Source organism: Alloalcanivorax marinus, from assembly GCF_016785095.1.
GTDB classification, from domain to species: domain Bacteria; phylum Pseudomonadota; class Gammaproteobacteria; order Pseudomonadales; family Alcanivoracaceae; genus Alloalcanivorax; species Alloalcanivorax marinus_A.
In genome coordinates this window covers 112,837-228,179 of the sequence record NZ_JAEKJB010000015.1, presented here as the reverse complement: position 1 = coordinate 228,179, position 115,343 = coordinate 112,837, and the positions used below count along the sequence as shown (strand labels likewise).

Sequence of the window (115,343 nt, the reverse complement as noted above, 5' to 3'; positions counted from 1 at the left end):
GCGCCGGAACAGCTCGATCTCCTGTTCGCCAAGGGCTTCCCTGGCCGGATCGGCCATCTCGTCGGCCATGGCGTAGAGATCTTCCACCTCGTCCAGATTCATAACCCGGGCCTGTTTGCGTCGTTGTTCCTCGGCCACGTTCAAGGCGATGCGGAACACATAGGCCGCCGGGTGGCGCACCACGGTGCCGTCGCGCAGGGTCTCGATGCGCAGCCAGGTTTCGTGCAGGGCGTCCTCGGCCAGTTGCGGCGAGCCCAGACGTTGGCGCAGGCGTTGCCGCAGTTCGTCGTAACGCAGCAGGAACAGATCCCGCAGCGGCTGATGCAGGGTATCCGGCACGGTCAGCCCTCCCGCTGGCCGGCGCAGGGCGCGGCCTCGTCGGAGGGCGTGATCAGCACCGTCACCGGGTTGGGCTGGCCGGCGGGCGGCGGCGCCAACTGGCTGCTCAGCAGGCCGTCGCGGATGGTGTCGCCCCAGCGCGGCGCGTCCTCGGAATCGAGCACATGGACTTTTTCCACCCGGCCCCGGGGGGAAATCCACAGCTGCACCGCCACCCGCACGCGGCCAAGCTGGTCGCCGAGCCGGTCGCACAGCCGTTCGCTGAAGTGCCGCCGCAGTGCGGTGGCATAGGCGGGTGCCACTCGCGCCGGGGCAGGGGGGGCGTCGCCGTTCTCGCCGCCGTTGTCCTGGCGCACCAGGGTCAGGGCGGATTCGCCGATGCGCCGGGCCCGCAGACCGGTTCCGGCGAGCAGCCCGCTCAGCGCCGCCATGGCGGTGAAGTGGCCGCGCACGGCGCCGGATTGTTTGTCGCGGGTAAGATCACTGGTTACCAAAATCGACACCCCCGTTTGTTCGCTGAATCGCTCAAGCGCGCGGGACAAGGGCTGCGCCGGCAGGTCGAAGTCTTGCTCGCCGGTGTCGCCGAACGCCGCCATCCCCAAACACAGAAACCCCACCGCCATCAGTCGGCCCACACGGCGGGCTGCAACCCAACAACGTTTATCGGCGGCTCTGGCCACGGCCCAAAAGTCTTTTCATTAATCGGGAAGCACAACTGATATGAATGCGCAATTTCGCATTATGGCCGTCTTTTGTGGCGGAAATATTTCACGGCGAAAGAAAAAGTGCCCGGGCCGGCGGGGTGGCACGGCGCGGCCACGCCGGTTTTATGAATTTTCCATGAAATCGGTTCAATCGGCGGCTTCCCGGAACGTCTATGCCAAGTAACCCGGCGACCATTGAAACAACGCCGGTGCATTTCCCGTCCGCGTTGAGAGAGTCAATCCATGAAGCTGAAGCATGCCGCCCCGTCGACGTCGCCGGCGAACCGTTCCAGCGCCGCCCCCTTCGCCGTTAAACCCCTGGCCCGTGCCGTGGCCGTGGTGCTGGCGATGGGCTCCGTCACCCTGGCGGAAGCCGGCCCGCGGGTGATGGGCTCCGACTGGATGGCCGCCAAGGCGGCGGCGCGAGCCTCGGCGCAGGCCGCCGCCACCGCCGGCGGTCGACACAGCGGCGGGGTGCGGACCCTGGCGGAACAACGCGCGGCGCAGAAGCTCAAGCATTCCCTGGACAACCTGCGGCGCACCGCCAATACCCTGGCCGCGCAACGCGCCGCCCAGGAGGCCGCCCGGGAAGCGGCCCGGCAGGCCGCCTCGGGGATTCCCGATGGCCTTGCCGACGGCGGCCTCAAGGTGGACACCAATCCAGGCACCGCCGGCTGGCACAACGCGGACGCGCCCACCCAGGTGAGCAGCGACGGCCACACCACGGTGACCGTGAAGCAGACCGGCGACAAGGCGATCCTCAACTGGGAGACCTTCAACGTCAGCCGCGACACCACCGTGGACTTCCAGCAGCAGTCCAACTGGGCGGCCTTGAACCGGGTCAATGATCCCCAGGCCCGGCCCAGCCAGATCCAGGGGCGCATTCAGGGCGAAGGCACGGTGATGATCGCCAACCGCAACGGCGTGGTGTTCAGCGGCACCAGCCAGGTCAACGCGCGCAACCTGGTGGCCGCCGCCGCCGACATCAGCGACGAACAATTCCGCGAACGGGGTATCTACTTCGATGAGGAGGGCACCCAGCCGGTGTTCACCGATGCCGCCGGCGACATCGACATCCAGGCGGGCGCGCGCATCACCACGCGGGCGCCGGGCACCAGCACCCAGGGCGGCGGTTACGCCATGTTCCTGGGGCGCAGCGTCAACAACGGCGGTGAGATCGTCACCGACCGGGGCCAGACTACCCTGGCCGCCGGTGACGACTTCTATATCCGCAAGGGGCAGGGCACCGAACAGAACACCGCCTCCACCACCCGGGGCAACGAAGTGGCCACCTCCCTGGATATCGGCAGCGACGCCGGGCAGGTCACCAACGAAGGCCTGATCCTGTCCCCGGAGGGTGACATCACCCTCACCGGTCACGACGTGCGCCAGCAAGGGGTGGCCGTGGCCACCACCAGCGTGGACGCCCGCGGCACGGTGCACCTGCTCAATGCCGCCAGCGACGCCGAAGGCAGCGTCACCCTGGGCGCGGACAGCGTCACAGCCGTGCTCATCGACGAGGACAGCGGCACCGCCACGGACAGCCGCCGCCAGCAGCTTATCGAGGAATCCGCGGACCAGGACCTGCTCCGCGACGAGATGACCGACGGCCATTTCGACAACCTGGCGGATCTGCCGGACCGTCGTGACCAGTCCCGGGTGGAGATCGTCTCCGGCGGCGACGTGATCTTCGAGAAGGACTCCCTCACCCAGGCCACCGGCGGCCAGATCGCCGTGGCCGCCGAGGATCGGGTGCGCCTGGAAACCGGTGCCGAAGTGGATGTCTCTGGTGCCGTGGGCGTACGCGTGGCCATGGAAGCCAACAACGTCCTGGTGAACGTGCAAAGCAACGAACTGCGCGACTCGCCCATCAACCGGGACGACGACGGCCTCAAGAACGAGGACATCTGGATCGACCGCCGCGAACTGATCCTGGTGCCCGCCGGCACCGGTGGCTATGAAGAAGACCGCTGGTACACCGCCGGCGGCCTGCTGGAAGTGAGCGGCTACCTGGACACCCGCGAACACTCCGCCCGGGAATGGGCCGCCGCCGGTGGCACCGTGCGCCTGCACGGCGACGCCGTGATCAGCCAGAGCGGCTCCAGCGTCAACCTGTCCGGCGGCACCCTCAACGTGGCCGGCGGCTATGTGCGCCAGACCTGGCTGATGGGCGCCGACGGTCGCGTCTACAACGCCGCCAACGCCCCCGGTTATATGCGCTACACCGGGGTCTACCGGGGCTACCAGCGCCACAGCGAACGCTGGGGCCAGACCGATGGCTACTACAACCCGGCGGTGGTCCGCGAACAACGGGTGGAAAACGGCTACGTCACCGGCCGCGACGCCGGCCAGCTCATCGTCAGCGCGCCCACCGCCGTTCTTGACGGCGATATCGACGCCAGCGTCTACAACGGCGAACGCCAGGACCGCGCCCGCGACGCCGGCCTGGACGGCTACCAGCAAGCCCAGAATAGCGTCGCCCTCGGCGGCCGCCTGCTGCTCGGCCGCTACGGCGTGCAGGGACTCGCCGGCGGCTTCGAATCCGACGTGCGCATCGGCGACTTCGACGCCATCGCCGACCAGCTCGACCGGGACGCGGAACTCGGCGAGCGCTTGAACACCGTCTGGCTGGATGCCGAACACCTCAACCAGCAGGGTCTGGGCGGCGTGGACCTGGTATCCGCCGGCGCCATCCGCGTGGACAACGACCTGGCCGTCACCCCGGGCGGTTACGTCCGCCTGGCCTCCGGCCAGGTGGACGTGGATGGCACCGTTACCGCGCGTGGCGGTGACATTACGCTGACCAATATTATCGAGGCGTACAACAACACCGGTTCCCTGGTGCGTACCGCCCTGGAAGGCGCGGACGGCGAAACCCGGATGCGCCTGGGCGCTGAAGGCTTCCTGGATGCCCGGGGCCTGTGGAGCAATCAGCGCCGTGAACCATTCCGGGCTTCCCTGGCGCACCGCGATGGCGGTCGCGTCCAGGTCCTGTCCAGCCAGGATGTCACCCTGGAGTTGGGCAGCCGCATCGATGTTTCCTCCGGCGGCGCCGTGGACGCCGACGGCGAACTGATGGGCGGCCGTGGCGGCGACATCACCCTGAGCGCCGCCACCACCGTCAATGAAAACAGCGGCACGCCGCGGAGCGGTGTGCTGACCCTGGATGGAGATCTGCTTGGTTTCGGCGTGGACGGCGGCGGCACGCTCACGCTACGCACCGGGGAAGCGGTGGTGGTGGGCGGCGATGCCTTCGAAACCAGAGGGCTGCTCGCCGCCGGTGAAAAGGCACCGGTGGACCTGACCTTGCTGGAGGAAGTGGTCATCGCCGCCGGCCAGACCCTGCCGTTCGACTATCAGTACGAACGCACCGTCGCCGTGCCCGGCGAGGCGCTCGGTAACAGCGCCATCACCATCAGCCCCACCAATACGCTGACCCTGGCGGCGGACTGGACCATACCCGAGTCAGCCACCGGCACCTTCCGGGTGCTGGTCGGCGGGACGGTCTATGGTTCCAATCAGACGGTGCCGGCCGGATCGGTAATCACCAATGTAGTGGGCGCCTCCATCGGCACTTTGCCTTCGGACTACATCGTGCCCGCCGATGCCTTCCCCAACGGCATCCCGGTGCAGCCCAGCCAGCAAACGCTGCCGGCGGGCACGCCGTTGCCCAACGACGTGGTGTTCGCCGCCGGTGAAACCCTGGCCGCGGGCAGCGTGCTGAGTCGCGATGTGCGGGTGAAGCCGGTGCTGCAACTGGCCGCCGAGGATTTTCAGCGCGGCTTCTCTCGTTATGACGTCAACGGCCATAAAGGGGTGGCCGTTTCCGAAGGGGCGAGCATCGACGTGACCATGCCGGTATACCGTTTCCGGATGGGAGCCAGCGGTGCGGCGACGCGCGAGGGGGCTCTGGAGAAATGGACGCCGCCTCTTTATCAGGTCCTTCCGGAGCGGGATGGACGCGTGGTCCGCCGGGGCGGGGCCAGCCTCACCCTGCGTTCCGAGAGCCAGGGCCGGCCCGGCGCGATTACCGTGGGCGAAGGCGCCACCGTCCAGGTCGACCCGGAACAATCCATTGTGCTTCGCGGTGGCCAGACCACCGTGGACGGTACCCTGAGGGCCCGGGCCGGGCGTATCGATATTCTCAACCCGTCCAGCGATGCTCAACTGCAGGCGGCGACACCGGCTCGTTCCATCTGGATCGGCGAGAACGCGCTGCTCGACGTTTCCGGGGTTGCTCACACCGGCACCGACCTGAGAGGCCGGCGCTATGGAGAGGTACTGAATGGCGGGCAGGTGACCCTGGGCAGCAACCTGCCTGAGGAAAAGGTGGATGGCCTTTATCCGGTCAACAATCAGTTCATCATTGTCCGGGATGGCGCGGTCATCGACGTGTCCGGCGCGCAGGCGGACCTGGACCTGGGGCTCGAAGGGCTGACCACGGTATCCGGCGACGCCGGCGGCCTGGCGATGCGCTCCAATGCCGGCATCTATTTCGATGGTGAGCTGCGGGCCGAAAGCGGCGGTGATGGCGCCGCCGGTGGCCGCCTGGATGTGATGCTGGAAACCATCGCGTTGCCGGTGAACATCGGTGACGAACGCCAAACCGAGTTGCGTACCATCGTGGTTGGCGAGGGCATTGAGTCCGGTCTGCCCTCGGACCTGACCGCCGGCAAGGACGATTCCGCCCTGCGTTTCGGCCAGGCCCGGTTCGACAGCGAGGACATCGAGGCCTGGGGGATTGATAGTCTGTCGCTGTGGGCCCAAGACGCGATCCTGTTCGAGGGCGACACCGGCCTCGACCTGGGGGGCAAGATTGAATTGTCCGCCGCCGTGATCGGCGCCGCCCCGGAAACCCGGGATATCCAGGTGGCGCTGGCCGCGCCCTACGTCAGGCTGGCCGGTCGTACCGAGCTGCCGACGGTCCCCGGCAGCAGCAACCAGCAAGGCACCGGTCCGTTCTTCGAGTTCGAGAATGGCCATATCTCACCGAATTCCACCCATGAGAGCAGCCGCTTTTCGGTGAGCGCGGACCTGATCGATCTGGGCCAGGGGGCGGTGGCTTTCGGCGGGCATGGTACCCGGGGGCTGCTCGGCGGCGGTGAGGCGGAGGTGGATTTGCCGGGCTTCGCGCGGGTGACCCTGGACAGCCGGGGCGATATCCGGATGGACAACGCCGTGCTGACCGCGCAGCACGAGCTGGAGGTGATCGCCGAGCGCCTCTATCCGGTTACCCACAGCACCAATAATGCCCTGCGAGTCGGTGATATCAATCCGGACATCGAAAACGCCGGCGACGCCGTGCTCAGTATCCGGCGGCGAGGGGAGGGGACCCCGGATCTGCCACCTTCGGTATTCGGTGCGCTGTATTTACTGGCACCGAACATCGAACAGAACGGCGCGGTGATGGCGCCGTTGGGGTTGATCTCGGTGGGGAAGGACGTCGAGAACACCGGCGGGGTCAACCCGCCCTATGACGTCCGTAATGTGCACGTGGATGTGGCGCTAGGGGCAAACAGCATCACCTCGATCAGTGCCGATGGTCTGATCCTGCCCTACGGGTACACCACCGACGGCATCAACTACTACTACGATGGCGAAAAGGTTGAGTTTGACGACACGAATTCCGACGCCGCCCAGAGGCAGCGTACCGGCGGTGGCATCGTCTTCGATGTCGCCACTTTCCTCGCCCGGGAAGGCGCGGTGGTGGACACCTCCGCCGGCGGCGTGCTCCAGGGCGTCGGGTTCCGGTCCGGCCAGCGGGGTTCGGTGAATATTCTTGATACCGCCCTGGCCAATGCGGCGCCCTGGCACGCTGGCGACGGTGATGCCGAAGTGTATGCCATCGTCCCGGGCCACTACGGCGATGTGGCGCCGATCGACCCGGCCCTGGCCGGGCCCGCCCGGGTGGGTGAGCGGATAACCATTGGCGCCGGCGTGCCTGGCCTGCCAGCGGGCACCTATACCCTGTTGCCCGCCGAATACGCCCTGATGCCCGGTGGGTACCGGGTGGAACTCGGCGCTTCCGAGCGTTTCGACCGGGGTGTTCGAAGCAGCGCGCCCGGGCTGTACGATGCCAGCGTTTATCTGGGGGTGGCGCATACCGGGCTGCTGGCCCGGCAGCCGCGCCGGGCCTCGATCATGTCCGGCGCCCAGGTACGCCGCTACGGCGACTTTGATGAGACCACGCTGACGCAATGGGTGCTGAACCGTCAGGCGGAGTTCGGTGCCGCGCGGGCGCCGTATCTGATTCCCGAGGACATGCGCAGCCTGACCTTCGATTTCGGTGGCGCGCGGGACGATGGGGAACAGGTCTTTCGTTTCGACGGGGAGCTGCGCAACCGGCAGGTCGAGGGCGGCGCCGGCGGCATGGTGGCGTTTACCGGCAAACCGCTGGAGGTGGTGGCCGAGAAAGGGCAGGGCGCGGGGGACCGCATCACCCTGGTGGACGACGACATCAACGCCCTGGGCGCCACTATTCTCGGTCTGGGGGTGAGCGCGCCGTCATTCGACGGCAGACTGGATTCCTACCGGGTGTCCACGGTGGTGCGTTCCGGCGCCACCCTGCGCGCGGGGACCGTGGTGCTGGGTGGGCAGGTCAACGGCGCCGATGACGTGGTGGTGGAATCCGGCGCCACCATCGACACCCGGGGCTTCGAGGCGGCGGGCTGGACCGCGGCCAACGGTATTGTTCTGGCTCCGGCCGAGGATCAGGCCCTGCTGGTGGTCGGCAATGATCTGATGACCTTCGGCGGCGCCAGCGGCGACGGCCGCCTGCGGGTCGAGGACGGCGCGGCGCTGTTCGGGGAAGGCTCGGTGGCGCTGCTGGCATCCGGCGGCGCGGAAATCGGTGATATTTCCCTGGGCGCCCGGGACCTGTTGCTGGGTGTGGAAGACATCAACGTGGGCACCGACGCGGCGCTCGCGCAGGCTGCTTCCGACGGTGTGCTGTCCTCCGGCTGGCGGCTGACTCAAAGTGTGCTCGACGGTCTGCTGCGCCCGGCCGACGGGCCCGGTATCGAAAGCCTGAGCTTCCAGGCCTCCAATTCCATTAACTTCATCGGGCCGGTCAGTCTGGATACCTTCGACCCGGGCACCGGCGAATCCAGCGCGGATCTGCGCTTTATCACACCGGCCATCTACGGCCTGGGTGGAGACGGGGACACCGCCACCATTCGCACCGAACGGTTCACCTGGAGCGGGCTGGGTTATATGGAAGGCGCCGATCCGGTGGCGGCGCAGCCGGGCCCGGTAATCGACGGCGGTGCCGGTACCGGCACGGGGGCCTTCCAGGTGGACGCCGATGAAGTGCTGTTCGGATTCAACGGGCCTCTCACCGATGAATCGACCAACCTGACCCTTGAGCGATGGATGCTGGGCTTCGCGGACGTGACCTTCAATGCCTCGGATCGCATCAGCAGTGAACGGGCCAGCCAGCTCTCGGTATACCAGCGGGCGATCGGCGACGGTGACTATCAGGGCGGTAACCTGACGCTGAACGCGCCGGTGCTCACCGGCCAGGCACGCTCGGACATGACCTTCCGCGCTGGCGGTGATTTGACGGTGGCCAGACCGGAGGGCGCCGAACCGGTGGACCGGAGCGGCCTGGACCTGGGCGGGCGGCTCACCCTGGACGGCAACCGGGTGCGCATCGACGGCACCGTGGCGGCGCCCAGCGGGCATATTGAAATCCGCGCCGAGGAAGATGTGGAACTGGCGGCGGGCAGCGTCCTGGACGTGGCCGGCCGGGAAGTGACCTTCTTCGATGTGACCCGCCACAGCTTCGGCGGTGATGTGGTGCTGGAAAGTCGCCAGGGCGATGTGCGCCAGGCCGCCGGCGCGACCCTGGACGTGTCCGCCCGGGGCAGCGACGCCGGCACCGTCAAGGCCACCGCCGCCAACGGGCAGGTGGCTCTGGAAGGTGACCTGATCGCCCGCGCCGGGGATCAGCCGGACAACGGCTTCGAGGGCGGCTCGATTCAGGTGGAGGGCCTGACCATCCTCGATTTCGTCGGCCTTAACCTGCGGCTCGGCGGCGGCGGCTTCGATTACCGCCGGGACTTTACCCTGGGTAGCGGTGACCTGGTCATCGGCGATGAACTGCGGGCGCGTCATCTGTCCGTGACCGCCGATGGCGGCAGCCTCACCGTGGCCGGCACGGTTCGCGCCGGCGGCGACCACGTCGGCAGCCTGCGGCTGGCCGCCCGCGACGATCTGACCATCGAGAGCGGCGCGGTGCTCGACGCCAGCGGCGACACGCTCAAGCGCGACAGCCACGGCGGCGCCATCGAGGGCAGCAACCGGGCCACCCTGGACCTTACCACCCGGGATGGCCGCCTGGTGCTGGCGGACGGCGCCACCCTGGACGTGAGCGCCGGCGGCGAGGCCCGTGGCGTGATCAACCTGAATGCCCCCCGTCTGGGCGGCAGCCAGGGCGACGACGTGGCGGTGGACGCCGGTGGCCCGCTCACCGTGCGCGGTGCCAAGCGACTGGCGGTCAACGGCTTCTGGACCTACGACGATGCCCCGGTGGACGCCGAGGACGGCACCACTCAGGTGGTCGACGAAGCCTATATGGACGGCATTCACCAGGACAGCCAGGTCTTCGTCAACGGCGCGCTGGCCAATGCCGACCTGATGGCACGGTTGGCCGGCCTGCGCGACGCCACCGATACCTTCCAGTTGCGCCCCGGCGTGGAGATCGTCTCCGCCACCGAGGACGGTAACCTGCGCGTGGAAGGGGATCTGGACCTGGCGAACTACCGCTACGGTCCGGATGTGGACCCGGCGGTAAGAGGTTCCGGCACCGCCGGCGTGTTCAACCTGCGGGCCGGCGGCGATCTCACCGTGAACGGCAATATCAGCGACGGCTTCGGCGTGCCGCTGACCAGCCCGGACAGTGAAATTTCCGTGGACTTCGAGTTGGAGCCGGGTCTGTTGGATACCGCTAATCGTTTCCAGTCGGACTACACTTTGCCGCAGGATTTGATCCTGGCCGGCGGATGGGACATCTCTCAAGTGGACGGGAGCCTTCCCTTCGCGATCAATCCCACAAGGGCGACCCTCCCCGCCGGGGTTCCAATCGAGGAAAGCGTGGTCATTGCCGTACAAAGCCTGGTTAACGGCGTCCTGGCGGCGGATATTGTCTTGCCCGCAGCGGTCAGGGATCTTCGTACGGGAGTAACTTATGGTCCGGGGGTTGTTCCCGCGGGCACCTCGGGGGTGTTCTTCGCGCCACCCGGGACGGAATTCGCCGCCGGCTATGTGTTCTTCCAACCGCCCCAGATTCAGGTGGATACCATCCCCGCCGGAACCGATCTTTCCAGGTATCAAAGTATTAGCTTGCCTCTCACGGAGACGAACAGAGAGATCCAGCTGACAGCCGGCATGGTTCTTCCCGAGGGGTTCAGAATTGCCAGTCTCAACGGATCGGAAACGATCAATGTGCCGCTGCAACCGCTGGCACCGGTGCTTGACCAGGGCCAGGAGTCCTGGGATATCAGGATGGTGGCCGGGGCGGATCTGGCCTCCGCCAGCCGGCGCGCGGTGCGTGCCGGCGCCCTGGCCGGAGATCTGGTATTGGATAATCCCGACGCACCTCTGGTACTCCGGGGCATCACCAACGATGAGCGGCCAGTCACCAGTGTGATCCGCACCGGCCAGGGGGACCTGGAACTGCTTGCCGCCCGGGATTACCGGCATGACTCTGCCTATGGTGTCTACACCGTCGGCAATGCGCTGCCGTCCGGGGAGGTGCCCGACGTGGCCCGCCCGGACGGGGGAGAGCTGGGAGCGAGCTATGCCGAATACCAGGATTCCGAGGCGGTTACCGATGTGCAGGCCGGTTTCCTGACCGGTGGTGGCGAGGTGTTGGTACAGGCCGGTCGTAACCTCCATGGCTATACCAGCGGCGATTTGAGTGGCGATCTGCCAGCGTCGGACTGGCTTTGGACTCAGGGCGCCGCCGCCGACGGCGCCTTGGACGCCTGGTGGATTCATCCGGGCACCTATAGCAAAAACAATACATCCAGGCCCAAATTCTCCACGTTCCAGGGCATCGGGGCCTTGGGTGGCGGCAATCTGTCGGTGTCCGCCGGCGAGAAGCTTGGCACCTACGCCTTTATCGGTGCCGACGCCACACCGGTGGGGGCCCTGAACCTGGTGGTGGGCGCCAGCGGTTGGCGTGACGCGGACGGTACCGTCCGGCAAACCGGGGGTGGCGAGCTTCGCGTCAGCGCCGGGGCGATTAATCCTCTGCGGGACCGTACGAGAAGTAACATGGCCAATCTGCGTGGTGATATCCGGGTGCGGGCCGGCGCCATCGGGCAGACCTGGCAAACGTTTCAGGTGCCAGGCAGCAACTCCGATCCTCGACCGGACGATCTGATCACCAGGGCCCGTGTTAACGACTACGGCCTTCTTTCAGTGACACAGGGTGATGGCACGGCTCGTCTGTTGAGCGTGGGGGACGCGGTATTCCGGACCCTGAACCCGACCGCCGGTCTGCCGGGCGCCGGGCTATGGACCGACCGGACAAAAACCTCTGTTTTCGCGGCGGGTGGGGACATAACGATGAGCAGCCTATCAACGGGTATCGAGGCCCCCTCCACTCTCAGTCTGGTGGCGTCCGAAGGCTCTATTTACGGGACGAGTAACTCGGGGGATAGCATTCAAGTGCGTCCTTCATTGGATGGGGGGGTGGAGGTGCTCGCCGCGGATTCCATTTACCGCTTAGGTTTGGGGGTCGAGGCGCATGAAGATGCCGACGGTGTTTCTGGTTTGGCGCCGACCCGCTTCTACGCGGTGGACGGCGATATCTACAACCTGGGCTATGGAGCCTTGCCATCCTCAAGCCGAGTGGATGGCCTTCTGGGTCGGCCGGCTTGGATTCGTGCCGGCCGCGATATCGTGGGTTTGGGCCAGACCATTGATTCTGCTTTCAACGGGCAACACAGTCGCGCCGTGGCTTTCGGGCACAACGCCGATACGGATGTCTCCTTGATCGAGGCCGGTCGGGATTTGATTTACGTTGATGCCGCTGCCGTGGGCCCCGGCACCCTGGAAGTGACCGCCGGCCGTAACTTCTACCAGGCGGATCGGGGCTGGGTGCGCAGCATGGCGGGCCTTTCCGGCGATATCGGCAGCGGCGCGGACATTGCCATCAACGTGGGCATGGGCGCGGACGGCCCGGATTATCAGGCGCTGATCGACGCCTACCTGAACCCGGCCAACCTGGCCGATCCGGGCCGGCCCCTGGCGGACCAGCCGGACAAGGTGGTCAAGGTTTACGATCAGGAGCTGAGCTCCTGGCTGGAAGACCGCTACGGCGATGCCGCCCTGGACGGCACCACCGCGCTGGCGTATTTCGAGGGGCTGTCGCCGGAACAGCAACGCATCTTCCTGCGCGAGCTCTACTATGCAGAACTGCGCGCCGGCGGTCGGGAATACAACGATGCTGATGGTGACCGCACTGGCAGCTACCTGCGCGGTCGTCGTGTTATCTCTACCTTCCTGCCCAAGGTGGACAGCGAGGCGGGCACCTCCGACTACCAAGGTGATTACACCATGTTCTCCACCGGTGAATATTCCGGCCTGGTGCGCACCGAGGGTGGCGGCGATATCCAAATGCTGGTGCCCGGCGGCGATCTGATCGTGGGCGTGGACGGCGTGCGCCCGGAGGGCGGCGACAACGGCATCCTTACCCAGGGCCGGGGCGATATCCAGCTATATAGCCAGGGCGATATCGCCCTGGGGCTGTCGCGCATTTTCACCACCTACGGCGGCGACATCTTCGCCTGGTCCGCCGCCGGCGACATCAACGCCGGCCGTGGCGCCAAAACCACCCTGGTGTACACGCCGCCGCGCCGGGTCTATGACGGCCTGGGCAATGTGAGCCTGTCGCCGGTGGCGCCGACCACCGGGGCCGGTATCGCCACCCTGGCCCCCATCCCGGAAGTGCCGCCCGGCGATATCGACCTGATCGCGCCGCTGGGGGTGATCGACGCCGGCGAGGCGGGTATTCGGGTATCCGGCAACGTGAACATCGCCGCCCTGCAAGTGGTCAATGCGGAAAACATCCAGGTGCAAGGCGAGTCCAGTGGCCTGCCGGCGGTGGCGCGGGTCAATGTGGGGGCTCTCACCAACGCCACCAACGCCGCCAACAGCGCGGTGCAGGCGGCGGAGCAGGTGAGCCGTGGCAACCGCGGCGACCGGCCCTCGGTGATCACCGTGGAGATCCTTGGCTACGGCGAGGAGCGGCTGGTGCCTGAACAGGATCGCAGCGCCGGTGCCACGGACTACCGGCCCGATGGCGCGGTGCGGGTGCTGGGCGCCGGCGCCCTGGACGAACGGCAAAGCGCCGAACTCACCGAGGCGGAGCGCCGCAGCATGTTGTAACCGCGAATACGCCGTCCCGCGCGGGGGGCGTTTTATTAACGATAAGAAAGGTAGGGGGAACACGGATGTTCTACGAACAGGATACCGCCGGCCAGATACTGTCCCTGGCCCGGATCACCACCCCGGGCCGGTTGCGGGCCGGTTTAAGCTATCTGATGGAAGCCCACGGCTTCCGGTATTACGTGTTCACTTGGCGGGGGCAGTCGTTGGGGGGCGCGGGTCTGTTCACGCTGCATAACCTCTCTCTGAACCCGATCTCACCGGACTGGCCGGTGGACGCCGACCCGCTGGCCCGGTACGCCACCCAAGGGGCGCTGCCGATCGATTGGCGGGCGTTGATGATGCGCGCGGATTTCCAGGAACGGGCCTATCGGGTCACCATGCGTCGCCGTGCCGCCCTTGGGCTACGGGCGGGCTGCACGGTGCCGCTTTTGAATGGTCCCGGTGAACTGGCCTGGCTGGATCTGGCGATGGACCGTGATGACGACCAGGCCTGGCTGCATATCCGGACTTACCTGCCCTGCGCCACCTTGCTCGGCCGGGTGTTGCTGGAGCGGGTCGGGCGTTTTCTTGCCGATGCCGCCGAGCCCGACGAGCGCCCCGAGGAACCGCTCAGTGATCGTGAACGGGCCTGTTTGCGCGGTGCCAGTGAGGGGCTTTGCAACGCCGAGATCGGCGCGGCGCTTGGTATCAGTGAACGCACCGTGTCCAGCCATATCCAGCGGGCCTGCCACAAGCTGCGTGCCCGTAATCGCCAGCATGCCATCACCAAGGCCCTGCTTTCTTATCAGCTGTACGACCGCTTCTTCCTGCCGACGCCGACGACCGTCCCCGAACAAACCGCATAAAAAAAGGGCGCCGGGTGGGCGCCCTCCGCACTGGCGTGCGTTTGATGGGTCGATCAGTTGATGCAGGTGCCGGCCAGTTGATCCATGGCGTTGGCGGTGCCCAGGCGGACATAGCCGGTGGGCAGGGAGCCCGAGCCATTTACCACTTCACGGGCCAGGGCACGCAGGGCCTGCGGATCGGCGTTGTTCGCGGTGTAGCCGAGCAGGTTGGTGACCGCGGCGATCGGGTAGCCCTGGTTGAGCTGGGCGGCCGGGTCGATGACGTTGACGCAGCCGTCAGGAGTGTTGGGGTTGCTGACCGGGATGTCGGAGACGGGTTGGGTTTGCGGAAGACCGGTGTTCGGGTCCACATCGCCCAGAACGGTGTCGGCCAGCAGGTCGCCGGTGCCGTAGTTCACGGACGTGACGGTGGCCGGGTCGGTGCTGTTCACGTCGGCGTAGTCCTGGCTGGCGTCCAGTACGTTGGCCAGGTTGGCAAAGCCGATGGACCAGGAATTGGCGCCGACGCCGGAAACCACACCGGCGTTGCCGGACTCTTCGCTGTAGTTGGCGTACAGGCTGGCGGGATTGGCCGGGGAAATGGCGGCGGTGAAGCTCTCGGAGGTTTTGAAGAAGTTGGATGCCAGGCCGAAGTTGCCGTTACAGGTGGCCGCCAGGTACTGAGTGAAGGCGAACACCGTGCCGCTGGTGTCCTGACGCACGATCACGTGGATGGGCTGGGTCGGCAGGCTGCTGTCCACGTCGTTCCAGGTCTGGGAAATGCCGGAGAAGATCTCGCACACCTGCTGGTTGGACAGATCCGGGCGGGAGCTGCCGATCAGGTTCACGGGCAGCGCGATCAGAGCACCCAGGGCCGGCATCTGGAAGATGCCGTCGCCGGCGGTGTTGGGGCCGTTGACGAAGTCATCCACGTTGTCGGCGGTCAGCGGAGCGTCGGAGCCGATAAAGTCCGGGCGGCTCTGGCCGGCGGGAGCGCTGAAGCCCACCGGGCTGGCGCTGTAGTCACGGCAGTCGCCGTCGGCGCTGAAGCCGCTGACACCCACCAGAACCCGTTTGCCGGTGCCGCTGCCGGTCTGGCAGTAGCTGGCGGTGTGGGACGGGTTGGCGCCCTGGAAAACGGCGAAGATGGAGCCGGAAGTCACGCCGACTTGCTGGTACGGAGTGAACGTCGGATCGAAGCCTGCGAACAGACCCGCGTCGGTGGACAGACGCGATTCCGGGTTGGTGGTGGTGAAGCCGTCGCCGATGTAGGCGAGTGCCGGCAGAGAAGCGCCGCCGCCGACCAGATCGGTGGCGGAAGCGGCCAGCGGTGCGCTGATGATGGCGGCGGCCAGGGCCGCCTTCTTGATGATGGTCTTCATGAGTCATTCCCTCGATATTGGGTGCGATTTATGAGTAATCCCCGCGGCGGGTGCCGCATGAATCACGCTATCGAGAGCGAATGTCGCTTTGGTTCCATTACGAATAATTTTGCGCTTCCGGAAAACGACAGATCGTTGTCAGGGGGTGCGGGGAAGGGCAGCGGGAATCCGATCGGGCCAGGGGGGCCGCTAAGTGGTTGTTGTTGAGTGGGTGGGACTACGGGGAGGGTATTGGGGAATGACGGTTTGGTGGCCGGATGGTGAGGGAGGCCGCAGGGGGCCTGGTGTAAAAAGGCGCCGCTCTGGCGAGCGGGCTTTTTATTCCGGAGGCGGATTGATCGGAACAGCCTTTGGGCTGTTCCGACCCTTCGGGCTTCGCGCTGCGCGCTCGTCGCCAAATGCGGTGCATTTGGTCGAACCAGGCGGTGGTTCCTCATCCGGCCTCCGGGTGCCGGGTACAAAAAGGCACCGCTCTGCGAGCGGGCTTTCCATTCCGGAGGCGGATTGATCGGAACAGCCTTTGGGCTGTTCCGACCCTTCGGGCTTCGCGCTGCGCGCTCGTCGCCAAACGCTGGCGCGTTTGGTCGAACCAGGCGGTGGTTCCTCATCCGGCCTCCGGGCACCAGATACAAAAAAGCCCCACTCTTTCGAGCGGGGCTTTTTTGTATCTGGTGCCCGGAGGCGGAATCGAACCACCGACACGGGGATTTTCAATCCCCTGCTCTACCGACTGAGCTATCCGGGCGTGGGGGCGTATTAAAGCGGCTGACCCCGGCGCCGTCAAGGGCGCGGGGCTATTGATTGGCGTCTTTGGTGGGGGGAACGTAACCCTCTGCTTTTTCTACGCTTTCGTTGTTCAAAAAACGCTCGCGTTGCTCGTCCAGGAAGGCCTTGGCCTTGGGGTCCATGACGTTCAGATGTTTCTCGTTGATCAGCAGGGTCTGGTGATGGAGCCATTCCTGCCAGGCGGCGCGGGACACGTTTTCGTAGATGTCCTGGCCCTTGGGGCCGGGGAAGGGCGGTTTATCCAGGCCTTCCATTTCCTGCTGGTGCTTGCGGCAGAACACGGTGCGGGTCATGGCGTCCTCGTGGTTCGGTTTACAGCAGGCCCCGTTGGCGGGGGCCGTGGAGCTGATCGAGCAGTTTCTTGACCGGGGCGGCGAGGCCCAGTTCGCCGGGGTCGGCGGGGCTCACCCAGCGGCCCTCGGCATCCTGCACGGCCTCGCCGTGGCTGTCCACCCGGATCAGACGCGGTTCGATGTCCAGGTGGAAGTGGCTGAAGGTGTGGCGGAAGCCGGGCAGGTTTTCCTGGTCGCGGGCGGCCAGGCCACGGCGTTCCAGGGCGTCGTGCTGGGCGTCGTCCGGGCTTTCGGATGACGCGTCCAGCTGGGGGAAGCACCAGAGGCCGCCCCAGATGCCGCTGGGCGGGCGCGGTTCCAGCCAGACGCGGCCGTCGCCGGCTTGCAGGATCAGCATGCGGGCGGCGCGCACCGGTTTGTCCTTGGCCGGTTTGCGGCCCGGGTAGTCCTGGGGGTTGCCGTCGGCGTGGGCCTGACAGAGATGGATCACCGGGCAGCGCGGGCAGTCGGGGCGGCGCACGCAGAGGGTGGCGCCCAGGTCCATGACCGCCTGGGTGTAGTCCGCCAGACGTTCATGAGGGGTGTGGTGCTCGGCCAGTTCCCAGAGGCGGTTTTCCACCGGTTTCTTGCCGGGCCAGCCGGGTACGGCGTGCAGGCGGGTGAGCACCCGTTTGACGTTGCCGTCCAGGATCGGGGCGCGCACGCCACGGCTCTGGGCCAGGATGGCGCCGGCGGTGGAGCGGCCGACGCCGGGCAGGGTGGCCACTTCGTCCACGGTCTCGGGGAAGTCGCCGCCGTGTTCCTCCACCAGCTGGCGGGCGGCCTTGTGCAGGTTGCGGGCGCGGGCGTAGTAGCCCAGGCCGGTCCACAGGTGCAGCACCTGGTCCACGTCGGCGGCGGCCAGGGCGCGCACGTCCGGGAAGGTGGCCATGAAGCGCTCGAAGTAGCCGATCACGGTGGTCACCTGGGTCTGCTGAAGCATGATCTCCGAGACCCACACCCGGTAGGGGGTGCGAGGGTGCTGCCAGGGCAGGTCATTGCGGCCGTGCTGGTCATACCAGGCCAGCACGGCCTCGCTGAAGGCCGGTTCGCCGAGCGGTTCACTCACCGGTTGAACAGCCCCTTGAGCTTGTCGCCCAGCTCTTCCTGGATTTTTTCCTCGGCTTTCTTCTTGGCGGCGTTCTTGAGCACCTCTTCGGTGGTGTCGCCTTCCGCGTCGATGCCGAGCTTGTCCTTGAGCTTGCTCTTGGCGGCGTTGGTGGCGGCCTGTTGGGCGATCTTGGCGAAGCCGTCGCGGTCCGGGCCACACCACTTGGCGGGGCTGCCGGCCAGGCTGCCCTGGCAGCGCAGCGGCCAGGTGACGTCTTCCAGGTATTTGCTGCCGCCCAGTTCCGGGGATTGCATGCCCACCTTGAGGTCGAATTCCTGGGTCAGCAGGTTGAGCCAGCCGTTGCCGGAGAGGGTACCTTTTTCCAGTTTGGCTTCCAGGCTGTCCAGGTTGGCGACCTGTTTGTCGAGGCTGGCCTTGGTGGTCAGGTCGATGATCTTGGTGTCCTCGGACAGCGCGTTGGGCAGCTTGCCGGATTCCTGGTTGGGAATCAGGGCGCTGAGGCCCTGGAAGCGGCCGAGCATGTCGTTCACGCCACCGACCAGGGTGTTGTAGAGGTTGAGGCCGCGCACGGTACCGTCCGCCAGATTGACGGTGGCGTTGCCCTTGGCGGATTGCACCAGGGCCTTCTCGCTGTTGCCGGCGGCGTTGAAGTTCATGTCCAGGGAGAACAGGCCCTTGGCCAGGTCCTCGCCCAGGGCCAGGGTGACCAGTGGCTGCAGTTGCATGCTGGTGACTTTCTGCTTGTAGCTGATGCGCGGCGTTTTGCCGGAGACGTCCAGGCTGCCGCTACCGGCGAAGCTGCCGTTGAGGGTCTGGCCGGAGGCCTGGGCCAGGCGCAGCACGCCGTTATTGGCGGTGACCTTGAAAGTCAGGTCCTTGGCCTGGATGGTCTCGAAATTGAGTTCGTTGACCTTGAGCTGGCCGTCCATGACCAGCGGGCGCAGGCTTTCCACGGGGATCAGCTCGGCTTCCGAGAGCTGCTCGGTGCCGGCCTGCTTGCCGGCGCCACCGCCGGCGCCGGTGGGCGCTTCCTCTTTATCGTCGCCGCTTTCCGGCGGCAGGTAGCCGTCCAGGGTGATCTTGTCGAGCACCAGGTCGAACACGATCTTGCCGGTGTCCAGGCTTTCCAGGCCGGCCTTGCCGCTCAGGGTGCTGCTGTCCAGGGTGACCTTGAGCGGGTCCACCATCACGCTGCCGGCGGGGCCGGCCAGGGTGGCGTCCAGGGCTACTTTGCTCAGGACGGCATCGTCGCGGGTCTCGATGGGTTGCTCGCCGATCGCCTCAAGGGCCTTGTTGACGTCGAAGGGCTCGGTCTTGATCTGGCCGGCCACCTTCATGTCGCCGGTCAGGCCGGTGACGGTGGCGTCGCCGGTGGTGCGGGTGCCGGCGGCTTCCAGCAGCAGGCCGGAGACGGCGGCGCGGTCCTCGTCCAGGTTCACGTCCAGCTTCTGCTCCAGGTGCACGTCCACCGGGTTGACCGTGAGGCCGCCGATCTGGGCGTCCAGGGTCATGGGGTCGAGCACGAAGTGGTTGCTGTCCAGGTTGGCGGCCAGGGTGGTATCCAGGCTCAGGTCCACGCGCACGTCGCTCTGGTCCTGGTAGCGCAGCGACAGCTGCATGGGGAAGGGCTCTTCCAGGCTCACGTCCTGGGCCTCGAAGTTGAAATGCTCGACGCGGATGTCAGTGCCATCGGTGGTGTTGCGGTAGCTCACCTGGCCGTTAGTGATGGCGACGCTGGGGATGGTCAGCGGGATGTCCAGGGTGCCGCCTTCGCTGTCCTCGGCGGGTTGCTCCTCCTCGGCGGCGGGCTGCTCGGCGTCCTCTTGCGGGCCGATTTTCTCCCAGTTGGCGCCGTCGGCGGTTTCCACCAGGTTCACTTCCAGGCCGTCCAGGGTGACGCCGTCCATTTCCACGTTGCCGAACAGCAGCGGCCAGACCGCCACGCTGACGCTGGCGCTGTCGATGGCGGCGAACAGCTCTTCCTCGTCGGGCAGGCGCGCTTCGGTGCGGCCCAGGCTGACGCCCAGGGAGGGCCAGAACTGCCAGTCCAGTTCGCCGGGGATCTCCAGCTCCAGATTGGCCTGAGTGAGCGCCTGCTCACGGATCTGCGGTTTGAAATCATTGGGGTCGATCACCTGGGTGATCACGAACACCGTGGCGGCGAGCAATACCACGATGGCCACCAGGACGATGACCACGATTTTAATCGCGCGTGCCATAACGAGCCTCTCCTTGCGCCTCGGGCCAGGGGCCGGGATTATGTTTGCGGGACATCATAACGAATATCACGCTTTGGGGAGCCGCTTTTGTTAAAGTTCCGTAATATCCTGGTTTTGCTGGGGTTACTGGGGTGTGCTCTGGCCCGGGGCGCGGAGCCGGTGGTTCTCTCCGGCGAGCGCGACCAGGTGGAGGTGGCGCGGTCCATGGATGTGCTGGTGGACCCGGAAGGCCACTGGGACTTCCAGACCGTGCGCGGTCGCCTGGCGTCGCGCTTCCGGCCCAACGATTCCGCGGAACTGAATTTCGGCTTCACCGGCAGCGTGATCTGGCTGCGCTTCGCCCTGGACGCCGGCGCCGTGGCCGGCGAGGACTGGTATCTGGTGGAGCGTTACCCGATTCTGGATAACATCACCCTGTTCGCGCCCACCGTGGACGGTGGCTACCGGCGCGTGGACATGGGCGACACCCTGCCGTTCCGGCACCGCCTGATGGATCATCGCGCCTTCATCTTCCCCCTGGAAACCGGCGCACCGGCGTCCCGGCACTACTATGTGCGTATCAGCGGCAAGGGCGCCATCAACCTCTCGCCGATGCTGTACAGCGCCACCGGCCTGGTGGAGTACACCTACCGGGACATTCTGGTGTATGGCGTCTTCTATGGCTGCCTGCTGATCATGGTGATCTACAACGCCCTGCTGGCGTTGTCCCTGAAGGAGCCGGTGTACCTGTATTTCGTCGCTTTTCTGGTCGGCATAACGGTGTTCAACCTGAACATCAACGGCCTCGGGTTGCAGTTCCTTTGGCCGGAGGTGCCCAAGCTTAACGAGTACTACTGGCTGGGCATCTACATATGCACGCCGGCGCTGGCCATGTATTCGCGGCACTTTCTCGGGCTCAAGGAGCGCTTTCCCCGCTATGACCGGCTGATCCGGGGCTATTTGCTGGGCATCGCCGTGTTGCTGGTGGTGCAGTTGCTGATTCCGGCGCCCTGGTCCTATTACCTGTCCACCCTGCTGGTGGTGATCACGGTGCTGCTGTTCAGCTGGCTGGGCTGGACGGTCTGGTCCCGGGGCTACCGGGCGGCGCGCCTGTACGTGGCGGCCTGGTTCGTATTCCTGGGGCTGATTTTCATCTTCGTGCTCGGCAACCTGGACTGGGTGCCCTACGTCTCGGTGACCACCATGCTGCCGCACATCGGCGCGCTGTGGGTGGTGGTGATGCTGTCCCTGGCGCTGGGGGACCGCATCCGCTTCCTGGAGCAGGAGCGCAACCAGCTGTTCGAGGAGGCCCGCGAGAGTCTGGAGCGCCATGTGCGCGAGATCGAGCAGATGAACCGGGACAAATCCACCTTCCTGCAGTACGTGAGCCACGAGCTGAACACGCCGATCAACTGGATCGGCGCCGCGGATTCCCTGGGGGATGACGAGCAGGCCGCCGATGCCCGGGCGATGGTGCGCAAGGGGCAGCAGCGGCTGGTGGGCATGGTCAGCACGTCCCTGCGTTACTTCGATCTGGCCGACCGCCACGATGCGCCCCCGGTGGAGCGCTGCCAGCCGCTGTTGTTGCTGGAGGCGCTGCTGGCCAGTCGGGCCGGGGCTCTGCGCGAGCGCGGGCTGACCGTGGACAACCGGGTGCCGGCCGATCTGTTGGTGCGCGCCAACGAGGCCGAGCTGCGAGAGGTGCTGGCCATCGCTCTGGACAACGCGATTCGTTTCAGTCATCCGGACAGCCCCATCGGCATCACCGGGCGGGCATTGTCGGAGGAAGCGGAGATCCGTGTCAGCGACGCTGGTCGGGGGGCCGGGCCAGGGCAGTTGGAGAGCCTTTTCGAGCCGTTCTTCGTGATGGGCTCGCGTCATCACGAGGAGGGCTACGGGCTGTCCCTGGCCACGGCGCGGGTGATGGTGGAGCAGGTCGGCGGGCGCGTCTGGGCGGAGAGCGAGGGCCCGGACCAGGGCTTCACCCTGGTGATCCGGCTCAACCGCGCCGGCATTTCTCGGGCAGGGTGACGCCATGGCCCAGTTTCGCCTCGATGCCACGCAGGAAGTCGCGGCCCACGCCGCGTCCGCGGGTGGCGGGGTGCACCACCATCCAGGCCAGATTGTCGCCATGCAGCACCGCCACGGCCACCGGGCGGCCATTGAAATGGGCGGCGGCGATTTCGTTGCCGTTGGCGGCGCCTTCCTGGAGGGTGAGCTCCAGATCGCCGGCGTAGTCCGGGTCGTCGCGCAGTACCTGGGCGAAGGTTTGCGCCAGTTCCGGCCGTGACGGGTGGAATTCCACTGTGATCGGCATACTGTCTCCGGGTCGCGATGTCGGTGCCCGCTGGTGAGGGGCGCGGGGGGTACGTATAATACGGTGTTCCGCATTCTGGAGGTACCGATGAGCGAACGCCGCGCCACCGTAGAGCGCAACACCCTGGAAACCAGGATCCGCGTCAGCGTGAACCTGGATGGCACCGGGCAGAGCAAGCTGGACACCGGCCTGCCCTTCCTGGAGCACATGCTGGATCAGGTGGCCCGCCACGGCCTGATCGATCTGGAGATCCACGCCGAGGGTGACCTGCACATCGATGCCCACCACACGGTGGAGGATGTCGGCATCACCCTGGGGCAGGCGCTGGCCCGCGCCTGGGGCGACAAGAAGGGCGTGCGCCGCTACGGCCACAGCTATGTGCCCCTGGACGAGGCTCTGTCGCGGGTGGTGATCGACCTGTCCGGCCGTCCCGGCCTGGAGATGTTCGTGGACTTCACCCGCGGCATGATCGGCGGTTTCGACGTGGACCTGTTCTATGAGTTCTTCCAGGGGCTGGTCAACCACGCCATGATCACCGTGCACATCGACAACCTGCGTGGCAAGAACGCCCACCACCAGGCCGAGACCGTGTTCAAGGCCTTCGGTCGCGCGCTGCGGGTGGCGGTGGAGCCGGACCCGCGCATGGCCGGCGTCACGCCCAGCACCAAGGGCACCCTGACCGAACAGCCGGAATAGAGGGCTTCCCATGACTGAAACCGTGGCCGTGGTCGATTACGGCATGGGCAATCTCCACTCCGCCGGCAAGGCGCTGGAGAAAATGGCCGCCGACGGCCAGCGCATCGTCATCACCGGCGATCCGGATCAGGTGCGCGGTGCCGACCGCGTGGTGTTCCCCGGCGTCGGCGCGATTCGCGATTGCATCCGCGTGATCACCGAGACCGGCCTGGACCGCGCCATTCTCGACGCCATCGACGCCTACAAGCCGGTGCTCGGCATCTGCGTCGGCATGCAGGCGATGATGGATTTCAGCGAGGAGAACGACGGGGTGGATTGCCTGGGCGTGTTTTCCGGCCAGGTCCGTTTCTTCGGCGAGCAGTTCGGCGAGACCGGGCAGCGCCTGAAGGTGCCGCACATGGGCTGGAACCAGGTGCAGCAAACCCTGGATCATCCGGTCTGGGACGGCATCGAGGACAACAGCCGCTTCTACTTCGTGCACAGCTATTGCGCCACCGGATTACCGGAGGAAGAGCTGGCCGGCCGCTGTGAATACGGCATCGCCTTCGCCGCGGCGGCGGCCAAGCACAATGTGTTCGCGGTGCAGTTCCATCCGGAGAAAAGCGCCGACGCCGGCCTGCGCCTGCTGGCCAACTTCCTGCGCTGGCAGCCCTAGACCCGGCGCCGGTGCCCGGCGCCTGCCATTCGAAACCGTATTCGCAACAGAGAGAACCCCATGCAACTGATTCCCGCCATCGATCTGAAGGACGGCAAATGCGTGCGCCTTAAGCAAGGCCGCATGGACGATGACACGGTGTTCTCCGAGGACCCGGTGGCGGTGGCCGACCACTGGGTGGAGAAAGGCGCCCGGCGCCTGCACCTGGTGGACCTGAACGGTGCCTTCGCCGGTGAGCCGGTGAACGGCGAGATCGTTAACGCCATCGCCCGCGCCCACCCCGGCCTGCCGATTCAGATCGGTGGCGGTATCCGCGGTGCCGAGACCATCCAGGCCTACCTGGATGCCGGCGTGCAGTGGGTGATCATCGGTACCAAGGCGGTGAAGGAACCGCAATTCGTCAAGGACATGTGCCGTCGGTTCCCGGGCCACATCATCGTCGGCCTGGATGCCAAGGACGGTAAAGTCGCCACCGATGGCTGGGCGGAGGTCACCAACATCGACGTGGTGGACCTGGCCCGCCAGTTCGAGCACGACGGCGTGGTCGCCATCGTCTACACCGACATCAGCCGCGACGGCATGCTGCAGGGCGTCAATGTGGAAGCCACCGAGCGCCTCGCCGAGTCGATCTCCATCCCGGTGATCGCCTCCGGCGGCATCACCGACCTGGACGACGTGCGCAATCTGTGCGAGAGCCACGCCACCGGCATCACCGGTGCCATCACCGGCCGCGCCATCTACGAGGGTTCCCTGGATTTCGAGCAGGGCCAGGCCCTGGCCGACGAACTCTCGGTCGATCGCGGCTGAAGCCGCTCCCACGGCATGAAGCCCCGGTAGGAGCGGCTTCAGCCGCGATATCAATGCTGGAGAACGAATCATGGCGCTAGCAAAACGCATTATTCCGTGTCTCGACGTGGACGCCGGTCGCGTGGTCAAGGGCGTGAAGTTCGTCGAGATCCGTGACGCCGGCGATCCGGTGGAGGTGGCGCGCCGTTACAACGAAGCCGGCGCCGACGAGATCACCTTCCTGGACATCACCGCCAGCCATCAGGACCGGGACACCACCCTGGAAACCGTGGAGCGGATGGCCAGCCAGGTGTTCATCCCGCTCACCGTGGGCGGCGGCGTGCGCACGATCCAGGATATTCGCAATCTGCTTAACGCCGGCGCCGATAAGGTCAGCATCAACTCGGCGGCGGTGAAGGACCCGGATTTCGTGCGCGAGGCGGCGCAGCGGTTCGGTTCGCAGTGCATCGTGGTGGCCATCGACGCCAAGAAGGTGAGCGGTGAGAGCGAGGGCAACCGCTGGGAGATCTTCACCCACGGTGGCCGCCAGCCCACCGGCATCGACGCCATCGAGTGGGCCACGCGGATGACCGATTACGGCGCCGGCGAGATTCTGCTCACCAGCATGGATCGCGATGGCACCAAGAACGGTTTCGACATCGCCCTGACCCGCCGTATTTCCGATGCCGTGCCGGTGCCGGTGATCGCCTCCGGCGGCGTCGGCAATCTGCAGCATCTGGTGGACGGGGTAATCCAGGGCGGCGCCGACGCGGTACTGGCGGCGTCGATCTTCCACTTCGGTGAGTACAGCATCGCCGAGGCCAAGGAGTATATGGCCCGGGCCGGCATCGAGATGCGGTTGTAGTCGTGTCGTTGACGATCTGGGTGGACGCCGACGCCTGCCCGGCGGTGATCCGCGATGTGTTGTTCCGCGCCGCCAACCGGCTGGCCATTACCACCATCCTGGTGGCTAACCACCACATCCGCGCGCCACGCTCGACGCACATCCGCTCAATGCAGGTGGCGTCCGGGTTCGACAAGGCGGACGACCACATCGCCGAGCAGGTGAGCGCCGGGGATCTGGTGATTACCGGTGACATCCCTCTGGCCGCCCGGGTGGTGGAGGCCGGTGGCACCGCCCTGAACCCGCGCGGTACCCTGTACGACGCCGAGAGCATCCGCGAACACCTCGGCCGCCGCGACTTCATGGAGGAGCTGCGCTCCGCCGGCATGCAGACCGGCGGGCCCTCGTCGCTGAGCAAGAGCGACGTGCAGACCTTCGCCAATGCCCTGGACCGGTTTTTGGCTAGACGCTAGACGCTGACACGCAGCACGCTTGCACGCCAAGTCAAAACCCGTGGCGGAAAAGCTTGCGGATTTGCAGGTATGACTCTGCGAACTCGCAAGGCCTTCAGGCGCCGCCGCATTTAGCGTGTTGCGTGTTGCGTGTTAGCGTGCAAGCGTGCCGCGGTATCACCGTCTCAGGATTACACCATGCTGCAAATCTCCAACACCGTAACCATCCCCGCCGCCGAGATCGAGTGGCAGGCGATTCGCGCCCAGGGTGCCGGTGGTCAGAACGTCAACAAGGTGGCTTCGGCCATCCATCTGCGCTTCGATATCCGGGCCTCGTCGCTGCCCGAGTTCTATAAGGAACGCCTGCTGGCGCTGTCCGACCGTCGTATCAGCGGCGACGGCGTGGTGGTGATCAAGGCGCAGCGTTTCCGTACCCAGGAAAAGAACCTGGACGACGCCCTGGAGCGCCTGCGCGCCCTGATCCAGAGCGCCACGGTGGAGCGTAAGAAGCGCAAACCCACCAAGCCTTCCAAGGCGGCCCGCAACAAACGCATGGACAAGAAAACCCGGCATGGCCAGACCAAGGCCCTGCGCGGCAAGGTTCAGCCCTGAGCCCGCCGGATTTGCCCATGAAACCTGTTTCTCAAGGATTCTCCATGACCCTGCCCGCGCCGATTCTGGCCGGCCTGCTGGCGCTGCTGTTGAGCGGCCCGGCCGGCGCCGATACCCGTGCCCTGGATGGCAATATGCTGTTCACCGATGGCGAGCCCTATTACCAACTGCACTGGCCGCTGGAGCAGGTGGAGGACGGCTGGCGGGTGGTGGTGGATAAGGCCGACGGCAGTCTCTATTTCAAGGGCCGGATCGCCGACCCAAAAGCGGACGACCTGCTCGACGATGACAACCGTCGTGGCCGGTTCACCTACTACTACGACAATGGGCAGCCGCGCATGGAGGGCCGCTACAGCGACCAGGGTCGCGTGGACGGCCGCGCCACGCTCTATTGGCCGAACGGACGGGTGCGCGAGGTCCGTGACTTCAAACCGCGCGGCTATCGCGTGCTCAAGGGTTTCCACGAGGACGGCAGCGTGGCCCTGGAAAACCTGCCGGACAAGGGTGATCGCGGCGACCGCGTGAAACGGTATCGGGAAGACGGCTCGCTGATGCTGCGGGAATACACCGAGCCGGCGGACCAGGGCGGTTTCCAGCGGGTGCAACTGAGCTATGACGCCGCCGGCGAGCTGACCCGGCGCCGGGTCAGTAACGACCGCACCCAGGTCAGCGAGGACCTGAAGAACGGTCGGGTGGTGGAGCGGCTCACCATGGACCAGGCGGACACCTGGTCCATCCGTGAGCGCTTCAACGAGGACGGTGAGCTGGTAGGCCGGCAACGGCGTCTGTCGGCGGGCTACAAAGAGGACGGCGAGCAGATTTTCACCACCGACGACGGTGTGCGCCAGGTGGATCACTATCGCAACGGCAAGCGGCAGGGCGAGTTCACCCACCGGCGCGGCGACACCTGGCTGGCGCGGGGCTTCTACCGGGACGACGAGCCCGTGGGCCGCTGGTTCGAGGTGGACCCGGACAGCGGCGAGGTGACCTTTACCCGCTACGACGATGAAGGCACCTTCCTGGGCAGCTTCCAGGTCGGCGCCGATCTGGTGGTTCATGACGACGACGGTAAGCCGGCGGCGCCGCAAGCGCTGCGCGACGTCGAACGTACCCTGCCCGAGGTGGGCACCACCTGGCTCTACCAGTTCAACGACGCGCAACCGGTGGCGCTGACTCTCACCGGGAAGAGTGACGGGCAAGCCCGCTACCGGGTCGGTGAGACCACCCTGGAAGAGGACCTGGACCGCTATCAGCCGGTGGATCAGGAAGACGGCCCGATGCTGCGCTTCCCCCTGCATCCCGGAGACGTGTGGCGCTACCGCACCGAGGACATCGTCCAGGTGCCGGCCACGGACGGCGCCCACTGGCAGTACCGCTACCGCACCGAGACCACCAGCAAGGTCGGCGCGGTGGAAACCATCCAGGTGGGCGCCGGCACCTTCAAGGCGCTGCGCATCAGCCGCGAGATCGCCTGGCGCAAGGATCAGGCCAGCGGCGAAGGCGACGCTCTGGAGCGCATCGAGAACGGCGGCGACGGGCAGGTGGACGGCTTCACCCGCGAGCTGCTGTGGTACGCGCCGGAGGCCGGCCGTGTGGTGCTCAAGGCGCATATTGAATCCGGTGATCCCAATCTGCTGCACCGTGATGCCGCCGACCTGCTCGACAACGCCGCCACCTGGTTCACCGAGCTGGTGGCCCTGGCCGGCCCCGGCGACACCGCCGAGGCCGGCGAGGCGCGCCATGCCCGTGCCCCGCGGGCGGGCTGGATCGGCTTCCCGATGCGGCGCAACAACACCTGGGAGTACCTGATGCAGTCCCATTCACCGCAATAGCCAGGGAAGCCCTCCATGTTTCGTTTGCCGATGCTGGCCGGCCTGATGGCCCTGATGATCAGCGGGCCGGCCGCTGCCGATACCCGGGCGCTGGGTCCGGACTGGTTCTTCACCGACGGGGAGCCGGTCTTTCTTTTGCACTGGCCCCTCGAGGAAACGGAGCCGGGTTGGCGGGTGGTGATCGACCGGCCCGACGGCCAGGTGTTTTTTGAAAGCTATGTGGCTGATCCGGAGGCGCCGCTGCTGCTGGACAATCGTAACCGGCGGGGGCCCTTCACCTACTACCACGATAACGGCGAGGTGGAGCTGGAGGGTCGCTACAATGACCGGGGCGCCATCACCGGCGAGGCCCGCTTCTACTGGAAGAACGGTAACCTTCGGGAAATTCGCGACTACCAACCGCAAGGGTACGAGGTGATCAAGGCTTTCCATGAAGATGGGAGCCTGGCCATGGAGACGCTTGCGGACAAAGGGGATCGGACCTTTCGCGAACAGCGCTACCGCCAGGACGGATCATTGCTGGCACGCGTTTATACCCACCCCGCCGAACAGGGCGGGCTGGAGGATGTGCGTCTGGTCTACGATCCGCGGGGCAATCTCCAGACCCGCCTGTTCGCCAACGACCGGGTGCAAATCACCGAGAATCTCAAGAACGGGAACCTGGTGGAGCGGGTCACCTCCGACCGGGCCGGCGAATGGTTGCTGCGGGAGCGTTTCGGCGAGAGCGGCGAGCTGACCCAGCGGGACCGCTATCTGTTGCCCGATTACAAGCTGGACGGCGAGCAGATGTTCACCACCGAAGACGGGGAGCGCCGCATCACTCACTATCGCAACGGCAAGCGCCAGGCTCCTTCGCCGCAATAGCCCCGAAGTGGTCGGCTAAGGTACGATCGTTCTATAACAACAACGCTGATAAAAGAACGAGGAACCACGCATGGACCAGGTCGCTCTGATTTCCGTGGGACTGCCCGCCGCCCTGTTTCTGATCATGGTGGGCATGGGCCTGACCCTGACGCCCCGTGATTTTCGCGAGGTGCTGGTGGCGCCGCGCGCCACCGTGTTCGGCCTGGTGGCGCAGATCGTGCTGCTGCCGCTGGTGGGCGTGGGGCTGGCGGTGAGCCTGGATCTGTCACCGGCGCTGGCGGTGGGGCTGGTGATCATCGCCGCCTGCCCGGGCGGCACCACCTCCAACCTGTTCGCCTTCCTCGGTCGTGGCGACGTGGCCCTGTCCATCGTGCTTACCGTGGCCGCCAGCCTGATCACCATCGTCACCCTGCCCATGTTCACCAGCTGGGCCCTGGGCCATTTCCAGGACAGCAGCCAGGTGCTGGAGCTGCCGGTGCTGCGCACCATCCTTACCCTGGTGGTGATCATTCTGATTCCGGTGGGCATCGGCATGACCATCCGGCATTTCCGTCAACGCTGGGCGGAGAAGGGCGAGAAGCTGGTCAGCGTGTTCGGGTTGCTGGTGCTGGTGGCGGTGATCGCTTTGCTGCTTATCGACCTGGGCGCGGAGGCCCTGGTATTGCTGCGCCAGGGCGGCATGGCGGTGGTGCTGCTTAATATCATCGGTCTGGTGTTGGGCATGGCCGGTGGCCGGCTCATGGGGCTGCCCCGGGACCAGGCGTTCACCGTGGCCATCGAGCTGGGCATCAAGAACGGCACCCTGGGGTTGATGGTCACGCTGACCCTGCTGCACTCCGACGCCATGTCGGTGCCGGCGGCGGTGTACGGGGTGCTGATGTTCCTGTTCGGCTTCCTGATGCTCGGCTATAGCCGGCTCACCGGCATCGGTCGCTCGTCGCCTTCCCCGATCCCGTAGGAGCGGCTGGGCGGCATTCCGCTTCAGCCGCGATGCCGCTATGGCCTGGTCCGGTGGCTGGTCGCCGTTGAGGTGGCGGGCCGCCGGGGCGCTGCCGCGGAAGCGGCCCTGTCCGGGGGCGCCAGCAGTTCAGATACCGGCACCACGCGCACCCCGGCCTGCTCCATGAGCGGCAGTACCTGGCGCAGATAATCCACGGTTTCCGGGTAGGGGTGGCCGATGGCGATGGCCTGGCCGCGCCGGCGCGCCAGCCGCAGCAGTTGGTTGAACTGTTCGTTGATGTGGGCCAGGTCGCGCTGATTGTCCAGGAATACGTCCCGTCGCCCCGCCGCCAGGCCGGCGCGGCGGGCGGCGCGTTCCGCCTGGGTGGCGGCGTTGGTGCGGCTGTCGACGAAGAACAGATGTCGGTGCAGGAGCTGGTCCATGAGCCGGGCCATGGGCGCCGCCTCGGCGGTGAGGGCGCTGCCCATGTGGTTGTTGAGTCCCCGTGCGTCCGGCAATACCGCCTGGGCGCGGTCCAGCACGGCGCCGACCTGCGCCTCGTTCATGCCTTCATGGAGGGCGCCCGGGTCCAGGGCGCGGGCGTCCAGGGTGGCCATGGGCAGGTGGATCATCACTTCCTTGCCGGCCTCGGCGGCTTCGCGGCCGAGCCGCCGGCCATGGGGCGTTTCCGGGATCACCGCGCAGGTCACCGGGGCGGGCAGGGCGATAACGGCCTCGCCGGCGCGCCGGTTGTAGCCGAGATCGTCGATGATGATGGCGATACGCGGTGCCGCCGGGGCCGGCGTCACCGCCAGCAGCCCGGTCAGCAGCGCCGCCACCAGGGCGACGCCGCGTTTCACTGAGAGGCGGTGTTTTTGCCGTCGTCGACCGCCGGGCGGCGGCGCTCGGCCAGATTGATGCCCTTGAGGATCGACAGTGCCTGGGACAGCGGGTAGTCACGGCTGGCCAGGGGTTCCTCGCTACCGTCACTGTCTTGCTCCTCGCCGTCCTGGTTGATCAGGTGGTGAGGCAGATCCGATTCGCGGGGCCCGCGTTCCTGGTAAAGCTCCACGCTGGCCACCTGGATCGGGATGTCCGGATGAATGCCCTCGGCCTGGATCGAGCGACCGTTGGGGGTGTAGTAGCGGGCGGTGGTCAGCTTCAGGGCACTATCGCCGCTGATCGGCAGCACCGTTTGCACCGAGCCCTTACCGAAGGTGCGGGTGCCCACCACCACGGCGCGGCCCTGATCCTGCAGGGCGCCAGCGACGATCTCGGAGGCCGAGGCGGAACCGCCGTTGACCAGTACCACCAGGGGCAGGCCATTGAGCAGGTCGCCGGGGCTGGCCTCGTAATTGTTGCGGCTTTCCGGGTCGCGGCCCTGGGTGTAGACCACCAGGCCGCTGTCCAGGAACAGGTCGGCCACTTCCACGGCGCCGCCGAGCACGCCGCCCGGGTTGTTGCGCAGATCCAGTACCAGCCCGCGCAGGTCGCCGTTGGCGGTGAGTTTTTCCACGGCGGCCTTGGCGTCCTGGCCGGTGCGGCTCTGGAATTGGGAGATGCGCAGGTAGCCGTAGCCTGGCTCAAGGGTTTCGCTTTTCACGCTCTCGACCTTGATGCGGTCGCGCTTCAGGGTCACCGGGCGGGGTTTTTCATCGCCCTCGCTGAGCACCGACAGCGTCACCTCGGAGCCCGCTTCGCCGCGCATCAGTTCCACGGCGTCGGCCAGGCCGATGCCCTTGGTGAAGGTGTCGTCGATCTTGAGAATCAGGTCGCCGGCCTGGATGCCGGCACGGCTGGCGGGGGAGTCGTCGATCGGCGCCACCACCTTGACGAAGCCATCCTCCATGGTCACTTCCAGGCCCAGGCCGCCGAATTCGCCGCTGGTGGTGGATTGCAGATCCTCGAACTGATCCGGGGTCAGGTAGGCGGAGTGCGGGTCCAGCTCCATGAGCATGCCGCGGATCGCCGCCTGGATCAGTTCCTTCTCGTCCACCTCGTTCACGTAGGCGCCGCGTACCCGTTCCAGCACCTCGGCGAAGGCACGCAGTTCGGTGACGGGCACGCCGTCCTGCTCGGCTTGCCGGTCGGTTTGCGGGTCCTTGGCCTGGCTGGCCGGGGCAATGAACACCAGAGTAACGAGCGCGGAGCGCAGCAGGGCACGGGCAGTGTGCAGCATGTGAATCCCCAAGGCTGGGCGCCCCCGATGCGGGGGCTTTGTCTCAATCATTGCGGGCAATGGGCGGCAGTGTAACACGGCGGTCGCACCAGCGCGCCGGGTTCACCACCTGCCCCTTGCGGCGTATTTCAAAGTACAGACCGCTGCGGCTATTGCCGCCGGAACGACCGGCCAGGGCCAGGGTATCGCCGGTGGCCACCCACTCGCCCACGTCGCGCAGCAGGCTCTGGGCGTAGCCGTACAGCGTCAGATAGCCGCCGCCGTGGTCGACGATGGTAAGCAGGCCGTAGCCGCGCATCCAGTCGGCGAAGACCACCCGCCCGGGGTGGATGGCGCGTATCGGCGTGCCTTCGTCGGCGGCCAGTACCACGCCTTCCCAGCGCAACGCGCCCTCCCGTGCGGAGTGAAAGCTCGCCACTACCTGACCCGGTACCGGGCAGGGGAGTTCCCCGGCCAGCTTGCCGAACGGCTCGCCGCGTCCCGGCGGCGGTACCGACGGCAGGCTGCGCTGCATGTCGGCGAGCAGCTTCTCGAGGCGTTGCTGATCCGCCTTGAGGCGTTCGATATCGCCTCCGCGCGCGTCCAGGGAACGGTTCAGACTGGCCAGTGCCTGCTCGCGTTCCTTGGCGGCGGCTTCCAGCTCACGCTTGCTGCTGGCCAGGTCGGTGCGCCGGTCGAGCAGATCGGCGCGGGCACCCTCCACCTCCTTGGCGACCCGGCGCAGGTCGAGCAGTTCATCCTCCAGCACCGCCAGCCGGTCGGTGCGGGCGCGCTGGATGTACTCCTGGTAGCGCAGCAGGCGGGCGATGCGGTCCGGCTCCTGTTGGTTGAGCAGCAGCTTGATGCGCGCTTCCCGGCCGCTCTGATAGCTGGCGCGCACGGTGCGCGCCAGCCAGCGCAACTGGGTGCGCTTCTCGCCGGCCAGGCGCGCTTGTTGTGCTTCCAGGCGCACCAGGCGCTGGCGGGCGGCTTCCGCTTCGCGCTCCAGCTCGCGGCCCTGGCGGGTCAATTCGCCGACCCGGGTTTCGGTGTCGCGCAGGCGCGCCTGCAGGTCGTCGCGCCGGGACGTTTCCTGCTGCTGCTGCTCGGAGAGCGCCTCGATGCGGTCCTTGAGCTTTTCCAGGCCGGCTTCGCTGGGCTGCTCCGCCCCGGCCAGCGCGGGCAGGAGCATTATCAAGAGAAAAAGCGGCTTCATGGCTGCGGGTTTTACCTTAACCGACCGGTGATGTGTATACTTGGCGCCGATTTTCCGCCGACAAGGCGGCTAACGCGTCAACGGGGCCTAGTATGGATCGCCTGATCGAATTCGCCAGCAATCATTACCTTCTGTTTTCCGCCTTCTTCGTATTGTGGGCGGCGTTCTTCGTGATCGAGTCGCGGCGCGGCGGCAAGGCGATCACGCCCCAGCAGGCCACCAACCTGGTCAATCAGAAGGACGCGGTGATCGTGGACCTGCGCCCGGCGGACGAGTACCGCGCCGGCCATATCCCCGGCAGCCTGAACATCCCCGTGAGCCAGGCCACCGACCGCATGGGCGAGCTGGAGCGGCACAAGGACAAACCGCTGATCCTGACCTGCAAGATGGGCAATCAGGCCGCCCATCTGGGCCGCCAGCTGCGAGGCAAGGGCTTCGCCGAGTTGTACCGCATGCAGGGTGGGGTGACCGCTTGGCGCAACGATAACCTGCCGGTGGCCAAGGGCTGAGGCCATGGCCGGGGTTACGCTGTACAGCACCCGTTGGTGCCCGTTTTGTGTTCGCGCCAAGCAGTTGCTGGCGCGGAAAGAGGCCGAGGTGCACGAAATCGACGTGGACCGGGAGCCCGGCGCGCGCCAGGAAATGATGACGCGCAGCGGTCGCCGCACGGTGCCGCAAATCTGGATCGGCGACCGCCATGTGGGCGGTTGCGATGAACTTTTTGCATTGGAGCGGGCGGGGGAACTGGACGAACTGCTCGCCGGATAACGGAGAAGGACCATGGCCGAAGAAGAGAAGAAAACCTTCCAGTTGCAACGCGTTTACCTCAAGGACGCCTCGTTCGAGTGCCCGGGGGCGCCGGATATCTTCCTGCAGGACTGGAAGCCGAAGATGAACGTGCAGCTTAATAACGCCGCGCGACGCCTTGGCGACGGCAATGAGTACGAGGTGGAAGTCACCGTTACCGTGACCGCCAAGTCCGAGGACGAGCAGAAGACCTTCTACCTGGCCGAGGTCAAACAGGCCGGAATCTTCACCCTGGTGGGCATCGACGGCGAAGAGCGCGATCAGTTGCTTGGCGCCTACTGCCCCAATGTGCTGTTCCCCTATGTACGCGAAGTGGTCTCGGACCTGGTGTCCAAGGGCTCCTTCCCGCAGATGATCCTGCAGCCGCTCAATTTCGAGGCGCTCTACCAGCAGCAGCGCCAACAGCAGCAGGCCGGCTCCGAAGGCGCCACGGTGCAGTAGCTACCGCACCGCTCCTGGATAACCAAGCTGCCGCCAGGCTTCGTAGAAGGTAATCGCCACCGCGTTGCTGAGATTGAGGCTGCGGCTGTTGGGCCCCATGGGCAGACGCAGCCGGCGCTCCTCCGGCATCGCCGCCAGCAGGTCCGCCGGCAGCCCCCGGGTCTCCGGGCCGAACAGCAGCACATCCCCATCCTGGAAGGCCACGTCACTGGGCGCTGGCCCGCCCTTGGTGGTCAGCGCGAACTGCCTGGCTCCCGCCATTGTCTGGCAAAACGCCGGGTAGCCGGGGTGCACCTCCACGCGCGCGTATTCACTGTAATCCAGTCCGGCGCGCCGCAGCCGTTTTTCGTCCAGCGTGAAGCCGAGCGGCTCGATCAGATGCAGCATGGCGCCGGTGTTGGCGGCCAGGCGCATGATGTTGCCGGTGTTGGGCGGAATCTCGGGTTGGTACAGGGCGATGTGCAGCATGGGCTCATATGGTAACCGCTTGGCGTGCCGGCGTCGCTTTGCCCGGCGCCGGGCTGGCGTGATAATGATGCCGGAAAGCCAGCGGAGACAAGCATGAAACGGGTCTACGAAGCGCGCGACGGCCTGGAGGCGCACATGGTGGCGGGGCTGATGGAACAGGCCGGCATCATGGCCCAGGTGCGCGGCGACATGCTGCAGGGCGCGGTGGGCGAGTTGCCCGCCGCCGGTCTGGCCAGTGTCTGGGTGGCGGACGACGACGAACAGCGGGCCCGCGCCGTGGTGCGGGACTTCGAGGAAGAGCAGCCGCCCAACCCCGAGCCCGGTCCGCGCCAGCGTTTACGCGATGGCGTGCGCGGCCAGGGCGCCGGCGACACCGGTCGGGCGTTCCGCAACGGTTTGCTCGTGGGCGTGGTGCTGGGCGGCTTGGTGATGGCCTGGTTGTTGACGCTCTGATCGCCGTCTCTCCATCTGGGGCGCGGAGCGGCGAAGTGTTTGTTGGAGAGGGCGTTGATCGCGACTGAAGTCGCTCCTACAAAGAAAGGGGTTGTAGGAGCGACCGGGCGGCGAACCGCTTTAGTCGCGATGGGAGGTGGCTCGGCGGTAGGATGGCGCACCGCTTTAGTCGAATCGGGGCCACGCCAAGACGCGGCCCCGATGGAGAGGCCTTCTAGCGACTGGCGCGCTTGCGTTCCGTCTCGGTAAGCAGTTTCTTGCGCAGACGCAGGTAATGGGGGGTCACTTCCACCAGTTCATCGTCCTCGATGAAGTCTAGGGCCTGCTCCAGGCTGAAGCGCACCGGCGGGGTGAGAATCACGTTCTCGTCGGTGCCGGAGGCGCGCATGTTGGTAAGCTGCTTGCCCTTGGTGGGGTTCACCACCAGGTCGTTGCCCCGGCTGTGGATGCCGATCAACTGGCCTTCGTACACTTCCACGTTGGGGTCGATCAGCATGCGGCCGCGTTCCTGCAGGTTGAACAGGGCGAACGCCAGCACCTTGCCTTTCACCATGGACACCAGCACGCCGTTGTTGCGCGAGGCCATGTCGCCGGGCTTGTAGTCGCCGTAGTGGCTGAAGGTGCTGTTGAGAATGCCGGTGCCGGAGGTGAGGGTCAGGAACAGGCTGCGGAAGCCGATCAGGCCTCGGCTGGGCACCACGAAGGTGAGGCGCACCCGGCCCTTGCCGTCCGGTTCCATGTTGGTCATTTCGCCACGGCGCAGGCCCAGTTGCTCCATGATGGCGCCCTGGTGCTGCTCTTCCACGTCGGCCATGACGTTTTCGTAGGGTTCCTGCTTCTGGCCGTCCACTTCACGCACGATCACTTGCGGGCGGCCCACGGCCAGCTCGAAGCCCTCGCGGCGCATGTTCTCGATCAGCACCGACAGGTGCAGCTCGCCCCGGCCGGAGACGCGGAACTGGTCGGCGCTGCCGGTTTCTTCCACGCGCAGGGCGACGTTGTGCTTGAGCTCCGCTTCCAGGCGTTCGCGGATCTGGCGGCTGGTGACGAACTTGCCGTCCTGGCCGGCGAACGGCGAGGTGTTGACGTGGAACACCATGCTCACGGTGGGTTCGTCCACGGTCAGCGCCGGCAGTGCTTCCACGTTGTTCGGGTCGCACAGGGTGTCGGAGATATCCAGAGGGTCCATGCCGGTGACACAGACGATGTCGCCGGCGCCGGCGTCCTGCACGTCCACCCGTTCCAGGCCGTGGTAGCCCATGATCTGCAGGATGCGGCCATTACGCACGGCGCCTTCCCGGTCGATGATCTTGACCTGGGAGTTGGCCTTGACCTTACCGCGTTTGATGCGGCCGATGCCGATCACGCCCAGGTAGCTGTTGTAGTCCAGCGAGGAAATCTGCATCTGGAACGGGCCGTCCTGGTCCACTTCCGGGGCCGGCACGCGCTCGATGATGGTGTTGAACAGGGCGGTCATGTCGTCGCCCAGGGCGTCCGGTTCCATGCCCGCCACGCCGTTCAGGGCGGAGGCGTAGACCACCGGGAAGTCGAGCTGCTCGTCGCTGGCGCCGAGGGTGTCGAACAGGTCGAACACCTGGTCGATGACCCAGTCCGGGCGGGCGCCGGGGCGGTCGATCTTATTGACCACCACGATCGGCTTGAGGCCGGCGTCGAACGCCTTCTGGGTCACGAAGCGGGTCTGCGGCATGGGGCCGTCCACCGCGTCCACCAGCAGCAGCACCGAATCCACCATCGACATCACCCGTTCCACCTCGCCGCCGAAGTCGGCGTGGCCGGGGGTGTCGACGATGTTGATGCGGTAGTCGCCGTATTTGAGGGCGGTGTTCTTGGAGAGGATGGTGATGCCCCGTTCCTTCTCCAGGTCGTTGGAGTCCATCACCCGTTCGACGTCGCCGGCGCGGTCTCCCAGGGTGCCGGACTGTTGCAACAGCTTGTCCACCAGGGTGGTCTTGCCGTGGTCAACGTGGGCGATGATGGCGATATTGCGCAGGCGTTCAATCACAGATTGTGGCTCCGTAGAGAAAAATGTGCCTCCGCCCGCTCAGCGGCGGTCGGCCGCGCGGCGGGGCCGGCGACGGGGGAGGCGATTGGATTCGGCGGCGCATTGTACAGTCCCTTGGCCGGATGAAGCCACTTATACGCCATAACGGCGGAATTCGTGGCAGAATGTGCGCCATTCCGGGGCGCATCCGGGCCCATGCACGGTTTTGCGGCGGCCAGCGAGCGTGACCCGTTTACAAGAATTTTCGTCCGGAGCCGGATTCCGGCGCTGGAGGCGGTGACATCGCCGGTCGGTTAGCGGACCATGTGCGCGGTCGCGGCGCCCTCGCCGAAGGGAAGATTGGAATAAGGCTGAAAAATGCGTTCTGTGAAATTGCACGCCCGGTTGCTGGCCGTGGCTCTTCTGGTGCTGGGTGCGGGCAGTATTGCCTACCAGATTCTGGTTCAGGATGTCCCCCTGACGGAAAGCGAGAGCGATCCGGTCTGGGTGGTGGACACCCAGTTGAGCTTCCAGGCCCGTCCCAACACTCCGATCAAGGCGCGCATGTTCGTGCCGCCTCTGAACAGCGGCTTCACCGCCCTCAACGAGAGCTTCATCTCCAACAATTATGGGGTGAACGTGAATCGGGAGAACGGCAACCGGCTGGTGACCTGGTCGGCGCGTCGGGGTGAAGGCCAGCAGAACCTTTATTACCGGCTGATGCTCACTTCCCGCTTCGCGGACCCGGCGTTGCCGCCGGAGAATGGCCCCCAGTTCCGGCCCAGCCCTGAGCTCAAGGGCGCCGAGCGGGTCGCCGCCGACGCCCTGCTGGCGCCGATCCGCCAGCACTCCGCCGATGTGGAGACCTTCGTCAGCGAGACCATCAAACGGGTCAACAGCGAGGACAGCGACAACGTGCGCCTGCTGCTGGGCGGTGACCACAGCCCGGAGAACCGGGCCCGGGTGGTGGACCTGTTGCTGGCGGTGGCGCACATTCCCGCCGAGCCGGTGCATACCCTGCAGCTTCAGGAGACCAGCAGCCAGCAGCCGGAACTGTGGCTGCGCACCTTCAACGGCCAGAACTGGCTGTATTTCAATCCGGCGGATGGCCGCCAGGGTCTGCCCGAGGACCGGCTGGTGTGGTGGAGCGGCGAGCAGCCTCTGCTGACCCTGGAAGGTGCCCGCGGCGCCAAGGTCAGCTTCAGCGTCCATCGCAACGAGATGAGCGCCCTGCGGCTGGCGCAGTCGCTGCGCTCCCAGGACGCCAGCAGCTTCATCGATTATTCCCTCTATGAACTGCCGGTGCCTTCCCAGCAGCTGTTCCGGGTGCTGATCATGATTCCGGTGGGCGTGCTGCTGGTGCTGCTGATCCGCTCGCTGATCGGCATGGAAACCCTGGGTACCTTCACGCCGGTGCTGATCGCCTTGGCGTTCCGCGAGACCCAGGTGATCTGGGGTGTGCTGCTGTTCACCTTTATCACCGCCATCGGCCTGTCGGTGCGCGGCTATCTGGAGCATCTCAAGCTGCAGTTGCTGGCGCGGCTGTCGGTGGTGCTCACCTTCGTGGTGATCATGATGGGCCTGATCAGCCTGCTCGGTTACAAGCTGGGCCTGTCCACCGGCCTGTCCGTGGCCCTGTTCCCGATGGTGATCCTGACCATGGTGATCGAGCGGGTGTCCATCGTCTGGGAGGAGCGCGGTGGCGCCCAATCCCTGAAAGTGGCCATCGGCACCCTGGTGGCGGCGGTGCTCTGCCACCTGCTGATGGTGTGGTCGCCACTGGTCTACTTCGTGTTCACCTTCCCCGGCGTGCTGCTGATTCTGGCGGCGGTGATGGTGTTCATGGGCCACTACCGGGGCTACCGGCTGATGGAGCTGGTGCGCTTCCGGGCCATGACCGAGGAAGGAGAGCGCTGATGTTCGGGATCGCCACCTGGAGGGCGCTGCGCCGCCGCGGCGTGATGGGCATCAACCAGCGCAACGGCGACTATGTGCTGATGTACAATGACCGCCGGCTCTACCCGCTGGTGGACGACAAGATCCGCACCAAGAACATGGCCCTGGAGGCCGGTATCCAGGTGCCGGACATGTACGGCATCATCGATACCGAGCAGGGCATCAGCCAGCTCGAGCACATCGTCGAGACCCATGGTGACTTCGTGATCAAGCCCTCCCAGGGGGCCGGCGGCGATGGCATCCTGGTGATCTCCGATCGTTTCGAGGGCTACTACCGCAGCGCCTCGGGCCGCATGATCAGCCCCGAGGAGCTGGAGTTTCATATCTCCGGCATCATCTCCGGGCTCTATTCCCTGGGCGGCCACCGCGACCGCGCCCTGATCGAGTACCGGGTTCGCTCCACGGACCTGTTCGACCGCATCAGCATCGGCGGCGTGCCGGACGTGCGCATCATCGTGCTGCAGGGCTATCCGGTGGCGGCCATGCTGCGTCTGCCCACCCGCCAGTCCGACGGCAAGGCCAACCTGCACCAGGGCGCCATCGGCGTGGGCGTGGACATCGCCACCGGCGTCACCCTGAGCGGCACCTGGCACAACCTGAAGATCGACCGCCACCCGGACACCGCCCACCCGGTGGCTGGCGTCCAGGTGCCCGACTGGGACCAATGCCTGGCCCTGGCGGCGCGCTGCTACGACCTCACCGGCCTGGGCTACCTGGGCGTGGACCTGGTGATGGACAAGCACAAGGGCCCGCTGATGCTGGAGCTCAACGCCCGCCCCGGGCTGAACATCCAGATCGCCAACGACGACGGCCTGCTGCGCCGCTGCCGGCTGATCGAGGACCACCTGGAGGCGCGCGGCGAGGACGCCGGCACCGAAGCGGCCGCGTCCCGGGTGGCGCTGTCCCGCCGTCTGTTCGCGGTGCCGGACCTGCCGGAGGCGCCGACGCCTCCCTGAGCGTCATGCTTTCAGGTTTCGTTAAGCTTCAATGACCATGATGCGGGGTTTCCGCAGCGACCGGTAACCCCGCATCATGGATCAGGCCCAGCCCCGCGCCGCTTTCCCCGGCGCCTTTTTCACCGTTAACTACCTGCTGCTGCTGGCGGTGGGGGGGTATGTCGGTCGCGCCGTGCTGCTGCCGCCGGACCCGCTCGGCGCCGCCGTGTTTCTGATCGCCGCCCTGGCCGGTTACGCGGCGCTCTACCTGCTTCCCGCCTGGCTACTGAGTGCCTTGTGTCACCGATGGCTGAGCCCGCTGTTGGCGCGGGGGCTGGCGGTGCTGCTGGCCTCGGTGACCTTGCTGCTGTTGCTGGTGGACAGCCAGATCCATGAGCTTTACGGGTTCCACATCAACGGGTTCGTCTGGAATCTGCTGGTGACGCCAGGGGGTATCGATTCCATGGGCGGTGGCGACGGTACCCTGCCCACGGTGGCGGCGATGGTCCTGGCGGTGGTGGCCCTGGAAGCGGCGCTGATGGCGCTGGTTCGCCGCCACCCCGGCCATCGCCGTGGTTGGCGCGGGTTGCTGGTGGTGTTGCTGCTGTGCATGGCCGGCGAGCGGGTGGCCTACGGCCTGAGCGATCTGAACGGCTACCGGCCGGTGCTGAACGCGGCGCGGGCGGTGCCGTTCTATCAACCGGCCACCTTCGAGGGACTGGCCCGGGATCTGGGCTACACGGCGCCGCCCCGTGAGCAATGGTCGGTGTCCGCCGATGGTCCGCTGAAGTACCCGCTGCACCCACTGCGCAGCGCGTCCGGGGCGCCGTCGCCCAATGTGCTTTTCCTGGTGGCGGAGTCCCTGCGCGCGGACATGCTGACCCCGGAGATCATGCCCAATCTGTGGCGTTTCGCGGAACGCCACGGGCGGCGCTACAGCGACCACATGAGTGGCGGCAATGGCACCCGCATGGGCATCTTCTCGCTGTTCTATGGCTTACCGGGGAATTACTGGTTCCCGTTCCGCGAGAGCCGCCGACCGCCGGTGCTGGTCAGCGAATTGCTGCGGCGCGGTTATCGGCCGGGGCTCTTCACCAGCGCCCGCTTCAGCTATCCGGAGTTCGACCAGACCGTGTTCGCCACCGTGCCTTCCCCGGCCATGGTCAGCGACGATGAAGGACCGGGTTGGCAGCGCGATCGGCGCAACGTGACCCGGCTGCTGGACTTCATCGGCGCCGACCAGAACCGGCCTTTCTTCGGCTTCATGTTCTTTGAATCCCCCCATGCCCGTTACTACTTCCCCGAGGAGAGCGTGATCCGGTCGGATTACCTGCGCGAGTTGAACTATGCCACCATGGATGTGCACGAGGACATGCCCGGCATCTTCAACCGCTACATCAACTCGGTGCATCACCTGGACCAGCAACTGGGCCGGGTGCTGGACCGGCTGGAGCGCGATGATCGGCTGGATGACACCCTGGTGGTGATCACCGGCGATCATGGCGAGGAATTCATGGAACATGGCCGCTGGGGGCACAACTCGGAGTTCCACGATGAGCAGGTGCGCGTACCGTTGGTGCTGGCCGGCCCCGGTGTGCCCGGCGGCGTGGTCGCCACCCCCACCAGTCACCTGGATGTGGCGCCCACCCTGCTTGCCCTGCTCGGGGTCACCAACCCGCCGGCGGACTATGCGGTGGGGCTGCCCCTGGACCAGGCCCCGCCGGACCGCTACCGGCTGGCGGCCAGTTGGGACGCGGTGGCCTACCTGGGGCCCCGCTACAAGGTGGCGATGCCGATGAACGCCGGCGGGCTCGGCGAAATGGCGGTGGCCGGTTCCAGCGACGAGCCGGTGGCCGACCGCGACGCGGTGATGGTCCGGGTTCGCGACCGGCTGGTGGCGGTGCTGCGGGACATGTCGCGCTTCTATCGGCACTGAACTTGACGCTCCGGTTCGTCAACGGGGTGTGATTTGCTATACTGCGCCGCCCGATTTTTGAGCAACGCGCTGAGCAAATCCTATGTCCGAGGCCGCAACCCCGATCACCACCCCCGAACCCATCCAGCGGCGCGCCATCGCCCTGGTGTCCGGTGGGCTGGACTCCATGCTGGCGGTGAAAGTGATGCAGGAGCAGGGCATCCACGTGGAAGGGGTGAATTTCTTCACCGGTTTCTGCGTGGAAGGCCATACCCACGCCATCCGCAAGAAGGATAAGGAAAAGAACAAGCGCAACAATGCGCTCTGGGTAGCCGAGAAGCTGGGCATCAAGCTGCACATCCTGGATATCTCCGAGGAGTACAAGGATGTGGTGCTCAACCCCAAGCACGGCTACGGCGCCAACCTGAACCCCTGCCTGGACTGCAAGATCTTCATGGTCAACCAGGCCACCCTGATGCTCAACAAGGCCCGCGAGCTGGCCGGCGAGAAGGGGTTCGATTTCATCATCACCGGTGAGGTGGTGGGCCAGCGGCCCAAGAGCCAGCGCAAGGAAACCATGCCCATCATCAGCAGCGAATCCGGCGCCGACGACCGGCTGCTGCGCCCGCTGAGCGCGCGCAACCTGCCGGAAACCCTGCCGGAGCGCGAAGGCTGGGTGGACCGCGAGCGGCTGTACGACTTTTCCGGCCGCAACCGCAAGCCGCAGATGGCCCTGGCCAGGCATTTTGGCCTGGAGGAGTATGCCCAGCCCGCCGGCGGCTGCTGCTTCCTCACCGACGAATCCTATTCCAACAAGCTGGCCGACCTGTGGCGCGCCCGCAACGAGCGCCGCTACGAGCTGGACGACATCATGCTGCTCAAGGTGGGGCGTCATATCCGGCCCGCCGAGCACCACAAGCTGATCATCAGCCGGGAAGAAGGCGAGAACCGCTTCCTGGAAGGCTACCGCTACCAGTTCACCAGCCTCACCACGGTCAGTTGCCCGGGGCCGTTGGCCCTGGTGGACGGCACCTTCGAGTCCGAACAGGAATTGCGCCGGGCCGCCGCCATCGTGGCGCGCTATTCCAAGGGCCGTGGCGACGACGAGGTGGTCCTGGAAGTGAAGGAGCCCGGCGGCGTGGCCCGGGAAATCACGGTGGCCCCGGCGCTGCCCGATGACATCCCTCTTTCCTGGCATGTGGGCTGAACCATGACCGAAAACGTTCATGAACTGGATGTGCGCCGGCAGCTGTGCCCCATTCCGGTGATCAAAACCCAGAACAAGGTCAATGAACTGGCGCAAGGGGCCGTCCTGCGGGTAACCTGCACGGACCCCGGCGCGCTCAACGATATTCCCGCCTGGTGCCGCATCAACGGCCATGAAGTGTTGAAAACCGAGCAGGACGACCGGGAAGTGGTGATCACCCTCCGGGTCGGCGAAGCGTCGGTGGCACTATAATGGTGCGTTGTGCCGTCGGTGTGCACTCTTGTGGTGCTTTGCGCCGGGCAAAATACATCCAGAGGGCGTCAAACCCCCGAGGGTGCGCCAAAAAAGGGCTGGCACAATAATTGCTCACCCTATAGGCGTGCGGGCCCCCGTGGCCTGGGTAGCCAAGCAGAGGCTCCCAAGAATAACGGCTCTTCGCGTGCCGGCAGCCAAGGCGGCGAGCAGCCAGAAACATACCCGTTCCAGGAGGACGCTCGATAATGTCTGAAAAGACGCTGAAACTGATCAAAGACAACGACGTGAAGTGGGTGGACCTGCGTTTCACCGACAGCCGCGGCAAGGAGCAGCACGTCACTCTGCCGGTGGGCGAGATCGATGACGATTTCTTCCAGGACGGTAAGATGTTCGACGGTTCCTCCATCGCTGGCTGGAAGGGTATCAACGAATCCGACATGATCCTGATGCCGGAAGACGAAACCGCCGTCCTCGATCCCTTCACCGACGTCGCCACCCTGAACCTGCGCTGCAACATCGTCGAGCCCGCCACCATGCAGGGCTACGAGCGGGACCCGCGTTCCGTGGCGTTGCGCGCCGAGGAATACCTGAAGTCCACCGGCATCGCCGACAGCGCGCTGTTCGGTCCGGAGCCGGAGTTCTTCGTATTCGATTCCGTGCAGTGGAAGTCCGACATGTCCGGCTCCATGTACAGCATCTACTCCGAGGAAGCGGCCTGGGTGTCCGCCGATGAGTTCGAGAAGAACAACATCGGTCACCGTCCCGGCGTGAAAGGCGGCTACTTCCCGGTTCCCCCGGTGGACAGCCTGCACGACCTGCGTGGCGCCATGTGCGCGGCCATGGAGCAGATGGGTCTGGAAATCGAAGTGCACCACCACGAAGTGGGCACCGCCGGCCAGTGCGAGATCGGTGTGGGCGCCAACACCCTCACCAAGAAAGCCGACGAAGTGCAGATCCTCAAGTACTGCGTGCACAACGTGGCCCACGCCTACGGCAAAACCGCCACTTTCATGCCCAAGCCGCTGATCGGTGACAACGGCTCCGGTATGCACGTGCACATGTCCCTGGCCAAAGACGGCAAGAACCTGTTCGCCGGTGACGAGTACGCGGGCCTGTCCGAGGAAGCGCTGTTCTACATCGGTGGTGTGATCAAGCACGCCCGCGCGCTGAACGCCTTCACCAACGGCTCCACCAACTCCTACAAGCGTCTGGTGCCCGGCTTCGAAGCCCCGGTAATGCTGGCGTACTCCGCCCGTAACCGCTCCGCTTCCATCCGCATTCCGTGGGTGAGCAACCCGAAAGCGCGTCGCATCGAGACCCGCTTCCCGGACCCGTCCGCCAACCCGTACCTGTGCTTCGCCGCGCTGATGATGGCCGGCCTGGACGGCATCAAGAACAAGATCCACCCGGGCGACGCCATGGACAAGGATCTGTACGACCTGCCGGCCGAGGAAGCCAAGGACATCCCGACCGTGGCGCATACCCTGACCATGGCGCTGGACGCCCTGGAAGCGGATCAGGACTTCCTGACCCAGGGCGACGTGTTCACCAAGGACATGCTGGAAGGCTACATCGAGCTCAAGCGCGAAGAGATCGAGCGCCTGAACATGACCCCGCACCCGGTCGAGTTCGATATGTACTACAGCTGCTAAGGGTTCGCCCCGAGGCACCACGAAAAACCCCGCTCCGGCGGGGTTTTTTGGTTTATCGCGCTTTGGCGGGAAGTCGCGCCCCGACTGGAGCGAGACTTTCCGTCAAAGCGCGATGAACCATTTTTTTGTGGCGGGGGCCCTTTTTTCGGGGGTGGGCAGGCCGCAGAATCGGGGCATCGTCTTATTCGGGGGAATGCCATGAAAACCTGGCCGCTGCTGTTGATCCTGCTGCCGCTGGCGGCGCTGGCCCAGACCGACACGGACGCCGCGCCGTCCGCGGGCATCTACCGGGTAGTGGATGAGAACGGCAATGTGGTGTTTACCGATAACCCGCCGGAAAACAGCGGCGCCGAGCCGGTGAGCGTCGGCCCCACCAACACCATGGACAGCCCCCGGCCCAGGGAGGACGCCATTCCGCGCGCCCCGGACGACGACCGGGCGAGCGACCCGCGGCGTGGGCCGGATGCCACGGACTTCAACGGTTACCGGAGTCTCACCATCGTCAGCCCCGCCAACCAGGCCACGGTGCGCCTTCCCCAGGACAACCCGGTGACGATAGAAGTGCGGGTGGAGCCGCGTCCGCCGGAGGGCCATCGGGTGGAGTTGATCGACAATGGCACGCCGGTGCAGGGCCTCTCCCTGGACTTTCCCGACCCGGGCACCCATTCCCTGCGCGCGGTGATCAAGGATTCCCAGGGGCGGATCCTGATCACTTCCGATCCGATCACCCTCTATGTGCACCGGGTCAGTGCCGCCGACGGCGCTGGCGCCGGCGGTGGGCTGCCGTCCGTGGGCGGCGCCGCGCAACGGGGGGGCGCCGCCGCCGCCGGAGGCAGCGCCAAGGGCGGGAGTGCCGCGCAACGGGGCGCCGCCGGTGCCCTGGGAGCGCCGGCGACACGCGCCACGCGCTGATAATTCGCACCAAATCGGTGCATTCCCCGCCTCTTCTTTCTACACTGCACCGAGACGACCCGCCGGGTCGCCCGTTCCCGGGGCCTTCGAGCCCCATGACGGGTGGCCTGATAATTGCTTATGCCCTGTTATGGGCCGAATGATGAATTCAGACACGGTGCTGCAGAAACGATTGCTCGACCACCTCCGCACGGCGGTGATGATGCTCGACGACGACCTGCGCGTGCGCTACCTCAATCCGGCGGCGGAAATGCTGCTGTCCACCAGCGCCGCCCGCGTACTCGGGCAGCGGCTGCCGGATTACTTCTTCGACGACGAGGAAGCCCGGTCCGCACTGAAACAGTGCATCGAGGAGGGGCATCCCTTCACCCGCCGGGAGGCCAAGCTCAATGTGGCGCCCGGCCAGCAGGCGGTGGTCGACTACAGCGTCAGTCCGATCCATGAACCGGGCCAGGCCATGGCGCTGTTGATTGAAATGCAGTCCCTGGACCGGCTGCTGCGCATTACCCGGGAGGAGGGGCTGATCCATGCCCATCAGGCCACCCGGGCCCTGGTGCGAGGCGTGGCCCATGAGATCAAGAATCCGCTGGGGGGCATCCGCGGCGCCGCCCAGTTGCTGGAGCGGGCCCTGCCGGACCCGGAACTGGCGGAGTACACCCGGGTGATCATCGACGAGGCGGACCGCCTGCGCTCGGTGGCGGATCGCATGCTGGGGCCGCGCAAGCCGCCGGCCTTCGCGCCGGTGAACGTGCATGAATGCCTGGAGCACGTGCGCCAGCTACTGCTCGCCGAATACCCGGAAGGGGTGGCCCTGGTGCGCGATTACGACGTCAGCCTGCCGGATGTCACCGCCGACCGGGATCAACTGATCCAGGTGCTGCTCAATCTGATGCGCAACGCCATGCAGGCGCTGCTGGAAGCGGGCACCGAGAACGCCCGGGTGGTGATGCGCACCCGCGTGCTGCGCCAGTTCACCATCGGCGCCCAGCGCCACCGGCTGGTGCTGCGCGTGGACATCGAGGACAACGGTCCGGGGATTCCCAAGGACCTGCAGGAAACAATTTTCTATCCCATGGTCAGCGGCCGTGCCAATGGCTCCGGGCTGGGCCTGTCCATCGCCCAGTCGATCATCAGTCAGCACCAGGGTCTGATTGAGTGCGAGAGCGAACCCGGGCGAACCCTGTTCAGCCTGCTGCTGCCCATGGAACCGCTGGACACAACGGAGAGCAATGGATCATGACGGCTACCATCTGGGTGATCGACGATGACCGTTCCATTCGCTGGGTGCTCGAGAAAGCCCTCAGTCAGGAGGGGTACCAACTGGCCTGCTTCGAGGACGCCGACGAAGCCCTGAACCGTCTCGACGAGGGCGGCCCGGAGCCGGACGTGCTGATTTCCGATGTGCGCATGCCCGGCACCGACGGCCTGCGCATGCTCAAGATCCTGCAGCGCAACAATCCCAATCTGCCGGTCATCATCATGACCGCCCACTCGGATCTGGATTCGGCGGTGGCTTCCTACCAGGGCGGTGCCTTTGAATACCTGCCCAAGCCATTCGACGTGGACGAGGCGGTGGCGCTGGTCAAGCGCGCCATCAAGCACCGCCAGGAGGCGGAGCAGGAGGTGGCGCCCACCGCCGAGGAGACGCCCACCGAGATCATCGGTGAGGCACCGGCCATGCAGGAGGTGTTCCGCGCCATCGGTCGGCTCAGCCACTCCAACGTGACGGTGCTGATCAATGGCCAGTCCGGTACCGGTAAGGAATTGGTGGCGCGGGCTCTGCACAACCACTCCATGCGCCGGGAGAAGCCGTTCGTGGCGCTGAACATGGCGGCGATCCCCAAGGATCTGATCGAGTCCGAGCTGTTCGGCCACGAGAAGGGCGCCTTCACCGGCGCCAACAGCCAACGGGTGGGGCGCTTCGAGCAGTCCAACGGCGGCACCCTGTTCCTGGATGAAATCGGCGACATGCCGCTGGAGGCCCAGACCCGGCTGCTGCGGGTGTTGCAGGAGAATGAGTTCTACCGGGTGGGCGGCACCACGCCGATCCACGTGGACGTGCGCATTATCGCCGCCACCCACCAGGATCTGGAGAAGCTGGTTCGCGACGGCGATTTCCGGGAGGATTTGTTCCACCGCCTGAACGTGATCCGCATTCATATTCCCAAGCTGGCGGAGCGCCGCGAGGACATTCCCCGCCTGGCCGGTTATTTCCTGCAGCACGCCGCCAACGAGCTGGGCGTGGAGCCCAAGGTGCTGCACAAGGATACGGAAAAATACCTGGCCGCCATGCCCTGGCCAGGCAACGTGCGACAACTGGAAAACACTTGCCGCTGGCTCACGGTGATGGCCTCCGGCCGGGAAGTGCTGGTGGATGATCTGCCGCCGGAACTGCGTCAGAGCGCCAGCAAACCGGCGGAAGCCGGCGGCGACTGGCTGAAATCCCTGCGCCATTGGGCGGACCGTGCTCTGGCGCGCGGTGACCGGGGCATTCTCGATCAGGCGGTGCCGGCTTTCGAGCGCACCATGATCGAGGTGGCCCTGCAGCACACCGGCGGGCGCAAGCGCGACGCCGCCGCTTTGCTGGGCTGGGGACGCAACACCCTGACCCGCAAGATCAAGGAGCTGGACATGGAGGCGGAATTCAGCGGCGACGATTGACACATCGCGGCTTTGCAATGGGGCGGGAGCGGTCGGGCGGCGTTCCGTTTCAGCCGCGATAACGGCGGTCGCTACTGTCGCCACCCCCGCGTCTCCACCCCGGTCAGCAACCAGTCGCCACCGTCACGGCGCCAGTGGCTGCTGACCTGAAAGCCGTCCGCGTCGTCCGGCAGGGTGGCGCGGCCACCCCACACGAGAGCATTGAAGCGCACGCTGGCGTTGTCCGCCGGCGTGGCCAGCTCCACCCGCACGTTCATGAAGGTGACCTGGCGTTTCGGGTAGCGCAGAAAGGCGCCCACCAGCCGGCGGCCCACCGCCTTGCGATCCAGATCCCGGTAGCGGAAACCATCGTCCAGCCGGTCCATGACGGTATCCACGTCGCCGGCTTCCAGGGCGGTTTCCAGCTCGGCCACGGCGTCCCGCAGTGCCTGTTCCGGCGGCGGCCGGTCACAACCGGCGAGAGCCAGTTGCAGCAATACCAGCAAACAGTATGCTGGAAGCCGTCGCCCGTGGCGGAAGGTCCGCATGTCGTTATTTCCCCCTGTTGAACCCTATCATCGTGAACACCTGGACGTGGGTCACGGCCATCGGTTGTACGTGGAGCAAAGTGGCAATCCGGACGGGCCGCCGGTGGTGGCGCTGCACGGTGGCCCGGGCGGGGGCAGTTCGCCGATGCTGCGGCGGCTGTTCGATCCGCACCGCTTCCGCATCGTGGTCTACGACCAGCGCGGCGCCGGGCGCAGCCAGCCCTACGCCTGCACCGAGCATAACACCCTGCCGGACCTGGTGGCGGACCTGGAGCGCATCCGCGCCCACCTGGACATCCCGCGCTGGGAACTGGTGCTGGGCGGCTCCTGGGGCGTGACCCTGGCGCTGGCCTACGCCCTGGCGTACCCGGATTCAGTGGCCGGCCTGGTGCTGCGGGGCGTGTTCCTGTGCCGCCAGCAGGACATCGACTGGCTTTACACCGAGCATGGCGCCGCCCGTTTCTATCCGGATCACTGGCAGCGCCTGCTGGACGCTCTGCCGGAGGATGACGGCGGTGACCTGCTGCATCGCTACCACCGTGCCCTGGAGGGGCCGGACGGCGAGCGGCTGGCCCGGGAATGGACCCTGTGGGAGGCGCGCCTGTCCAGCCTGACGCCGCCGGCGGAACTGAACGTGGACCACAACGCCCTGGCCATGGCGCGGCTGGAAACCCACTACTTCGTGAACGGTGGCTTCCTGGAGCGGCCCCTGCTGCCCCGGCTCGGTGAACTGCAATGCCCGGTGGAAATCGTGCATGGCCGTTACGACATGGTGTGCCCGCCGGAGCAGGCCTGGCTGCTGCACCAGGCGTTGCCCAACAGTCGTTTGCACTGGGTGGCGGCGTCCGGGCATTCCACCATGGAGCCGGCGATTACCCAGGCCCTGGTGCGTTCGGTGAAGGCGTTGAGCCGTCCACGGGCAACAGCAGCATCAGGTAGCCGTAGCGGGCGTTATACACCGGGATCGGCGTAACCCGGGGCTCTCCCTTCTGGAACGACACCCGTGCTTCCAGGATCTGGCCGTCGTAAAGCCGCAGGGTGTCGCCGTCCCGTTCCAGCCGCCAGGGTGGTCGCAGCGGCGCGCGCAGGCGCGGCTCCGGCCACAGCGCCAGTTGAAGGTCGGCGATCAGGGCGTCGGCGGAGAGCGTCGCCGGCAGCGCCGGGGTGCGGCTGATCTCGGTACGTCCAGGGCCGTGCTCGAAAGTCAGCACCGGCCGGCCTTGCATGTCGGTGAGGCGGATGCGCGAGCGCTCCGGCGTCAGGCTCAGCCGGACCCGGTAGTTGACCCGGCGTCCGTCGTCGAGGCGAATCGTCAGCTCGCGCTGGAATTCCCGGAATTCACCGAACGGCGGCGCCAGCGGGCGTGGCGACGGCGGCGGCGTCAGCCAGGCCTGGCAGCCGGCCAGCAATAGCAGCAAAAGCGGAGCGAGTTTTTTCATGGCTGGTTGATTACACCACAGTGCCGGCCCCCGCTACACAAGATGATCGGGAAAACCATGAAAGTACTGTTGCAGAGAGTGACCTCCTCCAGGGTCGAGGTGGCGGGAGAAACCGTTGGCGCCATCGACGCCGGGCTGCTGGCGCTGGTGGGCGTGGAGCGCCATGACGACGACGCCATGGTCGCGCGCATGGCGGAACGGGTCGCCGGCTATCGCATATTCAACGATGACCAGGGGCGCATGAACCGGGATGTGCGCGAGCAGGGTGGCGCCGTGCTGCTGGTGTCCCAGTTCACCCTGGCGGCGGATACCCGCAAGGGGCGACGGCCGGGTTTTTCCGGCGCCGCCGCCCCGGCGGATGGAGAGCGTCTCTACGAAGCCCTGGCCGCCGCCCTGCGCGCCACCGGGCTGACCGTGGCCACTGGCCGCTTCGGCGCGGATATGCAGGTGAGCCTGACCAATGACGGGCCGGTCACCTTTATGTTGGAGATGTGATCAAGGTCCGCTTGCTTTTTGTAAACGGATGGTTTTTGCACCAACGCTATATTGCAACCCCATGACCCTCCTTTATGATGAATTCCAGCTCCCGGGGGAATCCGCATGGGAGCCTATGGACAATCATCGATAACAGGAGAGATCCCATGAAAAAAGTTTTTCTGGCAGCGGCCTTGCTTGGTGCTTCCGTTTCCGCTCAGGCCACGGCGCCCGGCGGTCCCGGTTGCGGCTGGGGCAACCTGATTTTCGAAGGCAAATCCGGCATGCCGGTGCACCTGCTGGCGACCATCGTCAACGGTACCTCCGGTAACGCCACCTTCGGCATGACCAGTGGCACCAACGGCTGTGACACCAGCGGCGCGCTGACCTACTCCGGTGAAAGCCTGCTGTCCATGAACGGCGTGCTCGAGGAAGTGGCCCAGGACATGGCCACCGGCGACGGTGAAGCCCTGACCGCCCTGTCCGTTTCCATCGGCGTGGAAGGCACCGACCGCGCGCATTTCAACAGCGTCATGCACGACAACTTCGCCGCCATCTTCCCCCGTCAGGACGTGAGCGCCGCGGAAGTCATGCAGAACATCACCGCGGTGATGCAGCAAGACCAGAAACTGGCCAAGTACGTATAAGGCCGGTTTACCCCGGGCCCGCCCCAACAGGTCGTTGAGGGCGGGCTTTTTGTGTCCGTCATTCTTTCCCGGGATCATCCATGCGCTTCGCACTGTCGTGCGTAATTCTGTTCTATTGTCTGGGGGCCCAGGCCGCCGACCTTGAAACGCTCGCCGAACAACCGCGCTGGCGGGCGCTGCTGCACATCAACCCCGGCGCCACCCTGCGTGATCGCCAGCGCAGCTACGTGGACGACGACGATTTCTTTCTGGCCGCCGACGGCGCCGACGATCCGCTCGCCGAACTGCGCGCCACCCGTCGCGCCCTGGCGCCGGCCGGCGCCGCCGAACGCTGCCGCTTCCCGGCCCGCTACCGGTTTCTCGCCGAGCAGCTGGGCTGGGACGACCCGGCGCCCTTCGCGCACTGCGCGGACTACCAGGAATGGCGCGCCGCCGTGCACGCCAAGCGCGCCGTGCTGGTGTTTCCGGCGTCCTACCTGAACAGCCCCTCGTCCATGTTCGGGCACACCCTGATGCGCCTCGACCAGGGCGATGACGGCGCGGTGTGGCTGTCCTGGGCGATCAACTTCGGTGCCGTCACCACCGAGGATGACAATTCCCTGTTCTATATCTATCGTGGCCTGGCTGGCGGTTATCCGGGGCGTTTCAACCTGGTGCCCTATGTTCAGAAGATCCAGCAGTACTCCAACATGGAGAGCCGCGATATCTGGGAATACACCCTGGATCTCGACCAGGGTGAGATCGATTGGATGATCGATCACCTTTGGGAACTCAAGGACATCAATTTCGATTATTACTTTTTCGACGAGAACTGCTCGTTCCGATTGCTGGAACTGGTGGAAGTGGCGCGCCCCGGCAGCGGCCTGCTCGACGATTTGCGCTTCGCCGAGCTGCCGGTGAACACGGTGCGCTCGCTCGATCAGGAGGGGCTGGTCACCGAGCGGCATTACCGCCCCTCCAAGGAGCAGGAATTGCAGGCGCTCAGTGAGCGCCTGGACCGCGACGAGCGGGTGCTGGCGCGGCGCCTGGCGGACGACCCGGGGCTGGCGGACAGCGCCGCGTTCCAGGCCTACCCGGAGACCCGGCGGGCGCTGATGGCGCGCACCGCCTATCGCTATGTACGTTTCGTGAACCGCAAGGCGGCGCGTACCGAGGACGTGGCTGGCCGTTCCTTCGCGCTGCTGTCGCTGGTCAACCGTTTGCCGGCGGTGCCGGAGCCGGCGCCGGCGGGCAGAACGCCGCCGGAGCAGGGCCACGGTTCGCAGATGCTGGCCGTCGCCGGCGGTCAGCGCGGTGCCGACGATTTCGGCGAGCTGACCTACCGGCTTACCTACCACGACCTGCTGGACAACCGCGCCGGTTTCCTGGACGGCGCGCAGATCCAGGGGCTTGGCATCACCCTGCGCGGCACCGAATCCCAGGCGGTGGACCTGGAGGCTCTCGATGTGGTCAGCATTCGCTCCCTGGCGCCACGGACCGAATTCGCCAAGCCGCTGAGCTGGTATGTGGAGGGCGGTCTGGAGCGGGTCTGGGCCGGCCGGCGACGGCTGGCGCGTTATGTTCAGGGCGGCGCCGGCGCCAGCTGGCGGCTTGGTAATCTGCAGCCCTATCTGCTGGCCAGCGCCCGGGCCGAGAACAACAGCGACTTCGCGCCCCTGATCACCACCGGGGGCGGCGCCGAGGCGGGAATCCTGTATCATGCCGGGCGCTGGCAATGGCAGCTTGGCGGCGCCGGCCACTACTTCATCAACGACGTCTATCGGCATCGCACCACCCTGGCGGTTCAGTACGCCCTTGCCCGGCAGCACGGCTTGCGTGCCGAGGTGGAACGGGAAGGCTGGCGCGGCGACGGCGACACCGAATTCAAGCTGCAGTGGCGTTGGTACTTCGACTGAGCCCCGCCGCCGGATCATGGCCGGTGGCTGAATGCTCTGTTTCAGCGGTTTAAACGGGGACATCATTGAAAGCACTTGGATTAATTCTTAGCGTCCTGCTGCTGACCGTGATGAGCGGCTGCAGCAGCCTGTTTTTCTACCCCGCCAAGCCCTGGGTCCAGAATCCGGCCCGTCAGGGGCTGGCCTACGAGGATGTGGTGTTGATTCATCCTGATGGGCTGCGCCTGCATGGCTGGTGGTTGCCGGCCCAGGGGTACAGCCGGGGTACGGTGTATTTCCTGCACGGCAACGCGGAAAACATCAGCACTCACCTGATGAACGTGCACTGGCTGCCGGAGCGTGGCTACAACGTCTTTCTGCTGGATTATCGCGGCTATGGTCTGTCGGAGGGCGACCCGGATTTGCCCGGGGCGCTGGCGGACGTGCAGTTGGGGCTGGACTGGCTGGAGGCCTCCGGCCGGCTGGCGGACAAGCCCCTGGTGCTGTTCGGGCAGAGCCTGGGCGGCGCCCTGGGCACCGGCGTGCTGTCCCGCGAGAACAACGACGGCGAGGTGGATTGCGTGATGCTGGAAGCCAGCTTCGCCAGCTACCGGGGCATCGCCAACGACGTAATGAAACGCAGCTGGTTGCTGTGGCCGCTACGTTGGATGGTGCTGCCGACCCTGCCGGAGCGCGGGCGGGACCCGGAGCGGCATATCGCCGATCTGGCGCCGCGTCCATTACTGGTGATGCACAGCACGGAAGATCCGGTGATTCCGTTCGCCCAGGGCGAGCGTCTGTTCGCCGCCGCCGCCGAGCCGAAGACATTTCAGGCGCTGAAAGGCGGTCACGCCCAGGGCACCCGGGACCCGGCGGTACGCGATCGCATGCTGGATTTCCTGGAGGAGAACGGCTGCGCCGAACCGGCGCCGCGGGCGCGTACCCCGGCGCGGGACGGTGACACGTTGCCCGGTCGGGGAGGGCGCGCCACCGGCGCCTCCGAGGAACCCGGCGAGCCGCGTGTCACGCCGGTGGACGCCTACCGGTTCTGACCCGGGCGGGGCCCCGGTCAGTCGCGCTGGTCGGCGGCTTCCTGTTCCTGGCGCTCCACCTGCTGGCGACGCACCAGGCGACCGAAGATCAAACCGACCTCGAACAGCAGCCACATGGGCACCGCCAACAACGTCTGGCTGACGATGTCCGGCGGTGTCAGCAACATGCCGATCACGAAGCAGCCCACCACTACGTAGGCCCGGGACGCGGCCAGTTTTTCCACCGTGGTGATGCCGGTGATCACCAGCAGCACGATGGCGATGGGTAATTCGAATGCCACCCCGAAGGCCAGGAACAGGGCGAGCACGAAGTCCAGGTAGCTGCTGATGTCCGTGGTGACCGCCACGCCTTCCGGTGCCACGGTGGTGAAGAACTTGAACATCAGCGGGAATACCACGAAGTAGGCGAAGGCGGCCCCGGCATAGAACAGCAGCACGCTGCTCGCCAGCAACGGCACCGCCAGCCGCTTCTCGTGCTTGTACAGGCCCGGGGCCACGAACGCCCAGGCCTGGTGCAGGATGAACGGCATTGCCCCGAAGATGCTCAGATAAAGCGTCAGTTTGAACGGTGCCAGAAACGGGGCGGCGACCCCGGTGGCGATCATCTGGGTGCCCACCGGCATGGCGTCCATCAGCGGCCGCGCCACCAGGGTGTAAAGCTCGCGGGAAAAGTAGAACAGGCAGAGAAACACCACCAGCACGGCGATCACCGCCTTGAGCAGGCGGTTGCGTAATTCCAGCAGGTGGGAGATCAGGGTTTGCGGGGTATCCTCCCCGTATTCCTCACTCATCGGCTTTCTTCTCGGACTCCGGGGCGTCGTGGTGGGGCGGCGTATCGGGCTGGGTGTGTTCGTCGTGCTCCAGGGTCTGCGGGCGGCGCCGGGCGCGGGCGATGTCCTGCTCGGAAAGCAGGTTGTCGCGGGCTTCGCGGATGCTGTCCTCGTCCAGGCCCATTTCGCGCATTTGCTTTTCCATGCGCTCGCGCATGTCCTGGTTGAGCGCCTCGCGCTCCAGTTCACCGCGCAGGTGGTTGAAGGTGGAGCGCGCCCGTCCCATCCAGTAGCCCACCGTGCGGGCCGCCTTGGGCAGGCGCTCCGGACCCAGCACCACCAGGCCGATGACGAAGATCAGCGTCAGCTCGGAAAAGCCGATATCAAACATGCGCCGGGGCTCTCCGCATCAAGCCGGGCCCCATCAGGCCTGGTCCTTGTGCTTTTCCTGTTCCTGTTGGGGGGCGTCCTTGTCGTCGTCGGCGAGGCGCTTCTGGTCCTGCTCCTGCTCGCCTTCCTTCACTGAATCCTTGAAGCCTTTCACGGCGCCGCCCAGGTCGCTGCCGATGTTGCGCAGTTTCTTGGTGCCGAACAGCAGCACCACGATGGCCAGGATGATGATCAATTGCCAGATACTGATACCGGAAAACATGATTACTCTCCTCGCGCTTTTCGCGCGGCTTTTTCGTCGTGGCCGGACAGACCGAAACGCTGTTCGAGCCTGGCCAGGACCTGATCGGGACCGAGCCCCAGATGAGCCAGCATGACCATGGAATGGAACCACAGATCGGCGGTTTCGCCGATCAGGGCCTCCGGGTCGCCGCCGGCTTCGGTGTCACGGGCGGCGAGCAGGGTCTCCACCGCTTCCTCGCCGACCTTCTCGAGAATCTTGTTGAGCCCCTTGTCGTACAGGCTGGCCACGTAGGAGGACGCCGGATCAGCGTCCTTGCGGGCCTCCAGGACCTCGTGGAGCTGGTTGAGAATGTCGGACATGGGGGCGCTTTCTCGACGGTTCGGGTTCCAAGGATCGTGCCAGTTTAGCACTGGCGCTGACTATACCCCAGCAATGTGAAGGCTTATCGGCGCCAGGCCCAGAGCAGCAGCACGGCGGCGCCGGTGGCAAGCCAGGGCGCGGCGCGACCGCCGTTGAACAGGGCATCGCCGGCGGCCAGGCCGGCCAGGGTCAGGCCTCCCAGCCCACCCAGCAGGGTATGGCGGTGGCGGCGCAGGCCGTCCTCGAAGCGCTGCGCGGTCTCGCGCTGCTGCTGGGGCTGGTGGCGCAGGTTCTCCAGGGCGTCGCGCAGCAGGTCGGGCATCTCCGGCAGCTGGGCGGTCCACTCCGGGAGCCGGTTGCGCAGTTTGCGGGCGGTGGCGGTGGGGCCGTACTCCTCCATCATCCAGCGTTCCAACAGCGGCCGGCCGGTGGTCCAGATGTCCAACTGCGGGTAGATGCTGCGGCCCAGGCCCTCGATGTGCACCAGGGTCTTCATCAGCAGGATGTACTGTACCGGCGCCTCGATGTGGTAGTCCCGCGCCAGATCGAACAGCTTCAGGATCAGCGGCGCGAACTCCAGGGATTCCAGGGAGGCGCCGCGCACCGGCTCGATCAGCTCGGTGACCGCCTGCTCGAAGCGGTGCCGGTCCACCGGCCCGCGTGCCCAGCCGGCGCGGATCACCAAATCGACCAGGGCCGGGTAGTCCTCGCGCATCACCGCCAGCACCATGCGGCCCAGCACGTTCAGATCCTGCTTGGACAGGCGCCCGGCGATGGCGCAGTCCACCGCCATGTACTGGGGCGATTCCGGGTGCTCCGGATTGACGAAGATGTTGCCCGGGTGCATGTCGGCGTGGAAGAAGTTGTGGCGGAACACCTGGGTGAAGAAGATCTCCACGCCCCGTTCCGCCAGCTGGCGCGGATCGATGCCGGCGGCGCGGATGCGTTCGATGTCATTCACCGGAATGCCGTGGATGCGTTCGGACACCATCACCCGGCGCGAAGACAATTCCAGGTGCACGGCGGGGATGTGCAGCAGCGGGCTGAACAGGAAATGCCGGCGCATGGTCTCGCTGTTGCGGGCTTCGCGCTCCAGGTCCAGCTCGGCGCGGATCACGTGCTGGTAGTCGCGCACCACCCGTACCGGGTGGAAGAAGCGGGCATCCGCCCACAGGCGCTCCAGAACCCGGGCGCCGAAATCCATCACCTTGAGGTCCCGTTCCACCCGCTCCTCGATGCCCGGGCGCAGCACCTTGACCACCACTTCGCCGCCGTCGGGCAGGGTGGCCGGGTGCACCTGGGCCACGGAGGCAGCGGCCAGGGGCACGTCGTCGAAGTCGGCGAACACCTGGTCCAGGGGGCGGGGCAGGGCGGCCTCCACCAGGGCGCGGGCGTCGGCGCCCTGGAACGGGGACACGTCGTCCTGCAGCCGGGCCAGGGCCTCGGTCCACTCCGGGGGCAGCATGTCCCGGCGGGTGGCCATGAGCTGGCCGAACTTGATGAAGATCGGGCCCAGCCGTTCCAGGGCCAGGCGCAGACGGTCGCCCTCGCTGAGGCCGCCGGTGCCGAGCCAGCTGGCCGGCATCAGGTACTGGAAAAACAGCAGCAAGGGCCGCGCCGGGTGACGCGGTAACAGGGAAAACAGACGATAGCGGCAGGCCACGTGGACCACCACGAACAGACGGGCGACGGGGGGCATCAGCGGCCTGGACTCCGGTTTTTCAGGTGTTGCACGCGGGCTTGCAGACGGTCCACGTCGCCGCGCAGTTCGTCCACGTCCTGGTAGAACTCGTACAGATCCCGGCGCAGGGCCAGCAGGCCGGCCTCGCTGCCCAGGTAGTCGCCGACCTGGTCGCCGAGCCGGTTCAGGGTGTCGCGGGCCCAGCCGAACAGGCGGCGCGCCCCCAGGTCCACCTGCTGGGCCAGTTCGCCGCCGATCAGCGGCTCCAGCAGGGCGCCCCAGTCCAGGCGCAGGTCGGCGGCCAGCTCGCGCAGGTCCTGCAGCAGCTCGCGGTTGCCTTCCACCCGCACCGGGCCGCCGATCACGCCGGGCTGGCGGCGCCAGTCCATGACCAGGGCGGCCAGATCCACCGGGTTGCCGGTGACGGTGACGTCCGGCTCCGCCTCGCTGCGCAGATACAGCTCCACGCCGTCTTCCACGATCAGCGCGTACAGGGCGGTGCTGGGCAGAGTGAGGCGCACCGCCAGCAGCCGACCGGCGTGGTGGCTGAGCCGCGCGGCGCTGGCCGGGTCGCCGCGCAGGGCGGCGTTGATGGCCCGTTCGGCGGTGGCCGTGGCGGTAGTGGAGAGCAGGCCCGGTTCGCGCATCAGACCTTGAAACCCCGGTGCAACGCAACGATGCCGCCGAGCATGTTGAAGTACTCGGCGCGGGCGTAGCCGGCCTGCTCCATCATGCCCTTGAGGGTGTCCTGGTCCGGGTGCATGCGGATCGATTCCGCCAGGTAGCGGTAGCTTTCCGAGTCGTTGACCACCAGCTTGCCCAGGCGCGGCCAGACCGCGAAGGAATACAGGTCGTAGAGCTTGGACAGGGGTTTGTGCACCGGGTGCGAGAATTCCAGGATCAGCAGCCGGCCACCGGGCTTGAGCACGCGCAGCATGGAACGCAGGGCGGCGTCCTTGTCGGTGATGTTACGCAGCCCGAAGGCGATGGTCACGCAGTCGAAACTGTTGTCGGCGAACGGCAGGCACTCGCCGTTGACCTGGGCGACCCGGGTGTTATGGCCGCAGCCGGCGTCGAACAGGCGGTCGCGGCCCACCGACAGCATGGCCTCGTTGATGTCGGCGAGTACCACCTCGCCGCTGTCGCCCACCAGTCGCGAGAACTTGATCGCCAGGTCGCCGGTGCCGCCGGCCAGGTCCAGGACCCGCTGGCCGGGGCGAACGCCGGCCAGTTCGATGGTCATGCGCTTGAGAACGCGGTGGCTGCCCATCGAGATCAGGTCGTTCATGACATCGTATTTGCCGGCCACCGATCGGAACACGCCGGCCACCTTTTGCTGTTTCTCCCGCCACGGCACCTGCTGGTAGCCGAAGTGGGTCACCTTGTCGTCGTTGGTATCGGTCATCGGGCGTCCTTGAAGGGAGCGGGGTGATCGGCCAGGACCCGGTCCAGGATGGCGGTCTCGCGTTCCGCCACCCGTTCCAGCAGCCGGCCCACGCTGGGCACGGGCTTCATCACCCGGAAACTGCGGTCCATGAAATCATACAGGTTCGCGAAGCCCGCCGCATGGGCCGGGCGGCGCACCAGCCGGAAGGTGGTCTGGATGGCGCGCGAGCGCACATAGCGATCGACGTGATGGCCGAGGCCGGCCACCAGGGCCAGTTGCCGGCGGCGAGCCGGCTCGCCGCCGACGCCACGGTAGGCGGTGGTGTAATCGGCCTGCGCGGGAGCGTTATCCAGGGCGCCGGCCAGTTCGTGGACCAGGGCCTCGTCCAGTTCCTGGGTGAGGATCGCCGCTTCCAGCGCACTGGCGGAGGTGACCATGACCCGGTCAGGCAGCAGGCGCATGGCCTTGGGCAGGGCACGGCGGATTTCCCGGGCCACCGGCGCCAGGTCGCGGCCACCGTAGACGTCGTCGAGGAGGAACGCCATGCCCGGACGCAGCAGCGGGTCGTCGAACAAATCCCGGTGGGTGGCGAGAAAGCGTTCGCGCTGGAAGGCGCGCAGACGGTCCAGGCGCGCCAGGAACACGGCGTCGTCCTGGTGCTGGCGCAGTTGGAAAAAGCGTTCGAGGCAGTGTTGCAGGTGTTCGCCGGTGTTCATGGGGTCCCTCCGGCGAGGGATGATAGCAAGCGGCCCGGCGGGCCGCGATACAGGATTCAGGATACAGGCTGAAGGGCATGGCCCGCCCCTGCATCCTTCATCCTGTACCCTGTATCGCGCCCAGGGGGTGCTTACAGGATGTAGCGGCTCAGATCCTCGTCGGCGGCCAGTTGGCCCAGGTAGTGGTCCACCGCCTGGGCATCGATCACCAGCGGTTTCTCGTGGTACTGGGTGGCCAGGTCGTCGGCGTCGTAGCTGATCTCCTCGAGCAGCTTCTCCAGCACCGTGTGCAGGCGGCGGGCGCCGATGTTCTCGGTGCGCTCGTTGACCTGCCAGGCCACCTCGGCGACGCGGCGGATGCAGTCGTCGGTGAGCTCCAGTTTGAGCCCTTCGGTGGCCAGCAGCGCCCGGTACTGCTCGGTGAGTGAGCATTTCGGCTCGGTGAGAATGCGCTCGAAATCCTCCGGGGTGAGCGCGTCCAGTTCCACCCGGATCGGCAGGCGGCCCTGCAGCTCCGGAATCAGATCGCTGGGCTTGGACAGATGGAAGGCGCCGGAGGCGATGAACAGGATGTGATCGGTGTGCACCATGCCGTACTTGGTGCTCACCGTGGAGCCTTCGATCAGCGGCAGCAGGTCGCGCTGCACGCCCTCCCGGGACACGTCGGTGCCGCCGGACTCGGCGCGCTTGGCGACCTTGTCGATCTCGTCGATGAAGACGATGCCGTGGTTCTCCACCAGGTCCACCGCCGCCACCTTGAGTTCGTCCTCGTTGACGAAGCGGGCGGCTTCCTCGTCGCGCAGAATGCGCAGGGCATCGCGCACCTTGAGCTTCTGGGATTGCTTGCGGCCATTGCCGCCCATGCGCGAGAACATCTGCTGCAACTGGCTGGTCATTTCCTCCATGCCCGGCGGCGCCATGATCTCCACGCCCTGGGGCGCACTGCTCACTTCCACCTCGATTTCCTTATCGTCCAGCTCGCCTTCGCGCAGTTTCTTGCGGAACACCTGGCGGGTGCTGGAATCGGCGGGCTGTTCGCCCCGGGCGGCGGGCAGCAGGGCATCGAGTACGCGTTCCTCGGCGGCATCCTCGGCCTTGTCCCGGTTGCGCGCTATTTCCTTCTCGCGCAGCAGTTTCACCGCCACTTCCACCAGGTCGCGGATGATCGACTCCACGTCCCGGCCCACGTAGCCCACCTCGGTGAACTTGGTGGCCTCGATTTTCAGGAACGGGGCGTCGGCGAGTCTGGCCAGGCGCCGGGCGATCTCGGTCTTGCCCACCCCGGTGGGGCCGATCATGAGAATGTTCTTGGGCGCCACTTCAGCGCGCATTTCCTCGGGCAGTTGCATGCGGCGCCAGCGATTGCGCAGGGCCAGGGCCACGGCCTTCTTGGCCTCTTCCTGGCCGACGATGTGCCGGTTCAGTTCGCTGACGATCTCGCGGGGAGTCAGGGAGGCCACTATTCAAGCTCCTCGAAGGTGTGATTCTGGTTGGTGTAGATGCAGATGTCGCCGGCGATCCTGAGGCTCTGGGCGACGATGTCCCGGGCCGGCAGCTCGGTGTTGCGCAGCAGCGCGGAGGCCGCCGCCTGGGCGAACGGGCCGCCGGAGCCGATGGCGATCAGGCCGCCTTCCTCCGGTTCCACCACATCGCCGTTGCCGGTGATGATCAGGGAGTTGTCCTTGTCGGCCACCGCCAGCAGGGCTTCCAGACGGCGCAGGGCGCGGTCGGTGCGCCAGTCCTTGGCCAGCTCCACGGCGGCGCGTACCAGGTGGCCCTGGTGTTTCTCCAACTGGCCTTCGAAGCGTTCAAACAGGGTGAAGGCGTCGGCGGTGCCGCCGGCGAACCCGGCGATCACCTTGCCGTGATAGAGGCGTCGTACCTTGCGGGCATTCCCTTTCATGACGGTGTTGCCCAGGGTCACCTGGCCATCGCCGCCGATCACGACGTTGTTGCCGCGCCGCACCGAAACAATGGTTGTGCCGTGATATTGCTCCACGGAGGTCTCCTTTTCTGACGTCAATTCGATGTGTGGGTGGGGGTGGGGAAATTCAAGGTGGTGGGGACGCCAGCGCGCCGGCACGCAACACGCAACACGCAACACGCTAAACCCAGGGCGGAGAGGCTTGGTGTGTTTCCTGGCGGGGCGGAGCGAGGGGCCGGCTATACCTCTTATTCCCGAAAAACACTGCAATCATCCCGGCAGCGGGTTTAGCGTGTTGCGTGCCAGCGTGCCAGCGTGCCAGCGTGCCAGCGTGCCAGCGTGCCAGCGTGCCAGCGTGCCAGCCCTATTCCTTAAGCTGGATCGGCAGGGTCTCCACCCCGTTGGCGGCGAGTTTGTCCTGGGCCCGATGCAGGGCGTTGATGTTGTTGTAGGGGCCGATCATCACCCGGTGCCAGGTGTCGCCGTTCTCCAGCTTAACCGGCTGGATGCGCACGTCGTAGCCCTTGAGGATCAGTTCCGCGCGGCGCCGGTCGGCGTCCTTCTGGTTGCGGAAGCTGCCCGCCTGCAGAACGAAGCGCTGGTCGTGGCGGCCGGCCACCGGGGCGTCGTCGTCCTCGGACGAGGTCGTGGGCCGGGCTTCCTTGACCGGTTTGGACGGGCGTTCCTCGTCGTCGCCCTTGGGCACGATCACTTCCATCTTCGGTAACACCGCGTAGAAATCGAACTTGGGTTCGCTGTCGCCGTCGTCCTTATCGGCCGGCTCGGGCTCCTCGGACCGGGCCGGCGCCGGCGTCTTGTCGGCAGCGCGCGGGCCGTCGCCCTGCTCCATCTGCACGTGGGCCAGATGCACCAGGAAGGCCACGAACAGGCCGGCCACGGCGCCGGTGAACAGCCATACCCAACCCGGGATCTGACGGCGGTTCTGTTGCTTGCCGCTGCGACCGCGGCTGGCGCCACGGCGGGTGTTCTTCGCCATTACATGCGCTCCAGTGGTTCCAGACCCAGCAGGTTCAGGCCGCGCGCCAGGGTACGGGCGGTCAGCGCCGCCAGCTTCAGGCGGCTGGTTTTCAGCGCCTCGTCCTCGGCGGCCAGAATCGGGCAATGCTCATAGAAGGCCGAGAACAGGCCGGCCAGGTCGAACAGGTAGGCGCACAGGAAGTGCGGCTGGCCCTTGGCGGCCACCTGTTCCACCACTTCGCCGAACTGCACCAGACGGGCGGCCAGGGCCTGCTCCGCGTCCTGGTCGAGCCGGAAATCGCCGTTCAGGTCGCCGACCTGGTTCAGGCTCAGGCCCGCCTTGCGGAACACGCTCACCACCCGGGTATAGGCGTACAGCAGGTAGGGGGCGGTGTTGCCCTCGAAGCTGAGCATCTGGTTGAAATCGAAGATGTAGTCGCTGGTGCGGTTCTTGCTGAGGTCGGCGTATTTCACCGCGCCGATGCCCACCGCCCGGGCGATGGCGCGGGCCTCGTCCTCGCCCAGGTCGCCATTCTTGGACTTCACCAGGTCGTAGGCGCGCTGTTCCGCCTCGTCGAGCAGATCGATCAGCTTCACGGTGCCGCCGTCGCGGGTCTTGAAGGGGCGACCATCGGGGCCGTTCATGGTGCCGAAGCCAAGATGCTCCAGGGCCACATGATCGTCGACGAAACCGGCCTTGCGGGCTACCGCGAAGATCTGCTGAAAATGCAGCGCCTGGCGCTGATCCACGAAGTACAGCAGCCGGTCGCCGCCCAGGGTGTTGGCGCGATAGCGCACGGCGGCCAGGTCGGTGGTGGCGTACAGATAGCCGCCGCCGGCTTTTTGCACGATCACCGGCAGCGGGTCGCCGTCCTTGTTCTTGAACTCGTCCAGGAACACGCAGCGCGCGCCCTGATCCTCGGTGAGCAGGCCGGCGGCGTCCAGGTCGGCCACCACCTTGGGCAGATCGTCGTTGTAGGCGCTTTCGCCGCGCACATCGTCCGGTCCCAGTCGCACGCCCAGGCGCTCATAGACGGCGAAGCAGTGGCTCAGCGACACCTGGTTGAATTCCCGCCACAGCTTCAGGCAGTAGTCGTCGCCGGATTGCAGCTTGACCACCAGGGCGCGGGCGCGGTCGGCGAATTCATCGGATTCGTCGAATCGCTTCTTGGCGGCCCGGTAGAAATTTTCCAGGTCGGACAGCTCGCGGCTCAGAGCCTGGTCGCCATCCTCGTCCTTGCGCTCCTCCAGGTAGGCCAACAGCATGCCGAACTGGGTGCCCCAGTCGCCCACGTGGTTCTGCGCCACCACCTTGTGGCCGAGGAAATCCAGGGTGCGCGCCACGGCGTCGCCGATGATGGTGGAGCGCAGGTGGCCGACGTGCATTTCCTTGGCCAGGTTCGGCGAGGAGTAGTCGAGCACCACGGTCTGGGTGCGCGCCGGGCGCGGCACCGCCAGGTGCGCGTCGGCGAGGGCGGCTTCCAGTTGATCGGTGAGCCAGCTCTCCGCCTGGAAGAAGTTGATGAAGCCAGGGCCGGCGATGTCCACCCTGGCCACCGCCCGATCCTCGGGCAGGGCATCCACCAGGGCCTGGGCCAGGTCGCGGGGCTTCATGCCCGCCGGCTTGGCCAGCATCAGTGCGATGTTGGTGGCGAAATCGCCGTGGCTTTTGTCCTTGGTGCGATCGATCTGCACCGGCCGCCGCGCGTCGGCGGGCAGAGTGCCGTTGGCGGTCAGGCTTTCCAGCGCTTGCTCGATCAGGGCGACAAGACGGTCTTTCATGTTGTTCCGGGGCCATGGATTGGGCCGCCGATTGTACGGCAAAGCGCAGCGGAATGCCGCCCCCGGGGGCGGCATCCGGGCCTCAGCCGCCGCTCACGTCGATGTCCACCTCCACCATCATCCCCGGGCCGATGCGTTCCAGCGGGCCATCGGTGATGGCGATGCGCACGGGGATGCGCTGGGTGATCTTGGTGAAGTTGCCGGACGGGTTCGGGTCGGGCAGCAGCGCGAACTGGCTGGTGGCGGCGCGGCCGACGATGCGCACTTCGCCGGCGAAGTGCTGGTCCGGGTAGGCGTCCACGGTGATCGCCACCGGCTGGCCCGGGCGCAGCTCGCCGATGTCGGTTTCCTTGATGTTGGCCTCCACCCACAGGTCGTCCGGGTCGTGCATCATCAGCAGCGGCTGCCCGGCGCTCACGTATTCGCCCTGGTCCACCAGGGTCTTGTTGACCACCCCGCCAATCGGGCTGGGGACCTGAAGGTCACGCAGGCGTACCTGCTCCTCTTCCAGGTCCGCGCGCGCCCGGGCGAGTTCGTTTTCCGCCACCTTAATGCGTGATCGCATCACTTCCGGCGGTGGCAGCGGCACCTGGACGCCGTTCAGGAAGCCCACATGGGCGTTGTCGGCCTGGGACTGACTCACCGCCACTTCCTGCTTGGCACGTTGATACTCGGCGCGGGCGGTTTGATAGGCGTAATAGTCCTGGTCGCGGCGCTGTTTGGAGATGGAGCCCTTCTTATACAGCGCCTCGGTGCGTTTGTAGTCCTCCCGGGCGCTGGTCAGGCGTGAGCGGGCGGCTTCCTCGGCGGCCTTGGCGGAGTCCAGTTCCTGGCTGGTGATGGTCAGGCCGCCCTCGAATTGCCGCTGGCCCAGCTCCAGCCGGGTGCGCTCGTAGTCGAGCCTGGCCTGCACGGTGGCGACCTCGGCTTCCAGGGAGGCCAGGCGCCGTTGTTCCGGCTCGCTGTACAGGCGCGCCACGGTGTCGCCTTTGGCGAGCCGGTCGCCTTCGGTGATGGTGAAATCGGTGACCCAGCCATCCAGGCGGCTGCTCACCGTGACCTGGCTGGCCATGATCCGCGCGTCCTGGGCGCTCACATGGGTGAGGCGGTGAACGATGGCGAACGCCATCCATACCAGGCATAGCAGCACCAGGAGCGCCAGGGCGGTGAGCTTGAGTCGCCGTGACGGGCGACGAGGTGAAGCGGAGGTGGACGAAGTCATGGTGCAATCCTTGATTCGGTCACGTGAATAAGTTCATCGGGCGTGGGCGGGCCGCCGGCCCAGGCGGCTTAGTACCAGGGAGGGGATCGCCACCACCACCAGGCTGGCGACCAGAACCCAGAAGCCGTCCTGGTAGGCCAGGATCGAGGCCCAGATGGTTTCCATCCGGCCCATCAGATGGCCGGCGATGGCGCCCTGCTGGGTGGCCGGAATGCCCAACCGGTCGGCCAGCTCGGCGAGCTGCCCCAGTTGCTGTTGGGCGAGGCTGTTGCCGGCGTGCACCCCGGCGTTGAGGTGCTGGCCATGGCTGGCGGTACGCCGGTCCAGCAGGATCACCAGGGCGGCGGTGCCCATGGCGCCGCCCAGTTGCATGGCGAAGTTGATGGCGCCGGAGCCGTGGCCGGTGAGTCGGGGCGGCAGCGCGGCGATGGACTTGGACAGGGTTGGCGGCGGAAAGGCCGCCATGCCGATGGACAGCACCGCCATCGCCACGGCCAGATAGTTGAAGCTGGTGTTCCAGTCCATGTGCGTCATCAGCCACACCGCCGCCAGGGTGCAGGCCAGCCCCGGCAGGGTGATCCAGTGCGGCGGATAGCGGTCGCTGAGCCGGCCCACCATGGGCACCAGCACCGCCAGTACCGCGGTGGAAGGCAGGAAGATCTGCCCGGCGGAGATCGGGCTGTAGTGAAGGATCGACTGCACGAACTGGGGCAGCAGGTACATGATGCCGTAGAAGGTCCCGCCGAACAGGAACATGGCCAGGGTACCGGTGACGAACACCCGGTTGCGGAAGATCGCCAGGTCCAGCAGCGGGTGGGCGGTGCGTTTTTGCCAGACAATGAAGGCGGTGCCGCAGGACAGGCCCGCCAGCAGCAGGATCGGGACGCGCGGATCGTCCCAGCCCCAGCGCTGGCCATTGGACAATGCCGCCAGCACCGTGAACACGGCGGTGAACAGCAGCACCACGCCGGCCCAGTCGAATGGTGACCGGGGGCCTTTTTGTTCGCGGCCGGGCAGGAAGAAGAAGCCCATCACCACCGCCGCCACGCAGATTGGCAGGGTGATAAAGAACACATAGCGCCAGGTGAAGTGCTCCACCAGCCAGCCGCCGATCACCGTGGCCAGGGTCAGTGGCAGGCCCAGGCACATGCCGTACATGGCGGTGGCCATGCCCCGGTTCTGCGGCGGGTAGGCGGCGAACAGGGCTTCCATGGCCACCGGCCGGATCAGCCCGGTCATGCCGCCCTGGATGACCCGGGCGGCGATCAGCATGGCCATGCTCTGGCCCAGGCCGCCCAGGAAGGAGGCGGCGATGAACACCATCAGCAGGCCCATGAACGTGGCGCGCTGGCCCACCGCCGACACCAGCCAGGGGGCGATCAGCAGGGAGACGGTGGTGGAGGCGAGGAAGCCGGTGGACAGCCACTGCACCTGGCTGTCGCTCATGCCGAAGGCGCCCTTTATATAAGGTATGGCCACGTTGACGATGGTGATCGACATGCCCAGCGCCACCAGGCCGAGCATCACGGTGAGGGTGACCCAGATTCGATAACGGGTGCCGTAGCGGTCGAACAGGGCGTCGACCTGGCTCATGCAGCTCTCCTGGCCGGGAATGAAAGCGCCGGGGCGCTTGGGAAGGCGGCCATTTTAGTCAAGTTGCATGACTTATTGCCATCGCTATTTTCGATGGCGGCCAGGGTCAGAGCAGATCGATGGGGTCCACGTCCAGGTGCCAGCGGCAGCGCCGGCCCGAGGGCAGTGACCGGGCCAGGGGCATGAGGGCATCCAGCAGGCCATGCAGGGCGGGGCGGCTGGCGCTTTGCACCAGCAACTGGGCGCGGTAGCGTCCGGCCCGTTTTTCCATGGGCGCGGGCACCGGCCCGAGCACGTGGGCGCCGGCCACTTGCGGTAGTTGGGCGGTGCATTCCTCCAGGAAGCCCATGGCCTGTTCCATGGTCATCGCCTCGCAGCGCAGCAGGGCCAGGTGGCCGAACGGCGGCAGGCCGGCGCCGCGCCGCTCCTCGAGCAGGGTGTCGGCGAGGGCGTGATAGTCGCCGGCGGCGGCCAGGCGCACCAGGTTATGGTCGCCGTGGCGACTTTGCATCAGTACCCGGCCGGGGCGATCCTGACGACCGCTGCGGCCGGCCACCTGCAACAGCAACTGGGCGGCCTGCTCCGGCCCTCGGAAGTCGGCGCTGAGAAAGCCGGCGTCCATGTTCATGATCACCGCCAGACTCAGGCGCGGGAAATGATGGCCTTTTGCCAGCATCTGGGTGCCCACCAGCACCGCCGGCTCGCCTTTCTGGATCTGCGCCAGCTTGGCGTCCAGGCTGCCCTTGCGACGGGTGGTGTCGCGGTCGATGCGTACCACCGGCGCGTCGCAGTGCTCGGCGAGCAGGCTCTCCAGCTTTTCCGTGCCGGCGCCGGCGTCGGTGAGGTTGGTGGAACCGCAGTGGCCGCATCGTTGCGGCACCCGGTGCTGGTGGCCGCAATGGTGGCAGCGTAGTTGGTGCTCGCTGCGGTGCCAGGTCATCAGGCTGTCGCAGCGCGGGCATTCGTCCTGCCAGCCGCAGTCGCGGCACAGGATCACCGGCGCGAAGCCGCGCCGGTTCAGGAACACCAGGGCCTGCTCGCCACGGGCCAGGGTTTCGGTGATCGCCTTAAGGGCGGTGGGCAGCAGTGGCTGGTCCGGGGGAGTGTCGCGGGCGTCCAGCAGCTCGATGGGCGGCGCGCCGGCGCCGCCGGCCCGCTGGCGCAGGCGCAGCCAGTGGTAGCGGCCGTCGCGGGCCAACTGCAGGGTTTCCAGGGCCGGGGTGGCGCTGCCGTGGACCACCGGCACCGCCAGTTGCTGGGCGCGCCAGGTAGCCAGGTCGCGGGCGTGGTAACGAAAGCCGTCCTGTTGTTTCAGGGAGGCGTCGTGGGCTTCGTCGACGATGATCAGGCCCGGGCGCGCCAGGGGAGTGAACACCGCCGAGCGGGTGCCGATGAGAATGCGCGCGTGACCGTCCCGGGCCGCCACCCAGGCGTCCAGCCGTTCGCGATCGGTGAGGCCGGAATGCAACACCGTCACCGGCACCGCGAAGCGTTGGCGGAAACGGCGCAGGGTCTGTGGGGTGAGGCCGATTTCCGGCACCAGCACCAGTACCTGTTTGCCGGCGGCCAGAACCGGCGCCATCGCCTGCAGGTAGACCTCGGTCTTGCCGCTGCCGGTGACGCCGTCGAGCAGGAATGGCTGAAAACCCTCCGCGGCGATGATTGCCTCGATGGCGGCCCGTTGCTCGGCATTGGCCCGCAGGGCCGGTTCGGCGCGGACTTCGTCCACCTCCGGCGGTGGCGCCTCGGCCACCTCCACCCGTTCCACCCACACCTTGTCGCGCAGGGCCTGCAGGGCCGGTCGTGATACCGACAGCGCTTCCAGCATGGCGGGGGTCAGGCCGCGCGGGTGCTCGCCGAGCAGCTCCAGGGCCTGGCGCTGGCGTGGTGCCCGCGCCAGACGTTCCGGGTCCACGTGGCGACCCCGGTCGGTGAGGCGCCAGCGCACCTCGCCGCCGGCGCGGGCCGGCTGGCCCTGACGCAACAGCGCCGGCAGCACGAAGTTGAGCACCTCGCCCAGGGGATGGTGGTAGTAACGGGCGGCCCGTTCGCACAGGGCATACAGGGCCGGGTCGATGACCGGCTCGTCGTCGAGCACCTGTTTGACGGTTTTGAGCTGTTTCAGCTCGCTGGGTTGGTGGTCATGAACCAGCCCCACCAGGGTACGGCGACCGAACGGCACTTCCACGCGGCAACCGCGGGCGGGCGCCGCGACGCCGGGGGGAAGACGGTAGTCGAAACAGCCGGGGAGGGGGACCGGCAGGGCGACCTGTACAACGGATGGAGACGGCACGGGGAGCGGTCCGGTTATCTCTTGCGCATCGGTGTCAAGCTGTTATGATTCGCCTTCACTTTTGCCCGGCGCAAGCCAGTGTGGTGCCCGACGATCGGCTCGGGTAGCGACACCCGAAGGAGCTTTGCTATGAAACCAGAGATTCATCCCGATTACCAGGACGTGTCCATTACCTGCAGCTGTGGGAACGTGATCGAAACCCGGTCCACCCGTGGCGGCAGCTATGAAGTGGACGTGTGCTCCGCCTGCCACCCCTTCTACACCGGCAAGCAGAAGCAGGCCGACAGCGGTGGCCAGATCGACAAGTTCAAGCAGCGTTTCGGCATGATGCGCTCAGGCAAGAATCAGTAACGACTATAAAGCGCTTCGTCTTGCCTGTGAAAAGCACCCGCCAGGGTGCTTTTTACTTTTCAAAGTCTGTTTTTGTTATTGAGTGTTTGTGGAGACCCCCATGTCCGAGGATCTGAAAAAGGCGGCCCTGGAATATCACGCCAAACCGCGTCCGGGGAAGATCAGCGTTGAGGTGACCAAGCCGGCGGCGACCAGCCGCGACCTCAGCCTGGCATACAGCCCCGGGGTGGCGGAGCCGGTGCGCGAGATCGCGCGCGAACCGGAACTGGCCTACCGGTTCACGTCCAAGGGCAATCTGGTGGCGGTGATCAGCGACGGCAGCGCGATTCTCGGCCTGGGCAATCTGGGGGCGCTGGCCTCCAAGCCGGTGATGGAAGGCAAGGGCATCCTGTTCAAGCTGTTCGCCGGTATCGACGTGTTCGATATCGAGGTGGACGCCGAGGACCCGCAGGCGTTCATCGACACCGTGATGCGCATTCACCGCACCTTCGGCGGCATCAATCTGGAAGACATCCGCGCGCCGGAATGCTTCGAGATCGAGCGTGTGCTCAAGGAGCAGTGCGACGTGCCGGTGTTCCACGATGACCAGCACGGCACCGCCATCGTGGTCGGCGCCGGTCTGCTCAACGCCCTGGAGATCCAGGGTAAGCGCATCCAGGACATCAAGGTGGTGTGCGTGGGTGCCGGTGCCGCCGGCGTCGCCTCCGTGCGGTTGCTGATCGAAATGGGCGCGCGCAAGGAAAACATCCTGGTGCTGGATCGCAAGGGCGTGATCCACAGCCGCCGTGACGACCTCAATCAGTACAAGGCGGCGCTGGCCAACGACACCGACAAGCGCACCCTGGACGACGCCGTGGACGGCGCGGACGTGTTCATTGGCGTGTCCGGCCCGGACATGCTGACCTCGGAAATGGTCAAGAAGATGGCGCCCAAGCCGATCATCTTCGCCCTGGCCAACCCGGACCCGGAGATCCGCCCGGAGGTGGCCAAGGCGGCCCGCGCCGACGCGATCATCGCCACTGGCCGCTCGGACTACCCGAACCAGGTGAACAACGTGCTGTGTTTCCCGTACATGTTCCGGGGCGCCCTGGACGTGCGCTCCACGTCCATCAACGAGGAAATGAAGATCGCCGCCGTGCACGCCATCGCCGAGCTGGTGCGCGAGGCGCCGCCCAAGGAGGTGCTGGACGCTTACGGCGGCGGCGAGCTGAAATTCGGCGCCGACTACATCATTCCCAAGCCCAACGATCCGCGCCTGCTGGGGCGGGTGACCGCGGCGGTGGCCAACGCGGCGGTGGAATCCGGCGTGGCCCGCAAGGGCTACCCGTCCCATTACCCGCTCAATTCGCTGGATGAGATCTTCCCGGAACTCTGAAGCGCGCTGTTCTTCTCGCCCCACGGAAAAGGCCGGCATTCGCCGGCCTTTTTTGTTCGCGGCTGAAGCCGCGATGGACGTGGCCCGTTGCTTTAGAAAATCTGCTCGGGGCTGCGGCCATCATTGCTGTGGGGGGCTTCCAGTTCCGGCACATTGTCGCGGCGGAAGTATTCGAAGATGGCGTCATCGTTCTCCGGGCGGGCGCGCAGGCCGCTTTCCGGATCAATGCGCACGGACACCACGCCCGGCGGCTGCGGCGGATGCTGTTCGGGCACGCCGTCCAGGGCCTTGCCCATGTAGTCGATCCAGATTGGCAGGGCGGCACGGCCGCCATACTCACCCCAGCCCAGGGTGGCGGGGTTGTCGAAGCCCACCCAGACGGTGGCCACCAGGGCCGGCGAGAAGCCGGAGAACCAGGCATCCACCTGATCATTGGTGGTGCCGGTCTTACCGTGCAGGTCGTCGCGGCCCAGGCGGCGCGCATCACGACCGGTGCCGCGCACCACCACGTCGTGGAGGATGGAGTTCATCAACCAGACCACATCGGCGTCGATCACCCGGGGCGCCTTCACGGGGGGCGGTTGAACGAAGCGGCCCTCGTCGTCGGAATCCGGTGTGCTCTCCGGCACGCTGTCGGTGTCGGCGACCACGGCGCAGGGCGCCTCGCACATCTCCACCTCGGGTGCCTTCCACAGCACCTTGCCGTTCTTATCCTCGATGCGTTCCACGAAGAACGGCTGTACCCGGTAGCCGCCGTTGGCGAAGATCGCATAGGCGGTGGCCACCTCCAGCGGGGTCAGGGAGGCGCTGCCCAGGGCCAGGGACAGATCGCGCTGGAAGGTTTCTGTCGGCAGGCCGAACCGGTCCAGGGTATTCATGGTCTGGCTGATGCCCATTTGCCGCAGAATACGGATGGAGACCAGGTTAAGGGAGCGGTACAGCGCTTCGCGCAGCCGCGTCGGGCCGTAGAAACGGTCGCTGGCGCCGGTGGGGCGCCAGGCCTCGTCCAAGTTGCTGTCGTCGAACACCACCGGGGCGTCATTGATGATGGTGGCCGGCGTGAAGCCGTTCTCCAGGGCCGCGGTATAGACGAAGGGCTTGAAGGCGGAGCCTACCTGCCGGCGTGCCTGGGTGGCCCGGTTGAACTTGGAGGCATAGAAGCTGTAGCCGCCCTGCAGGGCGCGTACCGCGCCGCTGTCCGGGTCCACGGACACGATCGCCGACTGGGCCGTGGGTAATTGCGCCAGGCGCCAGTGTGAGTTCTCGCCGGCGCCCACCGGGCGCACGTAAATAATGTCGCCGGGGTTCAGCACATCGGCGGCCTGGTTCGGTGCTTCGCCCACATACCCCTTGCGCAGCGCCGGCTTGGCCCAGCGCAGGTCGTCCCAGTCGAGCAGCGCCTGCTTGCCGTCGGCCAGCAGCACGGCGGCCTGTCGTTCTCGCAGCTCGGTGACCACGGCGGTGCGTAGCGGCCCATAGCTGGTCTGGTCGCGGAAGGTGTCCACCCAGGCGGCGCGGTCGTCGTCGAGGGTGTCCGTGGGGTCCGGCTCGGTTTCCTCGGCCAGCTCCGGTTCCGGCTGATCCTGGTCCGGCGCCGCCTCGGTGTCCTCGGGTTGCGGCCAGCCCAGTTCCGGTAGCCCGCCGGTGTCCACCCGGCCCAGCGGGCCCCGGTAGCCATGGCGTTCGTCATAGGCGTGCAGGCCCTGGCGCAGGGCGGTGACGGCGGCATTCTGGCGGTCGGCATCCAGGGTGGTATAGATGCGCACCCCTTCGGTATAGATGTCCTGGTCGACCAGGTCTTCCGCGGCCAGGCGCGCGATCTCGCCGGCATAGGCACCTTCCACTTCGGGACGGGCGGCGTGGTAGCGGGCGGTCACCGGCGCCTGGCGGGCGCTTTCCATCTGCTCCTCGCTGATCGCGCCGACGCTCACCATGCGCTGCAGAATCCAGTTGCGGCGCACCAGGGCGCGTTCCGGGTTGGTGATCGGGTTGTAGGCGGAAGGGGCCTTGGGCAGGCCGGCGATCATCGCCCACTGCGCCAGCGACAGCTCGCCGATCGGCTTGCCGTAGTAGACCTGGGCGGCGGCTTCGGCGCCGTAGGCCCGGTGGCCCAGGTAGATTTTGTTCAGGTACAGCTCAAGGATCTCTTCCTTGCTCAGGATGCGCTCGATCTGGATCGCCAGAACGATCTCGTTGAACTTGCGCAGGAAGCGTTGCTCCCGGTCGAGGAAGAAGTTGCGCGCCACCTGCATGGTGATGGTGGAGCCGCCGGAGCGGATCTCATGGTAGCGCACCAGCTCCACGGCGGCGCGCAGCAAGCCCTTGGGGTCGACACCGGGGTGTTCGAAGAAGCGGTCGTCCTCGGCGGCCAGCACCGCCCTGACGAATAATGGCGGCAACTCCTCGTAGGTGACCGGTTCCCGGCGTTTCTCGCCGTATTCGGCGAGCAGCTTGCCGTCGTCGGTGTAGATTCGAAGCGGGATCTGATACTCCACTTCACGGATGGCGCCGGCGGCGGGAAGCTGCGGGGCCAGATAGAGATAACAGGCGGCGAGGACCAGGAGGCCGCCGGCGATGGCGGCGAGCGCGAGCAGCGCGAGGGCCCGGATCCAGGAGACGGTCAAACGCATATTGTTGCAATTGCTCCGGCGATCGGAAGAAAGGCCTAGCAGACCCGTGAAGCAGGTCATTATACGGTGGAAAGGTTGTTGTGATCTAATATCCGTTCTGTTATTACTAATTTCTAAAGTGGTTAGGCATAAAAACCACGTAACTACATATTTTTGAAGCAAAAAAGCCTTCATTACAAACACACGGGACGACGACTGTGCTGCCTTTTCTCAGAAAAAAGGCCCAGACACTGCTGGGGATCGACATCAGTTCCACCGCCGTCAAATTGCTGGAGCTCTCCAGGGCGGGGAACCGGTACAAGGTAGAAAGCTATGGCGTCGAACCGTTGCCGGCCAACGCCGTGGTGGAAAAGAACATCAACGACGTGGAGGGCGTCGGGGATGTGGTTGCCCGCCTGGTGGGACACACCCGGCCGGGGGTGAAAACCGCCGCCGTGGCGGTGCCTGGCTCCGCCACCATCACCAAGACCATCGAAATGGACGCCTCGCTCAGCGAGGACGACATGGAGACCCAGTTGCGGGTGGAGGCGGATCAGTACATTCCCTTCCCGCTCGACGAAGTACGCATGGATTTCCAGGTGCTGGGCCCGGTGCAGGACAATCCGGAGCGGGCCGAGGTGCTGGTGGTGGCGTCGCGCACCGAGAACGTGGAGATGCGCGCCGACGCCCTGGAAATCGGCGGCCTGCAGCCGAAGGTGGTGGACGTGGAAGCCTACGCCATGGAGCGCACCTTCCAGATGCTTCTGCCTACCCTGCCCAACGCCGAGGAACTGAACACCGTGGCGGTGTTCGACATCGGCGCCACCATGACCACCCTCAACGTCTTTCATGAAGGCCGCAGTGTCTACACCCGTGAGCAACTGTTCGGCGGCAAGCAGCTCACCGAGGAAATTCAGCGCCGCTACGGGATCTCCATGGAGGAGGCCGGGCTGGCCAAGAAAACCGGGGAGTTGCCGGAGGATTACGAGTCCGAGGTGTTGCGCCCGTTCAAGGACGCCATCGTGCAGCAGATCAATCGCTCGCTGCAGTTTTTCTACGGCTCCACCCAGTTCAATGAAGTCGATTACATCCTGCTGGCGGGCGGCTCCGCCTCGATCCAGGGGCTCCCTGAACTGATTCAGGACAAGGTCGGTACCGGCTGCTCCCTGGCCGACCCGTTCGCCGACATGGCGCTGGCCAACAAGGTCAACGCGAGAGCCCTGGCGAACGATGCCTCGGCTCTGATGATCGCCTGCGGACTGGCGCTGAGGAGCTTCGAACAATGACCACCACCATCAACCTCCTCCCGTGGCGGGAAGAACGGCGCAAGCAGAAAAAGAATGAATTCGTGGCCATGCTGATCTTCGCGGCGATCATCGCCGGGCTGATTTTCTGGCTTTGGAAGGGCATGGTGGAAGGGCAGATCGCCGACCAGCAGAGCCGCAACAACCATATTCAGAGCGCCATCGCCAAGCTGGACACCCAGATCAAGGAAATCAAGGAACTGCAGCGCCGCCGTGACGAGCTGGTGGCGCGCATGAAGGTAATCCAGGAGTTGCAGGGCAACCGGCCGACCATCGTTTACGTGTTTGACCAGATGGTGCGCACCCTGCCCGACGGCGTCTACTACACCATGGTGGAGCGCCGAGGGAACAGCTATACCATCGAGGGGGTGGCGGAATCCAACAACCGCATTTCCCGGCTGATGCGCAACCTGGACGCCTCGGACTGGTTCGTCGAGCCCAACCTGCTCAACGTGCGGGCGCTGAACCCGGACGATCGCGCCGAGGGCGAGCAGGCCAACAGTTTCGTGCTCACCGTCAAGCAAGGCTCGCCGCGTAGCGAGGAAGAAGAGGAGGCCGCGCGATGAAAGCGTCCGAGCTGAAAAACCTCGACGTCCGGGAATTGATCGACGAGCTCAACAGTCTTGATTTCGAGAACGTGGGTGGCTGGCCGCTGCCGGTGAAGATCGGCGCCGCCATTCTGGTGTTCGGCATCATTGTGTTGCTGGGCTATTTTCTCAGCATCAAGGACCTGAACAGCCGCCACGCGCAACTGGAGCGTGAGGAGACCTCGCTGCTCGACAGCTATGAAAAGAAGGCCTTCCAGGCCCACAACCTGGATCAGTACCGGCAGCAACTGGTGGAAATGGAGGCCCGCTTCGAAACATTGAAGAGCCAGCTGCCGCGGGATACCGAGGTGCCTGGTCTGCTCGAGGACATTACCCACACCGGGCTCGGTAGCGGGCTGGAGTTTGAAACCATCGCGCTCAAGGACGAGGTGAAGAAGGAGTTCTACGCCGAGCTGCCCATCGATATTCAGGTGGTCGGCGATTATCACGGCTTCGGCTCCTTCGTTTCCGGGGTGGCGGCCCTGCCACGTATCGTCACCCTGCACGATTTCAAGATCACGCCGGTGAAGGACGAGAGCAGCGCGTCCGGCGCGCTGCTGGACATGGCGATCACGGCCAAGACCTACCGTTACGCGGAAGGCGGGGACAACAGCGACGGCGACAACAAGGGCAAGAACAAAGGCAAGAAGGGCGGTCGCTCCTGAGGGGAACAAGATGAGTGCACGAAAAGCCATCGCGCAGGGGATCATGGTCATCGCCGTGGCGGCACTGCTGCCCGGCTGCGGCGGCGGCGCCAATCTCGGCCAGCTCGACGCCCGCCTGCAGGAGATCAAGGCACGCCCGCGCGGCCGTATCGAGCCGCCGCCGGAGTTCAAGCCGATCGCCACTTACAGCTACGCGGCGCACAAGCTGCGTCCGCCGTTCAGTCCGCCGCAGGACCAGAAGCTGCTGGAGGTGCCGGAGGGCAAACCGGTGGAACCGGATCTCAGCCGGCCCAAGGAATACCTGGAGGGTTTCAGTCTGGATGCGTTGGCCATGGTGGGCACCATCACCCGGCCGGGCAATCCGCTGGAAGCGCTCGTCGAGGACCCGTCCGGCTCGGTGACCCGGGTGCGGGTGGGCAGCTACATGGGCAAGAATTACGGTCGCGTGGTGGAAGTCTCCGCCGGCCAGCTCGCCCTGGTGGAAATCGTTCCGGACGGACAAGGGGGCTGGGTGGAACGGTCCCGCAATATCACGCTTGCTGACTAACTGCTGCTGGGGATGCCAGTTATGATTTTCTTCACGTCGACAAAAACAAGCGCAGCGCCCCGGCTCTGGATCGCGGCACTGCTGGTTCTGGCGGGAGTCGCCCTGATGTCCCCGGGACGGGCGGCCACGCTGACCAATCTGCAAGCCAACACCCTGCCCGGGGACGGCCTGGAAGTGCGGCTGGATTTCGAGGGCGCCGCGCCGGAGGTGAAGGGGTACAGCATCGAGCAGCCGGCGCGTATTGCCCTGGACCTGCTGGGCACCGCCAGTAACGTGGACATCAAGCGCCATAACCTGGGTTCGGGCAATGCCCGCAGCGTGACCGTGGTGGAAGCCAAGGACCGCACCCGCCTGATCTTCAATCTCGATCAGCTCACCGGCTATGACACCCGGGTGGAAGGCCAGCAACTGGTGGTCACCATCGGCGGAGGCCAGCGCACCCCCAGCACCGATCCGGCCAGCCCGGCGCCGATGGCCCCGGCCAGCAACGCCTCGGCGATTCGCGATATTGACTTCCGGCGTGGTGCCGACGGCGAAGGCCGCGTCATGATTCGTCTGTCCAAGGCGTCCATGCCGGTGGATGTGAGCGAGGAAGGGGGCAAGATCATCGCCCGGTTCGTGGGGGCGGACCTTGCCGACGATCTGGTGCGCCGCCTGGACGTGACCGATTTCGCCACTCCGGTGCGTTACGTGGATACCCGGCGCACCGATGGTGGCGCGGTGGTCACCATCGAACCGGAAGGCACCTGGGATTACCTGGCCTATCAGGCCGACAATCAGTTCAGTATCAACATCAAGCCGCTCAGCGCCGCCGAGAAGGAGCGCCAGCGTCGCGAGGCCTTCAAGTATGACGGCGAGAAGCTGTCCCTGAACTTCCAGGACATCGAAGTGCGTTCCGTGCTGCAGCTGATCGCCGATTTCACCGATCTCAACCTGGTGGCTTCCGACACCGTCACCGGTCGCATCACCCTGCGCCTGCAGAGCGTGCCCTGGGACCAGGCTCTGGACCTGATTCTCAAGACCAAGGGGCTGGACAAGCGTCAGGTGGGTAACGTGTTGCTGGTGGCGCCGGCGGATGAAATCGCCGCCCGCGAAAAGCAGGAACTGGAAGCCCAGAAGCAGCTCGCCACCCTGGCGCCGCTGCGCACCGAATACATCAGCATCAACTACGCCCGTGCCGAACAGCTGCAGAGCCTGATTACGTCACGGGGTGGTTCCGACGGCTCCTCCCTGGTCAGCGAGCGCGGCTCGGTGAGCGTGGACCAGCGCACCAACACCCTGATCGTGCAGGACACCGCCGAGCGGCTTCAGAGCATTCGTGATCTGATTCAGCGTCTGGACGTGCCGGTTCAGCAGGTGCTGATCGAGGCCCGCGTGGTGGTGGCCAGCACCAACGTGGCCGACGAGTTCGGCGTGCGCTGGGGCGGCCTGGGCTGGCAGAGCAGTTTCTGGGATGAGGGTGAGAGCTGGGGTATTTCCGGTCGCCATACCTCGCTGCGCAACCTGCATTACGCCAACCTGGAGGCGGACCGTAGCCAGAATCCGATTGAAACGGAGATGGAAGAGTTCGACGAAGAGGAAAATAACGACCTTATCGTCGACATGGGCGTGGAATCCTCCGATGCGACCCGCTTCTCCATCGGCTTCACGTCGCTGGATTCCGGTCTGATCGAACTGGAGCTGTCCGCCCTGGAAGCGGAAGGGCACGGCGAGCTGGTGGCCACGCCCAAGGTGCTCACCGCCGACCAGCAGCCGGCGGTGATCGCCTCCGGCCAGCAGGTGCCGTTCAATGTCTCCACCGCGTCCGGCGCCACCGCCGTTGAGTTCATCGAGGCGGAACTGCGTCTGGAGGTTACCCCCCAGGTGACCCCGGAAGGCGATGTGATCATGCAGCTCAAGGTGAACAATGATTCCCTGGGCACCGACCTGGACAGCCCGGCGATCAACACCAACCGGGTGGAGACCACGGTGCTGGTGAACGATGGCGAGACCGTGGTTCTGGGCGGCATTTTCCAGCAGGAAACGGTAAACTCCGTGGTCAAAACGCCTTTCCTGGGGGATATCCCCTGGCTGGGCGCCCTGTTCCGCAAGAAGGTGAACCGTGATAACAAGCAGGAACTGCTGATCTTTATCACGCCTCGCCTGGTGAAAGATGCAATGGTTAATCGGTGAATGAAAAGGCAGTAACCCCTCTTTATCTGGTGGGGCCCATGGGGGCTGGCAAGAGCACCCTGGGCCGTCACCTGGCTCAGGTCCTGGACCGTCCGTTCTACGATTCCGATCGGGTCATCGAGGAGAAGACCGGAGCCGACATCCCGTGGATTTTCGATGTGGAAGGCGAGGAAGGTTTTCGTCGCCGCGAGCGGGACGTGATCGATGAGCTGACCGGTCTGCCCGGTATCGTGCTCGCCACCGGTGGCGGCGCGGTGACCGAGGAGGAAAATCGCCGTCATCTGCATGATCGCGGCTGTGTCATCTATCTGTGGACGCCGGTGGAGCTGCAACTGGCGCGAACCCGCAACGACCGCAACCGGCCGCTGCTGCGGACCGAGGACCCGAAGGCGCGCCTGCAGGCGCTGCTGGAGGCGCGTGATCCTCTGTATCGGGACGTGGCGCACGCCGTTGTATCCACCGCCTCCGGTAACCTGAAGAAGGTCACCGACCAGATCCTCGGTTGTCTGGCCGAACACGCCAACCGATAATGCCGGCAACCCCTTCCGGCGATTCGAGACACTATGCACAAGCTTGACGTGGCGCTGGGTGAGCGCAGTTACCCCATTCATATTGGTCGCGGTCTGCTCGACGGCGGCCTGATCCGCGAGCACGTTCGTGGCAACCAGGTGATGGTGGTCAGCAACGAGACCATCGCGCCGCTCTATCTGGAGCGGGTCACCGCCGGGCTCGGTGATCTGCAGTGCGACACCCTGATCCTGCCCGACGGCGAGAGCCACAAGAACCTGGCTACCCTGGAGACCATCTTCGACGCCCTGATGGCCAGGCGTCATTCGCGCACCACCACCCTGGTGGCCCTGGGCGGTGGCGTGGTCGGCGACATGGTCGGCTTCGCGGCGGCCTGCTACCAGCGTGGCGTGGACTTCATCCAGGTGCCCACCACGCTGCTGGCTCAGGTGGATTCCTCCGTGGGCGGCAAGACCGCGGTCAATCACCCGCGCGGCAAGAACATGATCGGTGCCTTCCATCAGCCCCGTGCCGTGGTGATCGACACCGCCGTGCTGGATACCCTGCCGGCGCGGGAATTCGCCGCCGGCATGGCCGAGGTGATCAAGTATGGCCTGATCCGCGATCCCGGGTTTTTCCAGTGGCTGCTGGATAACCAGCCGGAGCTGGCCGCCCGCGAGCAGGCGACGCTGGCGCAAGCGATCCTGCGCAGCTGCCGCAACAAGGCCGAGGTGGTGGCCGCCGATGAAACCGAGCAGGGCAATCGGGCGCTGCTCAACCTGGGCCACACCTTTGGCCACGCCATGGAGACCTTCACCGGTTACCGGGACTGGTTGCACGGCGAGGCGGTGGCCGCCGGCATGGTGATGGCGGCGCGTATGTCCCGGGAACTGGGCTGGCTGGACGACACCGACGTGGAGCGGGTGCGTGATGCCCTGGCCGCCTGGTCGCTGCCGGTGGCGGCGCCCGAGGGCATGGGCCGGGACGATTTCAACGATCTCATGGCGTTGGACAAGAAAGTACAGAACGGGCGCCTGAGGCTGGTGCTGCTGAACCAAATCGGCGATGCCCTGGTCACAGGCGAATACGATCCGAACGCATTGACGCGAACGCTCGAGGCCTTTTGTGAGAGATGAGGACTTTTTCTACGAGGGCGCCGAGCGCGGCGACCTTCTCGATGCTCTGAACGGTCATGCCCATGAAGGCGCCACGGTGGTGCTGGAGGGCGAGCCGGGCAGCGGGGTGTCCACTCTGCTGGGCATGCTGGCCATGTCCCTGGTGGGGGACTACGAACTGATCCGCCTGGACGGCGACGACAACCTGGGCGCCAACGCGGTGGTCGACGCCATGCTGGTGCATTTTGGCATCGAGCGCGACGATCTGGCGGAGACCCTCAAGCAATCCCTGGCGCGCAACCGGCTGGTGATCCTGGTGGACAATGCCGACCGGGTGCCGGAGGCGGCGCTGGCCACCATGGCTTCCCTCAAGGAAAAACTCGGGCAGCGCCTCACCTATGTATTCGGTGGCGCGCCGGGCACCGCGCGGTCGGTGGGCGAGGGTGGCCTTACCGTGGTGGACACCCTGGTATTGCCGCCCCTGGACGCGGAGGACGTCGCCACCCTGGCGGAGCAGTTCCACGATCTGTCCCTGGACGAGGGGGAGGCGGAATATTTGCGCGCCGAGACCGGCGGCCGCCTGGGACCTTTACTGGCGCTGCTCGATGAGCGTGCCGAGGAGGCCGCGCCGCCGGCCCGTAAGCCGGTGCCGTGGCGTCATGGCCTGGCGGTAGGCGCGCTGATTCTGGTGGTGCTGGTGTTGTGGCTGGCCAGCGGCGATGACGAACCGGGGGCCGACCAGGTGGTGAGCCTGGATTTGCCGCAGCGGCCCGCGCAAACCGTGGACCCGGAGGGGGGCGACGCCGCCGGTGACGGCCTGACGCCGGAAACCGCCGAGGATGGCCACGATTATGGTCTGGTGTCCGACCCGGAACAGACCCGCAACGCGCTGGCCGAATTCCACGATAACGCGGCGGATTTCGAGCAGGCGGAAACCCGCCGCCAGGAGCGGGCCGGGGCCGCCGAAGCGGATACCGGCGAAACCGCCCCGGCACCGCCGGCGGAACCGGAAGGCCAGAACCAGACCGCCGAGCCAGCGCCACGCGCCCGCCCAGAGCCGCGCCCGGCCGACCGGCCCGCCGGCGATGAGGCGCCGGCGTCGGCGTCGGCGGATGCCGGGCGCGAGCTGTCCTCCGCCGACGACTCCTCCGCCGGCGATGACGCCCCCGGGCAGGGCACCGTCAGCGCCAGCCAGCCCGAGCTCAGCGGCCTGGAGGCGCGTCTGGGGTACCGCCAGGAGGACTGGCTGGCCACCCGGGACGACGGTGAGTGGTTCCTGCAGTTGGTGGCCACCGGCCGTGAGGACGGTGCCCGGGGGGTGCTTGACCGCATCGACCGCCAGGGCGCCTACTACCAGACGGAAAGAGGCGACAATAAGGTTTATCTGGTGCTGGCGGGCCCCTATCCCAGCCGCGACGCGGCGCTGGCTGCCCGTGAAACCCTGCCCGAAACGCTGCGCCGTGGCGGGCCCTTCCCACGGGAGATGGGGGCAATCCGCAAGGAACTGCGCTGATCTCCGGCGAACCCGACTGGTTCATGACGCCACCTTCCCTGGTGGCGTCATCGTCGTGTTTGTCGCCCATGGGCTCAACGTGTAGAATGCCTATCCCTTTTTTGCCGTCGCCGTCTTTTCGACGTCAGTACCGCCTTCTGTAAGTCTCTGAATTTCAAGAGGATTGGTTTTGATGCAGCAGAATTCCAAGCTGGTGCAGGGGCTCTATGAGCCCGGAGATTTCCGGGACAACTGCGGCTTCGGCCTGATCTCTCATATGGAGGGGCAGGCCAGCCATGAGCTTTTGCAAACCGCCATCGAAGCACTCACCTGCATGACACACCGGGGCGGGATCAACGCCGACGGAAAAACCGGTGACGGCTGCGGGCTGTTGCTGAAAAAGCCGGACTCCTTCTTCCGCAAGGTGGCCGGAGACCTGGGCGTGGACCTGCCCGACACCTATGGCGTGGGCATGATCTTCACCCACCCCGAGGCCGAGCGCGCCGACGCGCAGAAGGCGGTGATCGAGGAGCAGATCCAGGCCCAGGGCATCCGGGTGCTGGGCTGGCGGGATGTTCCCACCGACCCGTCCTGCCTGGGCGATCTGGCCAAACAGTCCCTGCCCGGCTTCGCGCAGGTATTGGTGGCCGCCGAGGGGGATTCCGAACAGGAACTCAACCGGCGCCTGTTCTACGCCCGTCGGCACGCCGAGAAGCGCATCGAGAACGACGGTTATTTCTACGTCTGTTCCCTGTCCGCCTCGGTGGTCTCCTACAAAGGCCTGATGATGCCGGTGGATCTGCCGGCGTTCTTCCCGGATCTCGGCGACGAATCCATGGAAACCGCCATCGTGGTGTTTCACCAGCGGTTCTCCACCAACACCTCGCCGCAGTGGCCGCTGGCCCAGCCGTTCCGCTACCTGGCCCACAACGGCGAGATCAACACCATCCAGGGTAACCGCAACTGGGCGCTGGCCCGGGCAAGCAAGTTCGAGAACGAGCTGCTGCCCAATCTGAGCGACCTCAGCCCCCTGGTTAACCGCAGCGGCTCCGACTCCTCGAGCATGGACAACATGCTGGAAGTGTTGCTCGCCGGCGGTATGGACCTGTTCCGCGCGGTGCGCATGATGGTGCCGCCGGCCTGGCAGAACGTGGACACCATGGACGCGGATCTGCGTGCCTTCTACGAATATAACTCCATGCACATGGAGCCCTGGGACGGCCCCGCCGGCCTGGTCATGACCGATGGCCGCTACGCCGTCTGCATGCTGGACCGCAACGGCCTGCGCCCGGCCCGCTGGGTGATCACCAAGAACGGCTTCATCACCCTGTCCTCCGAGATCGGCGTGTACAGCTACCAGCCCGAGGACGTGGTGGCCAAGGGCCGTGTCGGCCCCGGCCAGATCCTGGCCGTGGACATCGAGAAGGGCGAGCTGCTGCACACCCGGGACATCGATGACCGCCTCAAGGTGCGTCATCCCTACCGTCAGTGGCTCAAGGACAACGCGCTGCGTATCGAGGCCAACTACGACCATGAGGTGGAGCGCACCGACGACATCGATCCCCAGGATCTGCTGAGCTACCAGAAGTTCTTCCAGATCAGTTTCGAGGAACGCGATCAGGTGATCCGTCCGCTGGCGGAATCCGGCCAGGAAGCCACCGGTTCCATGGGCGACGATACCCCCATGGCGGTGCTCAGCGAGCGCCAGCGCCCGCTGTACGACTACTTCCGGCAGCAATTCGCCCAGGTCACCAATCCGCCCATCGACCCGCTCCGCGAAGCCATCGTGATGAGCCTGGAGACCTGCGTGGGCGCCGAGCGCAATGTGTTCGAGGAAACCTCCGACCACGCCGACCGCGCGATCCTGGCCACCCCGGTGCTGTCGCACTCCAAGTTCACCAACCTGCTCAAGATCGAACGCCCGGGTTACGCCCAGGAGCGCTTGAGTCTGCACTATGATCCGAGCATCGGCCTGGAGCAGGCGGTGCGTGATCTGTGCGCGACGGCGGAGAAAGCGGTCGCCGATGGCAAGGTGATCCTGGTGCTGTCCGATCACGGTATCGCCCAGGGGCAGCTCACCATCCATGCCCTGATGGCCACCGGCGCGGTGCACCACCACCTGACCACCAAGGGCGTGCGCAGTGACGCCAACATCATCGTGGAGACCGCCACCGCGCGGGATGCCCACCACTTCGCGGTGCTGTTCGGTTTCGGCGCTACCGCCGTCTACCCGTACCTGGCCTATGACGTGATCGCCGACATGGTGCGCAGCGGTGAACTGCTGGGTGACCCGGTGGAGCTGCAGAAGAACTTCCGCAAGGGCATCAACAAGGGCCTGATGAAGATCCTCTCCAAGATGGGGATCTCCACCATCACCTCCTACCGTGGTGCCCAGTTGTTCGAAGCCATCGGCGTCGCCAGCGACGTGGTGGACCTGTGCTTCCGGGGCGTGCAGAGCCGCATCGAGGGCGCCGGCTTCGAGGATTTCCAGAACGACCAGGAAATCATCGCCAAGGACGCCTGGAAGCAGCGCAAGCCGGTGGATGCCGGTGGCGTGCTCAAGTACATCCACGGCAAGGAATACCACGCTTTCAATCCGGACGTGGTGCACGCTATCCATCGCGCCACCCAGAACGACGATTACGAGGCGTACAAGGAATTCGCCGCGCTGGTCAACGACCGCCCGGTGGCCACCCTGCGCGACCTGCTGCGTCTGCGCCAGGACGCCACCGCCATCGACCTGGATCAGGTCGAGCCGATCGAGAGCATCCTGCCGCGCTTTGATTCCGCGGGCATGTCCCTGGGCGCGCTCAGTCCGGAGGCCCACGAGGCCATCGCCACCGCCATGAACCGCCTCGGCGGTCGCTCCAACTCCGGCGAGGGCGGCGAGGACCCGGCCCGTTTCGGCACCGAGCGTGTATCCAAGATCAAGCAGATCGCCTCCGGTCGGTTTGGCGTGACCCCGCATTATCTGGTCAATGCCGAGGTCCTGCAGATCAAGATCGCCCAGGGCGCCAAGCCCGGCGAGGGCGGCCAGCTGCCCGGCGGCAAGGTCAACGCCCTGATCGCGCGGCTGCGTCACTCGGTACCCGGCGTGACCCTGATCTCTCCGCCGCCGCACCATGACATCTACTCCATCGAGGATCTGGCCCAGCTGATCTTCGACCTCAAGCAGGTCAATCCGGACGCCCAGGTGTCCGTGAAGCTGGTGTCCGAGCCCGGTGTCGGTACGGTGGCGTCCGGCGTGGCCAAGGCCTACGCCGACCTGATCACCATTTCCGGCTACGATGGTGGTACCGCGGCCAGCCCGCTGACCTCGATCCGCTACGCCGGTTCGCCCTGGGAACTGGGTCTGTCCGAGGCCCATCAGGCGCTGCGCGCCAATGATCTTCGCGACAAGATCCGTCTGCAGACCGACGGCGGCCTGAAGACCGGCCTGGACGTGGTCAAGGCGGCCATTCTTGGCGCCGAGTCGTTCGGTTTCGGCACCGTGCCGATGATCGTGCTGGGTTGTAAGTACCTGCGCATCTGTCACCTGAACAACTGCGCCACCGGCGTGGCCACCCAGCGTGACGACCTGCGCCAGGAGCACTTCATCGGTGCCCCGGACATGCTGATCAACTACTTCACGTTCGTGGCCCGGGAAGTGCGCGAGCTGCTCGCCGCGCTGGGCGTGAAGAGCCTGCCCGATCTGATCGGCCGCACCGATCTGCTCGAGCGCATCGAAGGCGCCACCGACAAGCACAAGCGTCTCGACCTGACGCCGATGCTGCGCAACGATCATATCCCGGCGGACAAGCCCACCCATTGCCAGGTGGAACGCAATGAGCCGTTCGACAAGGGTGAGCTGAACCGCAAGATGGTGGAAGAAATGCGCACCGCCGTGGAGAACAAGTCCGGCGGCTCCTTCCACTACACCATCACCAACTGCGACCGCTCGGTGGGCGCCACCGTGTCCGGCGTGATCGCCAAGCACCACGGCAACCTGGGCATGGAAAGCGCGCCGATCCGCGTGCGCTTCACCGGCACCGCCGGGCAGAGCTTCGGCGTGTTCAACGCCGGTGGTCTGCACCTGTACCTGGAAGGTGACGCCAACGATTACGTCGGCAAGGGCATGGCCGGCGGCCGGGTGGTGATCCGTCCGCCCAAGGGCAGCCCGTTCAAGACCCAGGACACCGCCATCGTCGGTAACACCTGCCTGTACGGCGCCACCGGCGGAAAACTGTTCGCCTCCGGCACCGCCGGCGAGCGTTTCGGTGTGCGCAACTCCGGCGTGCACGCGGTCGTGGAAGGCGCCGGCGATCATTGCTGCGAATACATGACCGGCGGCTGTGTCACCGTGCTGGGCCGCACCGGCCACAACTTCGGTGCCGGCATGACCGGTGGTTTCGCCTATGTGCTGGACGAAGAGAATGATTTCTTCGACCGCGTCAATCCGGAGCTGATCGAGCTGCACCGCATCAGTTCCGAATCCACCGAGTCCCACCGCAGCCATCTGCGCCACGTGATCGAGGAATTCGTGGGCGAGACCGGCAGCGAGTGGGGTCAGCACATCCTGGATAATTTCGATGCCATGAGCCGCAAGTTCTGGCTGGTCAAACCCAAGGCCGCCAGCCTGGAAGACCTGCTCAAGAGCACGCGCGCCAATCCGGCATAACGGAGAAAAACATGGCTGAACGTCTGAACAATCACTTTCAGTTCCTGGATGTCCCGCGCCTGGACCCCCAGAAAAAGGACATCGAGGAGCGCCGCCACAAGTACGAGGAAATCTACTACCCGTTCGAAACCCGGGAAGTGGAGCATCAGGCACACCGTTGCCTGCATTGCGGCAACCCGTACTGCGAATGGAAATGCCCGGTTCACAACTACATCCCCAACTGGCTGAAACTGATCAGCGAGGGGAACCTGATGGAAGCCGTGGAGCTGGCGCACCAGACCAACTCCCTGCCGGAAGTCTGTGGCCGCGTGTGCCCCCAGGACCGGCTCTGCGAGGGTGCCTGTACCCTTAATGACGGCTTCGGCGCGGTGACCATCGGCGCCACCGAGAAGTACATCACCGACACCGCCCTGGCCATGGGCTGGCGACCGGATATGTCCAAGGTGGCGTGGACCGACAAGAAAGTGGCGGTGATCGGCGCCGGCCCGGCGGGTATCGGCTGCGCCGACGTGCTGGTGCGCAACGGCGTCAAGCCGGTGGTGTTCGACCGTTATCCGGAAATCGGTGGCCTGCTGACCTTCGGCATCCCCGAGTTCAAGCTGGAAAAACCGGTGATGACCAAGCGCCGCGAAGTGTTCGAGGGCATGGGCATTGAGTTCCGCCTCAATACCGAGGTGGGCAAGGACGTGACCATCGACGAGCTGCTTGAGGAGTACGACGCGGTCTTCATGGGCATGGGTACCTACACCTACATGAAGGGTGGCTTCCCCGGCGAGGACCTGGACGGCGTGCACGAGGCGCTGCCTTTCCTGATCGCCAACGCCAACCGCAACCTGGGCTTCGAGAAGGACCCGGCGGACTTCATCGACGTGAGCGACCGGCGCGTGGTGGTCCTTGGCGGCGGCGACACCGCCATGGACTGCAACCGCACCTCCATTCGCCAGGGCGCGGAAAGCGTGGTGTGCGCTTACCGCCGTGACGAGGAAAACATGCCCGGTTCCCGCCGCGAGGTGGCCAATGCCAAGGAAGAGGGCGTGCAGTTCCTGTTCAACCGCCAGCCCATCGAGGTGGTCGGCGAGAACGGCAAGGTGGTCGGCGTGAAGGTGGTCGAGACCAAGCTCGGCGAACCGGACAACAATGGCCGCCGCCGCCCCGAGCCGATCCCGGGCAGCGAGGAAGTGCTGCCCGCCGACGCGGTGATCATCGCCTTCGGTTTCCGCCCCAGCCCGGCGGACTGGTTCGACGCCAAGAACGTGACCACCGACGATTCCGGTCGCGTCACCGCGCTGGAGAAGCAGGCGTTCCCGTTCCAGACCAGTAACGAGAAGATCTTCGCCGGTGGTGATATGGTGCGTGGCTCCGACCTGGTGGTGACCGCCATCTGGGAAGGCCGCGAGGCCGCCAAGGGTATTCTCGACTATTTGGATGTATAACGGCGCTTGCACGCGGCACGCCCGCACGCAACACGCTCAAGGGCCTGCTTTCGCAGGCCCGTTTTCTATATGATGCGGTATCTTTTTTATGTTTTGCGTGCTCGCGTGCAAGCGTATTGCATGCAAGCGTTCTGCAAGGAATTCCCATGACCCAAGCTCCGCTCCAGAACGACCGTTTCCTGAAAGCCCTGGCCCGGGAGCCGGTGGATCGCACGCCGGTATGGATGATGCGCCAGGCCGGCCGTTACCTGCCCGAGTACCGCGCCACCCGTGAGAAAGCCGGCTCCTTCATGGACCTGTGCCGCAACGCGGAATTGGCCTGCGAGGTGACCCTGCAGCCTCTGGAACGCTACCCGCTGGACGCGGCGATCCTGTTCTCCGACATCCTCACCATTCCCGACGCCATGGGCCTGGGGCTGTATTTCGAGCCCGGCGAGGGGCCGAAATTCCGTAAAACGGTGCGCAGCGAGGAAGAAATCGCGGCGCTGCCGGTGCCCGACGCCGAGCGCGATCTGGATTATGTGATGCGCGCGGTGAGTACCATCCGCCGTGAACTCAATGGCCGGGTGCCTTTGATCGGTTTCTCCGGCAGTCCCTGGACGCTCGCCACCTACATGGTGGAAGGCGGCCCCAGCAAGGATTTCCGTCACCTCAAGGGCATGGTCTACGGTCGGCCGGAACTGGCCCACGCCCTGCTCGACAAGCTGGCCCGGGCGGTCACCGATTACCTCAACGCCCAGATCCGCGCCGGCGCCCAGGCGGTTCAGATCTTCGACACCTGGGGCGGTGCCCTGTCGGCGGAAGCCTATCCGGAATTCTCACTGGGCTACATGAAGCGGATCGTCGACGGCCTGATCCGCGACCACGAAGGCCGCAAGGTACCGGTAATCCTGTTCACCAAGAACGGTGGCCTGTGGTTGGAAACCATGGCCGACAGCGGCTGCGACGCCCTGGGACTGGACTGGACCATCAACATCGGCGAGGCGCGCCGCCGGGTGGGTGACCGGGTGGCGCTGCAGGGCAATCTGGACCCGGCGGTGCTGTACGCGCCGCCGGCGGCGATCCGCGCCGAGGTGAAGCGCATCCTGGATGATTTCGGTGACCACCCCGGTCACGTCTTTAACCTGGGTCATGGCATTACCCCCCAGGTGGACCCGGAGCATGCCCGGGTCTTTATCGAGGCGGTGGTGGAACTGGGGAGCCGCTGAACAAGGCTCGCTAGCCTGGAATCCGCCGCCGTTCAGGCCGCCGGCCAGCCGTGCAGCCGGGCCACCGCCCGGCGCCGTTGGCGGGCGGCCATCCAGTTGCGCAGCCACAGTGCGCCATGCACCAGCAGCAGAGTGGCGGCCATCACGATCCAGATCGAACGCAGCAGCGCCTGCCAGGGGCGCTCACCCCGCTCCGGATCGACGATCAGGCCCGGCGTGCCGTGCTGATCGCTCCCCTGGTGGGCGACCATCCCTTCCACATGGAACGCGCGCATACCGTCCTCGCCGAACAACGTTTGCAGGGCCCGCCAGCGCTCCAGCGTGTCGGCTCCCCCTTGCAGCGGCCCCGCCGCCATGCCAGCGGTGACTTCCACCAGTACGCCGCCGCGCTGCTGTGCGGCGATCGCCTCGGCCAGCCGCGCCACCTTGTCCCGGGCGTGTTGATCCGCCAGCGACCGCAACTGGCGGCGGATCGAACCCAGGTGGCCTTTCAGGGTCACGGCCGCCGGTGAGGCATCCTCGCCCCGCTCCTGGAGCTGCTGGCGCAGATCGTCCCAGTTTTCCAACTGCCCCAGTTCGGGGAAATTCAGGGCGCTGAGGATGGTTTGTCGGGCGTTGCCGCAGGCATGAGGCGGTTCGTCCACCTGGCACACACGGTCCACGCGCGCCACCAGATCCTTGGCGTTGGTGAGCAGCAGGGGTTCGCGGTCGCCGGTACCGCCGCCGCGCAGCAGGGCCAGCATGCGCAGCCGTGGGTCGCTGTGTGTTTGCAGGGCGTCGTCGGAGGTTAGCGCGAGGGTGGCGTCGTCCAGCTCCAGGTCCGGGCGCTTGAGTTCATCGCCACCCCAGCGCAGCCGGTCGCAGCGGATATCGGCCCGCGACCAATCGCTGCCCACCGGTGTCACCTGGCAACGACCGCGACCGTCGAGCACCACGCGGCGGCCGGCTTGCGGCGGGTTGGCGGCCAGGCTGGCCGGGTCGTCGGCGTGCAGGGTGCCGGCGCTGCCCAGCCAGTAGACCGTTTGCGCCAGATCGCCGGCGGGATCGGGAAGCGCCCCCAGGCCCACCAGCAGTGCCACCACCGCTACCACCGCCAGGCTCAGGTGCCGGCCCGGGTATACCGGCGGGCAGCGGCGGTATTCTTCGTCCACGGACAGTTTGCGGTCATAGGTGACCACGGAATGGTCCTCCACGCGCATCTCCAGCTCCAGGCGCTGGCCGTCCTCCAGGGGGGTATGGGGGCGCCAGTGTTCCGGGGTCTCGAAGGTCAGCTTGCCGCCCAGGGTGGCGATCACCGACACCGTGCCGCTGGCCTCGTCGACACTCAGCGGTACCAGGTTGACCGTCCCCGTGACCCGATTCACCTTGCCGGCCGGGCCCGGCGTCCGGCGGCGCCAGAACAGCCATAGCGCCGAGAACGCCAGGACCAGGGCCAGGCCGCCCCACACTGAAAGCCAGACCAGGGTGTCGCGGAACACGGCGATCCCCAGGGCCAGGAATGCCAGCGCCCACAGCAGGCCCGGCAGCAGCCCCAGGCCGCGGCCCAGACGCGCTTCGGTTTCCGCCGCGGTTTCCGGGCGTTGGTCGTGGATCTCCACGCGCCGGCGGGCGGCCTCCGCCTCGTCCTCGGCCCGCGGCGCTTCGTCGTCCACGTACACCTGCTCCAGAGTGCCCCGGACGCCCTGTTGCCACTGGTCCTCGGCGGCATCGCGTCGGGCGTCTCGCGCCGCGCCCTCAAGCAGCTCGAAGCCGTTGAGGCGCACCACCACCGCCAGCTTATCGGCGAACACCACCTCGGCCTCGTTGTCTTGATCCAGAAACAGCTCGGCGTCGAAGGGCAGGATCACCTCCACGCCGCCGATCATGTGGTGCCAGCTCTGATGGCCGTTGCTCTGGATGCCGTGGCGTTGGTACTCGCCGCGCAGCGGGAAGACTTCCTCGCTGGTCAGATGGACCGGTTTTCCGGGCCTGTTCGGCTGCACCAGAAATGGAGCCAGGGCGTCGCGCTCATTGGCGGACAGCCGCCGCAGTGGCTGCGCCTGGTCGCGCAGGCTGGACAATTCCCGGGCGCTGCCGCGCCGGCGGGCGGAATAGACGATACCTGAATAAATGGTGGTGCCGAGGACGATAACCAGAAGCAGCAGCTTCAGTGCGACCAGGAAACCCATGAGAGCCCTCCATGAACGAGAGCGCGCAATGCTAGCGCATTGTCGGTCCGGAGGCCGGGGGGAAGGACGGAGTTGGTGAAATGGTTCACCGAAATGAAAAGCGCGGCCCGAAGGCCGCGCAAGATTTCCAGACTCTCATGTCACTCGAAATCACACCCGTCGGGCGTCCTGCCGCGTTGGATGCATTTTCAGGCTAGCTCTGCCTGGAGCGGGGTGTCAACTTTCTTTTTGCATCGGCGACAATTATTTGCGGAAAGATCGTTGATCAAAAGGAAAACAAGTCTGTCCCCTTTGCGTAAAAAACAATTAAGGATTGTGTCCGCGTGATCTACTGGCCGATGCGGCGTAGCTGGTAGATGTTGTGAGTCAGCGCCACCACCTCGCCGTTGGCGTCCTTGAGCTCCGTGTCCCACTCGAAATCGCATTTGCCGTCGGCCTCGGCCCGCGCCTGGATGCGCTCGATCTCCGCCTCGTCGAGGTGTACTTCCACGGTGATGTCGGTGGTGGCCGGGCGCCGGAAGCGGATGCGCATGTCCTTGACGATGGGGTAGAAGCGGCTGACGTCGAACGACGACAGGTAGATCACGCCGCCGGGCAGCTCCGCCAGGGTGTAGAGGGCACCCGCGTACATGATGCCCACATGGTTCAGGTTTGGCTCCAGGGGCATCATCATGCGGCAGTAGCCACGGTCCACGTCCAGGGTGCGGGCGCCGCAACGCTCCACGAACGGGAAGGTCTTGTCCGAGGCCGCCTTGATCTGTTCTTTTTGGGTATCGCTCAGTGCCATGGGCATTCTCCGTTTCAGCCTGGCTTGCGGCCTTCGAACAAAGCGTCGGTCTTGGCCGCGCAGATGAAGTCATTGCGATGCAGGCCGCCGATCTTGTGGGTCCACCAGGTCACCGTGACCTTGCCATACTCGGTAAGCAGAGCGGGGTGATGGCCTTCGTCCTCGGCCAGGCCACCGACCTGGTTGGTGAACGCCAGGGCCTCGGCGAAGTTGCTGAACTTGAACTGGCGCTGCAGTTTTTCCTCGCCATCCTCCTCCACCTGTTTCCAGTCCGGGATTTGCGGGCGCAGCTCGCGGGCCTGTTCCTCGGTGATGCGTGGCGCGTCCGCGCGGCAGGCCTCGCAGTGTTGTTGTTGCAGGGACATGGCAGCCTCCTTGGTCGTATTCGTCTGCGTCCAGGTAAGGTTGGGGGCCGCCAGGCGGCGAGGCAACCCCCTTTTCCATCGCGGTGGTGGCGGTCAGTCGCGGCCGATCAGATCCCGGGCGATGGCGATCACCTGCATTTCGTCGGTGCCGGCGTAGATCTGCAGGATCTTGGCGTCGCGCATCAACTGCTCCACCCGGGACTCGCGCATATAGCCGTAGCCGCCGTGAATCTGTACCGCCTCGGTGGACACCTCCATGGCCGCCTGGGCGGCGTAGAGCTTCATGGCCGACGCCTCCGCCAGGGTCATCTGCTTGCCGGCGGCGGTCATCTCGATATAGCGGAATACCATGTTCTGCAGGTTGGCGCGGGCCACTTCCATCTTCGCCAGCTTGAGCTGGATCAGCTGGTTATCGCCGATCGGCCGGCCGAACTGCACCCGGTCCCGGGCGTAGCCGGTGCACAGCTCCAGGGCCCGCTCCACCATGCCCAGAGCCATGGCCGCCACGCCGGCCCGTTCCTGCATGAAAGTGGCCTTGGCGCCGGAGCGACCGTAGGCGGTTTCACTGCCGCCCAGCAGCCGGTCCGCGCCGACCTTGAGATCGCTGAAGAACAATTCGCCGGTGGGCGAGCTGCCGATGCCCATCTTCTTGAACGGTTTGGACTGCTCCAGCCCTTCCATGCCGCTGTCGAGAATGAACGACACGATTTTGCGGTCGCGGGGCTCGATGCCTTCCTCGTCCAGCTTGCAGATCAGAATGATGGTGTCGGCGAACGGGCCGTTGGTGATCCAGGTCTTGCTGCCGTTGATCACATAGCCGCCGTTGCCGTCCCGGCGCGCCAGGGTCTTCATCTGGCCGAAGGCGTCGGAGCCGGAGTTGGGCTCGGAGATCGCCCAGGCGCCCACTTTCTCCAGGGTCAGCAGCGGCAGCGCCCAGCGCTCCTTCTGCTCCAGGGTGCCCTTGCTCATGATGGCGCCGCCGGCCAGGCCCATGGACACGCCCATGGCGGTGACCAGCCCCTGGGCGTGACGGCTCAATTCGATGATCGGGATCATGGTCATGGCGGCCTGCTCGCCGGAACCACCTTCCTCGCGGTCCTCCCGGTCGGCGGCGTCGTGTCCGGCTTTCTCCCGGGCGATGCGCTTCTCGAAACTCTGGGTCGCCATCACGTCCATGCCGAATGTCTTGATCATCTTGCGCAGGATGTCGTAGGGCGGCACGCCGTTGTATTCGATGTCGTCAAGATTGGGCACCACCTCCCTGGCCACGAAGTCGCGCACCATTTTCTGGATCATCCGTTGTTGTTCGTTCCACTCAATCATGATGGTTCCCGGGTCGATTTGTGATGGTGTGAAGCTAACAGGGCCCGGGCCGGGCCGTCATTGATCATCGGTGCCGTGTCCGGTGAGGGAAATGGTCAGGCGTTTAAGCGTGGCCGCCCATCCGTCATAATGCGCGCTTCGCTCCGCAACCGGCCGCGCGCATGGAAATCAAGATCGCCCAGGGTCACAACCCGCCCCACAATATTCACGGCATCACCGTGGTGATCGACGTGATTCGCGCCTTCACCACCAGCCACGAGGCCTTCCTTGGCGGCGCCAGCCATATTTACCCGGTGGCCACCGCCGAGGACGCCTTCCGTCTGCGCGAAAGCTACCGGGACGGGCTGCTGGTAGGCGAGATCCAGGCGCTGCCCATCGAAGGCTTCGATCATGGCAACTCGCCCTGGGAGATCCGCCACACCGATGTACGTGACCGTTACCTGATCATGCGCACCACCAACGGCGTGACCGCCGCCCTGCGTGCCCGGGACAGCCGCCAGGTCCTGGTCGGCGCTCTGGTCAACGCCCGTGCCACGGCGCGCTACATTCGCGAGCGCGACCCGGAGACCGTGGTGCTGGTGGCTTCGCATCCCACCGGCGACGAGGATGTGGCCTGCGCCGAATACCTGCGCGGCCTGCTGGGTGGCGATGGCATTTCCCTGGAGCAGGCCCGGGAACGCACCCGTAACGCCTTCGCGGCGCGCAAGTTCCTGGACGGCAGCCACCCCCGGCTGCGCCCGGAGGATATCGACATGGCCGCCTCCGACGGCGGCGAGGACGCCCTGGTGATGGGAGTCACCTTCGAGCCGGTGCCGCGTATTGATGTGGTGCGGGGCTAGGGGCGCAGGACGCCGGACGCCGGACGCATAAACCCGGGGTCTGAAAGGCTTGGTGTGTTTTCTGCGTTTCAGTCAGCTCGCCGTACCTTGCCGCGCCGGGTTATAGCGTCCAGCGTCTAGCGTCTCGCGTCCAGCGCCCTGGCCAATGCCCACACCCGCACCTCCTTGGCGCCGGCCTCGCCGAGCGCCCGGGCCGCCGCCCGGGCGCTGGCGCCGGTGGTCATGACATCATCCACCAGCAGCACACGCCGGCCCCGGGCATGGCTATCGGCGCGGAACGCATGGCGTAGATTGCGCACCCGCTCGGCGCGGCCGCTTCCCTGTTGGTGGTGGGTCGCCCGGGTCCGGGTCAGCAGTGGGACCACCGGCCTTCGCCAGCGCCGCCCCAGCGTCACCGCCAGCCGTTCCGCCTGGTCGAAGCCTCGCCACCAGCGTCGCCGCCAGTGGGCCGGCAGCGGACAGATCAGGTCGGCCTCCGGCCAGGGCAACGGCTGCGCCCGGGTCAGGGTTTCCAGGGCCCGCTCCACCGTGAGCCGGCCCTGGTGCTTGTAGGCATTGAGCAGCCGGTCCAGGGGAAAGCCATAGACCCAGGCGCAATAGCTGGCGGTGAACGGCGGCGGGCGGTCCAGGCAGCGACCGCATAGCGCGCCGGGCTCCAGCCCCGGGCCGGGCAGGGCGCAGCGGCACAGCGGTCCGGACAGGGCGCAATGGCATTCCAGTTCAAGGTGGCAATGCCGGCACAGGCCGGACTCGGCCAGGCGGCCACAAAGAACGCATTGGCTGATAAGGTCAAAAAACATCCAGATGTAAACCTTCCTGGTTTCTTGAAGTTGACAGCTTTCGGCGGACTGCTAGGCTGTCGCTATTCCTTCGGAGAGATTGATCATGACTGTAGCCGCCGCCACGCCCAAGACGACTTCCGCTCTGAATGCCGTACGCCATGACTGGCATCGGGGTGAGATCGAAGCCCTGTTCGCCCTGCCGTTCAACGATCTGTTGTTCCGCGCCGCCCAGGTGCACCGCGAGCATTTCGATCCCAACGCGGTGCAGGTGAGCACCCTGTTGTCGATCAAGACCGGCGCCTGCCCGGAGGACTGCAAGTACTGCTCCCAGTCCGGCCACCACAACACCGAGCTGGAGAAGGAAAAGCTGCTGGAAGTGACGAGGGTGGTGGAAGAGGCCCGGGCGGCCCGCGACAAGGGCGCCTCGCGGTTCTGCATGGGCGCCGCCTGGCGTAGCCCGCGTGCCAGGGACATGCCCTACGTGCTGGACATGGTGCGCCAGGTAAAGGCGCTGGGCATGGAAACCTGCATGACCCTGGGCATGCTCGACGACCAGCAGGCGAAGGATCTGGCCGAAGCCGGCCTGGACTATTACAACCACAACCTGGACACCTCGCCGGAGTACTACGGCCAGGTGATCACCACCCGTACCTACAATGACCGTCTCTCCACCCTGGCCAATGTGCGCGACGCCGGCATGAAGGTGTGCTGTGGCGGCATCGTCGGCATGGGCGAGGGCCGCGACGACCGGGTCGGCCTGCTGCAGCAGCTGGCCAACCTGCCGCACCACCCGGAATCGGTGCCGATCAACATGCTGGTCAAGATCGAGGGCACGCCCCTGGCCGACGTGGCCGATCTGGACCCGTTCGAATTCGTGCGCACCATCGCCGTGGCGCGCATCCTGATGCCGGAATCCTATGTGCGTCTGTCCGCCGGCCGTCAGGAAATGAACGACGAGGCCCAGGCCCTGTGCTTCCTGGCCGGCGCCAACTCCATCTTTTACGGTGAGCGGTTGCTGACCACGGACAACCCGGAAGCCACCCACGACCGCCAGCTGTTCGAGCGTCTTGGTATTCACCCCCTGGACCCGCGCCACGAGGCCTCCGACGAGGCCCACGAAGAGGCGCTGCGCCAGCAGGTGGCGGAACGGGAAGCGGAAAGCAGCGGCCTGTTCCACAATGCCCTGGAAACCGGCCAGCAAAAGCGCGCCGCCAAGCATGTGCTCGACAAGGACACCGGTCGCCCCGCCCAGCGGGCTCTGGACGCCTGATCCGGGAGCACTCCATTGGGCTTCGACCTGCGCGCGCGCCTGGATGAACGGCGCGCCCGGCATCGCTATCGCCACCCCCGGGTACAGGACGCCCCCTGTGGCCGCGTCGCCCGGGTGGACGGCCGCGAGTACCTGAATTTTTGCTCCAACGACTATCTCGGCCTGGCCGCCGACCCGGAGGTCGGCGCCGCCTTCCGCGCCGCCGCCGAGCAGTGGGGCGTGGGCAGCGGCGCCTCCCATCTGGTGTGCGGCCACCAGCGCCCCCATCAGGAACTGGAGGAGGCCCTGGCCGCCCACACCGGTCGTCCCCGGGCGTTGCTGTTCTCCACTGGCTACATGGCCAACCTGGGCGTGATCACCGCCCTGGTGGGTCGGGGTGACGCGATCTTCGAGGACCGTCTCAATCACGCCTCCCTGCTCGACGCCGGCCTTCTCAGCGGCGCCCGCTTCCGGCGCTTCGCCCACAACGACGCCGATGCCCTGGCCGGGCAACTGGCCCGTTCCGACGCCGAGCGCAAGCTGGTGGCGGTGGACGGCGTGTTCAGCATGGACGGTGATCAGGCGCCGCTAGCGCCCTTGCTGGATGCCTGCGAAGCGGCCGATGCCTGGCTGATGGTGGATGACGCCCATGGCCTGGGCGTATTGGACGAGCAGGGCCGGGGCACCGCCTTCGCCCAGGGCGTCAATGAACGCCTGCCGGTGTACATGGGCACCCTGGGAAAGGGGCTGGGCACTTCCGGCGCCTTCGTGGCCGGTTCCGAGGAACTGATCGAAACGCTGATACAATTTTCCCGCAGCTACATCTACACCACCGCCATGCCCGCCGCCGTGGCCGCCGCTACCCGGGTGAGCCTGGCCAAGGCGCGCACGGAAACCTGGCGCCGGGAACGGCTGGCGGCGCTGATCCGCCGCTTTCGCCACGGCGCCGCCGAGCTGGGCTACGCGCTGATGGACTCGGATACGCCGATCCAGCCGATCCGCGTGGGCGAGGACGCCGACGCCCTGGCCCTGAGCCGGGCCCTGGCGGAGCGGGGCCTGCTGGTCACCGCGATCCGCCCGCCCACCGTGCCCGAAGGCCAGGCGCGGCTGCGCGTGACCCTGTCGGCGGCTCACCAGGAAGGGGACGTGGAGCGGCTGCTGGATGCCCTGGAGAACGCCAAGTGCCGAAACTGATTCCCTTCCACAACACCTACCGCGCCACCGGCGTGGCCGACCAGGACGCCGGTGACATCGTGCTGCTGCACGGTTGGGGGCTGCACGCCATTGTCTTCGACGACATCGTGCCGGCCCTGCTGGAGCGCTTCCGGGTCACCGTGGTGGATCTGCCGGGCATGGGCCAGAGCCCGCTGCCCGGCGACCCCTACACCCTGGATTTCCTGGCCGACCAGGTGGCCGCCGTGATGCCCGAGCGGGCCCACCTGCTGGGCTGGTCCCTGGGTGGCCTGGTGGCGCTGCGGCTCGGTTTGACCCGCCCGGAGCGGGTACGGTCCATCGTCACCGTGGCCACCACGCCGCGCTTCACCGCCAGCGACGACTGGCCGGCGGCCATGAAGCCGGAGATTCTGGAGGCCTTCGAGGAAATGTGCCGGGAGGATTACGAAGGCACCCTGGTGCGCTTCCTGGCGCTTAACTGCAAGGGTGCCGAGTCCATGCGCCAGGACGTGGCGCGGCTCAAGGAGATTCTTTATTTCTGCGGCTTGCCGGCTCACCGCGCCCTGCGCGAAGGGCTGGCGATCCTGCGCGACACCGACCTGCGCGCCGATCTGGCGAAACTGGCCATGCCGCTGCGGATGATCTTCGGCGAGCGCGACCACATCGTGCCGGCGGCGGCCATGACGGCGGTGCAGCCGCTGCTCAACGACCAGGGCGACACGGCGCTGATCGAGCAGGTCGCCCATGTGCCCTTCCTGTCCACCCCCGACACCTTCATGCAGGCCGTCCATGACTTCCATCGCCAACACCGCTTCGTTGCGTCCTGAATCCATGAACAAGGGCGCGGTGGGCCGGCGTTTCGGCCGCGCCGCCGCCAGCTACGATGCCCACGCCGGGTTGCAGCTGTCCTGCGCGCGCAGCCTGCTGGCCATGGGCCCGGAGCAGCTGGCCGGCGCCGCCGCCCTGGACCTGGGCTGCGCCACCGCGCCCCTGGCCCGCCAGCAGCGCGCGCGCTGGCCAGAGGCCCGCTGGCTGGCGGTGGACCTGTCGCCGGCCATGCTCGCCGAGGCCCGGGAACGGGGCCGCACCGGGCCGGACTACCAGCCCCTGTGCGCCGACGCGGAACAACTGCCGCTGGCGGACGCCGGCCAGGCCCTGGTGTTTTCCAGCTTCGCCCTGCAATGGTGTGATCCGGCCCGGGTAAGCCGGGAATTGGCCCGGGTGTTGATGCCCGGCGGTGGCCTGCTGCTGGCGGTACCGCTGGCCGGCTCCCTGTGGGAGATGTCGGAAAGCTGGGCCGCCGCCGACGGCCGCCCCCGGGTGAACCGGCTGCCGTCGGAAGCCGACTGGCACCGGGCCCTGACCGGCGCCGGCCTGGCGATTCAGCGGCATCAACGCCTGGGCATCACCGAGCACTATCCGGACGTGAAAACCCTGGTGCGCGCCTTCAAGGCCACCGGCGTGGATCACGTCCAGGGCGGCGCCACCGGTCTCACTGGCAAGACCGCCTGGCGCGCCATGGCGGCGGCCTACGAGGCGCGCCGCGAGGTCGCCGGCCTGCCGTTGAGCTGGGACGTCCTGTTCGTGGACGCCACCCGGATTCCCTGATCAACCCGACCGTTTCGAGGACCCCATGGCCGAGCCTTCCATCGCTACTCCGCCGCCGCTGCCGGTGCTGCGCGGCGTGTTCTTCATTACCGGCACCGACACCGAAGTGGGCAAGACCTGGGTCAGTTGCCGCCTGTTGGAAAGAGCCCGGGACGCGGGCCTGAGCTGCTATGGGCTGAAGCCGGTGGCGGCGGGCTGCGAGGATACCGGCGAGGGCCTTCGCAACGATGATGCTCTGCAATTGATGGCGGCCTCCTCCGTGGCGCTGCCCTACGAGCAGGTCAATCCGGTGGCGTTGAAGGCCGCCATCGCGCCACACATCGCCGCCCGGCGGGAGGGCAAGCGCATCGACCTGACCCGGCTTGCCGGCTATGTGCGCGGCGCGCTCAACAGCCATCCGGCGGATCTGGTGCTGGTGGAGGGGGCCGGCGGCTGGCGGGTGCCGCTTAACGACCGGGAGATGCTCGCCGGGCTCGCGGTGGAGCTGCAATTGCCGGTGATTCAGGTGGTGGGCATGAAGCTGGGGTGCATCAACCACGCCCTGCTCACCGCCGAGGCGATCCGCGCCGACGGCCTCGACTACGCAGGCACGGTGGCCAACTGTTTTGGCGACATGGAGGTGCGCGAGGATAACCTGATTACCCTGCGCCAGCACCTGCCCGGGGCTTTCACGGCGGTCTGAGCGGCGCCACCGGGCCCGGCCGGACGCTGTAGGAGCGGCTTCAGCCGCGATCGGGCTATCGCGGCTGAAGCCGCTCCTACAAGGAGGGCAGGGGTTAAACGTTCGCCTTCAGGGTGTAGGTGCCGGTAACGCTGGCCCGGTCGAGGATATGCCCCTGCATGGCCTTGACCACGTCCGGGCCGCGGAAATCACCGTCCAGCCCCAGGCTGGTCACGTCCAGGGCGTACACGGTGAAGATGTAATGGTGCAGGCGCTCGTCGTTCCAGGGCGGGCAGGGGCCGTCGTAACCGCCGTACACGCCTTTCATGTCCGGGTCGCCGGCCAGGAAGTCGGTGTAGTCGTTGGCGCCGCGTACCCCTTTCTCCACCCGGCCGGTGCTCTTGCCTCGCGGCGTCACGGAATTGGAGTCCTCGCCTTCGTCGATCTGGCGCACCTCGGCGGGGATGTCCACCAGCACCCAGTGATAGAAGTCGGCACGGGGCAGCTCCTCCGGCACGGTCTTGCCTTCCTGGTTCACGTCGGAGGCGTCGGTGGGCGCGTCCGGGTCCACCACCAGCAGGGCGAACCCGCGGGTCCCTTCCGGGGCGCCGTCCCAGACCACCTTCGGGTTGCGGTTGTCGCTGAGGCTCATGTGTTCTTTCGGGTCGGGAACGGCGAACGCGAACTGGCCGGGAATCGGCTTGCCTTCGCTAATGCCTTCGACGGTAATGCGCATGGTCTCCTCCTGATTGGATGACGATATCAATGCTGTGCGGGCCAGCCCGGCTTTTTCAAGGTGACCGGGGCGGTGGCGTCCTGGCAGGTTGCTAGAGGACACCGGCGTCCAGCCCGGCGGCCAGGTACAGGCCCAGTTCCTCCACCTGATCGACGAAGTCATCCCGCCAGTCACCCCGGCACAGCAGCGGCTCCTGGGCCCAGTTCCAGCGCAGCCCGGTGACGATGGATTCGATGGCCCGGCGAGTGCCGGTGCCGTCGTGGCCGGCGCGGATGTAGAGCGCGCAGGGTAACCCCTGCTTCTGGTCGATCACGGCGTAGTAGACGCGGTCGAAGAAATCCTTCAGGGCGCCACTCATGTAACCCAGGTTCTCGGTGGTGCCCAACAGGATACCGTCGCAGGCCAGCACATCTTCCGGGCCGGCCTCCAGCGGCGGCTTCCACTCCGCCCGAACCTGCTCAATGTCCTCGTGGCCGGCGCCGCGCAGAGCGGCTTCCGCCAGTCGGCGGGTGTTGGGCGATGGGGCATGAGCGACGATCAGTAAATTCTTCATGGCGTCCAGGTTAGCAGCGAGCGGGCCGGTATTTGTAGGAGCGGCTTAAGCCGCGATGAAATGCCGGGGCCGTGATGGCGCCATATCGCGGCTAAAGCCGCTCCTACATCAATTAATATACGTCAGCGGCACGGCGGTGGTGTCGATCACCCGGCGCATCACGAAACTGGAGCGCACCCCGCTGACCCCTTCGATGCGGGTGATCTTGTTGAGCAGAAACTGCTGGTAGTGGTCGATGTCCGGCACCACTACCTTAAGCAGATAATCCGCCTCCTGGCCGGTGACCAGATAGCACTGTTGCACCTCGGGGTATTCGGCCACGGTGGCCTCGAAATTGGCGAAGCGTTCCGGGGTGTGCCGGTCCATGCTGATCTGGATCATCGCGGTCAGGTCCAGGCCCAGCTGGCGCGGATCGAGCACTGTTTCCCGGCGCAGGATCACGCCGGCCTCCTCCAGCTTCTGCACCCGCCGGGAGCAGGGCGAGGGCGACAGGCCCACCTGTTCCGCCAGTTGCTGGTTGGTGAGGCCGCCATCGCGCTGCAAGGCGTCCAGGATGCGCACGTCGGTGCGGTCAAGTTTTGCCGGTGTCTTGTTGCTCACGCAATAAAATCCTGATTTCCGTTTTTGAGGCATGATAATATTGCTAAATGTGTCCGGTTTCGGGAGAAAAAGCAAGCACATTGCCGAGCCGCTGTCCTAGACTGTTTCTGTCGCCACGGGAAGATCACAAGTCCTACCGTGGCCGGTCGGGTTCCCGCCTTACCAGGCGGGAACCGGGGCCGATTTCGAGGCGCCACGCCGCCCCTCACCGGTGATCCCGGTCGCGGTGGAACGCCAGGCCAACCCGGCAAGACAACATAAATCTGGAGCAGCCCATGAGTTTCGATCATCGCAAGTACGCGCCCTTCGCCACCATCGACAAGCCGGACCGCCAGTGGCCGTCCAAGCGCATCGAGAAAGCGCCCCTATGGGCGGCGGTGGACCTGCGCGACGGCAATCAGGCGCTGATCAAGCCCATGTCGGTGGCTCAGAAGAAACGTTTCTTTCAGTTGCTGGTGGAGCTCGGCTACAAGGAAATCGAAGTCGGTTTCCCCTCCGCCAGCCAGATCGACTACGACTTCTGCCGCGCCCTCATCGAGGAAGACCTGGTGCCCGACGACGTGCACATCCAGGTGCTCAGCCAGGCCCGGCCGGAGTTGATCCAGCGCACCTTCGAGTCCCTCAAGGGCGCGAACAAGGCGGTGGTGCACATCTACAACGCCACCTCGCCCACGTTCCGCGAGCAGGTGTTCAACGTGGACAAGGAAGGCTGCAAGGCGATCGCCGTGCAGGCCGCCGAGTGGGTCCGTGACGCCGCCGCCAAACAGCCGGACACCGAATGGTCGTTCCAGTATTCCCCGGAGACCTTCAGCGCCACCGAGACCGATTTCGCCATCGAGGTGATCGATGCGGTCAACGAAGTGTGGCGTCCGGATCAGGGCCAGCGGGTGATCATCAACCTGCCGGCCACGGTGGAAGTGAGCACGCCGAACGTGTTCGCCGACCAGGTGGAGCTGGTACACGAGAACATCCGCTTCCGCGAGCATGTGCTGATCAGCGTGCACACCCATGACGACCGGGGCTGTGGCGTGGCCGCCGCGGAGCTGGCGGTGATGGCCGGCGCCGACCGGGTGGAAGGCACCCTGCTCGGCAACGGTGAGCGCACCGGCAATATGGATCTGGTCACCGCCGGCATGAACCTGTATGCCCAGGGCATCGACCCGGAGATCGACTTCTCGCGTATGAAGGAAATCCGCGCGCTGGTGGAGGAGATCACCGAGATCGATACCCACCCGCGCCATCCCTACGCGGGGGACCTGGTGTTCACCGCCTTCTCCGGCAGCCACCAGGATGCGATCCGCAAGTGTCTGGCGCGCTACCAGCCCGGCGACATCTGGCGCGTGGCCTATCTGCCCATCGATCCGCACGATCTGGGGCGCCGCTACGAGGAAGTGGTGCGCATCAACTCCCAGTCCGGCAAGGGCGGCGTGGCCCACGTGCTGGAGCGCGACTTCGGCATCAGCCTGCCGCGCTGGTTGCAGCAGGAGCTGGCCATGGTGGTGCAGCAGGACGCCGAGGAAGACGGCGGGGAAATCACCGGTGAGCGTATTCACCGCCGCTTCAACGGCGATTACCTGAACGTGCCGGCGGGCTGGACGCTGCGCTCCTACGACCTGCACCGTGCCGATGATGGCGTGCGCGCCCGCATCAGTGTCGGTGACGAAGCCGGCGCCACGGTGGAGATCGAAGGCCGTGGCGAGGGCGCCATGGGGGCGCTGGTGGACGCGCTCAACCGTCGCCACGGCTGGCAGATCCGGGTCGAGGCGTTCGATGAGTACTCGCTCGGCGACAACACCGAGGCCAACGCCATGGCCTGCGTGCGGGTGCAGGTGGGTGAGCAGGTGCAGAGCGCCGTGGCGCTGGCCGCGGACACTACCGCCGCCGCGCTGCAGGCGATCCTGTCCGCCGCCGGTCGGGTGGCCGCCGCCGAGGCCGAACAGCCGGTGCGCGCCCAGGCCTGATCCCCGGCGCCCACAGAAAAGCCCGCCCTTCGAAAGAGGGGCGGGCTTTTTTTGTGGGAGAGTGCTGGTTGGTTCCCTCCAGTCAGGCCGCGTCTCGGTGTGGGCCCCTTTTCGGGACCCTGTCAAACAGGATGTTTGACCGGGAGCCCCCATGGACGGGTTCACGGCGTTCCCGAAAAGGGGCCCACACCGAGACGCTCCGAGGTAGCGTCCCGCGCGGCTCCGTAGGGTGGGCGGGGCGGTCAGGCGAAGAAGAGGTCGAGTAGGCGGTGCAGGCGCTGGCGGGCGGCGTGGAACAGGGCCGGGTCGGCGAGCATCTCCGCCTCGGACTGCACCCAGGGGCCGCCGTCCGCCAGTTCGTCGGCGCACTCCCGGCACAGGGCGCGGGCGTTGTCCGGCGCCAGCTCCAGATGGAATTGCAGCGCCAGCACGTTATCGCCGTAGCGGAAGGCCTGATTGTCACAGCCCCAGCTGCGCGCCAGGTGCACGGCGCCCTCGGGAATCGCGAAGGTATCGCCGTGCCAGTGCAGCACCGGGGCGCTGTCGCTGAACAGGGCGCCCAGCGGATCGCCGGCGCCGGCCTCGGTGCTTTGCACCGGGAACCAGCCGATCTCCCGTTCCGGGTTGGTGGTCACCGGCGCGCCCAGCACGCGGGCGATGAGCTGGGCGCCCAGGCACACGCCGAGCACCTTCTTGCCGCCCTGGATGCAGGCCTCGATCAGCCGCTTTTCGTCGGCCATCCAGGGGTAGCGGGCCTCGTTGTCGGCGCCCATGGGGCCGCCCATCACCACCAGGGCGTCCAGATCCTCCGGCGCCGGCAGCGGGTCGCCCTGGTACAGCCGCGAGGCATTCACCGCGTGGCCGTGGGCGTCGAACCATTCGGCCAGGGTGCCGAGCTTCTCGAACGGCACGTGGGAGAGATAATGAACGCGCATGGGCCTGCTCCTGGGCGTGATCAGTAGAGGTATTCCGCCCGCAGCACCGCCAGCGGTTCCCCCTGGTCGTCGAGCAGGGTGAGGCGCTGGCCTTGCACCTGGTACCGGCGGGTGTTCTCCAGGGCGGCGACGAAGGCGTCCGCCACGTTGTCGCCGGTGCAGGCTTTTTCGGTGCGGGTCAGATTGCTCAGGGTAAGGCCATTGCCGTCGGTTTGGTATTGGCCCTGCAGGGTGTTGCAGCCGGTGGCGCCCTTCAGGCGGTCGCCGTCACGGTGCAGCACCAGATGCGCCTGGGCGGCCTGGTCGACCGGTGGCGGCGCCGCGCGCTCGCCGACCCGCTCCAGCTTCCAGTAGGTATTGATCAGACCGGCGCTGGCGCTGGTGGGGCTCAGCGGCAGGGTCACGTCCTGGCGTTGCCCGTCGTTGGCGAGCACCCGTCGTGGCGCGGGCAGGGCGAGCAGGGTGGCGCCGTCGGCGATGACCCGGGCGTCCAGGCCATAGCGGTGGTCGCCGTTGACCCGCGCCTGGTCGAAATAGAGCCGGAACGGCATGGACATATCCCCCTCCAGGGACAGGCGCGTGAGCCGCCGGGCCAGCTGGCCGTCGCCTTCGCCGTCGCTGGCGGACAGATCGCGCAGGGTGAGTACCAGCACGCCGTTGTCGGGCACGGCGCCGGCCTCGGGGAGCGTGACCCGCCCTTCCAGGGTGCCAATGCCGGCTGGATCGCGGCGGTATTCCCCGGCAAGGGGCGACTCGCCCTCAAGGGTCAGTGACGGGTTGTCCAGTGAGACCCGCAGGTCGTCCTCGGTGAGCGTGTCGCCCCCGCTCAGATAGTGCAGGGTGACGGCGTCGTCGGTGGCTTTTTCCCAACGCAGTCCGCGGCGTTCACCGTCGCCGACCAGATACAGCTGGCCCTGATCCTCCAGCACCAGGGCATTCAGGTCGCTCTCGCCCCGTGGGCGCCAGATGCCCGCCAGCCCTTCGCGTACTTCCGTGGCCGCCGGTTGCGCCGCCGGGGCGTCGGCGGTGGACGGCGCCGGGGTATCCGGGTCGTCGCAGGCGGCGAGGGTGAGCAAAAGGGGAAGAACGAACCACAACGGTCTCATACTGCTTTCTCCATGAGTCGGTGGGGCGGCGCCGGTTCGGGCGGGGCGCCGGCCGGATGAGTTCAGGGCGACGGAATACGTACCAGGGGAAGCTGTTGCTGAATCCACTGGCTGCGTTGCTGCACATAGTCGGTGGTGCCGCGCACGTCGTAATAGCTGGGCCGGGGCAGCAGCACCGCCAGCTGCGCCGCCTGGTCCGGTGACAGCTGGTCGGCGTCGACGCCGAAGTAATGGCGGGCCGCCGCCTGGGCACCGAACACCCGGTTGCCCCATTGGGCGGTGTTCAGATAAAGCTCGAGGATGCGCTGCTTGGACAGGGTCAGTTCCAGCATCAGCGCGATCAGGGCTTCCTGGCCCTTGCGCACATAGGTCTTTTCGCCACTCAGGTAAAGATTCTTGGCCAGTTGCTGGGTGATGGTTGAGCCGCCGGCCACCGGTCGGCCCGCTTCCTCATTGCGTTCCATGGCATGACGGATGCCGCGCCAGTCGAACCCGAAGTGCTCCACGAAGCGGGCGTCCTCGGAGATCAGCACCGCCCGTTTCAGATCGTCGGCGATGGCGTCGTAGTCCCGCCATTGATAGAGCACGCGGCCGTGTTCCCGGGCCCGCTCCATGAAAGCGGTGTCCTTGGGGTTCTGACCCCGCAATTGCAGTACCTGGCCCAGGTACCAGAGCTGCGAGCCGATGGCGGCGATCGCCAGCAGCCCCAGCACGGAAAAAAAGAAACGCTTCATTCGGGATGTCGCATCCTGTCCATGGGACCCTGATTTTCCCGGAAACCGGGCGGCTTGTCAGGTCAGCGACCGGGAACCGCCGGCATGGCGCCTTTGGATCGGGCGTCGCCATCGCCCTCAAGCCCGAAGTCGCGCTGGTCCGGGTAGGTTTCCTGGCGCAGTTCCCGCAGTCGTCGGGTCATGGAGGGCTGCTGGCCGTCCCGGCTGGCGGCGCCACGCTGGCCGATGGACTCCGGCGAGGCGCCGGCGCCGCCGAGATCGGTGTCCGGGGTTTCCGGCACGCTGCGCAGGCGGTCGTAGTCCAGCCCGTAGTTGTAATCCTCACTGTAGATTTCGTCGCCGCGGATGTAGTCATAATCGTCGGCGGCGGCGATGCCCGCCAGCGCCAGCAGCGCCAGCAGCAGGGTGCGCACAAGGTGCATTCCTGGCTCCTCGTCGAGCGGTGGTCCGGTTCTGTTCGACCGGCTCAGCCGGTGGCGGTTCCAGGGCCGCCGAGTGCCTCGATAGCGTCCCGGTTGTTGACGAACAGGTTGTCCTCGCCGAGCCGGGCCAGCAAGCCAGTGTGTTTCATGACGTCCCGGACTTGTTTCTTGACCCCGGAAAAGGCCAGGCGCACGCCGCGCCCGGCCAGGTCCCGGTGCAGCCGCTCCAGGGTTTCCACGCCGGTGGCGTCCATGGCGTTCATCGCCGAGGCGCAGATCAGTACCACCTGGATATCCGGCTCGGCCCGTAGCCGCTGGCGCACGAAGCGATCCAGCAAGGGCGCGGTCAGGTAGGTGAGCGAAGCATCCAGGCGCAGCGACAGCACCCCGGGCGCCAGCGGCGGCAGGTCGTGCAGGCGCCGGTCGCGCAGGGTGCCGGCCGGGTGCAGGCCCAGCTCGATCAGGCGCGGGTGGGCGCGCCGGTAGAGGAAGAACAGCATCGCCAGCACGAAGCCGGTGAACACGCCCCAGTGCAGGTAGGGCACCGACACCAGGGTCACCACGAAGGTGGCCAGGCCCACTAGGCCATCGTCCACGGAGGCGCGCCACAGGCGTACGAACGCCATCGGGCTGATCAGCCCGAACACCGGCACCATGATGATCGCCGCCAGGATGGCCCGCGGCAGGTGCTGCAGATAGCCGGTGAAGAACAGCAGACACAGCAGGGTGCACAGTGCGGCGAACAGCGCCGACCAGCCGCTGTTGGCGCCCACGTAGCGGTTCAGGGCGGTGCGCGAGAACGAACCGCTGACCGGGAAGGCGCCGCTCAGGCCGCTGGCCACCTTGGCCAGCCCCTGGCCCACCAGTTCCTGGTTCTGATCCCACAGGCGGCCGTCCGGGGACGGCAGCGAGCGGGCGCTGGACATGGCCTCGGTGAAGCTGATCAGGGCGATGATCAGGGCCGCCGGCAGCAGTGCCCGGTGTTGCTCCAGGGTCAGGCTGGCGGGCCAGCCGAATTCCGGCAGGCCGGCGGGCACCGCGCCAACCACGGCGCCGCCCAGGCCGGCATAGCCGAGCAGGGCGCTGGCGGCGATACCCAGCACGCACACCACCAGCACCCCGGGCGCGCGTGGCAGCCAGCGTTTTTGCAGCCATAGCAGCAGCATGGCGCCGGGGCCGAAGGCCAGGGTCCATAGCCAGGCCGGGTCCGGGTGGGCCAGGTGGCCGCCCAGAGCCGTGAAGGCGCTCCGGAGGCCGCCACCGTCCACGCCCAACAGAGCGGGCAACTGGGACACCAGGATGATCAGGGCGGCGGCGTTGAGAAAGCCGGTGATCACCGCGTTGGAGACGAAGTTGGCGATCAGCCCCAGGCGCAGAGCGCCGAGCAGGAACTGGATCAACCCGGAATAGATCGCCAGCCAGATCGCCAGGGTCACCCATTCGCCGCTTTCCGGCGTGGCCATGGGGCTGATGGCGGCGAAGGTCAGCAGGCTGGTGAGCGCCACCGGGCCCACCGCCAGCAGCGGCGAGGAGCCCCACAGGATGCCCACCACCCCGGGCAGCAGGGCGGCGTACAGGCCGGTGACCGGCGGCATACCGGCCAGGGTGGCGTAGGCCAGCGCCTGAGGTACCAGCACCAGGCCCACGGTGAGGCCGGCAAACAAATCCTGGCGCAGGGATTGGCGGGTGGGACGGGGCCAGCCGAGGAACGGCAGCAGGCGCGTCCAGAGGGTCATGGAATACTCCGGCGAAACAACCACGGGGCGCCCGTTGGCGAGGGCGCGAGAAGGGTAAAGAAAGTGGTTATATGTTAATGCCAAAGCGTTATTGTCGCCAGGGGCGGGAGGTTTACACCCCTGGGGATTGAATACGGCGGCCGGCCAGTTTCAGGCGCGGCAGCACATCTTCGCGGGCCCGTTCCAGAGCTCGTTGGCCAGCGGCGAAACTGACGTTGAGGGCGGCCATGGCATGGCCGTCGGCGTCAAACAGAGGAATGGCGATACCACAGTAGCCTTCCTCGTATTGCTGATTGGTAAAGGCCCAGCCCTGTTCCGCGACGACCTTCAACTGCTCTCGTAATTGGTCGGGGTCGGTGACCGAGTGGGGGGTGTATTGGCGGTAGTCGAGCGTCGCCAGAATCGCATCACGTTGTGCTTCCGGAAGGGTAGCGAGCAGGACCTGGCCCATGGAATGGAGATGGGCCGGCACACGACTGCCGACGCTGGCGTCGAAACTCAGAAAACGGCGAGCCGCCACGCGACACAGAAACACCACATCGTTATCGTCCAGCGCGCCGACCGAAACGGTCTCCTGCATCTCGTCCGCCAGTTCCTCGATGATGCGCTGGGCGAGCGGTAGGAACGGCAGTGAGGACAAATAGCGATGGCCCAGTGACAGCACTTTCGGCGTCATGGAGAAGCGGCGGCCGTCCAGGCGGGTGTAGCCCAGATGAGTGAGGGTGAGAATGGCGCGCCGCGCGGAAGCCCGGTCCTGCCCGGTGCGCTCGGCGATATCGCTGATACTGAGGGAGGTGGTGCCTTCCGTGAAGCTGTCCAACACCGCGAGACCCTTCTCCAGGGATTGCAGGTAGGAGTCCTTGCGCGGCGGCTGTTTCATACCGTTCTGCTCGTGGCCAAAGTAACGCCGCCCGCTTACCGCGAGCGGCGCGGCTGATGGTAATCGAACTTAGCGCAGATGTTCCAGCGCCAGGCTCAGAGTGCGGTCTGTGTGTTCGCGGGCCGGATTGTGCCCGCAACGGCTCAGGATGACGGCCTCCGCGGTGGGTAGATGGTCGAGAAGATGCAAGGTGGTGTCCCGGTAGGGCACCGGAACATCGTCGCGACCATGCAGAAGCAGTACTCTGGCCTGGACGTTGTTCAAAACCTTCGGAGACAGGTAGACCGAATCAAGCAGCGCCTGTTTATCACCGGCCATCATGGCGCTGAAGTAGTCGCCAATGCCCCCTTGCTGAAGGGTTTCAAACCGTTCGCGCACCACTTCATCGGTGATTCCGGAGGTGTCGTACATGGAACTGAGCAACGCCTCGCGCAACGCCTCGGCGCTGGGCGGGAAGGTCCAGAATCGCTCCAGGGCGGGGTTGAGTGTTTGTTTGCCGCCGCCGGTGCCGGTGGTGATCACCCGGGTCACCGATGGCATTTCGGAGGCGACCTGCAATGCCATGGCGCCACCCAGGGATTGCCCCCAAATTCGCAGCTCATCGGCGCCCAGGGTGTCGGCCACGAAGCGAGCCTGGCGGCACCACAGGGGAAAATCAAAAAACGGCGCCGTGCTTTTTCGTTCGGACCCGCCGAAGCCGATCAGATCCATGCCAACCACGCTGTAATGCTCCGCCAGGGCCGGGATCACGGTGCCGAAGTTGGCAGGTATCGAGGTGCCCGGGCCGATGCCGTGAATCAGCAATAGCCGAGGACCCTGCCCGGCACGGTACAAACGCACGCGAGTGTTCTCGAATTCAATGTCCTGGGTATCCATCATGACAGTCTCTCTTGTTGGGTGACTCGGGCGGCGTCGGGCAGCAGGTCAGTAAGCAGTCGCCGGTGTGGCACGATGGGCTGGCCGGCGCGCACCGTTAGCCAGGGCAGCAGGGTCTGCTCGGTGGTGAGTGTTTCGCCGCGCCCGTCGTACAGCTCGCGGGGCGTTGTGTCGATCTCGATGAGACTCAGGTCGGCTCGGGAGCCAGGGGTCAGCGTGCCGATTTCACCCTCTTCGCGCAGCATGCGAGCGGGGTGCCAGGTGGTGGCGGCGATCACTTCTCTTAACGGCATTCCCAATGCCCACAGCCGGGTCATGGCACCGTACAAGCTGTAGTTGAGTTTGCTGTTGTCGTGGAAAGCGTTGAAGTCGCCGTGCACGTCGCTGCTGATGGTAAACGGCGCAATATCGGCGGCTAGCATCATGCGCGCGATGCGGTAGCTGAAGTTCAGCCCGTAACCGATATCGAAATACACGCCCTTATCGCGTGCCTGCAGCACGGCTTCAGGCACGGTATCGGCGTTACCGACGATGCCGTCGGGCATGCAGCTGTAGATGTGCGCGAGCATGTCGCCGGGTTTGAGCAGTGGCAGCATGCTGGGAAACACTTCATCGGCGCTTGGCCGCTGTTGCTCGACCACCGGGAACAGCTCGCCGGTATGAACATAAAGAGGGATATCCGCGTCGCGGCCCACCTGGCTGGCATGGGTGAGGACCTCGGTGCCCCAGTGTGAAAGGGCTCCGGATTCGCAGTGGCATTTAATGCCCTTAACACGCTCAGGGAACTGTTGCACGAGTTTGACCAGGCTGTCGCCATCGGTCATCTGAGGGTTATGCAGAATATCGCCTTTCATTCCGCCCATTAAAGCGCCGGCGACATTGATGGAGACAAAGGCGCGCACATCGGTGCGTGATGGCTCGATCACATGGGCGTTGAACCCGCCAAACGTCCAGGCGCCGGAACTGCCCTGATCCACCACCGTGGTGATGCCCGCGTGGACACCCGCATCGTCGGCATGCACCCCGAAATTGGTTACCCATTCGTAAACATGGACATGCATGTCGATCAGGCCGGGGCAGACCAGTCGGCCGCTGGCATCGATGCGTTGGCGGGGGCGCCCCGCCGGAGGGCGGGGCCCGGCGGACAAAATGCGGCCGTGATGTACCGCCAGAAAACCCACTTGGTCGAGACCGGAAGCCGGGTCCAGAAGGTGGCCGTTTTCAATCAATAAATCGTAGATTTCGGGGGAAGCGTCGTCGGGCATCATGTTCTCCAATTGAATGCTTGTGGCCACATATGTTCTATATCTGAACATTAAAGATTTATTCAGTCAAATATAGATTTATATGTTCAATTATGGTGCTTTGGGGCGGCGGCGTGCACAAAGGTGGGGCCTTGGTGATGGCCATGTCGTCGCGGCCATCTCGATGCTGGATAGCGAAAAAAGCAGGTTTCTCAAGAGCTTGCCGCCGGGCGCCCTGGAGATCGGCGGCGCTGGCACAGGCTCTGCAGACGATAGGGGTACTTATCCGCCTGGAGTTCGGTTTGGGCGGGTCATTTTTACCGGTTTTCGGAGCATCGCTATGAGTTGGATAAAAAGCTTACGGTTGGCCTTCGGCGCCTGTCTGGCATTGATCAGCGCCGGCGCGGTGGCGGAGGAAATCACGTTCGTGACCGACTTCGGGATCAATGGCCGTCACGCTTATTTTTTTGTCGCCGATAAGAAAGGCTTTTATGAAGAGCAGGGGCTGGCCGTGAACATTGTTCGGGGGCAGGGGTCTTCCGATGCCATTAAAAAAGTGGCCAATGGCAATGCCCGGCTGGGTTTCGCCGATGCGGGCTCATTGGTGCTGGCGCGCGGCAATGATCAGGTGCCGGTGAAAATGGTGGCGGTGGTCTATGTCCGTCCGCCCCATGCCATCTATGCCTTGGAAGGTTCGGGTATCGAGAAACCCGAGGATTTGCAGGGCCGGAAGGTGGCTGACACCGCGTTCAGCGCGATCCCCGCTTTATTCGGTGCCTATGCCGCCGATGCTGGCATCGACCCCTCAAAGGTGGGTTGGGTGGTGGCCGATGGCAGCGCGTTGCCCAGCCTGTTGAGCACCGGGCGGGCCGATGCCATCGGCCAGTTCGTGGTCGGCGAGCCGCTGTTGGAGAAGGCAGTGGCGCCGAAAAAGCTGGTGCGACTTGCCTATGAAGATGTGGGGTTGAGCTATTACGGCAATGGTCTGATTGCCTCCGAGGAAACCATCGCCGAGAACCCGGATCTGGTGCGACGTTTCGTGTCCGCCACCATTAAGGGGATGAACTACGCGTTCGCGCATCCTCAAGAAGCCGGAGAGATTCTGCACGGCTACCACCGACAGGTGGATACCGATATCGGTGCCGGAGAAACCCGGATGGTCAGGGCTCTGGCGGAACAGCCCGATGGCCTGCCGATGGGTGAAATCGACCCGGACATGATCGCCAAGACCCTGCAGGTGGTGGGCTCGGCGTTTGATCTGAAGCACCCGGTTGGGGTCGAGGACCTCTATGCGCCGGGCTTTGTCGGTCAGTAAGCGATGCCGGGCCATTCGTCAGAGGAATCAATCATGACTGAAACAATCTCACCGCCGATGCTGTCGGCCCGAAACTTGTCCAAGGTCTATCCGGTTCGTGGCGGTGATATCCAGGCTCTGGATAAGGTGAGCCTGGATGTGCCGGAGGGTAGCTTCGTGTCCATTGTGGGCGCGTCCGGCTGCGGTAAATCCACCTTGTTGCGAATTCTGGCGGCTCTGGAGCAACCCAGTGCCGGGCAGGTGTTCCGTGATGGCCGTCCGTTGGCCACTCCCAGCCGGGAGGTGGGCATCGTATTCCAGGAGCATGTGCTGCTGCCCTGGTTGACGGTGCTGGAGAACGTGATGATGCCGGCGGAGTTGTACAAGCTACCGCGTGAAGAGAGCCGTGCGCGGGCGCAGGAACTGTTGGCCATGTCCGGTTTGTCCGGCTTCGAGGACCGGCGCCCGGGTGATCTGTCCGGTGGTATGAAGCAGCGCGCGGCCATCTGCCGTGCGCTGCTGCCGGACCCCCGTGTGCTGCTGATGGATGAGCCATTTGGTGCTCTGGATGCGTTGACCCGGGAGGAACTGTCTCTGGAAATGCTGCGCATCTGGGAGCGTGATCGCAAGACTGCCTTGCTGATTACCCACGATATCAATGAAGCGGTGTTGCTTTCCGACACCGTGGTGGTGATGTCGCCCCGGCCCGGGCGCATTCTTGAAATTATCCGCATCGATCTGCCCCGTCCGCGTGGGCCGGATACTGAACTGCTACCGGCATTCCGAGAGCTTACTCACCATATCCGCGGGCTGATCTTCGCCCAGCGTCAGCGCGCCGCATCGTAACCGGAGTTTTAACATGGC

General features: G+C 66.0%; 99 protein-coding genes and 1 tRNA gene (2 of these 100 only partly in view). 53 read left to right on the top strand and 47 right to left on the bottom strand.

Going from position 1 to position 115,343, the window contains the following annotated elements:
* Together JF515_RS18550 and JF515_RS18545 are read right to left on the bottom strand one after the other, a co-directional pair.
* Window positions 1-339, bottom strand: the 5' portion of a protein-coding gene (locus JF515_RS18550) for an RNA polymerase sigma factor (protein WP_256245747.1). Its footprint begins 207 nt before the window's first position; 339 of the gene's 546 nt are visible here — the first part of the coding sequence; its start codon is at window positions 337-339; its stop codon lies off the left edge, out of view.
* 2 nt (window positions 340-341) lie between these two features.
* Window positions 342-962, bottom strand: coding sequence for an STN domain-containing protein (locus JF515_RS18545; RefSeq protein ID WP_203105932.1), 621 nt, complete (start codon window positions 960-962; stop codon window positions 342-344).
* 324 nt (window positions 963-1,286) lie between these two features.
* Between JF515_RS18545 and JF515_RS18540 the strand changes: the two genes are divergently transcribed.
* Window positions 1,287-13,439: a filamentous haemagglutinin family protein gene (locus tag JF515_RS18540; protein WP_203105931.1), complete on the top strand. Its 12,153-nt coding sequence runs from the start codon at window positions 1,287-1,289 to the stop codon at window positions 13,437-13,439.
* Window positions 13,440-13,504: 65 nt separating this feature from the next.
* A complete protein-coding gene (locus JF515_RS18535) occupies window positions 13,505-14,287 on the top strand; it encodes a helix-turn-helix transcriptional regulator (RefSeq protein WP_203105930.1) in 783 nt (260 codons plus the stop codon).
* 53 nt (window positions 14,288-14,340) lie between these two features.
* Here JF515_RS18535 and JF515_RS18530 read toward each other — a convergent pair whose 3' ends face one another.
* The 5 genes from JF515_RS18530 to JF515_RS18510 form a co-directional block, all read right to left on the bottom strand.
* Window positions 14,341-15,648: a PstS family phosphate ABC transporter substrate-binding protein gene (locus tag JF515_RS18530; RefSeq protein ID WP_203105929.1), complete on the bottom strand. Its 1,308-nt coding sequence runs from the start codon at window positions 15,646-15,648 to the stop codon at window positions 14,341-14,343.
* A 669-nt stretch (window positions 15,649-16,317) separates the two neighbouring features.
* Window positions 16,318-16,393, bottom strand: a tRNA-Phe gene (locus JF515_RS18525).
* A 49-nt stretch (window positions 16,394-16,442) separates the two neighbouring features.
* Window positions 16,443-16,727, bottom strand: a complete 285-nt coding sequence (locus tag JF515_RS18520) for an oxidative damage protection protein (RefSeq protein WP_203105928.1) — start codon at window positions 16,725-16,727, stop codon at window positions 16,443-16,445.
* A 19-nt stretch (window positions 16,728-16,746) separates the two neighbouring features.
* Entirely contained in the window at window positions 16,747-17,835 is a 1,089-nt protein-coding gene (gene mutY / locus JF515_RS18515; protein ID WP_338015252.1) for an A/G-specific adenine glycosylase, read from the bottom strand.
* Window positions 17,832-20,057 (bottom strand): AsmA family protein, encoded by a 2,226-nt coding sequence (locus tag JF515_RS18510; RefSeq protein ID WP_203105927.1) that lies wholly within the window; start codon window positions 20,055-20,057, stop codon window positions 17,832-17,834. Before JF515_RS18510 ends, mutY begins: the two co-directional genes overlap by 4 nt.
* 87 nt (window positions 20,058-20,144) lie before the next feature.
* Between JF515_RS18510 and JF515_RS18505 the strand changes: the two genes are divergently transcribed.
* Window positions 20,145-22,067, top strand: coding sequence for a sensor histidine kinase (locus JF515_RS18505; protein ID WP_203105926.1), 1,923 nt, complete (start codon window positions 20,145-20,147; stop codon window positions 22,065-22,067).
* Here JF515_RS18505 and JF515_RS18500 read toward each other — a convergent pair.
* Window positions 22,036-22,353 (bottom strand): acetyl-CoA sensor PanZ family protein, encoded by a 318-nt coding sequence (locus JF515_RS18500; RefSeq protein ID WP_203105925.1) that lies wholly within the window; start codon window positions 22,351-22,353, stop codon window positions 22,036-22,038. The genes JF515_RS18505 and JF515_RS18500 overlap by 32 nt on opposite strands.
* A gap of 87 nt (window positions 22,354-22,440) precedes the next feature.
* On the opposite strand from JF515_RS18500, the gene hisB reads away from it, so the two are divergent.
* The 9 genes from hisB (at window position 22,441) to JF515_RS18455 (ending at window position 30,052) form a co-directional block, all read left to right on the top strand.
* Complete coding sequence (hisB, locus tag JF515_RS18495; RefSeq protein ID WP_161384305.1) at window positions 22,441-23,049, top strand: imidazoleglycerol-phosphate dehydratase HisB; 609 nt, start codon at window positions 22,441-22,443, stop codon at window positions 23,047-23,049.
* Window positions 23,050-23,059: 10 nt separating this feature from the next.
* On the top strand, window positions 23,060-23,704 hold the full coding sequence (gene hisH, locus JF515_RS18490) for an imidazole glycerol phosphate synthase subunit HisH (RefSeq protein WP_161384304.1): 645 nt from the start codon (window positions 23,060-23,062) through the stop codon (window positions 23,702-23,704).
* Window positions 23,705-23,764: 60 nt separating this feature from the next.
* The gene (gene hisA / locus JF515_RS18485) at window positions 23,765-24,511 is read left to right on the top strand and encodes a 1-(5-phosphoribosyl)-5-[(5-phosphoribosylamino)methylideneamino]imidazole-4-carboxamide isomerase (RefSeq protein ID WP_203105924.1); all 747 of its coding nucleotides are present in this window, start codon (window positions 23,765-23,767) and stop codon (window positions 24,509-24,511) included.
* A 70-nt stretch (window positions 24,512-24,581) separates the two neighbouring features.
* Window positions 24,582-25,355, top strand: coding sequence for an imidazole glycerol phosphate synthase subunit HisF (gene hisF / locus JF515_RS18480; protein WP_203105923.1), 774 nt, complete (start codon window positions 24,582-24,584; stop codon window positions 25,353-25,355).
* Window positions 25,356-25,363: 8 nt separating this feature from the next.
* Window positions 25,364-25,807, top strand: a complete 444-nt coding sequence (locus JF515_RS18475) for a YaiI/YqxD family protein (protein WP_203106125.1) — start codon at window positions 25,364-25,366, stop codon at window positions 25,805-25,807.
* 177 nt (window positions 25,808-25,984) lie between these two features.
* A complete protein-coding gene (gene arfB, locus JF515_RS18470) occupies window positions 25,985-26,398 on the top strand; it encodes an alternative ribosome rescue aminoacyl-tRNA hydrolase ArfB (protein WP_203105922.1) in 414 nt (137 codons plus the stop codon).
* Between the two features lie 17 nt (window positions 26,399-26,415).
* Complete coding sequence (locus tag JF515_RS18465) at window positions 26,416-28,230, top strand: toxin-antitoxin system YwqK family antitoxin (protein ID WP_203105921.1); 1,815 nt, start codon at window positions 26,416-26,418, stop codon at window positions 28,228-28,230.
* A 15-nt stretch (window positions 28,231-28,245) separates the two neighbouring features.
* Window positions 28,246-29,094 (top strand): toxin-antitoxin system YwqK family antitoxin, encoded by an 849-nt coding sequence (locus JF515_RS18460; RefSeq protein ID WP_203105920.1) that lies wholly within the window; start codon window positions 28,246-28,248, stop codon window positions 29,092-29,094.
* 70 nt (window positions 29,095-29,164) lie between these two features.
* Entirely contained in the window at window positions 29,165-30,052 is an 888-nt protein-coding gene (locus tag JF515_RS18455; RefSeq protein WP_203105919.1) for a bile acid:sodium symporter family protein, read from the top strand.
* A 38-nt stretch (window positions 30,053-30,090) separates the two neighbouring features.
* Here JF515_RS18455 and JF515_RS18450 read toward each other — a convergent pair whose 3' ends face one another.
* The 3 genes from JF515_RS18450 to JF515_RS18440 are packed head-to-tail and all read right to left on the bottom strand — an operon-like array spanning window position 30,091 to window position 33,384.
* Window positions 30,091-30,894 (bottom strand): divergent polysaccharide deacetylase family protein, encoded by an 804-nt coding sequence (locus JF515_RS18450; protein ID WP_203105918.1) that lies wholly within the window; start codon window positions 30,892-30,894, stop codon window positions 30,091-30,093.
* Entirely contained in the window at window positions 30,891-32,213 is a 1,323-nt protein-coding gene (locus tag JF515_RS18445) for a S41 family peptidase (RefSeq protein ID WP_203105917.1), read from the bottom strand. The genes JF515_RS18450 and JF515_RS18445 overlap by 4 nt, the downstream gene beginning before the upstream one ends.
* A gap of 43 nt (window positions 32,214-32,256) precedes the next feature.
* Window positions 32,257-33,384, bottom strand: a complete 1,128-nt coding sequence (locus JF515_RS18440; RefSeq protein WP_238401202.1) for a murein hydrolase activator EnvC family protein — start codon at window positions 33,382-33,384, stop codon at window positions 32,257-32,259.
* Between the two features lie 116 nt (window positions 33,385-33,500).
* Here JF515_RS18440 and JF515_RS18435 point away from each other — a divergent pair, with 116 nt between their 5' ends.
* From JF515_RS18435 to secB, 3 genes are read left to right on the top strand one after another with little or no spacing between them, the layout of a single operon-like run.
* Window positions 33,501-33,917, top strand: a complete 417-nt coding sequence (locus JF515_RS18435; RefSeq protein ID WP_203105915.1) for a rhodanese-like domain-containing protein — start codon at window positions 33,501-33,503, stop codon at window positions 33,915-33,917.
* 4 nt (window positions 33,918-33,921) lie between these two features.
* Window positions 33,922-34,176 carry a glutaredoxin 3 gene (gene grxC / locus JF515_RS18430; RefSeq protein WP_203105914.1) on the top strand — a complete coding sequence of 85 codons (255 nt, stop codon included), beginning with the start codon at window positions 33,922-33,924 and terminating at the stop codon, window positions 34,174-34,176.
* Window positions 34,177-34,188: 12 nt separating this feature from the next.
* The gene (gene secB / locus JF515_RS18425) at window positions 34,189-34,656 is read left to right on the top strand and encodes a protein-export chaperone SecB (protein ID WP_203105913.1); all 468 of its coding nucleotides are present in this window, start codon (window positions 34,189-34,191) and stop codon (window positions 34,654-34,656) included.
* On the opposite strand, the gene JF515_RS18420 is transcribed toward secB, so the two are convergent.
* On the bottom strand, window positions 34,657-35,124 hold the full coding sequence (locus tag JF515_RS18420; RefSeq protein ID WP_203105912.1) for a tRNA (cytidine(34)-2'-O)-methyltransferase: 468 nt from the start codon (window positions 35,122-35,124) through the stop codon (window positions 34,657-34,659). It abuts the gene before it with no gap.
* 93 nt (window positions 35,125-35,217) lie between these two features.
* Here JF515_RS18420 and JF515_RS18415 point away from each other — a divergent pair, with 93 nt between their 5' ends.
* Window positions 35,218-35,577, top strand: a complete 360-nt coding sequence (locus tag JF515_RS18415) for a DUF2007 domain-containing protein (RefSeq protein WP_203105911.1) — start codon at window positions 35,218-35,220, stop codon at window positions 35,575-35,577.
* A gap of 214 nt (window positions 35,578-35,791) precedes the next feature.
* On the opposite strand, the gene typA is transcribed toward JF515_RS18415, so the two are convergent.
* Window positions 35,792-37,600, bottom strand: coding sequence for a translational GTPase TypA (gene typA / locus JF515_RS18410; RefSeq protein WP_203105910.1), 1,809 nt, complete (start codon window positions 37,598-37,600; stop codon window positions 35,792-35,794).
* 357 nt (window positions 37,601-37,957) lie between these two features.
* On the opposite strand from typA, the gene JF515_RS18405 reads away from it, so the two are divergent.
* From JF515_RS18405 to ntrC, 9 genes are all read left to right on the top strand, one after another.
* A complete protein-coding gene (locus JF515_RS18405; protein ID WP_203105909.1) occupies window positions 37,958-39,496 on the top strand; it encodes an inactive transglutaminase family protein in 1,539 nt (512 codons plus the stop codon).
* Entirely contained in the window at window positions 39,496-40,491 is a 996-nt protein-coding gene (locus JF515_RS18400) for an alpha-L-glutamate ligase-like protein (protein ID WP_203105908.1), read from the top strand. Before JF515_RS18405 ends, JF515_RS18400 begins: the two co-directional genes overlap by 1 nt.
* Before the next feature lie 76 nt (window positions 40,492-40,567).
* Window positions 40,568-42,406, top strand: a complete 1,839-nt coding sequence (locus JF515_RS18395) for a sulfatase-like hydrolase/transferase (protein WP_203105907.1) — start codon at window positions 40,568-40,570, stop codon at window positions 42,404-42,406.
* 82 nt (window positions 42,407-42,488) lie between these two features.
* A complete protein-coding gene (locus JF515_RS18390; RefSeq protein ID WP_203105906.1) occupies window positions 42,489-43,592 on the top strand; it encodes a tRNA (5-methylaminomethyl-2-thiouridylate)-methyltransferase in 1,104 nt (367 codons plus the stop codon).
* Between the two features lie 3 nt (window positions 43,593-43,595).
* Window positions 43,596-43,844 (top strand): sulfurtransferase TusA family protein, encoded by a 249-nt coding sequence (locus JF515_RS18385; protein WP_203105905.1) that lies wholly within the window; start codon window positions 43,596-43,598, stop codon window positions 43,842-43,844.
* A 248-nt stretch (window positions 43,845-44,092) separates the two neighbouring features.
* Window positions 44,093-45,499 carry a glutamate--ammonia ligase gene (glnA, locus tag JF515_RS18380; RefSeq protein ID WP_203105904.1) on the top strand — a complete coding sequence of 469 codons (1,407 nt, stop codon included), beginning with the start codon at window positions 44,093-44,095 and terminating at the stop codon, window positions 45,497-45,499.
* Between the two features lie 198 nt (window positions 45,500-45,697).
* Window positions 45,698-46,411 carry a DUF4124 domain-containing protein gene (locus JF515_RS18375; protein WP_203105903.1) on the top strand — a complete coding sequence of 238 codons (714 nt, stop codon included), beginning with the start codon at window positions 45,698-45,700 and terminating at the stop codon, window positions 46,409-46,411.
* 130 nt (window positions 46,412-46,541) lie between these two features.
* Entirely contained in the window at window positions 46,542-47,651 is a 1,110-nt protein-coding gene (gene glnL / locus JF515_RS18370) for a nitrogen regulation protein NR(II) (protein WP_274380714.1), read from the top strand.
* On the top strand, window positions 47,648-49,072 hold the full coding sequence (gene ntrC / locus JF515_RS18365) for a nitrogen regulation protein NR(I) (protein WP_203105902.1): 1,425 nt from the start codon (window positions 47,648-47,650) through the stop codon (window positions 49,070-49,072). Before glnL ends, ntrC begins: the two co-directional genes overlap by 4 nt.
* 71 nt (window positions 49,073-49,143) lie before the next feature.
* Here ntrC and JF515_RS18360 read toward each other — a convergent pair whose 3' ends face one another.
* Window positions 49,144-49,599 carry a nuclear transport factor 2 family protein gene (locus tag JF515_RS18360; protein WP_203105901.1) on the bottom strand — a complete coding sequence of 152 codons (456 nt, stop codon included), beginning with the start codon at window positions 49,597-49,599 and terminating at the stop codon, window positions 49,144-49,146.
* Here JF515_RS18360 and pip point away from each other — a divergent pair.
* Window positions 49,598-50,572 carry a prolyl aminopeptidase gene (gene pip, locus JF515_RS18355; protein WP_203105900.1) on the top strand — a complete coding sequence of 325 codons (975 nt, stop codon included), beginning with the start codon at window positions 49,598-49,600 and terminating at the stop codon, window positions 50,570-50,572. The two genes, JF515_RS18360 and pip, sit on opposite strands and share 2 nt — an antisense overlap.
* Here pip and JF515_RS18350 read toward each other — a convergent pair.
* The gene (locus JF515_RS18350; RefSeq protein ID WP_203105899.1) at window positions 50,472-51,038 is read right to left on the bottom strand and encodes a DUF3261 domain-containing protein; all 567 of its coding nucleotides are present in this window, start codon (window positions 51,036-51,038) and stop codon (window positions 50,472-50,474) included. The two genes, pip and JF515_RS18350, sit on opposite strands and share 101 nt — an antisense overlap.
* A 57-nt stretch (window positions 51,039-51,095) precedes the next feature.
* Here JF515_RS18350 and dtd point away from each other — a divergent pair, with 57 nt between their 5' ends.
* From dtd to JF515_RS18330, 4 genes are all read left to right on the top strand, one after another.
* Entirely contained in the window at window positions 51,096-51,533 is a 438-nt protein-coding gene (gene dtd / locus JF515_RS18345) for a D-aminoacyl-tRNA deacylase (protein ID WP_203105898.1), read from the top strand.
* Window positions 51,534-51,679: 146 nt separating this feature from the next.
* Window positions 51,680-52,159, top strand: a complete 480-nt coding sequence (locus JF515_RS18340; RefSeq protein ID WP_203105897.1) for a DUF3015 domain-containing protein — start codon at window positions 51,680-51,682, stop codon at window positions 52,157-52,159.
* Between the two features lie 80 nt (window positions 52,160-52,239).
* On the top strand, window positions 52,240-54,054 hold the full coding sequence (locus JF515_RS18335) for a DUF4105 domain-containing protein (RefSeq protein WP_203105896.1): 1,815 nt from the start codon (window positions 52,240-52,242) through the stop codon (window positions 54,052-54,054).
* A gap of 65 nt (window positions 54,055-54,119) precedes the next feature.
* Window positions 54,120-55,085, top strand: coding sequence for an alpha/beta hydrolase (locus tag JF515_RS18330; RefSeq protein WP_238401175.1), 966 nt, complete (start codon window positions 54,120-54,122; stop codon window positions 55,083-55,085).
* Window positions 55,086-55,102: 17 nt separating this feature from the next.
* Here the strand turns inward: JF515_RS18330 and tatC are convergent, their stop codons facing one another.
* The 15 genes from tatC to JF515_RS18255 all read right to left on the bottom strand — a co-directional run bounded on the left by tatC (window position 55,103) and on the right by JF515_RS18255 (window position 70,425).
* Window positions 55,103-55,876, bottom strand: coding sequence for a twin-arginine translocase subunit TatC (gene tatC / locus JF515_RS18325; RefSeq protein WP_203105895.1), 774 nt, complete (start codon window positions 55,874-55,876; stop codon window positions 55,103-55,105).
* Entirely contained in the window at window positions 55,869-56,246 is a 378-nt protein-coding gene (tatB, locus tag JF515_RS18320; RefSeq protein ID WP_203105894.1) for a Sec-independent protein translocase protein TatB, read from the bottom strand. The genes tatC and tatB overlap by 8 nt, the downstream gene beginning before the upstream one ends.
* A 33-nt stretch (window positions 56,247-56,279) precedes the next feature.
* On the bottom strand, window positions 56,280-56,507 hold the full coding sequence (tatA, locus tag JF515_RS18315) for a Sec-independent protein translocase subunit TatA (protein WP_203105893.1): 228 nt from the start codon (window positions 56,505-56,507) through the stop codon (window positions 56,280-56,282).
* 2 nt (window positions 56,508-56,509) lie between these two features.
* Complete coding sequence (locus JF515_RS18310; RefSeq protein WP_203105892.1) at window positions 56,510-56,848, bottom strand: phosphoribosyl-ATP diphosphatase; 339 nt, start codon at window positions 56,846-56,848, stop codon at window positions 56,510-56,512.
* 83 nt (window positions 56,849-56,931) lie between these two features.
* On the bottom strand, window positions 56,932-58,548 hold the full coding sequence (locus JF515_RS18305; protein WP_203105891.1) for an AarF/UbiB family protein: 1,617 nt from the start codon (window positions 58,546-58,548) through the stop codon (window positions 56,932-56,934).
* Window positions 58,548-59,177 carry a ubiquinone biosynthesis accessory factor UbiJ gene (locus tag JF515_RS18300; RefSeq protein WP_203105890.1) on the bottom strand — a complete coding sequence of 210 codons (630 nt, stop codon included), beginning with the start codon at window positions 59,175-59,177 and terminating at the stop codon, window positions 58,548-58,550. The genes JF515_RS18305 and JF515_RS18300 overlap by 1 nt, the downstream gene beginning before the upstream one ends.
* Window positions 59,177-59,935, bottom strand: a complete 759-nt coding sequence (gene ubiE, locus JF515_RS18295; protein ID WP_203105889.1) for a bifunctional demethylmenaquinone methyltransferase/2-methoxy-6-polyprenyl-1,4-benzoquinol methylase UbiE — start codon at window positions 59,933-59,935, stop codon at window positions 59,177-59,179. The genes JF515_RS18300 and ubiE overlap by 1 nt, the downstream gene beginning before the upstream one ends.
* A complete protein-coding gene (locus tag JF515_RS18290; protein WP_203105888.1) occupies window positions 59,932-60,633 on the bottom strand; it encodes an FFLEELY motif protein in 702 nt (233 codons plus the stop codon). Before JF515_RS18290 ends, ubiE begins: the two co-directional genes overlap by 4 nt.
* Before the next feature lie 131 nt (window positions 60,634-60,764).
* Complete coding sequence (gene hslU, locus JF515_RS18285) at window positions 60,765-62,093, bottom strand: ATP-dependent protease ATPase subunit HslU (protein WP_203105887.1); 1,329 nt, start codon at window positions 62,091-62,093, stop codon at window positions 60,765-60,767.
* Window positions 62,093-62,632, bottom strand: a complete 540-nt coding sequence (hslV, locus tag JF515_RS18280; RefSeq protein WP_203105886.1) for an ATP-dependent protease subunit HslV — start codon at window positions 62,630-62,632, stop codon at window positions 62,093-62,095. The genes hslU and hslV overlap by 1 nt, the downstream gene beginning before the upstream one ends.
* Before the next feature lie 289 nt (window positions 62,633-62,921).
* The gene (locus JF515_RS18275) at window positions 62,922-63,554 is read right to left on the bottom strand and encodes an SPOR domain-containing protein (RefSeq protein WP_203105885.1); all 633 of its coding nucleotides are present in this window, start codon (window positions 63,552-63,554) and stop codon (window positions 62,922-62,924) included.
* Window positions 63,554-65,317 (bottom strand): arginine--tRNA ligase, encoded by a 1,764-nt coding sequence (gene argS / locus JF515_RS18270; RefSeq protein ID WP_203105884.1) that lies wholly within the window; start codon window positions 65,315-65,317, stop codon window positions 63,554-63,556. The genes JF515_RS18275 and argS overlap by 1 nt, the downstream gene beginning before the upstream one ends.
* A gap of 82 nt (window positions 65,318-65,399) precedes the next feature.
* Complete coding sequence (locus JF515_RS18265; protein ID WP_203105883.1) at window positions 65,400-66,539, bottom strand: HlyD family secretion protein; 1,140 nt, start codon at window positions 66,537-66,539, stop codon at window positions 65,400-65,402.
* A gap of 33 nt (window positions 66,540-66,572) precedes the next feature.
* Complete coding sequence (locus tag JF515_RS18260) at window positions 66,573-68,132, bottom strand: DHA2 family efflux MFS transporter permease subunit (RefSeq protein WP_203105882.1); 1,560 nt, start codon at window positions 68,130-68,132, stop codon at window positions 66,573-66,575.
* A 106-nt stretch (window positions 68,133-68,238) separates the two neighbouring features.
* A complete protein-coding gene (locus JF515_RS18255) occupies window positions 68,239-70,425 on the bottom strand; it encodes a primosomal protein N' (RefSeq protein WP_203105881.1) in 2,187 nt (728 codons plus the stop codon).
* Between the two features lie 129 nt (window positions 70,426-70,554).
* Here JF515_RS18255 and rpmE point away from each other — a divergent pair, with 129 nt between their 5' ends.
* Window positions 70,555-70,776 (top strand): 50S ribosomal protein L31, encoded by a 222-nt coding sequence (gene rpmE / locus JF515_RS18250; RefSeq protein WP_203105880.1) that lies wholly within the window; start codon window positions 70,555-70,557, stop codon window positions 70,774-70,776.
* Between the two features lie 100 nt (window positions 70,777-70,876).
* Window positions 70,877-72,151, top strand: a complete 1,275-nt coding sequence (locus JF515_RS18245; protein ID WP_203105879.1) for a malic enzyme-like NAD(P)-binding protein — start codon at window positions 70,877-70,879, stop codon at window positions 72,149-72,151.
* Between the two features lie 92 nt (window positions 72,152-72,243).
* On the opposite strand, the gene JF515_RS18240 is transcribed toward JF515_RS18245, so the two are convergent.
* Window positions 72,244-74,781 (bottom strand): penicillin-binding protein 1A, encoded by a 2,538-nt coding sequence (locus JF515_RS18240; protein ID WP_203105878.1) that lies wholly within the window; start codon window positions 74,779-74,781, stop codon window positions 72,244-72,246.
* Between the two features lie 197 nt (window positions 74,782-74,978).
* On the opposite strand from JF515_RS18240, the gene JF515_RS18235 reads away from it, so the two are divergent.
* From JF515_RS18235 to hemE, 11 genes are all read left to right on the top strand, one after another.
* Window positions 74,979-76,046, top strand: coding sequence for a type IV pilus assembly protein PilM (locus tag JF515_RS18235; RefSeq protein WP_203105877.1), 1,068 nt, complete (start codon window positions 74,979-74,981; stop codon window positions 76,044-76,046).
* Window positions 76,043-76,630 carry a PilN domain-containing protein gene (locus JF515_RS18230; RefSeq protein ID WP_203105876.1) on the top strand — a complete coding sequence of 196 codons (588 nt, stop codon included), beginning with the start codon at window positions 76,043-76,045 and terminating at the stop codon, window positions 76,628-76,630. The genes JF515_RS18235 and JF515_RS18230 overlap by 4 nt, the downstream gene beginning before the upstream one ends.
* Window positions 76,627-77,316 carry a type 4a pilus biogenesis protein PilO gene (locus JF515_RS18225; RefSeq protein ID WP_203105875.1) on the top strand — a complete coding sequence of 230 codons (690 nt, stop codon included), beginning with the start codon at window positions 76,627-76,629 and terminating at the stop codon, window positions 77,314-77,316. The genes JF515_RS18230 and JF515_RS18225 overlap by 4 nt, the downstream gene beginning before the upstream one ends.
* Before the next feature lie 10 nt (window positions 77,317-77,326).
* Window positions 77,327-77,863 carry a pilus assembly protein PilP gene (locus tag JF515_RS18220; protein ID WP_238401174.1) on the top strand — a complete coding sequence of 179 codons (537 nt, stop codon included), beginning with the start codon at window positions 77,327-77,329 and terminating at the stop codon, window positions 77,861-77,863.
* Window positions 77,864-77,968: 105 nt separating this feature from the next.
* Complete coding sequence (gene pilQ, locus JF515_RS18215) at window positions 77,969-80,035, top strand: type IV pilus secretin PilQ family protein (protein ID WP_238401173.1); 2,067 nt, start codon at window positions 77,969-77,971, stop codon at window positions 80,033-80,035.
* A complete protein-coding gene (aroK, locus tag JF515_RS18210; protein ID WP_338015251.1) occupies window positions 80,032-80,565 on the top strand; it encodes a shikimate kinase AroK in 534 nt (177 codons plus the stop codon). The genes pilQ and aroK overlap by 4 nt, the downstream gene beginning before the upstream one ends.
* A gap of 33 nt (window positions 80,566-80,598) precedes the next feature.
* Window positions 80,599-81,678, top strand: a complete 1,080-nt coding sequence (aroB, locus tag JF515_RS18205; RefSeq protein ID WP_203105873.1) for a 3-dehydroquinate synthase — start codon at window positions 80,599-80,601, stop codon at window positions 81,676-81,678.
* Window positions 81,668-83,170 carry an SPOR domain-containing protein gene (locus JF515_RS19510; RefSeq protein ID WP_203105872.1) on the top strand — a complete coding sequence of 501 codons (1,503 nt, stop codon included), beginning with the start codon at window positions 81,668-81,670 and terminating at the stop codon, window positions 83,168-83,170. Before aroB ends, JF515_RS19510 begins: the two co-directional genes overlap by 11 nt.
* 172 nt (window positions 83,171-83,342) lie before the next feature.
* Window positions 83,343-87,806, top strand: coding sequence for a glutamate synthase large subunit (gltB, locus tag JF515_RS18195; protein WP_203105871.1), 4,464 nt, complete (start codon window positions 83,343-83,345; stop codon window positions 87,804-87,806).
* 11 nt (window positions 87,807-87,817) lie between these two features.
* On the top strand, window positions 87,818-89,239 hold the full coding sequence (locus JF515_RS18190; protein ID WP_203105870.1) for an FAD-dependent oxidoreductase: 1,422 nt from the start codon (window positions 87,818-87,820) through the stop codon (window positions 89,237-89,239).
* Between the two features lie 146 nt (window positions 89,240-89,385).
* Window positions 89,386-90,447, top strand: coding sequence for a uroporphyrinogen decarboxylase (gene hemE / locus JF515_RS18185; protein ID WP_203105869.1), 1,062 nt, complete (start codon window positions 89,386-89,388; stop codon window positions 90,445-90,447).
* 32 nt (window positions 90,448-90,479) lie between these two features.
* Here the strand turns inward: hemE and JF515_RS18180 are convergent, their stop codons facing one another.
* From JF515_RS18180 to JF515_RS18165, 4 genes are all read right to left on the bottom strand, one after another.
* Window positions 90,480-92,615, bottom strand: a complete 2,136-nt coding sequence (locus JF515_RS18180; RefSeq protein ID WP_203105868.1) for an IgaA/UmoB family intracellular growth attenuator — start codon at window positions 92,613-92,615, stop codon at window positions 90,480-90,482.
* A gap of 328 nt (window positions 92,616-92,943) precedes the next feature.
* Entirely contained in the window at window positions 92,944-93,402 is a 459-nt protein-coding gene (locus JF515_RS18175; RefSeq protein ID WP_203105867.1) for a PaaI family thioesterase, read from the bottom strand.
* 14 nt (window positions 93,403-93,416) lie between these two features.
* Complete coding sequence (locus JF515_RS18170; protein ID WP_203105866.1) at window positions 93,417-93,767, bottom strand: 4a-hydroxytetrahydrobiopterin dehydratase; 351 nt, start codon at window positions 93,765-93,767, stop codon at window positions 93,417-93,419.
* A gap of 93 nt (window positions 93,768-93,860) precedes the next feature.
* Window positions 93,861-95,090, bottom strand: a complete 1,230-nt coding sequence (locus JF515_RS18165) for an acyl-CoA dehydrogenase family protein (protein WP_203105865.1) — start codon at window positions 95,088-95,090, stop codon at window positions 93,861-93,863.
* Window positions 95,091-95,251: 161 nt separating this feature from the next.
* Here JF515_RS18165 and JF515_RS18160 point away from each other — a divergent pair, with 161 nt between their 5' ends.
* Window positions 95,252-95,929 carry a 2-phosphosulfolactate phosphatase gene (locus JF515_RS18160; RefSeq protein WP_203105864.1) on the top strand — a complete coding sequence of 226 codons (678 nt, stop codon included), beginning with the start codon at window positions 95,252-95,254 and terminating at the stop codon, window positions 95,927-95,929.
* A gap of 116 nt (window positions 95,930-96,045) precedes the next feature.
* Here the strand turns inward: JF515_RS18160 and JF515_RS18155 are convergent, their stop codons facing one another.
* A complete protein-coding gene (locus tag JF515_RS18155) occupies window positions 96,046-96,729 on the bottom strand; it encodes a ComF family protein (RefSeq protein WP_203105863.1) in 684 nt (227 codons plus the stop codon).
* An 85-nt stretch (window positions 96,730-96,814) separates the two neighbouring features.
* Here JF515_RS18155 and bioB point away from each other — a divergent pair, with 85 nt between their 5' ends.
* Genes bioB through bioD form a run of 5 tightly spaced genes read left to right on the top strand, consistent with a single transcriptional unit; the run spans window position 96,815 to window position 101,423 of the window.
* A complete protein-coding gene (gene bioB / locus JF515_RS18150; protein ID WP_203105862.1) occupies window positions 96,815-97,981 on the top strand; it encodes a biotin synthase BioB in 1,167 nt (388 codons plus the stop codon).
* Window positions 97,982-97,996: 15 nt separating this feature from the next.
* Entirely contained in the window at window positions 97,997-99,154 is a 1,158-nt protein-coding gene (gene bioF / locus JF515_RS18145; RefSeq protein WP_203105861.1) for an 8-amino-7-oxononanoate synthase, read from the top strand.
* On the top strand, window positions 99,142-99,960 hold the full coding sequence (gene bioH, locus JF515_RS18140) for a pimeloyl-ACP methyl ester esterase BioH (RefSeq protein WP_203105860.1): 819 nt from the start codon (window positions 99,142-99,144) through the stop codon (window positions 99,958-99,960). The genes bioF and bioH overlap by 13 nt, the downstream gene beginning before the upstream one ends.
* On the top strand, window positions 99,923-100,741 hold the full coding sequence (locus tag JF515_RS18135; RefSeq protein ID WP_238401172.1) for a methyltransferase domain-containing protein: 819 nt from the start codon (window positions 99,923-99,925) through the stop codon (window positions 100,739-100,741). The genes bioH and JF515_RS18135 overlap by 38 nt, the downstream gene beginning before the upstream one ends.
* 25 nt (window positions 100,742-100,766) lie before the next feature.
* Window positions 100,767-101,423: a dethiobiotin synthase gene (bioD, locus tag JF515_RS18130; protein WP_203105858.1), complete on the top strand. Its 657-nt coding sequence runs from the start codon at window positions 100,767-100,769 to the stop codon at window positions 101,421-101,423.
* A gap of 94 nt (window positions 101,424-101,517) precedes the next feature.
* On the opposite strand, the gene JF515_RS18125 is transcribed toward bioD, so the two are convergent.
* The 3 genes from JF515_RS18125 to JF515_RS18115 form a co-directional block, all read right to left on the bottom strand.
* Window positions 101,518-102,138, bottom strand: a complete 621-nt coding sequence (locus JF515_RS18125) for a YbhB/YbcL family Raf kinase inhibitor-like protein (RefSeq protein ID WP_203105857.1) — start codon at window positions 102,136-102,138, stop codon at window positions 101,518-101,520.
* A gap of 91 nt (window positions 102,139-102,229) precedes the next feature.
* Window positions 102,230-102,691: a flavodoxin family protein gene (locus JF515_RS18120; protein WP_203105856.1), complete on the bottom strand. Its 462-nt coding sequence runs from the start codon at window positions 102,689-102,691 to the stop codon at window positions 102,230-102,232.
* 108 nt (window positions 102,692-102,799) lie between these two features.
* Window positions 102,800-103,291, bottom strand: a complete 492-nt coding sequence (locus tag JF515_RS18115) for an Lrp/AsnC family transcriptional regulator (protein ID WP_338015250.1) — start codon at window positions 103,289-103,291, stop codon at window positions 102,800-102,802.
* 275 nt (window positions 103,292-103,566) lie between these two features.
* Here JF515_RS18115 and JF515_RS18110 point away from each other — a divergent pair, with 275 nt between their 5' ends.
* A complete protein-coding gene (locus JF515_RS18110; protein ID WP_203105854.1) occupies window positions 103,567-105,252 on the top strand; it encodes a 2-isopropylmalate synthase in 1,686 nt (561 codons plus the stop codon).
* A gap of 242 nt (window positions 105,253-105,494) precedes the next feature.
* On the opposite strand, the gene JF515_RS18105 is transcribed toward JF515_RS18110, so the two are convergent.
* From JF515_RS18105 to JF515_RS18070, 8 genes are all read right to left on the bottom strand, one after another.
* A complete protein-coding gene (locus JF515_RS18105) occupies window positions 105,495-106,187 on the bottom strand; it encodes a type 1 glutamine amidotransferase (RefSeq protein ID WP_203105853.1) in 693 nt (230 codons plus the stop codon).
* 20 nt (window positions 106,188-106,207) lie between these two features.
* Window positions 106,208-107,293: an META domain-containing protein gene (locus tag JF515_RS18100; RefSeq protein WP_203105852.1), complete on the bottom strand. Its 1,086-nt coding sequence runs from the start codon at window positions 107,291-107,293 to the stop codon at window positions 106,208-106,210.
* 62 nt (window positions 107,294-107,355) lie between these two features.
* On the bottom strand, window positions 107,356-108,027 hold the full coding sequence (mtgA, locus tag JF515_RS18095; RefSeq protein WP_203105851.1) for a monofunctional biosynthetic peptidoglycan transglycosylase: 672 nt from the start codon (window positions 108,025-108,027) through the stop codon (window positions 107,356-107,358).
* A 62-nt stretch (window positions 108,028-108,089) separates the two neighbouring features.
* Window positions 108,090-108,449 carry a hypothetical protein gene (locus tag JF515_RS18090; protein WP_203105850.1) on the bottom strand — a complete coding sequence of 120 codons (360 nt, stop codon included), beginning with the start codon at window positions 108,447-108,449 and terminating at the stop codon, window positions 108,090-108,092.
* Between the two features lie 44 nt (window positions 108,450-108,493).
* Window positions 108,494-110,185 carry a SulP family inorganic anion transporter gene (locus JF515_RS18085; RefSeq protein ID WP_203105849.1) on the bottom strand — a complete coding sequence of 564 codons (1,692 nt, stop codon included), beginning with the start codon at window positions 110,183-110,185 and terminating at the stop codon, window positions 108,494-108,496.
* A 112-nt stretch (window positions 110,186-110,297) separates the two neighbouring features.
* Complete coding sequence (locus JF515_RS18080; RefSeq protein WP_203105848.1) at window positions 110,298-111,065, bottom strand: IclR family transcriptional regulator domain-containing protein; 768 nt, start codon at window positions 111,063-111,065, stop codon at window positions 110,298-110,300.
* 69 nt (window positions 111,066-111,134) lie between these two features.
* Entirely contained in the window at window positions 111,135-111,944 is an 810-nt protein-coding gene (locus JF515_RS18075) for an alpha/beta fold hydrolase (protein ID WP_203105847.1), read from the bottom strand.
* Window positions 111,941-113,209, bottom strand: coding sequence for an amidohydrolase/deacetylase family metallohydrolase (locus tag JF515_RS18070; RefSeq protein ID WP_203105846.1), 1,269 nt, complete (start codon window positions 113,207-113,209; stop codon window positions 111,941-111,943). The genes JF515_RS18075 and JF515_RS18070 overlap by 4 nt, the downstream gene beginning before the upstream one ends.
* 79 nt (window positions 113,210-113,288) lie before the next feature.
* Here JF515_RS18070 and JF515_RS18065 point away from each other — a divergent pair, with 79 nt between their 5' ends.
* The 3 genes in view from JF515_RS18065 to JF515_RS18055 are tightly spaced (at most 33 nt apart) and all read left to right on the top strand, a layout consistent with a single transcriptional unit that may run on beyond the window.
* Window positions 113,289-114,500 (top strand): ABC transporter substrate-binding protein, encoded by a 1,212-nt coding sequence (locus tag JF515_RS18065; RefSeq protein ID WP_238401171.1) that lies wholly within the window; start codon window positions 113,289-113,291, stop codon window positions 114,498-114,500.
* Window positions 114,501-114,533: 33 nt separating this feature from the next.
* Window positions 114,534-115,325, top strand: a complete 792-nt coding sequence (locus tag JF515_RS18060) for an ABC transporter ATP-binding protein (protein WP_203105845.1) — start codon at window positions 114,534-114,536, stop codon at window positions 115,323-115,325.
* A 13-nt stretch (window positions 115,326-115,338) separates the two neighbouring features.
* On the top strand, window positions 115,339-115,343 hold the beginning of the coding sequence (locus JF515_RS18055) for an ABC transporter permease (protein WP_203105844.1). Its footprint extends 751 nt past the window's final position; 5 of the gene's 756 nt are visible here — the first part of the coding sequence; its start codon is at window positions 115,339-115,341; the stop codon falls past the right edge of the window.

Excerpts from the sequence above, each read along its gene's own strand:
- tatA (WP_203105893.1), bottom strand. The coding sequence starts at position 56,507 with ATGTTTTCCGGTATCAGTATCTGGCAATTGATCATCATCCTGGCCATC.
- JF515_RS18190 (WP_203105870.1), top strand. The coding sequence starts at position 87,818 with ATGGCTGAACGTCTGAACAATCACTTTCAGTTCCTGGATGTCCCGCGC.
- JF515_RS18395 (WP_203105907.1), top strand. The coding sequence starts at position 40,568 with ATGGATCAGGCCCAGCCCCGCGCCGCTTTCCCCGGCGCCTTTTTCACC.
- hisA (WP_203105924.1), top strand. The coding sequence starts at position 23,765 with ATGCAACTGATTCCCGCCATCGATCTGAAGGACGGCAAATGCGTGCGC.
- JF515_RS18125 (WP_203105857.1), bottom strand. The coding sequence starts at position 102,138 with ATGCGCATTACCGTCGAAGGCATTAGCGAAGGCAAGCCGATTCCCGGC.
- pip (WP_203105900.1), top strand. The coding sequence starts at position 49,598 with ATGTCGTTATTTCCCCCTGTTGAACCCTATCATCGTGAACACCTGGAC.
- JF515_RS18085 (WP_203105849.1), bottom strand. The coding sequence starts at position 110,185 with ATGACCCTCTGGACGCGCCTGCTGCCGTTCCTCGGCTGGCCCCGTCCC.
- glnA (WP_203105904.1), top strand. The coding sequence starts at position 44,093 with ATGTCTGAAAAGACGCTGAAACTGATCAAAGACAACGACGTGAAGTGG.
- JF515_RS18340 (WP_203105897.1), top strand. The coding sequence starts at position 51,680 with ATGAAAAAAGTTTTTCTGGCAGCGGCCTTGCTTGGTGCTTCCGTTTCC.
- JF515_RS18220 (WP_238401174.1), top strand. The coding sequence starts at position 77,327 with ATGAGTGCACGAAAAGCCATCGCGCAGGGGATCATGGTCATCGCCGTG.
- JF515_RS18350 (WP_203105899.1), bottom strand. The coding sequence starts at position 51,038 with ATGAAAAAACTCGCTCCGCTTTTGCTGCTATTGCTGGCCGGCTGCCAG.
- secB (WP_203105913.1), top strand. The coding sequence starts at position 34,189 with ATGGCCGAAGAAGAGAAGAAAACCTTCCAGTTGCAACGCGTTTACCTC.
- JF515_RS18160 (WP_203105864.1), top strand. The coding sequence starts at position 95,252 with ATGGAAATCAAGATCGCCCAGGGTCACAACCCGCCCCACAATATTCAC.
- bioD (WP_203105858.1), top strand. The coding sequence starts at position 100,767 with ATGGCCGAGCCTTCCATCGCTACTCCGCCGCCGCTGCCGGTGCTGCGC.
- JF515_RS18120 (WP_203105856.1), bottom strand. The coding sequence starts at position 102,691 with ATGAAGAATTTACTGATCGTCGCTCATGCCCCATCGCCCAACACCCGC.
- JF515_RS18135 (WP_238401172.1), top strand. The coding sequence starts at position 99,923 with ATGACTTCCATCGCCAACACCGCTTCGTTGCGTCCTGAATCCATGAAC.
- JF515_RS18060 (WP_203105845.1), top strand. The coding sequence starts at position 114,534 with ATGACTGAAACAATCTCACCGCCGATGCTGTCGGCCCGAAACTTGTCC.
- JF515_RS18310 (WP_203105892.1), bottom strand. The coding sequence starts at position 56,848 with ATGTCCGACATTCTCAACCAGCTCCACGAGGTCCTGGAGGCCCGCAAG.
- JF515_RS18445 (WP_203105917.1), bottom strand. The coding sequence starts at position 32,213 with ATGCTGCACACTGCCCGTGCCCTGCTGCGCTCCGCGCTCGTTACTCTG.
- ntrC (WP_203105902.1), top strand. The coding sequence starts at position 47,648 with ATGACGGCTACCATCTGGGTGATCGACGATGACCGTTCCATTCGCTGG.
- JF515_RS18180 (WP_203105868.1), bottom strand. The coding sequence starts at position 92,615 with ATGGGTTTCCTGGTCGCACTGAAGCTGCTGCTTCTGGTTATCGTCCTC.
- JF515_RS18405 (WP_203105909.1), top strand. The coding sequence starts at position 37,958 with ATGCGTTCTGTGAAATTGCACGCCCGGTTGCTGGCCGTGGCTCTTCTG.
- JF515_RS18460 (WP_203105920.1), top strand. The coding sequence starts at position 28,246 with ATGTTTCGTTTGCCGATGCTGGCCGGCCTGATGGCCCTGATGATCAGC.
- rpmE (WP_203105880.1), top strand. The coding sequence starts at position 70,555 with ATGAAACCAGAGATTCATCCCGATTACCAGGACGTGTCCATTACCTGC.
- JF515_RS18305 (WP_203105891.1), bottom strand. The coding sequence starts at position 58,548 with ATGCCCCCCGTCGCCCGTCTGTTCGTGGTGGTCCACGTGGCCTGCCGC.
- JF515_RS18110 (WP_203105854.1), top strand. The coding sequence starts at position 103,567 with ATGAGTTTCGATCATCGCAAGTACGCGCCCTTCGCCACCATCGACAAG.
- JF515_RS18100 (WP_203105852.1), bottom strand. The coding sequence starts at position 107,293 with ATGAGACCGTTGTGGTTCGTTCTTCCCCTTTTGCTCACCCTCGCCGCC.
- JF515_RS18080 (WP_203105848.1), bottom strand. The coding sequence starts at position 111,065 with ATGAAACAGCCGCCGCGCAAGGACTCCTACCTGCAATCCCTGGAGAAG.
- JF515_RS18440 (WP_238401202.1), bottom strand. The coding sequence starts at position 33,384 with ATGCTCCTGCCCGCGCTGGCCGGGGCGGAGCAGCCCAGCGAAGCCGGC.
- JF515_RS18300 (WP_203105890.1), bottom strand. The coding sequence starts at position 59,177 with ATGCGCGAACCGGGCCTGCTCTCCACTACCGCCACGGCCACCGCCGAA.
- dtd (WP_203105898.1), top strand. The coding sequence starts at position 51,096 with ATGAAAGTACTGTTGCAGAGAGTGACCTCCTCCAGGGTCGAGGTGGCG.
- JF515_RS18415 (WP_203105911.1), top strand. The coding sequence starts at position 35,218 with ATGAAACGGGTCTACGAAGCGCGCGACGGCCTGGAGGCGCACATGGTG.
- tatB (WP_203105894.1), bottom strand. The coding sequence starts at position 56,246 with ATGTTTGATATCGGCTTTTCCGAGCTGACGCTGATCTTCGTCATCGGC.
- hisB (WP_161384305.1), top strand. The coding sequence starts at position 22,441 with ATGAGCGAACGCCGCGCCACCGTAGAGCGCAACACCCTGGAAACCAGG.
- JF515_RS18540 (WP_203105931.1), top strand. The coding sequence starts at position 1,287 with ATGAAGCTGAAGCATGCCGCCCCGTCGACGTCGCCGGCGAACCGTTCC.
- JF515_RS18375 (WP_203105903.1), top strand. The coding sequence starts at position 45,698 with ATGAAAACCTGGCCGCTGCTGTTGATCCTGCTGCCGCTGGCGGCGCTG.
- JF515_RS18535 (WP_203105930.1), top strand. The coding sequence starts at position 13,505 with ATGTTCTACGAACAGGATACCGCCGGCCAGATACTGTCCCTGGCCCGG.
- JF515_RS18175 (WP_203105867.1), bottom strand. The coding sequence starts at position 93,402 with ATGGCACTGAGCGATACCCAAAAAGAACAGATCAAGGCGGCCTCGGAC.
- JF515_RS18090 (WP_203105850.1), bottom strand. The coding sequence starts at position 108,449 with ATGCACCTTGTGCGCACCCTGCTGCTGGCGCTGCTGGCGCTGGCGGGC.
- JF515_RS18070 (WP_203105846.1), bottom strand. The coding sequence starts at position 113,209 with ATGATGCCCGACGACGCTTCCCCCGAAATCTACGATTTATTGATTGAA.
- JF515_RS18465 (WP_203105921.1), top strand. The coding sequence starts at position 26,416 with ATGAAACCTGTTTCTCAAGGATTCTCCATGACCCTGCCCGCGCCGATT.
- JF515_RS18230 (WP_203105876.1), top strand. The coding sequence starts at position 76,043 with ATGACCACCACCATCAACCTCCTCCCGTGGCGGGAAGAACGGCGCAAG.
- JF515_RS18520 (WP_203105928.1), bottom strand. The coding sequence starts at position 16,727 with ATGACCCGCACCGTGTTCTGCCGCAAGCACCAGCAGGAAATGGAAGGC.
- JF515_RS18155 (WP_203105863.1), bottom strand. The coding sequence starts at position 96,729 with ATGTTTTTTGACCTTATCAGCCAATGCGTTCTTTGTGGCCGCCTGGCC.
- JF515_RS18275 (WP_203105885.1), bottom strand. The coding sequence starts at position 63,554 with ATGGCGAAGAACACCCGCCGTGGCGCCAGCCGCGGTCGCAGCGGCAAG.
- JF515_RS18245 (WP_203105879.1), top strand. The coding sequence starts at position 70,877 with ATGTCCGAGGATCTGAAAAAGGCGGCCCTGGAATATCACGCCAAACCG.
- JF515_RS18335 (WP_203105896.1), top strand. The coding sequence starts at position 52,240 with ATGCGCTTCGCACTGTCGTGCGTAATTCTGTTCTATTGTCTGGGGGCC.
- aroB (WP_203105873.1), top strand. The coding sequence starts at position 80,599 with ATGCACAAGCTTGACGTGGCGCTGGGTGAGCGCAGTTACCCCATTCAT.
- JF515_RS18510 (WP_203105927.1), bottom strand. The coding sequence starts at position 20,057 with ATGGCACGCGCGATTAAAATCGTGGTCATCGTCCTGGTGGCCATCGTG.
- hisH (WP_161384304.1), top strand. The coding sequence starts at position 23,060 with ATGACTGAAACCGTGGCCGTGGTCGATTACGGCATGGGCAATCTCCAC.
- JF515_RS18075 (WP_203105847.1), bottom strand. The coding sequence starts at position 111,944 with ATGATGGATACCCAGGACATTGAATTCGAGAACACTCGCGTGCGTTTG.
- tatC (WP_203105895.1), bottom strand. The coding sequence starts at position 55,876 with ATGAGTGAGGAATACGGGGAGGATACCCCGCAAACCCTGATCTCCCAC.
- JF515_RS18165 (WP_203105865.1), bottom strand. The coding sequence starts at position 95,090 with ATGATTGAGTGGAACGAACAACAACGGATGATCCAGAAAATGGTGCGC.
- JF515_RS18065 (WP_238401171.1), top strand. The coding sequence starts at position 113,289 with ATGTTCAATTATGGTGCTTTGGGGCGGCGGCGTGCACAAAGGTGGGGC.
- glnL (WP_274380714.1), top strand. The coding sequence starts at position 46,542 with ATGGGCCGAATGATGAATTCAGACACGGTGCTGCAGAAACGATTGCTC.
- JF515_RS18500 (WP_203105925.1), bottom strand. The coding sequence starts at position 22,353 with ATGCCGATCACAGTGGAATTCCACCCGTCACGGCCGGAACTGGCGCAA.
- arfB (WP_203105922.1), top strand. The coding sequence starts at position 25,985 with ATGCTGCAAATCTCCAACACCGTAACCATCCCCGCCGCCGAGATCGAG.
- JF515_RS18530 (WP_203105929.1), bottom strand. The coding sequence starts at position 15,648 with ATGAAGACCATCATCAAGAAGGCGGCCCTGGCCGCCGCCATCATCAGC.
- JF515_RS18545 (WP_203105932.1), bottom strand. The coding sequence starts at position 962 with ATGGCGGTGGGGTTTCTGTGTTTGGGGATGGCGGCGTTCGGCGACACC.
- JF515_RS18225 (WP_203105875.1), top strand. The coding sequence starts at position 76,627 with ATGAAAGCGTCCGAGCTGAAAAACCTCGACGTCCGGGAATTGATCGAC.
- grxC (WP_203105914.1), top strand. The coding sequence starts at position 33,922 with ATGGCCGGGGTTACGCTGTACAGCACCCGTTGGTGCCCGTTTTGTGTT.
- JF515_RS18265 (WP_203105883.1), bottom strand. The coding sequence starts at position 66,539 with ATGACTTCGTCCACCTCCGCTTCACCTCGTCGCCCGTCACGGCGACTC.
- pilQ (WP_238401173.1), top strand. The coding sequence starts at position 77,969 with ATGTCCCCGGGACGGGCGGCCACGCTGACCAATCTGCAAGCCAACACC.
- JF515_RS18390 (WP_203105906.1), top strand. The coding sequence starts at position 42,489 with ATGTCCGAGGCCGCAACCCCGATCACCACCCCCGAACCCATCCAGCGG.
- JF515_RS18105 (WP_203105853.1), bottom strand. The coding sequence starts at position 106,187 with ATGCGCGTTCATTATCTCTCCCACGTGCCGTTCGAGAAGCTCGGCACC.
- hisF (WP_203105923.1), top strand. The coding sequence starts at position 24,582 with ATGGCGCTAGCAAAACGCATTATTCCGTGTCTCGACGTGGACGCCGGT.
- JF515_RS18400 (WP_203105908.1), top strand. The coding sequence starts at position 39,496 with ATGTTCGGGATCGCCACCTGGAGGGCGCTGCGCCGCCGCGGCGTGATG.
- mtgA (WP_203105851.1), bottom strand. The coding sequence starts at position 108,027 with ATGAAGCGTTTCTTTTTTTCCGTGCTGGGGCTGCTGGCGATCGCCGCC.
- JF515_RS18455 (WP_203105919.1), top strand. The coding sequence starts at position 29,165 with ATGGACCAGGTCGCTCTGATTTCCGTGGGACTGCCCGCCGCCCTGTTT.
- gltB (WP_203105871.1), top strand. The coding sequence starts at position 83,343 with ATGCAGCAGAATTCCAAGCTGGTGCAGGGGCTCTATGAGCCCGGAGAT.
- bioB (WP_203105862.1), top strand. The coding sequence starts at position 96,815 with ATGACTGTAGCCGCCGCCACGCCCAAGACGACTTCCGCTCTGAATGCC.
- JF515_RS18360 (WP_203105901.1), bottom strand. The coding sequence starts at position 49,599 with ATGCGGACCTTCCGCCACGGGCGACGGCTTCCAGCATACTGTTTGCTG.
- JF515_RS18435 (WP_203105915.1), top strand. The coding sequence starts at position 33,501 with ATGGATCGCCTGATCGAATTCGCCAGCAATCATTACCTTCTGTTTTCC.
- argS (WP_203105884.1), bottom strand. The coding sequence starts at position 65,317 with ATGAAAGACCGTCTTGTCGCCCTGATCGAGCAAGCGCTGGAAAGCCTG.
- JF515_RS18170 (WP_203105866.1), bottom strand. The coding sequence starts at position 93,767 with ATGTCCCTGCAACAACAACACTGCGAGGCCTGCCGCGCGGACGCGCCA.
- hemE (WP_203105869.1), top strand. The coding sequence starts at position 89,386 with ATGACCCAAGCTCCGCTCCAGAACGACCGTTTCCTGAAAGCCCTGGCC.
- JF515_RS18290 (WP_203105888.1), bottom strand. The coding sequence starts at position 60,633 with ATGAACACCGGCGAACACCTGCAACACTGCCTCGAACGCTTTTTCCAA.
- JF515_RS18420 (WP_203105912.1), bottom strand. The coding sequence starts at position 35,124 with ATGCTGCACATCGCCCTGTACCAACCCGAGATTCCGCCCAACACCGGC.
- JF515_RS18260 (WP_203105882.1), bottom strand. The coding sequence starts at position 68,132 with ATGAGCCAGGTCGACGCCCTGTTCGACCGCTACGGCACCCGTTATCGA.
- JF515_RS18385 (WP_203105905.1), top strand. The coding sequence starts at position 43,596 with ATGACCGAAAACGTTCATGAACTGGATGTGCGCCGGCAGCTGTGCCCC.
- ubiE (WP_203105889.1), bottom strand. The coding sequence starts at position 59,935 with ATGACCGATACCAACGACGACAAGGTGACCCACTTCGGCTACCAGCAG.
- JF515_RS18240 (WP_203105878.1), bottom strand. The coding sequence starts at position 74,781 with ATGCGTTTGACCGTCTCCTGGATCCGGGCCCTCGCGCTGCTCGCGCTC.